This window comes from Streptomyces sp. NPDC031210 (assembly GCF_055570395.1).
The window spans coordinates 100,611-212,900 of record NZ_JBVIHH010000012.1 but is presented as its reverse complement, the minus strand read 5'-3'; the positions used below and the strand labels follow the sequence as shown (position 1 = coordinate 212,900).

The following is a 112,290-nucleotide window of genomic DNA, read 5'->3' as shown; positions in this document are numbered from 1 at the left end:
CACGGGCGCGCTCCCCCGCTCGCGGACGGCGGCCCCGGCACCGTCGCCGCTGCCGCGCGCTGCCCGAGACGGAAACGTGTCATAAATCTCCGATGCGCCGGACAACCGCCGGAGCGGACAAACCCTCTGGATATGCGGCGGGTGCCATGGGGGCCTTGACGGCGTTTGTCGCCACAGGGCCGGGCTCCGTCACGCCAGCTTTTTCGCTTCGGAGGGACCCTCGTGCACGCCGGATCACGTCGCCACCCCGTTCTGTTGATACCCGCCCTGATAGCGGCGGCCGCGTCGCTGACCGCGTGCGGGGCGGGCGCCGGTACGTCGGAGGCGTCGGACCAGCCCGTGGCCAAGGTGAGCGTCACCCCGGCCGGCGGCAGCAAGGCCGCCGAGCTCGGCTCCCCGATAGCCGTACGGGCCGACCGCGGAAAGCTGACCTCCGTCGAGGTCAAGGACGACAAGGGCACCAAGGTCACCGGCCGGCTGGCGGGTGGCGGCAGGTCCTGGACGTCGGACCGCAAGGTCAGCCCGCACACCACCTACACCGTGCGGACCAAGGCCGAGTCGGCGGGCGGCGAGGAGTCCTCGGCCACCTCCGTTTTCACCACGCGGTCGGCCGACCGGGTCAACAAGCTCACCAACACCCCGGGGGGCGGCCAGACCGTCGGCACCGGAATGCCGGTGTCGATCCTCTTCGACCACCCCATAGCCAAGGACCGGCGGGCCGAGATCGAGAAGGCGCTGAAGGTCAGCACCCAGCCGCACGTCCAGGGCGCCTGGGGCTGGGTGACGGACTACTCGGGCAAGGACCGGATCGACTGGCGTCCCAAGGACTACTGGCCGACCGGCACGAAGGTCTCCGTCAAGGGCGGACTGGCCGGGATCAATTCCGGTGACGGCGGCTGGTTCGCCCGTGACTACGACTTCGGATTCACCATCGGCGCCGACCACCGGGCCGTCATCGACGTGCCCGGTCACCGCCTGACGATGTACGAGAACGGCAAGCCCGTGGGCAGCGTCACCGGCTCGGCGGGCTCCCCGCAGGACCCGACGCGCGGTGGCGTCCACACCGTACGCAGCAAGAACGCGGCGGAGACGATGGATTCGGCCACCATCGGCCACGGCAACGAGTGGAAGCTGGACTCGAAATGGGTCACCCACCTGACCGCGTCGGGGACGTTCCTGCACTCCGCCCCGTGGAACAAGTCCGTGGGCGTGGTCAACAACAGCCACGGCTGCTTCGGCATGACCACGGACGACGCCCAGCGCGTCTATGACTTCCTGACGGTCGGCTCCACCGTCGAGGTGAAGGGCACCACCAGCACCAAGCAGACCGACGTCGGCAACGGCCTGGAGGTCTGGCAGGAGAACTGGTCGCAGTGGCAGCGGCGCAGCGCGCTGAAGTAGCCCGGCCGCGGGCCCGTCGGGGCCGTCGGACGGGCCGGTATTCGTCCGTCCCCGCCCCGGTCATCTGCGCCACCGGACCGGCCGGCGGGGCCGGGTGAGCAGCAGGAGGACGGTGGCGAGGACGGCGACGGCTTCGGCGATGGCGGCGAGTTTCTTGTCGGCGGTCCACAGCGGCTCGTACATGTTCGGCACCGGGCCCAGCTCGCCGACGTCGACGTAGCGGTAGAGGAGCAGGAGGGCGAGGGCGCCCGCCGAGACCAGCCAGGCGAAGGTGTCGGCCGGGGGCCGCCGCCACAGGAGCACGACCAGCGCGGCCAGGGCGGCGAGCGCGGCCTCGGTCCGAAAGAGCGTGCCCTGGCTGATGGTCGCGGTGATGGCGTCGTAGCGGTCGGCGAGGTCGGCGTGGACGTAGGCGGTCACGGCCAGCCCGGCCGCCGCCAGCACTCGCGCGATCCCGCGTACGACCCGGCCGGCCCGCGGGGCGCCCGGCGCCGGTGGGCTGAGGTCTCGTGTCATGGCTTCTCCCAGCCTCACGGTGAGCGGGTCGGCGGGTAGCGGGTCGGCGGGTCTGGGGCGGCGGACGCACCGGTCAGCGGCTCGACGGCCGGCGGACGGTGAGCGTGCCCTTCATGGAGGGGTGGATCGAGCAGAGGTAGGCGTACGCCCCGGGTTCGGTGGGGGCGGTGAAGGTGGCGGTCGCGTCCGGGCCGATGCGGCCGGTGTCGAAGGGTTTGCCGCCGCCGGCCGTCAGGGTGTGCGGGGCGGAGTCCTCGTTGACGACGGTGATCTTCGCGCCGGGGCGCACGGTGACGGTCGCGGGGGTGAAGCGGAAGTCCTTGATGGTGATCCGCTGCCTCCCCTCCGGGGTCTCGGTGGGCGACCCGGAGGGGTTGGCGGTGGGCGACCCGGAGGGCGTCTCGGTGGGCGACCCGGAGGGCGTCGCGGTGGCACCGGCCCCGCCGCCGCTGTCGGAGCAGGCGGCGAGGGCGGCCAGGCACACGACGGCGGCCAGCGCGGCGAGCCGGGTACGGGGGCGGGGGTCCGGGCGGTGCGTACGGTCCGGGCGGTGGGTGTCGCGCCGGGGCCGGCTGCGCGGGAGCGGCATGGTCTCTCCGTGGTGTCTGGTGGGGTCCCGCGGGGTGGTCAGTAGCCGCCGCCCCCGGTGGAGCTGTCCTCGGCGGACTTCTCGATCTTGTTGCCGGCCTCGTCGAGGACGAACCACTTGGCGCCGAACTGGTCGAGTCCCTGGCCGTTGGTGTCGCCGGGCTGCTTGTCGCCCTGGAAGTAGTAGAGGGGATGGCCGTTGTAGGTGATTTCCTTCGTGCCGCCCTCGCGGGTCGTCGTGCCCAGCAGCGCGCTCTTGACGCCGCCGCCGGCCTTCGGGGTACCGGTGACGGTCGCCGGTGGCCAGGCTTGGGCGCAGCCGCCCGAGCAGGTGGACTTGCCGGCCTTGTCGGCCTCGAAGAGGTAGAGGGTGCGGCCCTGGCCGTCGACGAGGATCTGGCCGAGCCGCCCGGCGCGGGAGGCGACGGTTCCCTCGCCGGGCGAGGGAGAGCCCGACGGCGAGGCGCCCGGGCTCGTGCGGCCGGCGGACGGGGAGGGCTTGCTCGTACCGCCGTCGTCCGAGCATCCGGCCATCCCCGCGGCGACGAGGGCCGTGACCGCGATGACGGCCCCCTTGGCGCTGTTGCGCATCCTTGACACTCCTTCGGTTCCGTCCGCCCCGCCCCTGCGGCGGCGCGCGCGGCCGACCGACGTGCCGCCCACCCCACTAGACACCGGCTACCGCCACCCGGCCATCCGGGCGCGGACGTTCGGCGTATCCGGCGCCTGCTCACCCACGGCAGGGCTTAGGCTGACCGGGCGACTGGTTCGCCCTGCCCGCCAGGCAGGCGCGTCGTAAGAGGGAACCCGGTGGGAATCCGGGACTGCCCCGCAGCGGTGAGTGGGAACGACCGCCGTCATACGCACTGGGCCCGACCGGGTCCGGGAAGCGACGGCCAGTAGATGTCTGCCCCGGCAGACGTGCCCGCGAGTCCGAAGACCTGCCAGCGTCCGTGCGCGCGATCGCGTACGGAGATCCCGGTGACCTCGAGGGCGGGTCGGTGGACGTCTCAGGTGGCGGGCGCGGGCGCACACTCCCACGCTCCGCCCACTTCGCCGTCCTTCGCGCCCTCGACCCGTCCCGGGGTCTGGAGGAGACACGCTCGCGAAGGAGAGTTACGTGATCACCGACTCGACCACCGGCTCCGCGGCCGCCGCCGCCCGGCCCACCGTGCACGGCTATCCGCGCCAGGGCCCGAACCGGGAACTGAAGAAGGCCGTCGAGGGGTACTGGCAGGGCCGTGTCGACGCCGGCGCCCTGCGGGACACCGCCGCCGCGCTGCGCCGCGGCAACTGGCGGGAGCTGGCCGCGGCCGGCATCCGGGAGGTGCCGACGGGCGACTTCTCGTACTACGACCACGTCCTGGACACCAGCGTCATGCTGGGCGCGATCCCCGCCCGGCACCGCGCGGCGGTGGCCGCCGACCCGCTGGACGGCTACTTCGCCATGGCCCGGGGCACGCAGGACGTGGCGCCGCTGGAGATGACCAAGTGGTTCAACACCAACTACCACTACCTGGTACCGGAGTTGGGCCCGGACACGGTGTTCGCGGCGGACTCCCGCAAGCAGGTGGACGAGCTGCGGGAAGCCGTCGCGCTGGGCCTTGAGGGCCGTCCGGTCCTGGTCGGCCCGGTCACCTATCTGCTGCTGGCCAAGCCGGCGCCCGGCGTCGCGGCGGACTTCGAACCGCTGACCCTGCTCGACCGCCTGCTGCCGGTCTACGCCGAGGTCCTCGCCGATCTGCGGGCCGCCGGCGCAAGCTGGGTCCAGTTGGACGAACCGGCGCTGGTACAGGACCGCTCCCCCGCCGAACTGAACGCCGCGGCCCGCGCCTACCGCGACCTGGGCGCGCTCACCGACCGGCCGAAGCTGCTGGTCGCCGCGTACTTCGACCGCCTCGGTGACGCCCTGCCGGTGCTGGCCAAGGCGCCCGTCGACGGTCTCGCGCTCGACTTCACCGGTCCCGCCGCCGCCAACCTCGGTGAGCTGGCGGCGGTCGGCGGGCTGCCCGGCAAGCGTCTGGTCGCGGGGGTCGTCGACGGCCGCAATGTGTGGATCAACGACTTCGAACGGTCGCTGGCCACGCTCGGGACCCTGCTGGGGCTCGCCGACCGGGTCGACGTGGCGTCCTCGTGCTCCTTGCTGCACGTCCCGCTGGACGTCACCGCGGAGCGCGATATCGATCCGCAGGTCGCCCGCTGGCTCGCCTTCGCCCGGCAGAAGACCGCGGAGATCGTCACGCTGGCACGCGGCCTGCACCAGGGAACCGGCGCCATCACGGCCGAACTGAGCGCCAACCGGGCCGACTTGGCCTCCCGGGCCGGCTCCGCGCTCACCCGCGACCCGGTGGTGCGGGCCCGTGCCGCGGCCGTCACGGACGCCGACTGCCGCCGCGCGCAGCCGTACGCCGAGCGGTCCGCGGCGCAGCGCGCCCACCTGCGCCTGCCCGTCCTGCCGACGACGACCATCGGCTCCTTTCCGCAGACCACCGGCCTGCGTACGGCCCGCGCCGCCCTGCGGGCCGGACGGATCTCCGCCGCCGCCTACGAGGAGCGCGTCGCGGCGGAGATCCGGGAGGTCATCGCCTTCCAGGAGAAGGCCGGCCTCGACGTGCTGGTCCACGGCGAGCCCGAACGCAATGACATGGTCCAGTTCTTCGCCGAGCGGCTGACCGGCTACCTCGCCACCCAGCACGGCTGGGTGCAGTCCTACGGCACCCGCTACGTCCGGCCGCCGATCCTGGCCGGGGACATCTCGCGGCCCGAGCCGATGACGGTGCGCTGGACCCGCTACGCCCAGTCGCTCACCGACCGGCCGGTCAAGGGCATGCTCACCGGCCCGGTCACCATGCTCGCCTGGTCCTTCGTCCGCGACGACCAGCCGCCGGCCGAGACCGCCCGCCAGGTGGCGCTGGCGCTGCGCGACGAGGTCGGTGACCTCCAGGCGGCGGGGACGTCGGTCATCCAGGTCGACGAGCCCGCGCTGCGGGAACTGCTGCCGCTGCGCGCCGCCGGGCACGCCGGGTATCTGGCCTGGGCCACCGAGGCGTTCCGGCTGAGCACCGGCGGCGCCCGCCCGGCCACCCAGATCCATACGCACATGTGCTACGCGGAGTTCGGGGACATCCTCCAGGCCATAGACGACCTGGACGCCGATGTGATCAGCCTGGAAGCCGCCCGTTCCCATATGCGGGTCGCCGCGGAGCTGGCCACCGTCGGCTACCCGCGCGAGGTGGGGCCGGGCGTCCACGACATCCACTCCCCGCGCGTGCCGGGGGTGGCGGAGGTGACCGCCTTGCTGCGTACGGCACTCGGCGCGGTGCCGGCCGAGCGGCTGTGGGTCAATCCCGACTGCGGTCTGAAGACCCGCCGGTGGGAGGAGGTGCGTGCCGCGCTGGAGAACCTGGTCGCGGCCGCCCGGGAGGTGCGTACGTCCGCCGGGTGACCGGCCCGGCGTAGCCGCGGAGTGGTGTGGCACACGGCCCCGGCCCGGGCGCGCCTCTCGCGTCCGGGCCGGGGCCCGTGGTCGGCCTTGGCCGGCGGTCAGCCGGTCAGCCGGTCAGGATCGCCGGGTCGCTGACGCCCGGCCGGCCGTTCTCGACGTGGCCGGCGAAGCGGCGCAGGAAGACGCTGTCCTTGTCGCAGACCACCGTGACGTCGTACCACCGCTTGCCGGCGGTGAGGTCCACCGTGAGCCTGACGGTCGCGCCGGCGCGGACGGTGACGGTCCGGCCGGCACCCCCGTAGGCGTTGGTGACCTTCAGCCGGCGGTCGGCGCCGCCCTTGTTGGTCAGGGTCAGCACGAGGCCCGCGGTGGCCGCGTCATGGCGGGCGGTCACCTCGGGGCCCGCGGTCTTCCCCTGGCCCCGGAAGGTGCGCAGGAAGCCGTTCGGGCCGAACACCGACAGGTCGTACGTGTCCTTGGAGTACGCGGTGTTCCAGGTGTCGGAGATCCGCTTGCCGGCCTCCGCGGTGTACGTCCACGGCCCGTCCGTGCGGTTCGCGGACGTGACGGTGAAGCAGGCGCCGGCCGCGTCGCCGGCGCCGAAGGTGAGGGTGTAGCGCCCGGTGGAGGGGGTCGCGGACCCGTCGACCAGCGGCGCGTACGGCAGCGGCCGGGCGGGCCGGGCGCCGGGCTCCTGCTTGGGCAGGACGGGCTGGGCGGGCGGCTTGGGGACGTAGCTGTCGTGCCGCTCGTTGTCCGGCGGCCGGTAGCCGTCGGTGTCCGGCAGGGCGGCCGGCGTGGTGTTCTCCAGGCCGAAGTCGAAGGCGGAGGTCAGGTCGCCGCAGATGGCGCGGCGCCAGGGCGAGATGTTGGGCTCGTGCACGCCGAAGCGGCGTTCCATGAACCGGATGAGGGAGGTGTGGTCGAAGGTCTCGGAGCAGACGTAGCCGCCGGTGCTCCAGGGGGAGACGACGAGCATGGGGACGCGCTGGCCGAGGCCGTAGGGGCCAGCGGCGTAGCCGGCGTTGCCGGGGAAGTGGTCCAGCGTGGTGTCGACGGTGGAGGCGCCCTGGGCGGCGGAGGCCGGCGGGAAGGGCGGCGGCACGTGGTCGAAGTAGCCGTCGTTCTCGTCGTAGGTGATGAACAGGGCGGTCTTGCTCCACACCTCCGGGTTGGCGGTGAGCGCGTCGAGGACCTGGGAGATGTACCAGGCGCCGTAGTTCGCCGGCCAGTTGGGGTGTTCGGAGAACGCCTCGGGGGCGGCGATCCAGGAGACCTGGGGAAGCTTGCCGGCCTTCACGTCGGCCTTGAGGAGGTCGAAGTAGCCGTCGCCCTTCTTGGCGTCGGTGCCGGTGCGGGCCTTGTCGTAGAGGGGGTCGCCGGGCTTGGCGTTCCGGTAGGCGTTGAAGAAGAGCAGCGAGTTGTCGCCGTAGTTGCCGCGGTAGGCGTCCTCGATCCAGCCCCACTTGCCGGCCGCGTCCAGGCCGTCGCCGATGTCCTGGTAGAGCTTCCAGGAGATGCCCGCCCGCTCCAGCCGCTCGGGGTAGGTCGTCCAGCCGTAGCCGACCTCCTCGTTGCCGAGGACCGGGCCGCCGCCCTTGCCGTCGTTGCCGGTGTGGCCGGAGAACATGTAGTAGCGGTTGGGGTCGGTGGCGCCTATGAGGGAGCAGTGGTAGGCGTCGCAGACGGTGAAGGCGTCGGCGAGCGCGTAGTGGAAGGGGATGTCCTGGCGCGTGAGGTAGGCCATCGTGCCGGCGGACTTGGCGGGGATCCACTGGTCGTAGTTGCCGTTGTTCCATGCCTTGTGGCCGCCGGCCCAGTCGTGGTTCAGGCCCTCGATGAACTGCATGCCGAGGTTCTCGGCGTCGGGGTGGTAGGGCAGCACGTCCTTGCCGCCGTCCGGCTGATGGAAGACCGACTTGCCGCTCTCCAGCGTCATCGGGCGCGGGTCGCCGAAGCCGCGGACGCCCTTCATGGTGCCGAAGTAATGGTCGAAGGAACGGTTCTCCTGCATCAGCACGACGATGTGCTCGACGTCCTTGAGGGAGCCGGAGCGCCGTGCGGCGGGGATGGCCGCGGCGCGGGCGATGCTGCTCGACAGGGCCGAGAAGCCCGCCGTCGCGCCGGCTATCTGGAGGAAGCGCCGCCGATTCAGTTCAGGCATGAGTCTGGGGACCTCTTGGGGTGTGGGGGTTCACGGATGGGGGGTCTGCGCGCGGTCGTGTGGCGCCGTGCCGTGTGCGGTCGTGTGGGGAGGTGCGCGGGCGTCTGACGGGTCGTGAGGAGGTGTGCGGAAAACAGGGTCAGCAGAGTGTTCCAAGAGGAACGAGTCGCGGGGAAGGGGTGGTGACGGCCGTATGACGGCTCCCCCTCCACACGGCGAACAGCTTCGCCCGGCGGCGGCGCCCGGCCGTGGCGCGCCACAACCAGGGAGCGTCCCGCGCATACGGCATATTCGGGACGGACATCGGGGGCGGTGACCAGCCACGACATCGGTGGACAGGCAGACATCGCAGGGCGAGGAGAACGTCATGGTGCGGGACGCGGACGGCAACGGAGCGGCGCCGGACGGCGTCGCGCCGGGCAACGCCGAACAGGCGCGGGCCTGGAACGGCGACGACGGCCGGTACTGGGTGGCGCAGCGGGAGCGCCACGAGGCGATGCTCCGACGCCTGACGCCGCATCTGATGTCCGCCCTGCCGCTCCGGTCCGACAGCCGGGTGCTGGACATCGGGTGCGGCGGCGGGGGGACGACCCTGGCGGCGGCGCGCGTCGCCACCGCCGGATCGGTCCTGGGGATCGACCTGTCGGGGCCCCTGCTGGCGGCCGCCCGGCGGCGGGCCGCGGCGGAGGGGCTGGCGAACGTGGCCTTCGCGCGGGCGGACGCGCAGGTCCATCCGTTCACCCGCGGCGCTTTCGCCATGGCGATGAGCCGCTTCGGGGTGATGTTCTTCGCCGATCCGGTCGCCGCGTTCGCCAATATCGCTCGCGGTCTGCGCACCGGCGGCCGGCTGGCGTTCCTGTGCTGGCGCTCCCTGCCCGAGAACGCGTTCCTGTCGGTGCCGCTGGCCGCCCTCGCGCCGTACATCCCGGCGCCCGACCTCGGTGGCCCCGGCGAGCCGGGCCCGTTCTCGCTCGCCGATCGCGGCCGGATCGAAGAGATGCTGGCGGGCGCCGGATACGACGAGATCGCCGTACGTCCGGTCGATGAGCCGATGTGGCTGGGCGGCGACCCGGACGATGTCGTGGACTATCTGCTCGGGCTGCCGATGGTGCACGCGGCGCTGGCCGAGGCGGGGGAAGCGGCCGGGGAGCGGGCGCGCGGCGCGCTGCGGGAGGTCATGGCCCGGTATCAGGGGCTCGACGGGGTGAGCCTGGGCGGGGCGGCGTGGCTGGTGACGGCGCGGCGCGGGTGAGGGCCCGAAGCCGCCGGGCCGGCGAGGCGTGCGGGAGCGTCAGCGCCTCGCGGGCCCTTCTTCGCGGACGGGATCCGACAGGATTTCGCGGACGGGATCCGACAAAATAAGGCCGGATCAAACGGGTTGACGCCGGATCAGACGGCGTCGACGAGGCTCGCCGAGTGGGCGGCACTCGCCGAGCGGGCGGCACTCGCCGAGTGGGCGGCACTCGCCGGGTGGGCGGCTTCCGGTACGGCGGCGGCCAGGGAGGCCGCGGGAACGGTATCGGGGACGGCCTGGGGAGCCGCCGCGCGGACCGCCTCCGGTACGGCCTCGGGCGTCGCGGCGGGGGCGGGCCGGGACTTCGTATCGGGCACGCTGCGCAGGGGCGCCCGTACCGTCAGCGGATCCTTGCGGGCCGCCACCACCCGCCGGGTGAACCAGACGACCTTGCCGGTATCGGTGGCGCAGGTCCCCCAACTGTCGCTGAGGGCGGCCACCGCCGACAGTCCGCCGCCGCCCGCGCTCACCAGCCGGGGCAGCCGGGGACCGTCGTCGGCGACGGAGGCCGTCAGGTGGCGGCCGGACCAGCGGAGTTCGACCACGCACCGGGCGTCGGGGCCGATGTGGCGGTGCACGTTCTCCAGGAGTTCCGCCACTCCCCTGCAGACCGGCTGAATATGCAGTTCAAGATTCCAATGCCGCAGGTGCGCGGCCACGATGCGCCGGATCTGCGGGACGCGCTCCGCCGAAGCGGGGAGTTCAACCGTGTAGTGCCGGTCGTAGGGCAGTGTCATGTCGTGGCTCCTCACCGCGAGGCTCACGTACTTCACCTCGTTGGACCAACGAACCCCGATCACGAAGAGTGAGCTTTCGTCACGTATGGGTCATTGACATGGTGACCCGGCGAGACAGGCCCCGCAACAGATCGTGGTGCGGTCGGGGGATTCCGCGCCCCGGCCGGTCGGTTCGGCGGCCGGGGCGCGGACCGCTCAGACCGTCAAGCCGGGGAGGTGGGGCAGGAGCTTGTCGGGGGTCAACGGCAGGTCGCGCAGGCGTACCCCGGTGGCGTGGGCCACGGCGTTGCCCAGGGCCGCCGCGGTGCCGACGATGCCGATCTCGCCGATGCCCTTGCTTCCCATGGGGTTGAGGTGCGGATCGTCCTCGTCGAGCCAGTGCGCCTCGATCGGGGGAACGTCGGCGCAGACCGGGACGTGATAGGAGGCCAGGTCGCGCGCGGTGAAGTCGCCGAACTCCCCGTCCACGGCGCTGTCCTCCATCAGGGCCATGCCCAGGCCCATGGTCATCCCGCCGATGAACTGGGAGCGCGCGGTGCGGGAGTTGAGGATGCGGCCGGCGGCGAAGACGCCCAGCAGGCGGCGGGCGCGGACCTCGCCGGTGACGGTGTCGACGGTGACCTCGGCGAACTGGGCGCCGAAGGAGTGACGGGCGTAGGGGCTCTCCTCGGAGGTCTCCTGACGGGTGTCGGCGGCGACCGTCACGCCCTCGGCCGGCAGCGGTCCTTCGTGGCCGCGCAGCCGCTCCACGAGTGCCGTACATGCCTTGTGGACGGCCCAGCCCCAGGAGCCGGTGCCCGCGGAGCCGCCGGCCAGCGCCGCGGCCGGCAGCTCGCTGTTGCCGATCTCGACGCGTACCCGCTCCTCCGGTACGCCGAGCGCGGCGGCGGCGACCTGGGCGAGGACCGTGCGGGCGCCGGTGCCGATGTCGGTGGCGTTGATCCGCACCCGGTAGCCGCCGTCGGCGGCGGCGTGGGCCTCGGCGCGCGAGGGGCTGACGAGCACCGGGTAGGTGGCCGCGGCCACTCCCGTCCCCACCAGCAGGTTTCCCTCCCGCCGGACGGCCGGGCGGGGGTCGCGGGGCAGCCAGCCGAAGTGCTCCGCGCCGGTGCGCAGGCAGTCGGTCAGGTGCCGGCTGCTGAAGGGCCGGCCGCTGTCCGGCTCGGTGTCGGGTTCGTTGCGTACCCGCAGTTCGATCGGGTCGAGGCCCAGGCGGACGGCGAGTTCGTCGACGGCCGACTCCAGGGCGTACATCCCGGGCGTCTCCCCCGGGGCGCGCATCCAGGACGGCGTCGGCACGTCCAGCGCCACCACGCGGTGCGCGGTGCGGCTGTGCGGCGAGCGGTACATGACGCGGCCGGGGACGGCGGCCTGCTCGACGAATTCGCGGACGGTGGAGGTGTGGGTGGTCACCTCGTGCGCGAGGGCGGTGAGCGTGCCGTCGGCGGTCGCGCCGAGGCGGACGCGCTGCACGGTGGGCGCCCGGTGGCCGACGACCGCGCTCATGTGGCGGCGCGGCACGGACAGCTTGACGGGGCGCCGGAGGTGCCGGGCGGCCATGGCGGCCAGGATGACCTGCGGGCGCGGTGTTCCCTTGGACCCGAAGCCGCCGCCGACGTGCTCGGAGACGACGGTGACGTCGCCCTTGGCGAGGCCGAACACGGCGGCGAGGTCGTCGCGCACCTTGGTGGAGCCCTGGCTGGAGTCGTGGACGGTCAGCCGGTCACCCCTCCAGCGGGCGGTGGAGGCGTGCGGTTCCATGGGGTGGTTGTGCAGCGGGGGGACGGAGTAGGTCACGTCGACGGTGACCGGCGCGGCCGCGAACGCCGCGTCGAAGTCGCCGCGTTCGCGTACGGCGGGATAGCCGCCGTTGGCCGTCTCGGGCGTGTAGAGCCCGGGGTGGTCGGTGGTCAGCAGGACGTCGTGGCCGGCCGGCTCGTAACTGACCCGGACGGCCTCGGCGGCGGCTTGGGCGGCGTCGAGGCTGTCGGCGACGGCGAGCGCGACGTACCAGCCGCGGTGCGGGACGCGGTCGTCCTGGAGCACCGCGAGGGTCGGGTCCTCGGGGGCTTCCAGGCGGGGCGCGTTCTTGTGGGTCAGCACCGCGCGGACCCCGGGCAGGGCGAGCGCCTCGGCGGTGTCCACATGGGTGACCCGGCCGCGGGCGATGGTCGCGGGCACGGGCCAGGCGTAGGCGCAGTCCGGCGGGGTGTGTTCGGCCGCGTAACGGGCGGCGCCGGTGACCTTCTCCCGGCCTTCCCGGCGGACGAGCGGGGCGCCCAGCGGGTGCGGGGAGGGACCGGTCGGGAAGGGGGCGTGGGTCATGGCGCGCGTCCTTGGTGTCGTGTGCCTCGTTGTCGTTCTTCTGCTCGGGAACGGGCCGCGCCGGTCGGTCAGCGGCGGTCGGTCAGCGGCGGTCGGCGTGGCCGGGGGGACAGCGCGGCGAGCGTGTCGACCGCGAGATTGCGGGCCAGGGCGACCTTGAAGCCGTTGTCGCGCAGCGGCCGGGCGGCGGCGAGTTCGGCGTCGGCGGCGCGGGCGAAGGTCTCCTCGGTGGCGGGCGCGCCGTGCAGCACCTCTTCGGCGGCGCGGGCCCGCCACGGGCGGTGGGCGAGCCCGCCGAACGCCAGCGCCGCGTGCCGGACGGCGCCGTCCCGCACGTCGAGCAGGGCGGCGACGGAGACCAGGGCGAAGGCGAACGAGGCGCGGTCGCGGGCCTTGCGGTAGCGCGCGCGGGCGCCGGGCCGGGCGGGCGGCAACTGCACGGCGGTGATCAGTTCGGCCGGCCGGATGACCGTGTCCTGGTCCGGCCGGTCGCCGGGCAGCCGGTGGAAGTCGCACACCGGGACGGTGCGCGCGCCGTCCGGACCGTGCAGGTGGACGGTGGCGTCCAGAACGGCGAGGGCGACGGCCATGTCCGAGGGCTGGGTGGCCACGCAGTGCTCGGAGTGGCCCAGGACGGCCAGATCGCGGTGGGCTCCCTCGCGGGCCGGGCAGCCGGTGCCGGGCCGCCGCTTGTTGCACGGCTTGGCGATGTCCTGGAAGTACCCGCAGCGGGTGCGCTGGAGCAGATTGCCGCCGGTGGTCGCGGCGTTCCTCAACTGGCCGGAGGCGCCGGCCAGCACGGCCTGCGACAGGACGGGGTAGCGGTCGCGGACGGCGGTGTCGGCGGCGAGGTCGCTGTTGCGGACCATCGCCCCGATCCGCAGCCCGCCGTCGGGCGTCTCCTCGATCCGGTCGAGCGGCAGCCGGGTCACGTCGATGAGCAGCGGCGGGGTCTCCACCCCGAGTTTCATCAGGTCGACGAGGTTGGTGCCGCCGCCGAGGTACCGGGCGCCGGGGTGGCGGGCACCGGTCCGTACGGCGTCCTCGACGCTTTCCGCCCGCACATATCCGAACGGTTTCACGACGCCACGCCCCCTCCGGTCGGCCCGTCGGCGGCACGGGCGGCGTCCGTGGCACGGGAGGCGTCCGCGGCGCCGGCGGCGTCCGCGACCGCTTCGACGATGCGCGGATAGGCCCCGCACCGGCACAGATTGCCGCTCATCCGTTCGCGGATCTCCTCGGCGGTCAGCTCGCTCGGCGCGCCGGGCGGCGCGGTGTCCGGCGTGACATGGGAGGGGAATCCCGCCGCCGCCTCCGCCAGCACGCCCACGGCCGAACAGATCTGGCCGGGGGTGCAGTAGCCGCACTGCAGGGCGTCCCGGGCGACGAACGCCTCCTGCACCGGGTGCGGCCGGCCGCCGTCGGTCAGGCCCTCGACGGTGGTGATGTGCCGCCCCTCCTGCGCCACCGCCGGCAGCAGGCAACTGTTGGTGCGGCGCCCGTCGACGAGCACCGTGCAGGCGCCGCACTGCCCGTGGTCGCAGCCCTTCTTGGCGCCGGTGAGATCGAGCCGCTCCCGGAGCACGTCCAGGAGCGTGGTGCGGTGGTCCAGGGTCAGCGCGTATGCCGTGCCGTTGACGTGCAGGACCAGTTCGGACCGCTCGGCGTACTCCGCTCGTGGTCCGCCGGTGTCCGCCGGATGTCGCGTGGACTCCACTGGCTCGTCCCTTCCCGCTCCGGTCCGGATGCCTTCGCACCCTGCCTACCAGGACAGCGCGCGGGGCGCGCGTCGGCGGGCCCGCGCCGACCGCGCTAGCGGTTGTCCAGCCGAAGCTGGACCTCCTGCTCCTGGTCACCGGCGGCGGTGCCGACGACCCGCACGTCGAACGCGGACGTCAGGCCCTGGCGCAGCCGCGCCACCGCCCAGTAGCCGCCCTGGAGCGTGACCATCACCGGCGCGCCCAGTCGGCGCGGCTCGGCCTCGGCCTGGATGTCGGTCACGTCGAAGGTCGCCGTCCAGACGGTCGGCCCGGCGCCCCCCGCTTCCTGCGGCACGTCCTCCGCGGCGCGGTCGGAGAAGAAGCAGGTGCGCAACGCGGTGAACACGGCGTGCGCGTCCTGCGTCGCGCAGCCGGTCACCTCCACCACGACCTCCGCCGAGGGATGTTCCACGTGTGCCGCCTGTTCCGCGCTGTTCACTGTGCGGGCCTTCCTCTGGGAGCCGGACGTCTTCAGGCTCGCCCGCCGGCCGGTTGTGTGCGACCGGAGGCACGAACGAGTGGGGTGAACGGACGCACATAACGCTCACGCCACCGCTTTCCAGGAGAACACACCACCCCGCTCGCGGACGGGCTGCCGGCACGCCGTCGTCAGGGTGTCCGCCGCCGCGCCGGGCCCGCTCGCATGGTTGCCACAGGCATCGATCTCGGCGGATCATCGCGTGGGATGTGGGCGATGACCGCACGCGGACGACGCGAGGGAGAGCCACCATGGCAGGCACCACCGTGAAGGGCCGCTGCGCACCCGGCTTCGAGGGCGTACGCGCCGCTTTCGAGCGGAACTTCCGCGTGCACGGCGACATCGGCGCGGCGGTGGCGGTGATCGTGGACGGCGAGGCCGTCGTGGACCTGTGGGGCGGTCACGCCGACGCGGCCCGGACCCGCCACTGGGAGCGCGACACCCTCGTCAACGTCTACTCCACGTCCAAGGGGATGACCGCACTGTGCGCCCATCTCCTCGCCGACCGGGGGGAGTTGGACCTCGACGCGCCGGTGGCCCGCTACTGGCCGGAGTTCGCGGCGGCCGGCAAGGAAGGCATACCCGTGCGCTGGCTGCTCAGCCACCGTGCGGGCCTGATCGCTCCCCGCGTGCCGCTGACGGTCCGCCACGCCCACGACTGGGACGCCGTATGCGCCGAGCTGGCGGCCACCGCGCCCTGGTGGGAGCCGGGCACGGCACAGGGCTATCACGCGGTGACCTTCGGATACCTGGTGGGCGAGGTCGTCCGCCGGATCACCGGGCTGTCACCGGGAACGTTCCTGCGCCGGGAGATCGCCGAGCCGCTCGGTGCGCGGGTGTTCATCGGCACCCCGGTCGAGGAGCACCCGCGCTGCGCGGACATGGTGGGGCGACTGGACGAGGCGCGGATCGCCGAGCGGTTCCCCGGCGCGCCGAAACCGCCGTTCCGGGCCCTGTCCGACCACCCGCTCACCGCCGTCATGCTGGCGCTGACCTACCTCCCCACCGGTGACGTCAACAGTGCCGCCTACCGCTCGGCCGAGATCCCGGCGGGCAACGCGCACGCCTCGGCGCTCGGGCTCGCCACCGTCTACGGCGCGCTGGCCCGCGGCCGTCTCGTCGGCCCCGGCACCCTGGAGGCGATGCGCCGCTGCCAGAGCCTTCCCGGCGAGCCGGACCTGGCCATCGACGCGCTCGCCCCGGCGGGGCTGGAGCACCGCTGGGGCCTGGGCTACATGCTCAACCACCAGGGCCAGGCGGGCCCCAATCCGCGGGCCTTCGGGCACGGCGGCGCGGGCGGCTCCTACGCCTTCGCCGACCCGGAGAACCGGCTGTCCTACGCGTACACCATGAACCGGTACGCCGGCGGCACCACGGGTGACGATCCGCGCAACCGGGGGCTGGTCGCGGCGACGTACGCGGCGCTGGGACGGGCGCGCGAGGACCGGCGGGGGCGCGGGCCGGGGCGGCGGCCGTCGGGAGGCTGATCTCTCGGGTGGGCCGCTGCCGGGCTCGTCCTGCCGTTCGTCATCGCCGGGCGCAATAATAGGGAAAGCGGCATGGATCCGGGCCCGGCGCGCGAAGCGGCGGGCCTCGGGGAAAGGGCGTGGTCAGGATGGAAAGGGACACCGAGGCGGTCCACGAGGCGTACGCGTTCGTCTGCCTGCACTGCGGTCACGGGTGGGAACAGGAATACGAGATCCGGCACTCCACCGATCTCGCCGGGCAGCGGCGCGCCGATTACTACGTCCAAGGCTCCAGGGTCCCTTCTCCGCTGACCCGCGCGGCCTGCCCGTCCTGCAACGGCGGCCCGATCCGGATCCTGCGTCCGGGCCGGGTGAAAGCGGCCGGGCCGGTCATCGGTCCCACCCTCACGCCGATGTGAGCACCGCCCGGAGCCGGTGAGGGCCGGCCGACGCCCCCCGGGCCCGAGGCGGTCGGCGCGCGCTCACCAGCCCGTATACAGCAGGTGATCGACGGTGAGCGCGAGCGCCGCCTGAGCGGTCGGCCAGTGGCGCCGCGCGCCGGTGGGCAGCGACGCGGTGGCGGCCAGCAGCCAGACGGCGAAGGGCAGCCAGACGCGTTCGGTCTCCGCCTTGCTCATCCCGGAGAGGTCGGCGACGAGCAGGGCGGCGAGCACGGCCGACACCAGGACGACCAGCCGGCCGGCCGCGTCCCCCGGCGGCGCGCCGGACGGACGCGAGCGCCGCAGGACGGCGGGAACCGCCACGAGGACGCGGCGCAGACCGGCCACCGAGGCGAGCCCGGTGATGATCTCGGTGCAGGCAAGATTGGCCCCTACCCGGTAGGCGCACGGGCGGACCGCCGCCGCGCCCTGGTAGTAGCGCTCGACCAGCAGGTGGTACCCCTCCCACCAGCGGAAACCCGCCAGGGTGAAGACGGCGGCGACGATCGCCGCGCCCGCCAGGAGGTGGGGCAGGGGGCGCGCGGTGCGGATGAGCAGCAAGATCGCGGCGCCGGGCAGGGCCATCAGGGTCAGGCCGTAGGAGACGTAGTCGGGGGCGTCCGCGAAGTCCTTGCCCAGGCCCACCATCGCCGCCTGGTGGCAGAGGGCGTCCACGCCCGTCAGGGCCGCGTCGACGGCCGCCCGGTCGCGGACGTCGGCGACGTGGCGGCGCACCCCGGCGCGCGGGGGCGGCGGGGTGCGGTGGGCCGAGGGCAGCAGGGCGTCGAGGACGACGGGTTCGTGCCCGCGGGCGGCGGGCGGGTCAGCGACCGGCCCGGCGCCCTCCCGCCGTACGAGCACGGCCCGCTCGCGCCGGGCCGCCGGCGCGCCGAACCGCGCGGAGGAACCGCGCACCCCCTCACGCGGGCTTCGCCCTGCCGCCCTCCCCGCTCTCCCCGCCCTCCCCGCCCTCCCCGCTCTCCCCGCTCTCCCCGCCACCGTCGCCGTCGCGCGCCGCGGCCCGCCGCTCCTTCTCCGCCCGCCCCGCGGCCGTGGCGACCGACGGCCACACCCGGTCCAGCGCGGCGTTCATCGCGGCCCCCACCAGCACGGCGAAGGCCGACACCCCGGTCCACAACAACACCGCGACCGGCGCGGCCAACGAGCCGTAGATGGTGGGTCCTTCGACCGTCTCGGTGAGGTAGATGCGCAGCAGGAAGCTGCCGAGCAGCCACATCCCGAGCGCCACCACCGCCCCCGGGATGTCCTCCCGCCAGGGCGAACGGACCGGCACGGACACGTGGTAGAGCGTGGTGAGGAAGGCGACCGAGAGGATCAGGACCACCGGCCAGTACAGCGCCCGGATGATGTCCTCGCTGGCCGGCAGCCAACTGACGACCGTGTCCGGGCCGGCGACCATCAGCGGCAGCGCGACGGCACCGACGACGAGCGCGGCGAGGTAGAGCACGAACGCCAGCAACCGCGTCTTGACGATGCCGCGCCGGCCGTCGAGCCCGTACATGATCGTGATGGTGTCGACGAAGACGTTCAGCGCCCGGGAGCCGGACCACAGGGCGATGGCGAAGCCCAGCGAGACGACGTCCGGGCGGCCGCCGGTGAACACGTCGTCCAGCAGCGGCCGGGCGATCTGGTTCACGCCCTTGTCGGACAGGACGGTGCCGGAGGCGGTGAGGATGTTCTGCCGGATGGTGTCGATGGTGTCGTGGCCGATCCACGGCTCCACATAGCCGAGGAGCCCGATGAGCCCGAGCAGCAGCGGCGGCAGCGACAGCAGGCAGAAGAACGCGGCTTCGGCGGCCAGGCCGGTGACGCGGTACTCCATGCAGGAGTTGACGATGTCCTTGAGCAGCAGCCACGCCAGCCGGCGTTTGGAGACGTTGCGGTAGAGGACCCTGGCCCTGGTCAAACGGCCCGCGGGCCGGCGGGGAGGTTCGTTCGGCGGCTGCACGTCCTTACCGTATCTGCCATGGCAGCCACCACTCACACGGTCACGAACCAGCCCCCGCCGCTGGTCGGATACGACGTCTTCGCCTCCGACGCGGCCCTCACCGAGGGCATCACCCGGTATGTCGCCGAGGACCGCCTCGATGAGGTACGGGGGGAATTGAGCGGCCTGGGGCAGGCGGCCGGCTCGGCGCAGGCCCAGCGCTGGGGCGAACAGGCCAACGACCACCCCCCGCGGTTGCGTACCCATGACCGCTACGGTCACCGCGTCGACGAGGTGGAGTTCCACCCGGCCTGGCACCGGCTGCTGGGGCACGCCGTCGGCGCCGGGCTGACCGGCGCCTGGACGCGGCCCGACGGCCACGTCCGGCGCACCGCCGGGTTCCTGGTGTGGACGCAGGTCGACGCCGGGCACGGCTGCCCGCTGTCGATGACCCACGCGGCGGTCCCGGCGCTGCGGGCCGATCCCGCGCTCGCGGCCGAGTGGGAGCCGCGGCTGACGTCACCGGTCTACGACCAGGAGTTGCTGCCGGCCGCCGGCAAGCCGGGCGCGCTGGCCGGTATGGCGATGACGGAGAAGCAGGGCGGCAGCGACGTACGGAGCAACACCACGCGGGCCGAGCCGCTGGCCGCGGCCGGGGAGTACCTCCTGACCGGCCACAAGTGGTTCTGTTCGGCGCCGATGTCGGACGTCTTCCTGGTGCTGGCCCAGGCGCCGGGCGGGCTCACCTGCTTCCTGCTGCCGCGGGTGCTGCCGGACGGCACCCGCAACCCCTTCCTCCTCCAGCGCCTGAAGGACAAGCTCGGCAACCGCTCGAACGCCTCGGCGGAGGTCGAGTTCGACGGGCGGACCTGGGCGCGCCGGGTGGGCGAGGAGGGACGCGGGGTGGCGACGATCATCGAGATGGTGGCGGCGACCCGGCTGGACTGCGTCACCGGCGCGGCGGCGGTGATGCGACAGGCGGTGGCGCAGGCGGTGCACCACACCGCCCACCGGTCGGCGTTCGGCGGGCCGTTGATCGACAAGCCGCTGATGCGCAACGTGCTGGCGGATCTGGCGCTGGAGTCGGAGGCGGCGACGACGCTCGCGCTGCGGCTGGCGGCGGCCTACGACAGCGGCGGCGAGCAGGACCGTCACTTTCTGCGGCTGGCGGTCCCGGCCGCCAAGTACTGGGTGACCAAGCGGTGCGCGCCGGTGGCGGCGGAGGCGCTGGAGTGCCTGGGCGGCAACGGTTACGTGGAGGAGTCGGGGATGCCGCGGCTGCTGCGCGAGGCGCCGCTGAACTCGATCTGGGAAGGCTCGGGGAACGTCCAGGCGCTGGACGCGCTGCGGGCCCTGCGCCGTGAACCCGCCGCGCTGAACGCCTTCTTGACCGAGATCGGCGCGGCGCGGGGCGCGGACCACCGGCTGGATCGCGCGATCAAGGGGCTGCTGACCGAACTGGCCGACCTGGAGGGGGTCGAGGCGCGGGCGCGTCGGGTGGTGGAGCGGATGGCGCTGGTGCTCCAGGGTTCGCTCCTGGTGCGGTACGCGCCGCCGGAGGTCGCGGACGCGTTCTGCGCCTCCCGGCTCGGCGGCGACGCGGGCGCCGCGTTCGGGACGCTGCCGCATACCCTGGATCTCGCGGCGATCGTGGCGCGGGCGCGGCCGGCCGTGGAGCGTTGAGTACGGCCCGGCGGGCGGGAAGCACGGCCCGGCGGGCGGGAAGCGACGCGGCGCGGCGGCGGTCTCCCCGTCCCCGCAAGGGGACGGGGGGCACGGGGGTTCCACCGCCGCACCGGTCAGGAAGCGGTGCCGCGCCGACTCGGCACCGCTTCCGGTCTCAGGGCCACCCCGGCGGGTCCGCCGCGGTGCGTCCGCGTACCGCGGCTTCGACGGCCACGATGATGTCGTCGTCGGGCACGTCCGGCCGGAAGCCGACCAGTGACCCGCGGGCTTCGAAGTAGCGGATGACGCGCGAGGTGTCCGGCCGGTCGCCCCGGCCCGCCTCGCGCAGGTACACCACCAGGTCGGCGCAGGCCCGTGCGGGCAGCAGACCGCCGACGCCCGCCACCCGGTCGAGCAACTGGGGCGCGCCGTCGATCACATAGCCCTCGGCGGGCAGCGGCCGGCGCTTGACGAGCACATCGACGGCGGGCAGCCGGGGGACGCCGTAGTGAGCGGCCAGCCGGGCGGCGCGGGCGATGCGCAGGCCCTCGTGCGCTCCGATCACCACGACGCGCGGAGCGCTGGCCACCATGGTGTGCTCCCCCTCCCGCGCCGTGCCGACGAACCACGCGGCCGACGTAATCCCCGGCGGACAACCAGCGGCATCCCCGACGGGTGACCGGCGAAAACCTCTGGCGACGCGAAGCCGTCGGCCACTCGCACCAGGGTCCCCGTGCGCGTCATAGGCCACAACGGTTGCAGTTCGTTGCAGTGATCTGTGCAATGGCCCTTCCACGACGCCCGGGTGACGGCACCATGGGCACGGCCCAGGCCACCAGCGCGCAACGGGGAGCAGCGTGAATCACAGACCGATCGACAGCGCCGTCTGGTCGGCCCAGGACATCCGCGAGACCGCACGCCGCCTCGCCTCGGTCCGCGAGGCCGCGCTCTCGGGTGCCTCGCCGCTCGGCCCACCGCTGGAAGCGCCCCGCCCGGTCATCGGCGAATCCTGGCTGCGGGCGCTGGGATCGGGTGTGGACCCCGAGCGGGACCACCACCAACGCCTGTTGTCGGTGGCCGAGTTGGAGCACCGGCGGCAGAAGTCGCAACTGGCGCCGGTGCTTCCGGTCCTGCACGACGGTCTCCTCGCGGCGGCCGACGCCGCGCAGCAGATCATGGTCGTCACCGACGCCGAGGGCCGGTTGCTGTGGCGGGAGGGCTGCGCGCCGGTCCGGCGGATGGCCGACCGGCTGGGCTTCGACAAGGGCGCCGACTGGCGCGAGGACGTCGTCGGCACCAACGCCATCGGGACGGCGCTGGTGGCGCGGCGGCCGGTGCTGGTGCACTCCGCCGAGCATTTCGTGCGCAGCCACCACACGTGGACGTGTGCCGCGGCGCCGCTGCACGATCCGCGCGACGGGCGGCTGCTGGGCACGGTGGACATCAGCGGCCCGGCGCACACCTTCCACCCCACGACGCTGTCCCTGGTCTCCGCCGTCGCCCGGCTCGCGGAGGGCGAGCTGCGCGGCCGCCACCACGCCTCGTTGGAGCGGTTACGGTCGAGCGCGGCGCCGGTGCTGGCCCGGATCGGCGGGCGGGCGCTGGCCGTCGACGCCAACGGCTGGGTCGCGGGCGTCACCGGCATGACCGCGCCGGACCGGGTGGCACTGCCCAAGGCTCCCGAGGCCGGGCCGCTGTGGCTGCCGCGGTACGGCATGTGCACGCTGGAGCCGCTGCCCGGTGGCTGGCTCGTCCGCGTCGGCCGGCAGGACCCGGCCGCCCGCCCCGGCCGGGTGGTACTGGACGTCAGCGGCACCGGTGGCGCGACGGTCACCGTCAGCGGGCCGGCCGGTAGTTGGTCGCACGAGCTGACCCCGCGCCACGCCGAGCTGCTGTTCGTCCTCGCCGCACACCCCCAGGGCCGCAGCGCCGCCGAACTCGCCCAGGACCTGTTCGGCGACGGCGGTCGTACGGTCACGGTGCGCGCCGAGCTGTCGCGGCTGCGCCACCATCTCGCGGGGGTGCTCGCGCACCGGCCGTACCGCTTCGCGGACGGGTTGGATGTGGAGCTGCGGCTGCCGGCGCAGCCGGCGCGGCTGCTGCCGCACTCGTCGGCGCCCGCGGTGGCGGCGGCGCGGCGGGCGTGGCGCGCCGGGTGAGACGGGGCGGGTGAGACGGGGCCGATCGGCCCCGCGCCCGCCCGGCCCGGCGGTCCCGAGGTGCTCTTCGGCGGCTTCGGCCCCGCCGCGGTGGAACACGTCGCCCGGTGGGGTGACGGCTTCCTCGGCGCCGCCCTGCCGTCCCACCTGATGGACGACCTGTTCCGTGATGTGGAGGCCGCCCGCGCCTGCCGGCCCGGACGAGGTGATGCTCTACTGCTGGGCACCCGATCCCGACCAGGTCGACCGGCTCGCCGACGCGGTGTTCGGCGGGGACGGCGCCTGAAGTCCGCCGGGTGCCGGTCCGCGTGCCCGCCGGCGGGCGGGCCGCCACCCGTTCGGCCGGCTGCTGTCGCCGCCGCCCCCGCCCGCGCCTAGCGTGCCGACCGGGACGTGTACGCCGGGACCCTGTCAGCGCGGACCTGTACGCGGGGGACCCGCATGGCCGGGGCGGGCCCGTACGGGCACAGGAGGAGAGCGATGAGCCTGCCGCTCGCGCCGGAGGAGCCGGACACCGAGGCGGCCATCAGGCGGCGCGACCGGTGGGGCGTGATCGCGCTCGTCGCACTCACCGGGATCGCCCTCGTGCGCGGCGGACTGTCCGACGAGGCCGGCGGGCCGCCGCAGCCCGGCCCCGCCGCCGCGCCCCTCTCCCCCGCGGGCGCCCGCCCCGCCGCCACCGGCCCACCCCCGCTGCCCCGGTCCGCCGCCACCCGGGTGGTGATCCCGTCGCTGGCGGTGTCCGCCCCGGTGATCGCGCTGGGCCTGGACGAGGACGGGCGGGTCGCCGCCCCGCCGGCCGCGGATCCCCGCCTGGCGGGCTGGTACGAGGGCGCGCCGGCCCCGGGTGAGAACGGCACCGCCGTGATCGTCGGGCACGTCGACAATTTCAGCGGCCCGGCGGTCTTCTACCGCCTGGGCGCCCTGCGGGAGGGCAGCACGGTACGGGTGACCCGCGAGGACGGGCGGACGGCGGTGTTCGAGGTCTACGCGGTGCGGGTCCACGACCGGGACCGCTCCCCCGCCGAGCGGGTCTACGACCCGACGGATCACCCCGAGGTCCGCCTCGTGACCCGCGGCGGCGGCTATTCCACGCCGGCCGGCCGCCGGGGCGACGTGGTGGTCTTCGCCCGCATGACCGCGGTCGCCTGACAAGACCCGCGTCTCACCCACCGAGCCGGACGCGGGCCGGAAAACGCGTGTGATGTGCTGACCCCATGAGCCTCACGGTCACCACCTGGTACCTCGAACAGACCTCGGCCGCCGATCTGCCGCCCGTCGGGGGCCCGCCCGCCGAACAGGGTGTCCGTATCGTCAGGTCCGAGGTGCCCTCGCCCGAGTTCAGCCGCTTCCTCTATACGGCGGTCGGCGGGGACGTCCGGTGGACCGACCGGCTGGGCTGGTCGTACGCGCGGTGGGCGCGCTACCTCGGGCGGCCGGGGGTGGAGACGTGGGTGGCGTACGAGCGCGGTACGCCCGCCGGCTTCATCGAGCTGGACGCGCAGCCGGAGGGGGTCGTGGAGATCGCCTACTTCGGGCTGCTGCCGGCCTTCCGAGGACGCCGGATCGGCGGACACCTGCTCGCCCACGGGACGGCGCGCGCCTGGGACCTGGCCGAGCGGTGGCCGGAGCGGGCGCCGACCCGCCGGGTCTGGGTGCACACGTGCAGCGAGGACGGCCCGCACGCGCGGGCGAACTACGAGCGGCGCGGCTTCCGGGTGTACGACACCACGGTGACCGAGGAGCCGGAGGTGGCGACTCCCGGCCCCTGGCCCGGCGCGGGACCCCGTACGCCCGACGGGCCGGTATTCCCGCCCGAAAAGTGACGGACACCACACCATCTCATCTTGTGAGACTTTCTTGTCCAAATTCTGGACGTTGGTGGACTGGCCCAAGAGCGTCGTGACACGCTTCCGTCATGTCTAGAGCTGGAATTGCCTTGGTGAGTCGGCGGCACGTCGACCTCGGCCGCATGTCCAGCGCCATCTGTCGAGCGGGCTGACGCTGCGCTGACCAGGGGCCTTCGGGCCTCCGGCCGCACCGCCGGCACGCCGTACACCCCACGCCGTCCCCATCGCCGCGGACGTGCGACACCCCCGACCCCAAGGGCACCCCGACGCGTCCCCACGCGCCGCGCTTCGGTATGTCCGCGCAGGTCACAGTGGGTGGCACCCCCCGCCCAGTCCGGACCCTTTGAGTCGCCCAGAAGGACGTACACCCATGGCCGCCGACACCCCCGAACTCCCCCAGCGTCAGGCCGGGGGCGCCCCCGCCGCCGCGGACACACCCCGCCGCAAGGCCGGGCGCCACCGCGGTGAGGGCCAATGGGCCGTTGGTCACTTCACGCCCCTCAACGGCAACGAGCAGTTCAAGAAGGACGATGACGGTCTCAATGTGCGGACACGCATTGAGACGATCTACTCCAAGGCCGGTTTCGACTCCATCGACCCCAACGACCTGCGCGGCCGGATGCGTTGGTGGGGCCTCTACACCCAGCGCAAGCCCGGGATCGACGGCGGCAAGACCGCGATCCTGGAGCCGGAGGAGCTGGACGACGAGTTCTTCATGCTGCGGGTCCGCATCGACGGCGGACGGCTGACCACCGAGCAACTGCGGGTCATCGGGGAGATCTCGCAGGAGTTCGCGCGCGGCACCGCCGACATCACCGACCGGCAGAACGTCCAGTACCACTGGATCCGGATCGAGGACGTGCCGGAGATCTGGCGGCGCCTGGAGGCCGTCGGTCTGTCGACCACCGAGGCGTGCGGTGACACCCCCCGCGTCATCCTCGGCTCGCCCGTCGCCGGCATCGCCGAGAACGAGATCATCGACGGCACCCCGGTCATCGAGGAGATCCACCGCCGGATCGTCGGCAACCCCGCGTTCTCCAACCTGCCGCGCAAGTTCAAGTCCGCGGTCTCCGGTTCGCCGCTGCTGGACGTCGCGCACGAGATCAACGACATCTCGTTCGTCGGCGTCGAGCACCCCGAGCACGGTCCGGGCTTCGACGTCTGGGTCGGCGGCGGCCTGTCCACCAACCCCAAGCTCGGGGTCCGGCTGGGTGTCTGGGTCTCCGCCGAGGAGGCCCCCGATGTCCACGAGGGCGTCATCTCCATCTTCCGCGACTACGGCTACCGCCGGCTGCGCACCCGCGCCCGCCTGAAGTTCCTGGTCGCCGACTGGGGCCCGGCCAAGTTCCGCCAGGTGCTGGAGGACGAGTACCTCGGGCGCAAGCTGACCGACGGTCCCGCCCCGGCGCAGCCCGACCAGCAGTGGCGCGACCACGTCGGCGTGCACAAGCAGAAGGACGGCCGCTTCTACGTCGGCTTCGCGCCGCGCGTCGGCCGGGTGGACGGCGCGACCCTCACCAAGATCGCCGAACTGGCCGCCGACCACGGCTCGGGCCGGCTGCGGACCACCGCCGAGCAGAAGATGATCGTGCTCGACGTCGAGGAGTCGCGGGTGGACTCCCTGGTCTCCGGACTGGAGGCGCTGGACCTGCGGGTCACGCCGTCCCCGTTCCGGCGCGGCACGATGGCCTGCACCGGCATCGAGTTCTGCAAGCTGGCGATCGTCGAGACCAAGGGCCGCGGCTCGTCCCTCATCGACGAACTGGAGCGCCGCCTGCCCGAGTTCGAAGAGCCCGTCACCATCAACCTCAACGGCTGCCCGAACGCCTGCGCCCGTATCCAGGTCGCGGACATCGGTCTCAAGGGGCAGCTCGTCCTGGACGCCGACGGCAACCAGGTCGAGGGCTACCAGGTGCACCTGGGCGGCGCGCTCGGCCTGGAGGCGGGCTTCGGCCGCAAGGTCCGCGGCCTGAAGGTGACGGCCGACGAACTCCCCGACTACGTCGAGCGGGTGCTGCGCAACTTCCAGGAGCAGCGCACCGACGGCGAGCGGTTCGCCCAGTGGGCGGCCCGCGCGGAAGAGGGTGCGCTGAAATGAGCGAGCGAGCGGCCCCGTTCTACTGCCCGTACTGCGGTGACGAGGACCTGCGGCCCTCCGAGGAGGGCTCGGTCCGCGGCGAGGGCGCGGCGTGGGAGTGCCGGGCGTGCAGCCGCGCGTTCCGGCTGAAGTTCCTCGGCCTGCTCTCCCCGGGCCTGTCCCCCGCCGTTTCACCGTCCGATGGAGGTGTCTCGTGACCACTGCCACCGATCTTCCGCAGCTCGCCGAGCGCGCCGGCCGCGACCTGGAGGACGCGTCCGCGCTCGACATCCTCAAGTGGGCCGCCGAGACCTTCGGCCCGCGCTTTTGCGTCACCTCCTCCATGGAGGACGCGGTCGTCGCCCATCTGGCCTCGCGGGTCGTGCCCGGCGTGGACGTGGTCTTCCTCGACACCGGCTACCACTTCCCCGAGACCCTCGGGACCCGCGACGCGGTGGCGGAGGTGATGGACGTCAACGTCATCACCCTCACCCCACGTCAGACGGTGGCCGAGCAGGACGCCGAGTACGGTCCCAGGCTGCACGACCGGGACCCGGACCTGTGCTGCGCGCTACGCAAGGTCAAGCCCCTCGAAGACGGCCTGGCCGGCTACGACGCGTGGGCGACCGGGCTGCGCCGGGACGAGTCGCCGACCCGGGCCGACACCCCGGTCGTCGGCTGGGACGCCAAGCGCCGGAAGGTCAAGATCTCGCCGATCGCCCGCTGGACGCAGGCCGACGTGGACGCCTACGTCGCCGAGCACGGCGTGCTGACCAACCCGCTGCTGACCGACGGTTACGCCTCCGTCGGCTGCGCGCCCTGCACCCGCCGGGTGCTGGCGGGCGAGGACGCGCGGGCCGGCCGCTGGGCCGGCAGCAGCAAGACCGAGTGCGGGCTGCACTGATGGCGAAGCTCGCGGGCCCTCGTGGCGAACGGATCGATCAGGATTTCGCGGATGTTCAGGAGAAGCCGATGACGGGCGCCACGGTGTGGCTGACCGGACTGCCCAGCGCGGGCAAGACCACCATCGCGTACGCCCTCGCCGAGCGGCTGCGCGGCGAGGGCCGCCGGGTCGAGGTGCTGGACGGTGACGAGATCCGCGAGTTCCTCTCCGCCGGCCTCGGCTTCGACCGCGCCGACCGGCACACCAACGTCCAGCGGATCGGCTTCGTCGCCGAGCTGCTGGCCAGCCACGGTGTCACCGCGCTGGTGCCGGTGATCGCGCCGTACGCGGATTCCCGTGAGGCGGTGCGCAAGCGGCACCAGGCCGAGGGCAGCGCCTACCTGGAGGTGCATGTCGCCACGCCCGTCGAGGTGTGCTCGGAGCGCGATGTGAAGGGGCTGTACGCCAAGCAGGCGGCCGGCGAGCTCTCCGGCCTGACCGGCGTGGACGACCCCTACGAAGAGCCCGAATCGCCCGACCTGCGCATCGAGTCGCACACCCAGACCGTGCAGGAGTCCGCGGCGGCGCTCTACGCGCTGCTCGCCGAGCGGGGCCTGCTGTGAGCGCCGCGCGCTCGGCGGCCCGTCCGCAGACCACCGTGATAGCCGCACCTCCGCGCCGCGTCGGCGCCGAGGCGAAGGAAAGGGACACAGCATGACGACCGTCGGTGCCGTGACCGAGAACGCCGGAAGCGCGGCGAACCCGTACGCGCTGTCGCACCTGGACGCCCTGGAATCCGAGGCGGTGCACATCTTCCGCGAGGTGGCGGGCGAGTTCGAGCGGCCGGTGATCCTCTTCTCCGGCGGCAAGGACTCCATCGTCATGCTGCACCTGGCGCTGAAGGCGTTCGCGCCGGCCGCGGTGCCCTTCTCGCTGCTGCACGTCGACACCGGGCACAACTTCCCCGAGGTCCTCGACTACCGCGACCGCACGGTGGAGCGGCACGGGCTGCGGCTGCACGTCGCGTCCGTCCAGGACTTCATCGACCGCGGTGAGCTGCGCGAGCGGCCCGACGGCACCCGTAACCCGCTGCAGACCGTCCCGCTGCTGGACGCCATCGACAAGAACCGCTTCGACGCGGTCTTCGGCGGCGGGCGCCGGGACGAGGAGAAGGCGCGCGCCAAGGAGCGGGTCTTCTCGCTGCGTGACGAGTTCGGCGGCTGGGATCCGCGCCGGCAGCGGCCCGAGCTGTGGCAGCTCTACAACGGCAAGCACTCACCGGGCGAGCACGTGCGTGTCTTCCCGCTGTCCAACTGGACCGAGCTGGACGTGTGGCAGTACATCGCCCGCGAGAAGATCGAACTGCCCGCCATCTACTACGCCCACGAGCGCGAGGTCTTCGCCCGCAGCGGGATGTGGCTGGCCCCCGGTGAATGGGGCGGCCCCAAGGACGGCGAGAGCCTGGAGGTCCGGCAGGTGCGCTACCGCACCGTCGGCGACATGTCCTGCACCGGTGCCGTCGACTCCGACGCCGACACCATCGAGGCCGTCATCGCGGAGATCGCCGCCTCCCGGCTCACCGAGCGGGGCGCGACGCGGGCCGACGACAAGATGTCCGAGGCCGCCATGGAGGACCGCAAGCGCGAGGGGTACTTCTAACCATGAGCACGATCAACGCCATTGACGCGGGCGCCACCTCTCTGCTGCGTTTCGCCACCGCCGGATCCGTCGACGACGGCAAGTCGACGCTGGTCGGACGGCTGCTGCACGACTCCAAGTCGGTGCTCGCCGACCAGTTGGAGGCCGTCGAGCACGCCTCCCGCAACCGCGGGCAGGAGACGCCGGACCTGGCGCTGCTGACCGACGGGCTGCGCGCCGAGCGCGAGCAGGGCATCACCATCGACGTGGCCTACCGCTACTTCGCCACTCCGCGGCGCCGCTTCATCCTCGCCGACACCCCCGGGCACGTGCAGTACACCCGCAACATGGTCACCGGCGCCTCCACCGCCGAACTGGCCGTGGTGCTGGTCGACGCCCGCAACGGCGTGGTGGAGCAGACCCGCCGGCACGCCGCGGTCGCCGCCCTGCTGCGCGTCCCGCACGTCGTCCTGGCCGTCAACAAGATGGACCTCGTCGACTACGCCGAGCCCGTCTTCGCGGCCATCGCCGAGGAGTTCACGACCTACGCCGCCTCGCTGGGCGTCCCGGAGATCACCGCCATCCCGATCTCCGCGCTGGCCGGCGACAACGTCGTGACGCCGTCCGCCCACATGGACTGGTACGGCGGCCCGACCGTGCTGGAGCACCTGGAGACCGTGCCCGTCGTCGCCGACCCCTCGGACGACCCCGGCCGTTTCCCCGTCCAGTACGTCATCCGCCCGCAGACCGCCGAACACCCCGACTACCGCGGCTACGCCGGGCAGATCGCCTCCGGTGTGCTGCGCGTCGGCGACGCCGTCACCGTCCTGCCCTCGGGCCGGACGAGCACGATCGAGGCCATCGACGCGCTCGGCCAGGCCGTGGACGTGGCCTGGGCGCCGCAGTCGGTGACCGTCCGGCTGGCCGACGACCTCGACATCTCACGCGGTGACCTGATCGCCCCGACCGCCTCGGTGCCGGCCACCTCGCAGGACCTGGAGGCGACCATCTGCCATGTGGCGGACCGTCCGCTGAAGGTCGGCGACCGGGTGCTGCTCAAGCACACCACCCGCACGGTGAAGGCGATCGTCAAGGACATCCCGTCGCGACTGACGCTGGACGATCTCTCCCAGCACCCGGCACCCGGCGAACTCGTCGCCAACGACATCGGCCGGATCGTGCTGCGCACCGCCGAGCCGCTGGCCCTGGACGCCTACGCCGACTCCCGCCGTACCGGCTCCTTCCTGCTGATCGATCCGGCGGACGGGACGACGCTGACCGCCGGCATGGCCGGTACCGCCTTCGCGGAGGCGGCCGCGGACGCCGCGCCTGCGGCCGGGGCGGACGACGCGGAATGGGACTTCTGATCATGCCCAAAGACGTGTTCTCGACCTTCGCCATAGAGGGCGGCCGCATCGGCAGCGGCACCCTGGGCAGCGGGCAGGGCGGAGTCGGCCGATGTGTGTGCTGACGATGCCTGACTCCGTACCCCCCACGCCCCGTTTGCGAAGACCCACCGATCCGCCGGGCGCGCCTTAGAGAGGCGCGTACTGCCCCGGCCCTCCGAGAGGACCCCTCCCGTGTCTTTCGTTCGCCACCGCCTTCTGGCGGCCGCCGCCACCGTCCCGCTGCTGATAGGGGCGCTCGGCGCCTGCGGCTACGGCTCCGAGACCAAGAAGGACACCGCGGCTTCGGTGGTCCCCAAGGGTCCGAAGACCGACGGGCTCGACACCGTACGGATCGGGTTCTTCGGCAACAGCACCCACGCCACGCCGCTGGTCGGCATCCAAAAGGGCCTGTTCCAGAAGGAACTGGGCGGCACGACGCTCAGCCCCTCCGTCTTCAACGCGGGCCCCGCCGAGATCGAGGCGCTGAACTCCGGTGCCATCGACATCGGCTGGATCGGCCCCTCCCCCGCGATCAACGGCTACGTCAAGTCGCACGGCACCAGCCTGAAGATCATCTCGGGTTCGGCGTCCGGCGGTGTCTCGCTCGTGGTCAACCCCAAGAAGATCAAGAGCCTGGCCGACCTCAAGGGCAAGACGATCGCGACGCCCCAGTTGGGCAACACCCAGGACGTGGCGCTGCTGAACTTCCTGGCCGGGAAGGGCTACAAGGTCGACGCCACCACCGGCCAGGGTGACGTCACTGTCCAGCGCACCGACAACAAGGTGACGCCGACCGTCTTCCAGCAGGGCGGCATCGACGGGGCGTGGGTCCCCGAGCCCACCGCTTCCAAGCTCGTCGCCGAGGGCGGCAAGACGCTCCTGGACGAGAAGTCGCTGTGGAAGGACGGCAAGTTCGTCATCACGAACATGATCGTCTCGCAGAAGTTCCTCAAGGAGCACCCCAAGGCCGTCGAGGCGGTGCTTCGCGGCTCGGTGAAGACCAACGAGTGGATCAGGTCGCACCCGGCCCAGGCCAAGCAGGCGCTCAACGACAAGCTCGCCGATCCCACGATCGCCGGCAAGGCCCTGCCCACCGACGTCATCGACCCGGCGTTCAAGAACGTCGACCTCACCGATGACCCGCTGGCCGCGACCCTCCAGCAGGAGGCGGACCACGCCGTCAAGGCCGGCCTGCTGAAGGACCCCGACCTCAAGGGCATCTACGACCTCACGCTGCTGAACAAGGTGCTCAAGTCCGAGGGCAAGCCGCCGGTCGACGACGCCGGCCTCGGCCGCAACTAGCCCCCGCTCCCGCCGCACCGCAGTCCCCCAGGAGGTGACACCGATGACGACCACCACGCTCGCCAAGCAGCCCGCCACGGCACACACGGACGAGTCCGTCCCGTACGCCGCTCGCATCGACCATGTCTCGAAGTCGTTCGGCCGCCCCGGCGCGCAGCAGCACGTGCTGGACGACATCAGCATCGATGTCGCACCGGGCGAATTCGTCTGCCTCCTGGGGGCCTCGGGCTGCGGCAAGTCCACCCTCCTCAATCTCGTCGCCGGTCTCGACGCGCCCTCCGCCGGCACGATCGAGACGCCCGGCGGCCGGCCCGCCCTGATGTTCCAGGAACACGCGCTGTTCCCGTGGCTGACCGCGGGCCGCAACATCGAACTGGCGCTGCGGCTGCGCGGCGTGCCCCGCGCGGAGCGCCGCGGCGAGGCCGAGCGGCTGCTCGAACTCGTCCGGCTGGGCGGCGCGTACGGAAAGCGGGTGCACGAGCTGTCCGGCGGCATGCGCCAGCGGGTCGCGATGGCCCGCGCCCTGGCCCAGGACAGCCAGTTGCTGCTGATGGACGAGCCGTTCGCCGCGCTCGACGCCATCACCCGCGATGTCCTGCACGACGAGCTGACCCGCATCTGGCGGGCCGCGAACGACGACGGCTCGGGCGCGGGCGGCCTGTCGGTCCTCTTCGTCACCCACAACGTGCGCGAGGCCGTGCGGCTGGCCGAGCGGGTGATCCTGCTGTCCTCCCGCCCGGGCCGGATCGCCCGCGAGTGGCAGGTGGACATCCCGCAGCCGCGCCGCATCGAGGATGCCGCGGTCGCCGACCTTTCCGTCGAGATCACCGAACAGTTGCGTGGGGAGATCCGCCGCCATGGCCAGCACTGAGACCAAGGCCCAGCCCTCCGGCGGGCCCGCCGACGACCCGGCCACCACCGCGGCCGGCGACTCCTCCAACGACCTCGCCGGTCTGGAGGCCGGGCTGGACGCCCTGGAGTCCACGGTCGTCCACCGCCAGCCCTGGCTGCGCACCCTCGCATCGAAAACGTTCCCTCCTGTCATCGCCATCGCGATCGTGCTGGGCCTGTGGCAGCTCGCCTACCACTTCGAGCTCAAGGCCCACCACCTGCTGCCGAGCCCCGGCGAGGTCGCCCGGTCCCTCCAGGACAAGTGGCTCGAGGGGACCCTGCTGAGCTTCGTGTGGACGAGCGTCTCGCGCGGCGCCCTGGGCTTCTTGGCCTCGGTCGTGCTCGGCACGGCTCTCGGGCTGATCGTCGCCCGGGTCAAGGTCGTACGGGCCGCGATCGGGCCGATCCTGAGCGGCCTGCAGTCCCTGCCCTCGGTGGCGTGGGTCCCGGCGGCGATCATCTGGTTCGGTCTGAGCGACGCCACGATCTACGCCGTCGTGCTGCTCGGCGCCGTGCCGTCCATCGCCAACGGACTGGTCGCGGGCGTCGACCAGATCTCTCCTCTCTACTTGCGGGCGGGCCGCACCCTCGGTGCGAAGGGACTCGCGGGCGTGCGGCACGTACTGCTGCCGGCCGCCCTGCCCGGTTACATCGCCGGGCTCAAGCAGGGCTGGGCGTTCTCCTGGCGCTCCCTGATGGCCGCCGAACTCATCGTCAACGCCCCCAACCTGGGCACCGGCCTGGGCCAGTTGCTGGAGCAGGGCCGGGAGATCCAGGACATGTCCTGGGTGCTGGCCGCGATCCTCCTCATCCTCATCGTCGGTATCGGTATCGAGTTGCTGATCTTCGCCCCGATCGAGCGGCGGGTGCTGCGCAGCCGTGGCCTGCTGGTGAAGAGCTGACCCATGGACACCCGTCCCACGCTCCTCGTCATAGCCCACGGCAGCCGTGACCCGCGGCACGCGGCGACCGTCTCCGCGCTCTGCGCGCGGGTGCGGGCGCTGCGTCCCGGGCTGCGCGTCGAGGTCGGCTACCTGGACTTCAACGCGCCGGCCGTGCCCCGCGTGCTGGAGCGCCTGTCGGCCGAGGGCGTACGGGATGTCGTGGCGCTGCCGCTCCTCCTCACTCGTGCCTTTCACGCGAAGTCCGACATCCCGGCGGCGCTGCGGGAGGCCGCGACGCGGCTGCCGCTGCTGACCGTCCACCGGGCCGACGTGCTCGGACCTTCCACCCTGCTGACCGCCGCCCTGGAGCGGCGGCTGGCGGAGGCCGGGCTGCGGCCCGGCGACCGCCGCTCGACCGGGGTCGTCCTGGCCTCGGCGGGCTCCTCAGACCCGGAGGCGATCGCAGTGATCGCTGAAACCGCGCGGGAGTGGCGGCGCACCGCTGGTTGGTGTGCCGTGCGGCCTGCGTTCGCCTCCGCATCCCTTCCCCGCACGGCGGACGCCGTGCGGGCACTGCGGGCCGAGGGCGTCGACCGGGTGGCCGTCGCCCCCTACGTCATCGCGCCCGGCTTCCTCCCGGACCGCATCGCCGCCGGGGCCCGCGAGGCCGGCGCCGACATCCTCGCGTCCGTGCTCGGCCCCGCCCCCGAGCTGGCTCACCTCCTGCTGCGGCGCTACGACGGGTCGGTGCGGGCCCGCGACCACCGGACCGCACCGGCACTGGTCGCCTGACAGGACCGCGCGCCGCACTTCACCCGGCCGCCGCGAGGGCCGGGCGCCCCGGCGCGTCGGCCCGGCCTTTCTCGTAGACCGTGAGCCCCCGCGCCAGGTGGAGCGGCACCAGCAACAACTCCACCACCAGCGCTTTCCACGCGTAGACGAGATTGACGGCCTTGGTGGCATAGACGCACGGGATGTTCAAGAGCACGCCCGCGAGCGGTAGTCGGCGGCGGCGGGCGGCATAGATCAGTGGTGGCGTCGTCAGGAGCAGCTCGGCACCGGCCCACCAGGCGAACCCAGCCTGCAGCGACTGATCCGTCGTGGCCGCCACGACAAAGGGCGTGGCCCACCACAGTGGCGCGGTGAGGATCTCGAAGAGCGCGAGCAGCACCCAGAGCGCCAGCAGGGGTTTGCGCACGAGCAGCGTCCCGAGGTGGAGGCGGACGTTCTGGCAGAAGCCCGCCATCCAGCGCCAGACCTGTTTACGCAGGTAGGTGAGCTCTTCCGGATCGGCGGCCAGGGCCACCGCATCGGGGACGTAGACCGCGCGTCTGCCCGCGATCTGCTGCGACCATGTGTAGTCCATGTCCTCGACGATGGTCCGCTCCGGAAATCCGCCGAAGGCGACGAGGTCGTCCCGCCGGAAGACGGAGCAGCATCCCGAGCACACCATGGGGCTGTTGGCGCGGGCCTGGATGGGCCGGTGCCAGTGGAAGCCGAAGAGATACTCGGTTGACCGACCGCGCTCCCAGAGTGTGCGGGTATGGCGGGTGCGGACCGTGCCCGCCGCGATGGCGACGCGGGGGTCGTCGAAGACCGGGACGACCGTTTCGATGTAGTCCGGCGCGAGGACGGTGTCGGCGTCAACGGCCAGTACGAGGTCGCTGGTGCAATGCGGCAGCGCGTAATTCTGGGCCTTCGCCTTGCTGCCGAGATTACGCGGCGGGCGGAGGACGGTGACGCCGTGTAAGGCCGCCACCTCGCCGGTGCGGTCGGTGGACGCGTCGTCCACGACCAGCACGCGGTCAGGCGGAACCGTTTGCCGCGCGAGCGATTCCAGAGTGGCCGGCAGCCCCTCCTCCTCGTTGTGAGCTGGGACGATGACGGTGACGGTGTGCATGCTGAGCTCCCCCTGTCCTGCGGATGGCGCCGGCCACGACGACGGTCAGGCCGATCACGCCGTAGACGATGGTGCTGATGCCGATGAACGGCAGTCCTCCGTGCATGTCACCGACCGTAGCGGGACGGGCCGTTGCATGGTTACGGAGGCAGCCTCCTGTGGATAACTCCGGCCGGAGGGGCCTCCCAGAACCGGAAAGGCCCGGGCCAGAAGGCCCGGGCCTTTCGATCAAGCCGGTCGAGGAACTCGACCTCACCACCTGCCCGGCACGATGCGCCAATTGCTCGCCCAGTTGGGCACCTTGGACCCCACCACCGGAAACCGATCTCCACACTCACACGCGGCCGAGCGGTTTCCCCAGCCCGGGCAGCCGTTGCTCCCTACATCACGTTCAGTAGCGGGCCGCAGCGCGACGGCCCCGGCGGTAGAGCAGGGTGCCACCCGCCAAGAGCCCGACGCTGGCCGCGATCGCCAGGCCGGTCTCCTTCCCACCGGTCTCCGCCAGTTGGGGCCGAACAGGAGCCGCGGCGTGACGGTGGTTCATCACGGTCTTGTGCGCGACAACCGGAGCGGCCGGCGAACGGTGGTGGGTCGACGGCTTGTAGTGCTGCCGCTGCGGCTTGTGCTCCTTCACTTTCTGGTGGTGGGGCCGCGCCTGGGGCTTCGGCTTGTCCTTGTTGTCGCAGTCGTTGCCGAAGGCGGGGTTGAGCGCTCCGATCCCATCCACCGTGTTGCCGCACACGTTGACCGGGATGTGGACGGGCACCTGGACCACATTGCCGGACAGGACGCCGGGAGAGCCGACGGCGGCCCCCTGGGCATCGGCGTCGGCAACGGACGTGCCCGCGCCCGCGAGCAGCAGGCCGCCGGTGGCAACCGAAGCGGCGATGACCTTTTTGATCACGTGACTCCTCCTTGAAAATGCGGTCACATCCACGGACCGCACAAGCCACAACGAGCCTGGAGGAGGAAAGCTCTGAATCCGGCATTTCGATCACTCTTTCAGCTTGGATATGTATGCTTACTGGGCTGAGGAGTGACGCTAAATCCGTTTTTACGGAGAGATGTTTCCCACGATAATCAGGCCGGACCAAGTCGATGAGGAACGCCGCCTCGACGGTCCCAACTCCCCCGCCCCCAGGCGCGACCGCCGGACGCGTCGTCACGCGTACAACTCCGCACGCAAGCCTCGACGCCTTCGCCAACACCCTCCCGCAGGACACCCTGACCTCGTGGCCTCGCGGCCTCGTGACCTCGTGGCCGATCTCGGGTGCCCTGACCGGGATCAGGTGATCAGCCTCAACCGAGGAGCCCCTTCAACGGCAGCCGGCCGACGTGCAGAGGACCGACGTCGGAGCCGGCCTGCACCGGAGCGCCGAGGAATCCGGCGATGCCGGTGTCGGGCGTATCGGCGTGGGCGGGGACGGAGAGGGCTCCGGTAAGGGCGAGGGCTCCCAGAAGGGTGACAAGTACACGGCGCATAGCGGCTCCTGCTTCCTTGCGTGACGTTGGTGTCCTGCTGGCACGGGCCACCCTGCCACCCGTGCACGGCGGGCTCCGTCGGCCACGCACGGCGATCACCTGATCGCGCGATCCCAGCCCGAAGGCACTACGCGGCCCGCCTTTGCGCACCCGAACCTTCTGGCACTCCCCGCCGGGATTGGTGCGTGGGCCGCATCCCCCGACGTGAATCTCCACGCCACATAACGGGAGTTCGCCGGAATAACGGGAGTTCACCGGACTCGCAGCCCCACCGCGACCGCGCCCGGCGGGCCTTGGCTCCCGCCCGCCCACTCCCCCGTATCTACGGCCTCTGCGGCCGGCGCGAACAAGGCGGCCGCTGATCGAGGCTTCTCGGGGAAGTCCGGTCCCTACGCCCGGTCCCTACATGCCCGATCCCGACATACCTGATCCCGGGCATATCCGCCCCGGCAACTCTGCCCCGAGCCAACACCCCGTTCCTCCCCTGTCCGAAGCGCAATCCGCAGGCAGCGCAGGCGCCGCTCGACAACATGTGGGCCTCACGAGACCCGCTCAAGTGCGGCAGAGCAAATAAATCGGTGCCATGCGGCCGAACAAGTCGGTGCATGCGGCCGAACAGGTGAAGCGCTACGCGGCGGCGGCGCTTGTTTTCGCCTGCCGACGCCCTGAACTGCCCAAAAACGGGGCAAATATCAAATCCTCCATAGTACTACCCGGCGCGTCGGCGGGCGACCGGAGGAGAAATTCTCATATCCTCTCTAACAGTACGAAGTCGGTACATCACAGACTTCATCCGCTCAATCCACCGGAGAAGAAATGCGCAAGCTTCACAAGGCTGTTGCCGTGGCCGCCTTCCTCGGCAGCGTCAGCATCCTCGGCGCCGGCACCGCCTCCGCCGACGGCGGGCCGGGCGGCGCCCGGTTCGACATCAAGCAGAGCAACTCCTGCACCTCGCACGACACCAACCTCGACATCCTCGGCGAGGTCGGGATCGCGAACGGCCTGGGCGGCAACCTGCTCAACGGCGAGGGCTCGCCTGGTCAGCAGACCACGCACCTCGGTTCGAACATGGGCTGCAACAACGACGCCTTCGGCAAGTAACGGAATCGGTTCCGGCGTCCGAGCCTCAGGCCGGGCGCCGGAACCCCCTTCATGAACCCCTGGATTGCGGCCCGGACATCCGTCCGGGCCGCAATCTGCATGTGGTGAGTGCTGGCCAACGGGAGTACGACCAAGGCCGACAGGGGTTCCTCGGACCGCCATCCTCATCAGAGCGGGGAGGCGTGTAATCCGGTGCTGACCGAGGACGTTCCGGGGCGACATCGGCCACACAGATACCCAGCCCCCCTGTCACTCATACCGCGCACTGCTCCTGGGGAACGCCCCGCGTGATGCTCACCCGTCACCCGTCGCCCCTCACCCAGGGAGCGCCGCGCCAAGCCGACGCGTCCCCTTGCGCGAACCTCGGTCCTGCCCGTCCCTCGTACGTGCCACTCAGACGGCAAGGGGCAGTTCCCCGGGGCCGGTTCATGCGCAGGGCATGTCCACCCGAAGGAAGGAACCCAAGGGGGCGATGTTGCCGCCGGACAGGGCCCAGCTCTCGTCCGATGCCGGCCCGGCCCCGTTGCCGTCAGACCCGACGACAACCGCCGCCGATGTCATACCCGTTGAGATTCCCTCCCCGCACCGCGCAGGCATCCGAGGGAGGACGGCAGCCAGACCCGCCTCCCCCAACCCCCGCCCACGAAAAATGGCCCGTTGTGCCTACCGTGCGAGCCCCCGGCGTTCGTTGGTCAACTGGTGCGAGACAGCAGGGCCTTCGGCACGCCGAGCCAGTCGGGCGGAGGTGCAGGTAAGTCACAACGGGCCGTCCCCGCACCATATGGGCGGGCAGGCGTAGTGCCGTTGGTGGTACGCGGCGGGCGGAGGCCGGCCGGTACGGGGCGTGCGCGGTCGCAGGTCAGGCACTCTCACTGGCGTGGCGGCCGGCAAAGAATCCTGGCCGGAGCCGCCGTCCACCAAATCCCCACGGAGCCGTACAGCGCTACACCGCTACGTCGGTCCAGCGGGACGACGGTACAGCCGCACAACCGAAGAGCCGGGCTCAGGATCGACCCGGCCCGGCCATGAATCGTGCGAAGTTCACCCGATGCGAGGCGGCTTGAAGCCCTTGAGCGGAGGCACCCTGTTGGAGCAGTCCATGTCAGGTCCGATCGTCGTGGTCCCCTGGTTCAGCAGGCCGGATTCGGGCCACACCGTGCGCTGCCGGGCGGTCGTCGAGCACCGCTGGCTCTGCTTGACGACCACGTGCTTGCCGTCCTTGCTGGTGTAGACCGTCTCATTCTTGTGAACGCAGGACTTGTTTCCCTGAGCCTTGTGGCTGCAGTCTCCCGTGGCGTCCGCGGCGTACGTCTGGGGAGCGACGGCGCAGGTCACGGCGAGGCCGCCCAGGAGCGCAGTGACGGCTGCGATCTTCTTCTGACTGAACATGTGCTGCATTCCTTTGTGATCGATGCCCGGGCGCCCTGCACAGCGAACCGGCCGGCGCCCGAGCCCTGAAGGATGCCGAAACCGGGTCCGGTGTCCGAGCGCGCGGCTCGGGCACCGGACCCCGTTCCAGTTACTTGCCGAGGGCAGCGTTGTTGCAGCCCATGGTCGAGCCCTGGTGGGTGCGCTGCGCCCCCGGGGAGCCCTCGCCGTTGAGCGCGTTGCCCAGGGCGCCGTTCAACAGCCCGACCTGACCGAGGATGTTGAGGTTCAGGTCGTGCGACCGGCACTCGGTGTGCTGCCCGATGCTGACCTTGCGGTGGTCGCCCTGGGAGGACTGCGGGGCGGGAGCCTGCTGAGCCGGCGCCTGCGGGGCGGCCTGCGGGGCCGGAGCCTTCGGGGCAGGGGCCTGCTGGGGAGGAGCCTGCTGGGCCGGGGCCTGCGGAGCCGGGGCCTGCGCGGCAGGAGCCGGGGCCTGCGCCGGAGCGGGAGCCGGGGCCTGCGCCTGAGCGGGGGCCGGAGCGGGGGCCTGCGGGGCGGGCGCCGGGGCCTGTGCCGGAGCGGGAGCGGGGGCCTGCTGAGCGGGAGCCTGCTGGGCCGGGGCCTGCTGAGCGGCCTGCGGGGCACCGTGCGGGGCACCGCCTTGCGCACTGGCCCCCGCGGCGGACTGGGAGACGGCCCAGGCAGAAGCCTGCGGGCCGGAGGCGTACCCGTCAGCGAGGCTGACGCCGGCGCCGAGGGTGGACAGACAGCCGACCGCTGCGACGACGATGGCGACTCTTTGAAGTTTGCGCATGGAACTCTTGATCCTTCACTCGCGGGTGGACGGAGAGGACATGGCGTAACTACTGAGCGTGAGTATAGGCACACTAAAAGTAGCCATCCCTGGATTTCGTGCCTTTACACGCGCCGTGTCGAGCCCGCAAGTCGGGCCGGTCCGCTCCGGTCGCCTCCCAAGCGGACGACGGTCGGCTCGCTTCCCCTCCGGTTCGCGTCGCGAGCCGCCCCCGTGAGATCCCCACGGCAGGCCGCCCGACCTCGGCAAATCCCGCCAAGGGCTCGCATGGCGGCCCTTCGGGCAACCCCGGAGGGCGCAGCCACAGCGGACCCACTCGCCGCTCCCTCATCCGGGAAACGAGACGTCCCCCCGGTCGGGTCACGGGAGCCGATACCTCGTCACCCGTTTGGCCGCCACCACGTACCGGACCGGCGCCGACGGCTGCACACCGACAGCCGCCTCGACGCCGTCCCGCCGCCGCCGTCACCGAAGTTGACGACGCATGCAGGAGAGCCGGACCGTCAACCCGGAAGCACCGGAACCACTACTCGAGGTGCCGACTTCGGCGGTTCCGGCGAGTCAACTCGGTGAACGCCCGGACGTGTTCGGCGGCACACCCCTCGCGGACGGACCCTTCTCGGCCCAATCGGCGCGCGACGGCGTCACGGTGCTTGCGCACGCGCTCCTTCACCACGCTCCCGCCGCCGCGGTAGCCATGCCCACCGGCTCGGCCGAACAGGTGAAGGGCGACGGCCGGCAGCGCGGACCGCGCCCGTCCGCCGATACCGTCCGGGTGACGCCCGCAGACCCACACCCCTCCCCAAACCCCTGGTAGCGGCGCCGATTCCCGCCGACCGCCCGGGCGCACGGAAGGGAACGCGGCGGCCCTACGCGAGGCTTATACCGCGGTTCGACACAGTGCGCGCATCGGAGTGGAACCCCCAGGATGACTACTGCTAGTGTTCGCGCGATCACACCTGGCAATCAGGTGTTCCATGCAAGGTAACGAAGGGCCCAGGGGTTCCATGCGCAAGTTTCAGCAGGTCGCGATCGTCGCCGCAGCGGCCGGCGGTCTGTCCGCCATCGGTGTCGGCGCCGGCACCGCCAACGCCCACGGTGGTGCCGCGCCGCGGGCGAACGAGATCTTCCGTCCGTACCAGGAGTGCAGCCCGCAGACGGTGGTCGACAACAACCTCCCGATCGGCGTGCTCGCCGTTCCCCAGACCTGGGGCACCACCTGCGGCCAGTTCAACCAGGCCTTCACCCGGTAACTTCGCCGAGACAGCCGCACACGATGCTCGCCGCGGGCCCATCGGGGTGTCCCCCCGAAGGGCCCGTTCGTGCGCGGTATGGCCGAACGGCTCGCCGCACGCAGAGCGGCCGAACGAGTGGTTCACCACGGAGCGCCCGAGCCCGCTGCGCCCCAGGCCAGCCCAGGTACGGCGCCGTTCCCCGGTGGGTACCCGTTCGCTGCGGCCATATCATCCGGCGCGTCAGTCAGCGACTCTGGGCGATTTTCGCATTACTCTCCGCAACTGCACGAAGTCGATCAATTTCAGATCGCATCCGCTCAAACGAAGGAGAGGTAATGCACAAGCTTCACAAGGCCGCTGTCGTGGTCGTCGCCCTCGGTAGCCTCAGCCTCCTCGGCGCCGGCACCGCGTCCGCCAACGGTGGGGGCGGCCGCTACGTCGGTCACCAGGGCGCCAACTGCAAGTCGCACGACCTGAACGTCGACGTCCTCGGTGAGGTCGGAATCCTCAACGGCCTCCTGGGCAACGCGATCAACGGCGAGGGTAGCCCGGGCGCGCAGGCCACCCCGATCGGCTCGCAGATGGGCTGCAACAGCAGCATCGGCGGCTGGTAACCGGATGGGCTCCGGTGTCTGAGCCGCCGGCTCGACACCGGAGCCCATCGGACAACCGAGGCCCCTTTTAGGCAGTCTTCAGAGCCCGGGCGCGGGCCGATTCCTGTGCATGGCGCCCGGGCATCGATCACAAAGGAACGCAGCACATGCTTAGTCGGAAGAACATCGCAGCCGTCACGGCGCTCCTGGGCGGCCTGGCCGTGACATGCGCCGCCGCCCCCCAGACGTACGCCGCGGAAGGCGCGAGCCTCTGCGCCGTCGACGTTACGGGCAATGTCGTGTGCCCCCAAAGCCAGACCGGCTACGGCTACACGAACGAGGACGGCAGATTCACCGTCCATCAGGCGCAGAACTGCACGCCGACGAAGCCCCTGTCGCTGCCCGGAAGCGGCCTGCTGAGCCCCAGTAGCACCCACCTGGGCCCGGCCATTACCTGCACCAACTCGGCACCGGGAACCGAACGGGGCATGGACTGAGCCGCAGGACTCCGGATGGCCGGACCGGGATCATTCCGGTCCGGCCATCCGCCTTTTGGCTGTCCGTATGAGCGGGCGCTGTGCCGGACCCTTCACGGCGGGACGTCCAGGCCCTACGGGCAGGGATGTACAGCACCTGTCATCGCCAACCACACGCTTTCCAGGACTACTTGGCCAAACGAAGGTCGGAGCAAGGTCAAAGCAATGATCCCGGCGCCGGGCCTTGTGGCTCGGCGCCGGGATCACTCTCGGCTTTCTGCGCGCTTGGCCGTTGCTCAGAAGGCGCTGTTGTCGCAGCTCATGTTCGAGCCCAAGTGGGAAGGCTGCGCACCGGGGTTACCCTCGCCGTTGAGCGCGTTGCCCAGCGTGCCGTTGAGCGCACCGACCGACCCGAGCACATCGATGTTCATGTCGTGCGACCTGCACTCGGTGCCCTGCTTGACGTCGATGTCGTGGGCGCCCGCCTCGCCGTGGGCGAAGGCGGTGCCGACACCGAGTCCGCCGACGCTGCCGAGGGCGGCGGCCAGGACAGCAGCCTTGTAGAGCTTGCGCATTTTTTCTCCGGTGATTGAGCAGATGTGAATGTGTAGTTGATCGACTTCTTGCGGGTTACGGGAACCCGTTGCGAAGCCCCGCGGCTGAGCAAAGGTGACGCCCTGGGGAGGGGTGTCGAGTGAGCCGATCGAAGGATCGGACCCGAGCGGCCTTGGCGAACCGCACGCCTGATGCGGACGGACGAGGCTGCCCTGCTCCTGCCGAAGGATCCACAGGAACCTGGCGGTTACGGCGGACCCATGGGGGCGTCCGGCGCCGGCGCCGCCAGGCGTTCGACGGCGGCCTGAGGTGGCCCACCTCGGTTGTCGCTGCACTCCAGGGGCGGGCGCACCAGGCCGTTGTTGACCGGTCAGGACATGCGGGGCAGGTCAAGCTGTCCCACCGGAGCCGCCGCGAGCCGGCCGAGCCCAAGCGGGGAGACCTGCGGAACGCCCGGGGAGACCAACGGGTTGATCAACGGGTTGACCTGCGGGTTCACCTGCGGGTTGACCTGCGGCCCCACCTGCGGGACGGACTGCGGAGGCATGACCTGCGGAACGGCGACCTGCGGCGCGACCTGGGGGACAACCTGCGGGGCCGCCTGAGGAGCCACCTGCGGGATGACCTGAGGAACCTGGGGCTGCGGAGCGGGGGCCTGAGCGGGCTGCGCCGGAGCGGAAGCCTGGGGGGCGGACTGCTGCGAAGGCGACGGCGAGGAGGCGGAAGCCTGCGAAGAGCCGTGCGAAGAGGCCGACGCGGTGGCGTGGTGGGCTTCCTGCTGCGGGGCGGGCTGGGCAGCGGGCTGCGGCGGAGTGTACTGCTGCGGAGCAGGAGCCGGGGCGGGCTGAGGCGCGGGAGCCTGGGCGGGCTGCGGCGGAGCGTACTGCTGCGGGGCGGGGGCCGGAGCGGGCTGCGGCGGAGCGTACTGCTGGGGAGCCGGGGCCGGGGCCGGAGCAGGCTGCGGCGGAGCGTACTGCTGGGGAGCGGGGGCCGGGGCCGGAGCAGGCTGCGGCGGAGCGTACTGCTGCGGGGCAGGAGCCGGAGCGGGCTGGGCAGGAGCCGGAGCGGGCTGCTGCGGAGCGGGCGGGGCGGCGCCGTTGTACCCGACGGGAGCGTCGGCGTGGCTCACACCGGCGCCGATGGCTGACAGACCACCTGCCGCTGCGATGACGAGCGCGACCTGATGAAGCTTGCGCATAAAACCCTCGGCCCTTCATTACCTGTATGGAAATCTGATTACTTATTGCTGACTTGGGTGCACAACCCGAGGCAATCTCCGACGACACACTCTCCGCACCCCGTGCCGAACCACGGCGGAAGCATCCCGTAGGAAACGCGACGGAACCCGCTGCGCAGCCAGACCGCCCCGATGCCAGGAAGGAGCATTCCCGACGATGACCCACAGGCGCATCGCTGCTCTCTCCCAGCGGGCAACGCGAATTGCCCGGAGCCGGTCACGGGAACCGAGGCACCGTCACCCGTTTGCTCACGGCCATGAATCCTTTGGAGTGCATGACGTGTAGGGGGTGTTGGTCGCGTGACGGCACTGATGGGTTGACGAAATCGCCTGACACGTCGCCCAACCGCCGGTCACACAGCGATCGAAGACCGCTTGTGCTCCTTCGCGCGAACGAGGCTCTGTCGTTCGATCGGCTGATGCGGTTGATATGCCTTTGACGGCCGCGAGTTACAGGTGGTGCTTCCGTCCACCGAGAACTGGCGCGCTGAGCCCGCGCGTTCAGCTAGCGAGGTCGTCAACGCGGACCGGTCGCCGACCGCTCGTCCTCGCGTCTGCCGCCCCGCGGATCCCCCCACCGGAATCCGGGCCCTGAAGAACGTACGCTCCCCTGAGAAACGTCAAAAAGGGGTCCCGGCAACGGCCTTTACGCCGTCGCCGGGACCCCTTTTGGGTGACCTACGAGACTGCCCTCGCTCAGAAGGCGCTGTTGTTGCAGCCCATGGTCGAGCCCAGGTGGGTGGACTGGGCGCCCGGGTTGCCCTCGCCGTTGAGCGCGTTGCCCAGCAGACCGTTGAGGATCCCGACCTCGCCGAGGACATCAAGGTTCAGGTCGTGCGACTTGCACGAGCTGCTCTGCTTGATGTCGAAGTCGCCGTTGTAGCCCCCGCCACCGTGCCCACCGCCGTGAGCGGAGGCGGTGCCGGCCCCGATGAAGCCGAGGCTACCGAGGGCGGCGGCCACGATGGCGACCTTCTGAAGCTTGCGCATTTCTCCTCCTGAAGATTGAGACGATGTGTCCGGTGATTTACCGACTTCCTACGATCGGGGAGGCTAATACGAAATGCCCCCGAGTCTTCAACGACGCGCCGGATTGCGAGATCGAAAAAGTCGGAAGCTGCCCCGGAACCTGCACAGTTAGGGGCGCCGACAAGTGGGAACGTGCGCCGACGCCCTGTGAGGAACCACCTGTTCGGCCGCCCGGCACAGAACTCACCGGTCGCCGCACACAGAAAACGGGCCCTTCGAGGAATCCCCTCGAAGGGCCCGCGGCGCGCACTGCCGGTGGGCTCAGCGGCCTTACCTGGCAGTGGCGTACGCGCTGGACTGGGTGTTGGCCTGGGTGCAGGCGAAGCCCCGGCTCTCCGGGGTGGCGAGCAGGCCGACCGGCACGTTGGCGTCGAGCAACGTCTGCGGGCTGCACTCCTGGTACGGGCGGAAGAGGTTGTTCTGCCCCTGACCCGGTGCCATTCCCTGCGGCCCGGACTGGGGAGCGTTCTGCGGCAGCGCCTGCGAGATCTGGGGGGAGAGCTGCGGGTTGAGCTGCGGGTTGACCTGCGGGGAGACCTGCGGGGCCTGCTGCGGGCCAGCGGCCTGGGGGGCGGCGGCCTGCTGCGGCGCGACCTGCGAGCCGGAAGCGTGCGCCGTGGCCTGCGAAGCGGTCCAGGCGCCGGCCTGGGGAGCGTCCTGCTGCGGAGCGGCGGGCGGGGCGGCACCGTTGTACCCGACGGGAGCGTCGGCGAAGCCCACGCCGGCGCCGATGGCGGTCAGACCGCCCGCCGCTGCGACGATGAGCGCGACCTGCTGAAGCTTGCGCATAAAACCCTCGGCCCTTCATTACCTGTATGGAAATCTGATTACTTATCGGTGACTTGACTGTGCGAGCAGAGGAAACCTCCGGCCGCACACCCTTCGCACCCGTGCCAACCCACGGCGGAAGCGTCCCGCAGGAAACACGACGGAACCTGTTGCGCGGCCAGACCGCCCCGATACCGGAAGGAGCATTCCCGACGACGACTCACAGGCTCATTCGCTGTTCTCTCCCAGCGGGCAACGCGAATCCCCCCGGCCCGGTCACGGGAACCCCCGCGCCGTCACCCATTTGCTCACCACCGTGAATCCTTTGGGGTGTTGGCGGGTTCGTCGCTTTACGGAACGCCGTGCAAGGGAAGACGCCGCCCCGGCCATCGGCATACCGGATGTGGCTCAACTGGGAGGGGACGCCCGGCTGTCGGACCGCCGAGAGGCACTCCCGGACGAGCCGCGCGGGCGCGCGGTGTCTGACCACTCGGCCCGCGCCTCTGCCTTACAGCGTTCGCAGTTCCGCGTCGATGGCGCCGCGGAGGAGTTCATGGGTGCGCTCCAGTGAGGTGGTGCCGCTCAGCCAGCGTTCGCTGAGGCCCTCGACCAGGGCGGTGAGACGTTCCGCGGCGGCGTCCGGGTCGGCTTCGGGGGCGGCCAGGCCAACTGCCTGGGCCTGGCGTATCAGGTCGGCGAGGTCTTCGGTCCAGTCGCGGGTGGCGGCGGACAGTTGCTCGCGCAGGTCGGGGTCGAAGACGGCGGTGGCGCGCAGTTCGCCCCAGGCCGCGCTGTTCTCCCTGACCTGGGGGACGTCCTGGAGTTCCAGGAGGAGCATGTCGGTGAGCTGGGTGCGCGGGTCGGCCGTGGTGTCGAGGGCCGCGTCGGTGTAGCGGATGGCGCGCCGGCTGATGAACTCCAGCGTGCGCCGCAGGAGACCGGCACGGTCCTTGAAGTGGTAATAGATCAGCGCGGTCGAGACATCGGCTTCCGCGGAGACTTCCTCCACACGCAGCCCGCGGACGCCGCGCCGGGCGATCAGCCGGGCGGCGGCTTCGAGGATCTGGGTGGGCCGGTCCGGCATCGCGTGCTCCCGCTTCTGGATTTCCTTGAGGTGGCTCGGGACCGATCATCCCTTAATATCGTCCTGACGGAATTTTCAGTCAGGGGGCTGTCATGCCGATATCCAGACGTCGGACACTGCGCGCGGCGCTCACGGCCGGCCTCGGCGGGGCTCTGAGCGGCTGCGGTGCGGGGGACGGCGACCGGTCGGGGCCGGACGGCGGCACGGGCCCGGCGCGGGCCGGGACGTGGCGGATGCCGGACGAGGCGCATCCGCACGAGCTGACGTACATGTCCTGGCCCACTCGCCAGATCTGGGAATCGGATGTCGTCGGGGTGCGCGAGGACATCGCGCGGATCGCCCGGGCCATCGCCGAGTTCGAGCCGGTGGTGCTGCTGGCCGGCGAGCGGGAGGTGAAGGCGGCGCGGCAGGCGTGCGGGTCGGGCGTCGAGGCCCTGCCCGTGCCGGTCGACGACTTGTGGATGCGCGACACCGGGCCGACCTTCGTGCTCGGTCCCGGCGGTGTCGCCGGTGTCGACCTCAACTTCAACGGCTGGGGCGGCAAGCAGGCGCACAGCCGCGACAGCCAGGTGGCCCGGGCGGTCCTCAAGGACGCGGACCTCCGCCGGATCGAGGCGCCGATCACCGCCGAGGGCGGCGCCCTGGAGGTCGACGGCAAGGGCACGTTGCTGGCCACCGAGAGCTGCCTGGTCAACAAGAACCGCAACGCGGGCAAGACGCGTGACGACATCGAGCGGGCGCTGGGCGAGCTGTTCGGCGTCACGACGGTGATCTGGGTGGACGGCGTCAGGGGCCGGGACATCACGGACTACCACATCGACGCGCTGGCCCGGTTCTCCGAGCCTGGCGTGGTGGTCATGTCCGTCCCCGACGCGCGGGCGCCGAGGGATGTGTGGACGGCCGCCTACGACCAGGCCCGCGAGGTGCTGGACTCGGCCGTCGACGCGCGGGGCAAGCGGCTGGAGGTCGTGGAACTGCCCGAGCCGGTGGACATCGGCCGCCGCGGGAATGGGTTCCTGGCCAGTTATGTGAACTACTACGTCGTCAACGGCGGGGTGGTCATGCCCCGCTTCGGCGACAAGAGGGCCGACGACGGGGCCGCGTCCGTCGTGCGGGACCTCTATCCGGGGCGGAAGGTCGTGCAGGTGCCCGTGGACACCCTGGGCGAGGGCGGCGGTGGCATTCACTGCTCCACCCAGCAGTTGCCCAAGGCCGTCTGACGCCGTGCCGCGCGCACAACGGCGCCGGCCGCCGCGCCCCGTGGGGGCGAGCGCGACGGCCGGCGGGTGGTGCTGCGAGGTGGTGGTCGGTTACTCGACGACCTTCAGCAGCTTGTTGGGCGTGCCCTCGCTCGGGTTGGTGATCTTGTCGGCGGTGGCGCCGTCCGTCAGGGCCTTGGAGACCTGCTCGGGCGTGGCGTCCTGGTGGCCGCCCAGGTAGACCGCGGCGGCACCCACGACGTGCGGGGTGGCCATGGACGTACCGGAGATCGTCTTGGTGCCCTCGTCGCTGTCGTTCCAGTCCGAGGTGATGTCGGAGCCGGGCGCGTAAAGGTCCACGACGCTGCCGAAGTTGGAGAAGTCGGACTGCTCGTCCTTGTCGGTGCTGGAGGCGACGGTGATGGCCTCCTTCACCCGCGACGGGGAGCCCTGGCCGGCGTCGGAGGACTCGTTGCCGGCCGCGACGGCGAAGGTGACGCCGGAGGCGATGGCCTTCTGGACGGCCGCGTCGAGCGCCTCGTCGGCGCCGCCGCCGAGCGACATGTTGGCGACCGAGGGACCCTGGTGGTTCTTGGTCACCCAGTCGATGCCGGCGACGACCTGCTCGGTGGTGCCGGAGCCCTGGTCGTCGAGCACCCGCACGGCCACGATCTTGGCCTTCTTGGCGACGCCGTGCGCCGCTCCGGCGATGGTGCCCGCGACGTGCGTGCCGTGGCCGTTGCCGTCGGTGGCGTCGTCGTCGCCGTCAACGGCGTCGAAGCCGGAGGAGGCGCGACCCTCGAAGTCCTTGTGCGTGGTGCGCACGCCCGTGTCGATGACGTACGCGGTGACGCCCTCACCGGCGCTGTCGGGGTAGGCGTACTTCTTGTCGCCCTCGGTGTCCGCCTGGTCGATGCGGTCCAGGCCCCACGACGGCGGGTTGTCCTGGGTGGCGTCGATGTGGAACTTCTTGTTCTGCACGACCTTGTCGACGGCCGGGTCGGCGGCGAGGTGCTTGGCCTCTTCCTCGCTCAGACCGGTCGCCGAGAAGCCGTCGAGGGCCGACGAGTAGCTGCGCTTGACCTTGCCGCCGTACTTGGCGGCGAGGTCGGTGTTCTCCGCGGCGCGGACCGACTTCTTGAGCATGACGATGTAGCTGCCGTTGACGGCGCCCTTGGCCTCGGCGCCGTAGATCTTTCCTTCGGCGGAGGGAGAAGCGCCGGCGGTGACCGCGGTGACGGCGGCGATGCCCGTGGCGGCGACCGCGGCGGTTATCGCCGTGACGAGCCGCTTCTTGCTGGAACGCTTGTGAGCCATTGCGAGGGTTCTCCTCGTTCGTGGTGTGGGGGGAAAGCGTTGCGTGACAGCCCGGTGGGACCGGAAGATCTCCGTCGGACTGGCTCGAAACCCTGTCTGATTGACGAGTTCAATTCAAGGGCCGTCCAGCCGTGTGAGATAAGCAACAATCCTGAGTAAATGAAAAAGCTGGCATAACTGGCCAAAGGGCTCTGTGGGGTTGACCAGAGGGGCTCAACTCCGTTTACGTCCGCGCAACAAAGGCCGACAGCGCGCAAAACGGACGCGGGGCCGGTCGGCCCGATGTGGCAGGCTCGCGCCCCGCAAGAGGTGTGCGCGGGGCGTCCGGGGCCGGTCAGCGCTGATAGCGGGCCAGTACCAAGTTCCCGTCGTGGACCAGCCGTTGGCGGAGCGCGTCCAGGCCGATGGCGCCGCTGTAGTACTCCTGGAGGCCCGGTGCCGCGATCTTGTCCTTCCACTCCGGATAGCCGCGGACGGACTGGGCGGGCGCGGAACGCAGGGAACCGGCCAGCGCCGTGCCGGTCGCCCAGTCGTGCTCCGCGGACCGCAGCGCCGGTGCTTTCAGCGCCTCCCGCCCCGTCGGCAACAGCCAGTCGCCCAGGGCCAGCCGGACCATGTTGGCGGGCCCGAGGAGGAAGTCGATGAAGGCCACCGCCTCTTCCTTGTACGGGCAGGCCGCGGCGACCGAGAGGGTCTGCGGGCTCGCACCCTGCGCCACCGCGCTGCCGGGTGCCGGCAGAACCGTCCAGTCGAAGCCCTCGGGTGCCTGCTGGGCGATCTGCTGACGGTAGGAGAAGCCGAGCGGCACCATGGCGTAACGGCCCGCGAAGAAGCCCGGCAGGGTGTCGGAGCCGCCCAGGCCCAGCGTCGTACGGGAGGCGCTGCGGTCGACGTTCACCTGCGCGTGGATGGTGCGCGGCACCACCTGGTCGACGGCGTCGAAGCGGACCTCCACCTTGCCGTCGGGGTGGCGGTGGAAGACCCGCCCGCCGGTGGAGAGGCCGAGGTTGAGGGTGGCGGAGACCGGTTCCTTCAGCGGCCAGGCCACGCCGTAGTCGCCTCCCCGCGTCATCGCCTTCGCCGCGTCGGCGAACTCGGGCCAGGACCAGGGGTGTTCGGGGGTCGGGAGGCGGACGCCGGACCGGCGCAGTTTCGTACGGTTGGCGATCAGTACCCGCGGCTCCTGGAGGAACGGCACGCCGTAGACCCGGCCGTCGAACATGCCGGTCTCCCAGCTCCGCCGTGGAATGTCCCGCTGGAGACGGGCGGGCAGCAGCGGGGTCAGGTCGGCCAGATCGCCGCCGTAGGCGAAGTCCGCGAGGTCGTCGGAGGCGTCGTGGATGATGTCCGGCGCCTCACCGCCCTCGAAGGAGGTGAGCAACTGGTCGTGGACGGTGGACCAGGAGCCCTGGACGTACCGCACCTCGACGTCCGGGTGGCGGCGGTTCCACTCGGCGACCAGGCGCTTGTTGGCCGTCACGGCGTCCCGCTGCCAGGCCAGGGACGCGAAGCGCAGGATGACCCGGCCGCCCCGGCCGCGCCGCCCGTCACCGGAGCAGCCGGGCAGCAGGGCCGCGGCGGGCAGCGCGGCGGCGGCCGCCAGGAGGCCGCGTCGACCGGGGCGGGCGCGCTCGCCGCCCATCAGCTCTTCACCGCCCCGGCGAGCATCCCGCCCGTGATCCGCCGCTGGATGACGGCGAACAACAGCAGGCTGGGCAGGGTGGCCAGGAGCGCGGCGGCGGCGAGCGGCCCGAGATCGGCGACGCCCTCCGCGCCGAGGAAGTGGGTCAGCACCACCGGGAGCGTCTGTTTGCCGGGCGACTTGAGCAGGACCAGGGCGAAGAAGAACTCGTTCCAGGCGGTGATGAACGCGAACAGGGCCGTCGCGACGATGCCGGGCGCGAGCAGCGGGCCGGTGACCGAGACGAGCGTACGGGCGCGTCCCGCGCCGTCCACGGCCGCGGCTTCCTCCAACTCCCTGGGCACGGCCCGGACATAGCCGGTCAGCATCCACAGGGCGAACGGCAGCGACCACACCAGATACACCAGGACCACCCCGCCGCGGGAGTCCACCAGATGCAGGCTCTTGAGGATCAGGAACAGCGGGATGATCACCAGCACCAGCGGGAACGCCTGGCTGATGACCACCCAGCCGGTGGCCGCCCGGGAGAGCCGGCTGCGGGAACGGGCCAGGACGTACGCCAGCGGGGTCGCCACCGAGATCGCGAGCACCGCGGAGACGCCCGCGGCGAGCAGGCTGTTGCCCGCGGCCGCCCACAGCGGCTGCTCCTCGAACGCCTGCCGGAAGTTGTCCAGGGTGGGCGCCAGGGGAAGCCAGGTGGGGTGCGCGCTGCCCAGTTCGCGCGGGGATTTGAAGGCGGTGGACAGCAGCCAGAGGAAGGGGAAGCCGAGGAAGAGGAGGTAGCACAGGAGGGCGGCGTACTGGCCGGTGCGGGTCGTGGTGCGCTTCCGGCTCATGCGGCGTCGTCCCCCTTCAGCCGGCCGGCCAGGAAGACGGCCAGCAGGACCGAAATCACCGCGACCATGGCCAGGCCCATGGTCGCGGCATAGCCGAACTGGCCGTAGCGGAAGGCTTCCTCGTAGGCGAAGAGCATCGGCAGCCGGGTCCGGCCGCCCGGGCCGCCGTCCGTCAGGACGTAGACCAGGGCGAAGGAATTGAAGTTCCAGATGAAGTTGAGCGCGGTGACGGCGAGCGCGACGGGTCTGAGGGCGGGCCAGGTGACCGTGCGGAAGCGGCGCCAGGCGCCCGCGCCGTCCATGGCGGCGGCCTCGTGCAGCTCGCGCGGGACGTGTTGCAGGCCCGCCAGCAACGTGACGGTGGTCTGCGGCATCCCCGCCCAGACGCCGACGACGATGACCGCGGGCAGGGCGGTGGCCAGGCCGCTCAGCCAGTCCCGGCCGCCGCCCGCGCCGGCCAGGCCGAGGCCGCGCAGCGTCTCGTTGAGCACGCCGGCTTCCGGGTGGTAGACCAGCCGCCACATGATGCCCACGACGACCTCGGGCATCGCCCACGGGATGATCGCCAGCGAGCGGGCCAGCCAGCGCAGCCGCAGGTCGAGGTTGAGCAGCAGGGCCAGGCCGAGGGCGAGGACGAACTGCGGGAGGGTGACACCGACGGCCCACACCAGGCCGATCCGGAACGAGTCCCAGAACAGGGTGTCCTGGAGCAGGTCGGAGAAGTTCAGCAGGCCCACGAAGCGGGTGGCCCGGGTCCGGCCGGACTGCGCGTCGGTGAAGGCCAGGGCGATGCCGTAGAGCAGGGGTCCGACGCTCAGCACGAGGATGGGGATCAGCGCGGGCAGCACCAGGAACCACGCGCCGCGGTCGCGTCCGGATAAGGCAACCCGGCCCGCTGTGGTGGACCGCCGGGGCGTGGTCGTGAGGGTCACGGCACGGCTCCTTAGGGCGCGGCTCGCTCCGGCACTCCGCCGCACCGGCGGTGCGGTCGGCCGCCGTCATCGTCGTGAGGGCGGGCGCCGCAGTCAAGGTTCCGGTCCGAACCGATGGCGGATCTCATCCGCTTCGGAGCCCGCGCGTACCTGCGAGACTGGTCAACGATCACGTACCGCGCGGGAGGCACCACCATGACCCAACCGAGCCCAGGGGCCTTTACGGAGGCGCGCGCCAGGGAGGTCCTGGCCGCGGCCGGGCGGCCCGACGCGGCGGCGGACGCCACGCTGCTCGCGCTCGGCGAGAACGCCGTCTTCGCCCTGGGCGGCGGTGGCCCGGTCGTACGGATCGGCCGCAGCGCCGAGCTGTTGGAGCGCGCCGAGCGGGAACTGGCCGTGGCGCGGTGGCTTCAGGCCGAGGGCGTGCCGGCGGTACGGGCCGCCGAAGACGTCGCCACCTTGGCCGACGGGCATCCGGTGACGTACTGGAAACCGCTGCCGGAAGCCGTCCGCCCCGCGGGCCCCGGCGATCTGGCCACCCTCCTGCGGCGCGTCCACGCCTTGCCGGAACCGCCGTTCGCGCTGCCCCGGCGTGAACTCCTCGGTGGCGTCGAGCGTTGGCTGCGGCTGGCCGGTGACGCCGTCTGCGCGCGGGACGCCGACTACCTGCGCGGGCGGCGGGACGCCTTCGCGGCGGCCGCCACGGCGCTGGAGCCGCACCTGCCCCCCGGCCCCATCCACGGCGACGCGCTGCCGCGCAACGTCCATGTCGGGCCGGACGGGCCGGTCATCGTGGACCTGGAGACCTTCTCCCGCGATCTGCGGGAGCACGACCTCGTGGTGATGGCCCTGAGCCGGGACCGCTACGGCCTGGCCGCGGACGGCTACGACACCTTCGTGTCGGTCTACGGCTGGGACGTGCGGGACTGGGAGGGCTGCGCCGTGCTGCGCGGCTCGCGGGAGACGGCGAGCTGCGCCTGGGTCGCGCAGCACGCACCCGGGAATCCGGCGGCCCTGAAGGAATTCCGGCGCCGGATCGCCTCCTTGCGCGACAAGGACGCGACGGTGCGGTGGTATCCGTTCTGAGCCGGCCCGCCGCCGGCCTCGTCGCCGCCCCGTCCGGACAACGCGCCTGGATGACGCGCGGCTAGGCCCTGTCGGCCTGGGGTGCCGGTGCCTGGTACGGGATCAGTGGCCAGGCCGGCTCGACTATCGCCCGCGGGTCGCCCGAACGCCGCAGGTACGCCTGGAAGGAGGCGGCCTGTTCGGCCGCCGCCCGTTCCTGGAGGGCGTGCAGCGCGCGCGGCGAAGGGAGAGCGACGGCTGGGTACTTCTCCCCGATGCGGCGGGCCACGCCGGCCGCCGCGGCCGCGTCGGCGCCGGCTTCGTGCGCGCCGTCCAGCCGCACGCCGTAATGCCCGCAGAGCGCCTGCAACGCGCGCTTGCCCTTGCGGTAGCGGTCGACGTGCTTGTCCAGGACCAGGGGGTCGATCACCGGTGCGGGCGCGTGGCCGAGCCGGTCGGTCAGGGTCTTGAGGCCGTGGCGCCGGCATTCGCGGTCCAGCAGCGAGAGGTCGTAGCGCGCGTTCATCACCACCAGCGGGATGTCCTGGCGCAGGGCGTCGGTCAGCGCCTCGGTGATCTCGTCTATCGCGGTCGCGGCGTCCCGGCCGTGTTCACGCACATACGCGGTCGAAATGCCGTGAATCGCCGCCGCTTCGTCGGGAATCGGCACGCCCGGATCGAGCAGCCACGCCTGTGTGTCCGCCGTCCGGCCGTCCCCCTCCAGCCGGATCAGCGCGGCGGTGACGATGCGGTCCCGCTCGACGTCGGTGCCTGTGGTCTCCAGGTCGAAGCTGACCAACAGCTCCTGATGCCAGCTCATGGCGGCCTCCTTCGGTGGTGCGTCCCCCGTTGCTCGCACACTCTCGCACGCGGCACTGACAACGCCCCCGGCCGCCCGCCTCCCCGGCGCCCCGACCGCCACGAATCCGCCATCGCCGACTCGCTCCCGCCCGTCCCGCCGGGCCGCGCCTACCCTGGCCACCATGGACCTACGGCTGGCAGGACACGGCGCGCTGGTGACGGGCAGCAGTTCGGGCATGGGTGCCACGATCGCCGAGACACTGGCGGACGAGGGGTGCGACGTCCTCGTCCACGGGCGGGACGCGGCGGCCGCGGCCGCCGTCGCCGAGCGGATCGCGGCCCGCGGGGTCCGGGCCGAGGTGGTCCTCGGCGATCTGACGGAGCCCGGTGTGGCCGAGCAGGTCGCGGTCACCGCGCGGGAGTTCGGGGCGCGTGTCCTGGTCAACAACGCCGGCCCGTTCGCCGAGCACGACTGGGACAGCGCCCGGCCGGCCGACTGGCGGGCCGCGTTCGAGGCGAACGTCCTGCCGACGGTCCGCGTCACCCAGACGCTGCTGCCCTCGCTGCGCGCCCACGGATGGGGCCGCGTCATCACGATCGGCAGCCGGGCCGTACGCACCCCGCTGCCCCATATGGCCACCTACTCCGCGGCCAAGGCGGCGGTGGTCAACATGACCACGAGCCTGGCCCGGCATCTGGCCGGGACGGGGGTCACCGCGAACTGCGTGAGCCCGGGCGTGATCCTCACCCCGTCGGCGCTGCGGTTGTTCCACGAGCGCGGGGCGGGCCGGGAGCGGCCGGGGGACGGCGAGGCGGAGATCGTCGCCCGGTACGCGCCGAACCCGACCGGCCGGCTGGGGCGTCCGCAGGACATCGCGGCCGCCGTCGCCTATCTGGCCAGCCCGCTCGCCGACTACGTCAACGGCATCGAGCTGCGGGTCGACGGCGGCATCACCGGGACGCCGTAGGGAGTGCGGCCGGGGCCGGACGGCAGGCAGGGGCTAGGAGACCGGCCGCGAGTCGGCCCACATGCTTTCGAACTCCTCGCGGTAGGTCTCGAACAGACCGTGCTCGCCGTCGCGCCCCTCGCGTGCGTCCTGCCGGACCACCTCGCGCCCGCCGCCGCGCAGTACGAGGACGGGTGACTCCATGCCACGGCTCTTGCGCAGGTAGGTCTGGATGACGGCGAGACCGTCGGGGCCGTCGCCGTCGACGAGGTAGGCCGTGAAGCGCGGGGTCTCGTCGAAGACCTGGATCTCGAAGGCGCCGGGATCGCGCAGCCGGGCGCGGACCCGCCGCATGTGCAGGATGTTCATCTCGATGGAGCGGCTCATCTCGCCCTTCTTCAGCCCGATTTCCCGCTCCCGGCGGCGGACGGCGCTGCTGGCGGGGTTGAGGAAGAGCAGGCGGATGCGGCAGCCGGACTCGGCGAGCCGGACCAGGCGGCGGCCGGAGTAGTTCTGCACGAGGAGGTTCAGGCCGATGCCCACGGCGTCGAGGCGGCGGGCGCCGCCGAAGAGGTCTTCGGCGGGCAACTGGCGCTGGAGCCGGACGCGGTCGGAGTGGACTCCGATGACGTCGGCGTAGCGGTCGCCGACGAGGTCCTCGACGGCGTCGATGGGCAGCCGGCCGGAGATGCGGGTGCCGACACCAGAGCCCAATATGTCCAGCAGCCGGGCGGAGGCCCGCTCCGCCTGGGCGAGCACCGTCTCCGACAGGGCGCGGTTGCGGGAGACGATGTTGCGCGCGACCTCCAGCTCGTCCAGGGCCAGTTCGACGTCCCGGCGGTCGTCGAAGTACGGCTCGAAGCACGGCCAGTGCTGGACCATCAACTCCCGGAGCTGAGGCAGCGTCAGGAAGCTGAGGATGTTGTCGTCGGCGGGGTCGAGGAGATAGCCCTTGCGGCGGCTGACCTCGCGGACGGCGACGGCCCGCTGGACCCACTCCTGTCCGGCGGGGCCGGCCGCGGCGATCACCCACTCGTCACCGTGCACCGGTTCGTAGATGGGGCACAGGACGGCCGCGACGACGGCCCGCAGCCGCTGCTCGACGAGATTCAGCCAGATGTAGGCGCGTCCGGCCCGGCGGGCACGGGTGCGTACCTCGCTCCAGGCGTCCGCGCCCCAGTCGAGTTCCGCGCCGATCTCCAGGGGTCGTGCCAGGGACACCGCGCCGGGCGGTGCGTCGACGGAGCCGCCCTCGTGTCCCTCGTGACTCTCGTCACCAGGGGGCAACTCCAGCCCGCCGCTCACCTGCCACCGCCTTCCGAACCCCCGTGCCAACGATCAAGGCAGACTACTGCGGTGTGGGAGGCGGTGCAGCAGGATGGATCGAGTCGTCTGCCAACTCCCCTTACCGGTAGTGCCCGTTGTGCCCGGAAAGCGCGGGTGGCGTGAGCGGATTCATAGCCGTGACGTCGCGCGGTGCGAGCTGGAAGCCCTGCCAGTGGACGGGCATCGGCTCCTGATCCTCGTCCCTGGCGATGTGGTGGAACCCGATATTGACCCACGCGATGGGGTGTTTCAGCGGCTGGCCGTTGACCCAGGCGTCTACGCTCCGGCCGCCGCGGGCTCCGCAGTTGGCCAGGTTGTTGCTGGCGAACTGCTCACATTTGTTGTACTCGGTGAAGTAGACGTCGTGTTTGGTGTAGGCGCGCCCCGTGTACTTGCTCGTGTGGCCCGGCACGATCTCGTACGAGCGCGGGTGGCCGTCCTTGTTCTTGCCGGTGGCGCTCACCACCCGCCACCAGCGCATCGGGCCCGCGTCACCGGCCAGTTCCTTGATGATGGGCTTCCTTGTGGTGCGGATGGTGGGGGTGCGGCCGCCGGGGCGGGTGGTGGTCGTGGAGTCGAACTGCTCGACCTTGTTGGCCGCGGAGCCGTCCAGGCCGAAGTTCAGCCGCCAGAAGACGTTGTGGCTGTGGCTGGTGGCGAAGTCCTTGGCGCCCTTGCCGAGCGGACTGCCGCGGCCGTCGCCCGCGTCGTAGTCATCGGGTGAGACGGTGCCGGTCGCGCCGACCTGCATGGTCATGGTGCCGTCACCGGAGAACCGCCATTCGGTGATGTATTCGTACCAGCCGACCTTGTTGACGGTGTAGAGCAGCAGGTCCTTGCCCTGGAGCTGGTAGGTCCGGGCGCTCTCGCCGGGATAGGTGCCCATGCGGTAGGCGTGGCCGCGGGCGCGGGTGGTGGCGCACAGGCCGGCGACCTCCGGGTGCGCGGGGTCCCAGGCGCCGGGCACCTTGACGGACTTGATGGTGCCGCCGGGGCATTCGGCGGGTGCCAGCTTCTGGAGGCCCTGGGCGAAGCTCTGACCGGTGAGGTCGTCGTATTCGTTGCGGCCGTCGTCGTAGGGCACGTGGATCTGGGCGAGCTTGGCGGTGGTGAGCACCTTGATCGGGGCGCGTTCGCCCTTGGGCTGGTAGGAGATGTCGTCCAGGACGAGGCCGGCGTTGCCTTCGTAGTGCCAGCACATCCGCCAGACGGTGCCGCCGTCCAGCGTCTGGGTGACGCGGTAGGCGGCGCTGCAGCTCGGCGCGGGAGCGGCGGAAGGCGCCGCCGCGGGGGCGGCCCGGGCGGCGGACAGCGGGGCGGTCGCGCCGAGCAGCAGCGGGGCGGCGGCCAGGGCCACGGCGCACCGGCGCGCGCGGCGGCGGGCACGGGCGGTGAGTCTCGGGTGCATGGACGATCTCCTGTACGCGGGAGGCGGCCGGACGGGTGGGGCCGGTGGGCGGGCTCAGCCCAACTGGGCGACGGTGCGGGCGCTGAGGTCGATGACGAAGCGGCGGGTGTCGATCCACCGGCCGTCCTCGACCTTGGTGAACAGGCGTACGCAGCGGTGGGTGCCGCAGGCGCTCAGGGCGCCGGGCGCGTCGCCCTCCGCGCCGCCGCGGTAGACGAAGCCGCTGACGGTGAGCCGGTCGGGGCCGGTCAGGTCGCGCCCGGTGGCGGCGCGGTAGTCCTGGCGCAGGCCGGCGCCGAGCGGGTCGGCGATCAGCAGGCGGGCGGCCTCGACGGCCTCGGGGTGGCTGGGCGGCGGCTGGACACCGTGCTGGGTGTCGGCGGACTCGACCTTGGAGGTGGTGAGGTTGACGGTCTTGGTGAGGTAGGTGTCGTTCCGGTAGTCGTAGAAGGTGACGGTCGCCCGGCGGGGCGGGTCGGCGAGCCCCGCCTCCGAGGGCCCTGGTTCGGCCAGATCGGTGGTGAGGAGCTGGGGCCCCGGCCGCCCGGTGACGTTCCGCGCGGCGGCGCGCACGGGACGGGGCAGCGCCAGGTCCCGGGCGCGCCGCAGCTCGTCGTCGGTCAGCGGATCCCGTCCCCGGCCGCGCTCCCCCTGGGCGCGGGCGCCCTCGACGATGCCGGGCGGCGGCTCCGGGGCGGCGCGGCCGGGGGCGGCACGGTCCGCCGCTACGGGCCTGGCGCCCGGGCCGTTCGCCGCGTCGGCGGCACCGGCGCCGGCGGGCAGCGTGATCGCGACCATGGCGGCCGTGCCCGTCAGCGCGATGGCCGCGCCCGCCACTGTCTTGCCCAGATGGCGGCGCATCACTTTGTGCACGCTCTCCCCCTGCTGTCACGTTCCGTCACACGCATGTCGGTTCCCCCGGGTCGCCCAGTAGGACGATCCGACTTCACGGCAGGTTGCCCAACTTTCAGCGAAGATCTCGCGAAAATCCCCATGTGTAGGTCAAGTTGGGGAAGGATTCCCATTCGGTCCGCGGACGCGTGTCGTGGAGTCGCCGAGCCGCCGAAGAGAAAGTGGAAGAGTCTACGCATGCAGGTCTGGCCGGGACAGATGTATCCGCTGGGTGCCACCTATGACGGGGCGGGCACCAACTTCGCGGTGTTCTCCGAAGCCGCGCACCGAATCGAACTGTGTCTGCTGCACGACGACGGCTCGGAGACCGCCGTCGAGCTGCGGGAAACCGACGCTTTTGTGCGGCACGCCTATCTACCGGGGGTGATGCCCGGGCAGCGCTACGGCTTCCGGGTGCACGGCCCGTACGAGCCGGGAAGGGGTCACCGCTGCAATTCCGCCAAGCTGCTGCTCGACCCGTACGCGCGGGCGATGAGCGGCCGGATCGACTGGGACGAGGCGGTCTACGGCTACCACTTCGGGCGGCCGGAGACACGCAACGACCTCGACTCGGCGCCGCACACCATGGCGTCGGTGGTGGTCAACCCCTACTTCGACTGGGGTGACGACCGCCCGCCGCGCACCGCCTACCACGAGACGGTGCTCTACGAGGCGCACGTCAAGGGATTGACGATGCGCCATCCGGACCTGCCGGAGGAGCTGCGCGGCACGTACGCGGCGCTGGCGCATCCGGCGATCATCGACCATCTGACGAAGCTCGGCGTCACGGCCCTGGAGCTGATGCCGGTCCACCAGTTCGTCGAGGACCACCGGCTGGTGGACGAGGGGCTGACGAACTACTGGGGCTACAACACCATCGGCTTCTTCGCCCCGCACAACACCTACGCGTCCTGGGGTGACCGGGGTCAGCAGGTGCTGGAGTTCAAAACGGCGGTGCGGGCGCTGCACAAGGCCGGCATCGAGGTGATCCTCGACGTGGTCTACAACCACACCGCCGAGGGCAACCACCTCGGCCCGACGCTTTCCTTCCGCGGGCTGGACAACACCTCGTACTACCGGCTGATGGAAGACCAGCGGTATTACATGGACACCACCGGCACCGGGAACTCCCTGCTGATGCGCAGTCCGCACGTGCTCCAGCTCGTGATGGACTCGCTGCGCTACTGGGTGCAGGAGATGCGGGTGGACGGCTTCCGCTTCGATCTGGCGGCCACGCTGGCCCGCCAGTTCCACGAGGTGGACCGGCTGTCGTCGTTCTTCGACCTGGTGCACCAGGACCCGGTCGTCAGCCAGGTCAAGCTGATCGCCGAACCGTGGGACGTCGGCGAGGGCGGCTATCAGGTGGGGAACTTCCCGCCGCTGTGGACGGAGTGGAACGGCAAGTACCGCGACACGGTGCGGGACCTGTGGCGGGGCGAGCCGCGCACGCTTGCCGAGTTCGGGTCCCGGCTGACGGGTTCGTCGGACCTCTACCAGGCCGACGGCCGGCGCCCGATCGCGTCGGTGAACTTCGTGACCTGCCATGACGGCTTCACCCTGCACGACCTGGTCGCGTACAACGAGAAGCACAACGAGGCCAACGGCGAGGACAACCGGGACGGCGAGCGTTTCAACCGGTCCTGGAACTGCGGGGTGGAGGGGCCGACCGACGACCCCTCGGTGCGGCGCCTGCGGACCCGGCAGATGCGGAACTTCATCGCCACCCTGATGCTGTCGCAGGGTGTGCCGATGCTCAGCCACGGCGACGAGTTCGGCCGCAGCCAGCGCGGCAACAACAACGCCTACTGCCAGGACAACGAACTGTCCTGGGTGTGCTGGCCGGAGCCGGCGCGCGCGGCGGACGACGCGGACGGGACGGACGGGGCCGACGGGACGGAGGCGGTTGAGGAGGCCGACGAGGAGCGGGAGCTGCTCGCCTTCGTCCAGCAGATGGTGTGGCTGCGGCGCGAGCATCCGGTCTTCCGGCGCCGCCGGTTCTTCCAGGGCCATCCGGTGGAGGGCACGCCGACCGAGCTGTCCGACATCGCCTGGTTCACCGCCGGCGGCAAGGAGATGGGGCCGCGCGACTGGCAGTCGGTGCACGCCAAATCGCTCACGGTCTTCCTCAACGGCAGCTCGATCTCCGAGCCCGGGCCGCGTGGCGAGCCGATCACGGACGACTCGTTCCTGCTGATGTTCAACGCGCACGAGCAGGACAAGGACTTCACGGTTCCGGCGCATCACGGCAAGCAGTGGCAGGTGGTGGTGGACACCGACCGGCCGCGGGCGGCGGCGGAGGGCAAGGGCGCCAAGGTCAAGGCCGGCGACAAGCTGACGCTCACCGGCCGCAGTCTGCTGGTCCTGCAGCGGCCCACCTAGGCTCCTGCGGGAGACGGGAGACGGGAGACGATGCCCGTACGCCGCTCGGCCGCACGCCGCGGGCCGTGGCGTACGGGCGTCCGGCGCGGGCGCACCGGTGGCGGCTCCCCGGGTCGGATGAAACACCCCCGCCCATGACACAACCCGCCGCCAGCGGGGTACGGGTGTTCCCATGACGCAGCCATCGAGTCCGTCACCGACCGCCACCTACCGGCTGCAGCTCCAGCCGGACTTCCCGTTCGCCGCCGCCGAGCGGGCCGTGCCGTACCTCGCCGCGCTCGGCGTCTCCCACCTGCACCTCTCCCCCCTCCTGGAGGCGGTGCCGGGCTCGACGCACGGCTACGACGTCGTCGACCACTCAGCGGTACGCGGGGAGCTGGGCGGCGAGCGGGGGCTGCGGGCGCTGGCGGCCACGGCCCGGGCGCACGGCCTCGGGCTGATCGCCGACATCGTGCCGAACCACATGGCCGTACCGGTGCCGCTGTCGCTGAACGGGCCGCTGTGGTCGGTGCTGCGCGACGGCCCCGCGTCGCCGTACGCCAAGTGGTTCGACATCGACTGGGACGGCGGGCACGGCGGGCGGCTGCTGCTGCCGGTGCTCGGCGGGCGGATCGGCGAGGAGGCGCGGCACCTGCGCGTCGAGGACGGACTGCTGCGCTATCACGAACACGTCTTCCCGCTGCGCCCCGGGACCGAGCATCTGCCGCCCGAGCGCCTCCTGGACGCCCAGTGGTACCGCCTGGCCTGGTGGCGGCTGGCCCGTAGCGAGCTGAACTACCGACGCTTCTTCACCATTTCGGACCTCATCGGCGTGCGCGTCGAGGAGCCGGAGGTCTTCGAGGCGACCCATGCCACGGTGCTGCGGCTGGTCCGCGAGGGCGTCCTGGACGGGCTGCGCGTCGACCACCCCGACGGCCTGGTGGACCCCGGCGGCTATCTGGCCAAGCTGGACGCCGCGACCGGCGGCCGCTGGACGGTCGTGGAGAAGATCCTGACCGGCGACGAGAGACTCCCGGACGGCTGGGCGTGCGCCGGGACGACCGGTTATGACGCGCTGCGCCACATCGACGGACTGTTCGTCTGCCCGCAGGGCGCCGGCCGGCTCTTCTCCCACTACCGCGACTTCGTCACCCCGCTGGCCGATGAGGGCGGCGACTGGGAGGAGACGGTCCGCCGGGCCGCCTACGAGGTGATCGGCCACGATCTGGCGGCGGAGGTCGAACGGCTGGTGCGCACGGCGGCGCGGATCAGCGCCCGCGAGCCCCGGCCGGGCGACCACGCGCCGTGGGCGCTGCGCCGCGCGATCCGCGAACTGATGGTGCGGCTGCCCGTCTACCGCCCCTACGCCGCGGACACCGACTGCGCCGAGCGGGACGCGGCGATGCTGGACAAGGCGGCGGTGGGCGCCCGCGACGCCTTCCGCGTCCCGGAGGAGGCGCGGGCGGTGGACCTGGTCCGCGATCTGGCGCTGGGCCGGTTCGCGGAGGCCCCGGACTGCGCCGACTTCGCCGACTTCGCCGCGCGCTTCGCCCAGACCGCCTCCGCGCTGCACGCCAAGTCCGTGGAGGACACCGCCTTCTACCGCTATCCGGTGCTGCTGTCGGCCTGCGAGGTCGGCGGCGACCCGGGGGAGCCGGCGCTCGACCCGGAGTCCTTCCACGCGTACTGCGCGCGGATGCAGCGGGAGCGGCCCGCGGCCGGCACGGTGCTCTCCACGCACGACACCAAGCGCAGCGCCGACGTGCGGGCGCGGATCGCGGTGCTGTCGCAGTGCCCGGACCGGTGGCGCGATGTGCTGGCCACGGTGGCCGGCGGCACGGCGGGGCGCCTGGGGGTCACGGGGGTGGACGGGGCGGCGTCGGCGGATCCGATGGTGTCGTGGATGGCCTGGCAGACCGTCTTCGGGCTGGGCGGGCAGGCCGCCGGCGGTCCGTCCGGGGCGGCCGGGCCGGACGGACCGGCCACGGAGCGGGTGGCGCCCGCGGTCCTCAAGGCCGTCCGCGAGGCCGGGCTGCGCACGACGTGGACGGAACGGAACGCGGACTACGAGGACGCCGTGACGGAGTTCGTACGCGGCGGCCCGTGCGGTCCTCCGGCCGCCCCGCTCGGCGCGCTGGAGGAGGATCTGGCGCCCCACATCCGGACGAACGTGCTGGGGGCGGCGCTGCTCCAGCTCACGATGCCGGGGGTGCCCGACCTCTACCAGGGCACCGAGCGGGAGTACGCCGCGCTCGTCGACCCGGACAACCGGCGCCCCGCCCGGTTCCGGCCCGACCTGCTGGCCGAGCTGGACGAGGGGGTGGCGCCGCGCGACCTGTCGGGCGAGAAGCTGCGGCTGACCGCGGCCGCGCTGCGGCTGCGGCGCGCGCGTCCCCAGTGGTTCGGCGCCGCCGGGTCGTACGAGCCGCTGCCCGCGGAAGGACCGGCCGCCGACCACTGTGTGGCGTTCTGCCGCGGCGGCCGGGTGGTGAGCGTCGTGACCCGGCTGTCGCTGCGGCTGGTGGAGACCGGCGGCTGGTGGGACACCGTACTGCGGCTGCCGCCGGGCGGGCCGTGGCGGGAACTGCTGACCGGCCGGGAGATGCCGGGCGGCGCGGTGCTGGGGCTGAACGAGCTGCTGGCGGTGTCGCCGGTGGCGCTGTTCGCGGCGGAGGCGGACTGAGAGCGGGTCGGCGGCGCGTGCCTCAGATGCGCAGCAGCTCGGTGAACTCGGCCGCCGCTCCGGTCAGTTCGACGCGGGAGAAGACGGTGATCTCGCGCCGCCAGGGCGGGTCGGTGGGCACCGCGGCGCAGTCCAGGCCGGTGAGTTCGTGGGCCGCGGTCAGCAGCACGCCGACGCCGGCCGCCGCCATCCGCACGGCGGTCGAGGTGTGCTGGGTCCGCACGGCGGTGAGCGGCGTGAAACCGGCCCGTTCGCACTCCACGTCCAGCCAGCGGCGGCCGTCGATCACCGGTTCCAGCCCGCAGCGCACCCACGGCCGCAGCGCCAGGTCCGCCAGCCGCACCGACCGGCGAGCGGCGAGCGGATCACCGCGCGGCACGACGAGGACCATCTCCTCCTCGCCGACGACGGTGACCGGGCCCGGCCAGTCCTTGGGGCGCGGCCCGAGCGCCATGTCGGCGATGCCGCGCTCCATCCGTTCGGTCAACTCCTCGGTGGTGGCGTACTCGTGGAGGACCAGGCGCACCCCGGGGTGCTCGCGGGCCCAGCGGGCGCAGACCTCGGGGAGCACGCCCACGGCCTGCGCGTGCACCGTCGCGATGTGCAGTTCGCCGCTCTCCGCGCCGGACGCCGCCAGCGCGGCGCGGCGGGCCTGCCGGGCGCTGCGGACGGCGAGTTCGGCGTGCGGGAAGTAGGCCCGGCCCATCGCGGTCAGCCGCACGCCGCGGGTGAGCCGCTCCAGCAGCGGCCCGCCGACGGCCCGCTCCAGGGCCTTGATCTGGTGGGACAGCGCGGACTGGGTGACATGCAGCGCCTCGGCGGCGCGGGTGAAGGACTCCTCCTCGACGACCGCCACCAGGTATTCCATCTGCCGCAGACTCATCGCTGCCCCGTTCCCCCGCGCGGGCCGGCCCCCGGCGCGCGTCATGCACAGCGCTCATGGCCTCCATAGAAACATTGCCTTGGACTCATCGGGGCAGGTGGGCGGAGGCTGACGGCATGGAAACCAACCTGAACCCGGCCCCCGACGCACCCGCGGCCGGCGAGGTGGCGGATGTCGTCGTCATCGGCGGAGGTACCGGTGGCTACAGCACCGCGCTGCGCGCCGCCGCCCTCGGACTGCGGGTGGTGCTCGCCGAACGCGACCTGATCGGCGGCACCTGCCTGCACCGCGGCTGCGTCCCCAGCAAGGCGATGCTGCACGCGGCGGAATTGGTGGACGGCATCGCCGAGGCCCGCGAACGGTGGGGCGTGAAGGCCACGCTGGACGCCGTCGACTGGGACGCGCTCACCGGCACCCGGGACGGCATCGTCACGGCCAACCACCGGGGCGTGGAGGGCCGGTTGGCGCAGGCGGGCGTGCGGGTGATCCGCGGCTCGGCGCGGCTGACCGGTCCCCGGTCGGTGTACGTCGACGGGCCGGGCGGCGGCGCGTTCACCGCCCGGCGCGGCATCGTGCTGGCGACCGGCTCCCGGCCGCGGCGGGTGCCCGGGCTGACGCCGGACGGCCGGCGGATCGTCACCAGCGACGACGCGCTGTTCGCACCGGGCCTGCCGGAGTCCGTACTGGTCCTGGGCGGCGGTGCGATCGGTGTGGAGTACGCGTCCTTCCACCGCTCCATGGGCGCGCGGGTGACGCTCGTCGAGGCCGCGGACCGGCTGCTGCCGCTGGAGGACGAGGACGTCAGCCGCCATCTGGCCCGCGGGCTGAAGAAGCGCGGCATCACCGTCCGTACGGGCTCGACGCTGGTGGGCACCGAGCCGGCGGCCGACGGCGTACGCGCCACCGTACGGACGTCCGGCGGCGCGGAACTCCTGGTGGAGGCGGAGCGGTTGCTGGTCGCGGTGGGGCGGTCCCCGGTGACGGACGGGCTGGATCTGGCGGCGGCCGGGCTGTCGACCGACGCGCGGGGCTTCGTGGCGCCGGCCGACCCCTCGCGGCTGGAGACGGCCGTGCCGGGCATCCATGTGGTCGGCGATCTGCTGCCGCCGCCGTCGCTCGGCCTCGCGCACGCCTCGTTCGCCGAAGGGCTGCTGGTGGCCGAGACGCTGGCGGGCATCCCGTCACCGCCGGTGGACTACGCGGCCGTGCCACGGGTGACGTACTCCAGCCCGCAGACCGCTTCGGTCGGGCTCAGCGAGGCCGAAGCCCGCGCGCGGGGCATCGCGGTCAAGGTCAACACGCTGCCGCTGACGGCGACCGCGAAGGGCATGGTGCACGGGCAGGGCGGCATGGTGAAGGTCGTCGCGGCGGCGGACGGGGCGGGCGGTGAGGCCACCGGCGCGGTGCTCGGTGTCCACATGGTCGGGCCGCACGTGTCGGAGATGATCGCCGAAAGCCAGCTCATCGTGGCGTGGGACGCCGAACCGTCCGACGTCGCCCAGCACGTGCACGCGCATCCGACGCTGTCGGAGGCGGTCGGCGAGGTGTTCTTGACGCTGGCGGGGCGGGGGCTGCACCAGCACTGACGGGGGCGGGAGTCCGGCCGTCGCGACGGGCGGGCGGAAATTCGGTTGCCGTGCCCGTGCCCCACCCGCGAGCATGTCCGGCGTCCGCACGACCTGCTGCCGGGAGCACCGCATGCGCCAAAGCCTCGAAACGACTCAGCGCCCTGACCGGACGACAGTTTTCGAGGTTTCGCCCCGCCATGCAGCCCCCGCTCTCCCCTGCCACCGAGCCCGCCACCGCCCACGACGGTGACCCCCGCGCGCCGCGTCCGGCACCGGCCGCCCGGCGCCCGCGCCGCACCCTGAACATCGGCATCCTCGCGCACGTCGACGCGGGGAAGACCAGCCTCACCGAGCGGCTGCTCTTCGACACCGGTGTCCTCGACCGTCTCGGCAGTGTCGACGGCGGTGACACGCGTACGGACACCGGTGAGCTGGAGCGGCAGCGCGGCATCACGATCCGCTCGGCCGTCGCCTCCTTCACCGTCGGCGCCACCCAGGTCAATCTGCTCGACACCCCCGGCCACAGCGATTTCATCGCCGAGGTCGAACGCGCGCTGGGGGTGCTCGACGGCGCCGTCCTGCTGCTCTCCGCGGTGGAGGGCGTCCAGGCCAGGACGCGGGTGCTGATGAGGACGCTGCGGCGGCTGCGGCTGCCGACGCTGCTGTTCGTCAACAAGATCGACCGGGCGGGCGCCCGGGGTGACGCGCTGCTCGCGGACATCCGCCGCACGCTCGCGCCCCTCGCCGTCCCCATGGCGGCCGTGGACGGCCTCGGCACGCCCCGGGCGCGCGCGACGGCGTACGACCTGGCCGACCCGGTGGTCCGCGCACGGATCGCCGAGACGGTCGCCGAGGTGGACGACGCGATCCTGGCGCAGCTCGTCGGCGCCCAGACCGGCGCCGAGACCGGGGCGGGAAGCGGAACGGGGAGCGGAACGGGGCACGGCGACCCGCTGCCGACCGCGGACCGACTCCGGGCCGCGCTGGCCGCCCGGACCGCCGACGCCTCCCTGCACCCGGTGTACTTCGGGTCGGCGCTCGGCGGCCAGGGGGTCGGCGCCCTCATCGAGGGCATGACCACGCTGATCCCGCCCGCGCCGGTGGGCGGGGACAGTCAGCCGCGCGGCACGGTGTTCGCCGTCCGGCAGCCGCCGCACGGCGAGCGGACGGCGCATGTCCGGCTGTTCGCGGGCGAGTTGCGGCCCCGGCAGCGCGTCGAGCTGCACCGGCGGGACGCGGACGGCGCGAACGTGGCGCTGACCGGCCGGATCACCTCGCTGGAGGTCGTCGGCCGCCCTCCGGGGGACGAGGGCCCGCTCACCGCGGGCGAGATCGCGGTGATCCGCGGGCTGCCCGGCATCCGCACCGGCGACCGCCTGGGGCCGGTACGGGCGAGCGGCGGCGCGGAGGTGCGGGCGGAGCCCGGCCTGTTCCCCTCCCCCACCCTGGAGACGCTCGTACGGGCCCGGAACCCGACGCGGGCCGCCGCGTTGCGTGCCGCGCTGCTGACCCTGGCCGACCAGGACCCGCTGCTGCGCGTCCGCCCGGCGCCCGGCGGCGCGACATCGGTGCTGCTGCACGGCGAGGTGCAGAAGGAGGTCATCGCCGCCACCCTCCGCCAGGAATACGGCGTGGAGCCCGAGTTCGCGGAGAGCCGGGTGGTGTGTGTCGAGCGGCCATCGGGGATCGGCGAGGCGTGCCACGAGATCGCCCGGCGCGGCCACACCGGGGCCTGGGCGACGGTCGGACTGCGCGTCGAACCGGGGCCGCGCGGTTCGGGACCGGCCTTCGCCTACGAGACGGAGCTGGGCGCCCTGCCGCACGGCTTCCACCAGGCCGTCGAGGAGACCGTCCTGGCGACGCTGCGGCGCGGGCCGCGGGGATGGGCGGTGACGGACTGCCGGGTGACGCTGACCCGCTCCGGTTTCGTCGGCCCGCTCAGCACGGCCGGCGACTTCCGCGCGATCACTCCCGTGGTGCTGCTGCGGGCCCTGCGCCGGGCCGGCACCCGCCTCCACGAGCCGTATCACGCCTTCGAGGCCGAACTCCCGCCCGACGCCCTCGCACCGGTCACCGCCCGGCTCGCCGCGCTCGGCGCGCAGATCCGCGAGACGGCGGGCGGGGAGGGTTCCTGGCTGGTCAGCGGGGTGCTGCCGACCCGTCAGGTACGGCAGTGCGAGCGGCTGCTGCCCGGGCTGACCCGCGGCGAAGGAGTGTGGACCTCGCATCCGTCCGGTCCGTCGGGCGACCGCCCGGTACGCGAGGGGGGCGGGCCGACGCCGGGAGAGGGCGGCTGAGCCGGCCCGGCCCAACGGGGGACAAAGGGCGGGCCCACGACGGCCGCCGCGCCGCCCGGCTCAGGCTTGGGTCAGTACGTAATCCACCCGGCCGAAGGTGATGTGATCGCCCGGGCCGACCGCCACCTCGCCCACCACCCGGCGCCCGTTGACGCAGGTGCCGTTGGTGGAGCCGAGATCGCGCAGCAGCCAGCCCTGGCCGGCGCTGCGCAGCTCGGCGTGCGCGCGGGAGACCGTTTCGTGGTTGAGCCGCAGGCCCACGCCGGGCGCCCGGCCGATGAGCAGCGGATGGGGGCCGGGCGCCGGCAGCAGGAGCTTGGGCAGTCGCTCCGTACGCCAGGCCCGGCGCACCCTGAGGTGGAAGCCGGACACCCGGCCGACCATCCGCAGGAGCGACCCCTGGACCTTGCCGCGGCTCTCCAAGTCGGCGGTGGCCAGGTCGAGTTCGGCGTTGTGCTGGGCGGTCAGGACGAGCTCCAGGCGCCGCAGGAAGGTGTCCTGGGACAGCCGGCCCTGTGCCGCGCCCTCGCGCAGCAGGTCGAGGGCGCGTTCCCGGTCGGCGTCCGACGGGCGCGCCGGCCGCGCGGGGAACTCGAGCGAAGTCATGCCGTGATTCTCCGGCCACCGCGAGCCGCTGTCCAGGCAGTGTGTGCGCGGGGCCGCGGCTCCCCGGAACAGCCCAGCGCGAGGGGCCGATGTCGGCCACCCCGCCACGTCGGACTGACGGGTGGCGTGGTGGCGTGCTTTCTTCGTGAGGGGGCCGGGAGCGAACGAAGGAGTGCAGCCGTGCTGTTCGAGGTGTGGGCGCCGAGCGCCGGACGGGTCGCCCTGCGGTGGGCGGGCGACCGGGCGGACGAACCGGCGGTGCCGATGGAGCGCGAGAGGGCGCGGGACGGCTGGTGGCGCGCCGAGGCACCGGCCGCCGACGGGGACCGCTACGCCTTCCAGGTCGACGACGGGCCGCCGCTGCCCGATCCGCGCGCCGTCCGCCTGCCCGACGGGCCCGGCGGCCCGGGCGCGGTCGTCGACCACGGCCGGTTCGCCTGGCGGCATCCGTGGCCGGGCCGTCCGCTGCCCGGCGCGGTCCTCTACGAGCTGCACATCGGCACGTTCACCCCCGAGGGCACCTTCGACGCGGCCGCCGCGCGCCTCCCCCACCTCGCCGAGCTCGGCGTCACCCACCTGTCGCTGATGCCGGTCTGCCCGTTCCCCGGCGCCCACGGCTGGGGCTACGACGGGATCGCGCCCTGGGCGGTGCACGAGCCGTACGGCGGGCCCGACGGGCTCAAGCGGCTCGTGGACGCGGCTCACGGCCACGGGCTGGGTGTCGTCCTGGACGTGGTGCACAACCATCTCGGGCCGTCGGGCAACCATCTGCCGCGGTTCGGGCCGTACTTCACCGACACCCACCACACGCCGTGGGGCGCGGCCGTCAACCTGGACGCGCCCGGCTCCGACGAGGTGCGCGCGTATCTGGTGGGCAGCGCGCTGAGCTGGTTGCGCGACTACCGGATCGACGGGCTGCGGCTGGACGCCGTGCACGCGCTGCACGACACCCGCGCCCGGCACTTCCTGGCCGAGCTGTCCGACGCGGTGGACGCGCTCGCCGGCCATCTGCGCCGCCCGCTGTTCCTGATCGCCGAGTCCGACCAGAACGATCCGCGTACCACCACGCCCCGTGCGCACGGCGGCCACGGCCTGCACGCCCAGTGGAACGACGACTTCCACCACGCCCTGCACACCGCCCTCACCGGCGAATCGCAGGGCTACTACGCCGACTTCGCCCGCGCCCCGCTGGCCGCCCTCGCCAAGACGCTGACCGGCGGCTTCTTCCACGACGGCGGCTACTCCAGCTTCCGCGGCCGGGCGCACGGCGCGCCCCTGGACCGGCGGGTGACGCCGCCGCACCGGCTGCTGGCCTACGCCCAGACCCACGACCAGATCGGCAACCGGGCGCTCGGTGACCGGCTCGCGGCGGCCCTCTCCCCCGGCCTGCTCGCGTGCGCGGCGGCGCTGGTGCTGTGCTCGCCGTTCACGCCGATGCTGTTCATGGGTGAGGAGTGGGGGGCGCGGACGCCCTGGCAGTACTTCACCGACCACACCGACCCGGACCTGGCCGAGGCGGTGCGGGCCGGGCGCCGCCGGGAGTTCGCCGCGCACGACTGGGCGGCGCAGGGCGCGTCCGGCGCGCCGGAGGACTGGCCCGATCCGCAGGATCCTGCCACCCGGGACCGCTGCGTCCTGGACTGGGCGGAGCCGGCCACCGAGCCGCACGCCGCGCTGCTGGCGTGGTACCGGACGCTGCTGGCGCTGCGCCGCGACCACCCGGCGCTGACCGATCCCGATCCGGCGGCCACCGGCGTCACCTACGACGAGCGGGCCCGCTGGCTGCTGCTGCGCCGCGGGCCGCTGCGGGTGGCGGTGAACCTCTCGCCGGACACCACGGCGGCGATCCCCACGGCGGCCGGGCCCCCGGCACCCCTGCGCACGCTGGCCGCGTGGGGCGAGGCGCCCCTCCCGGACGGCGACGGCGACGGTAGCGGCGGCGCGGCCGAGGGCGTGCTGCGGCTGCCGCCGGAGTCGGCGGTGGTGCTCGGCCCGTAGGAGACGGGAGTTTGACGGCAGGGCCTAGTGGGAGAACTCCGCGATGAAGGCCGAGCAGAACGCCTCCAGGTCCGCCGGCTTACGGCTGGTGATCAGCGTGTTGGGCCCGCCGGTGCAGATCTTGACCTGCTCGTCGACCCAGGTGCCGCCCGCGTTGCGGATGTCGGTCCGCAGGCTGGGCCAGGAGGTCAGGGTCCGGCCGCGTACCACGTCCGCCTCGACCAGCGTCCATGGCGCGTGGCAGATCGCGGCGACCGGCTTGCCGGCGTCGAAGAACGACTTGGCGAACGCCACGGCCGCCTCGTCCAGGCGCAGCGCGTCGGGGTTGGCGACCCCGCCGGGCAGCACCAGGCCGTCGAAGTCCGCCGCGGACGCCTCGCCGACGGTCAGGTCGACGGGGAAGGTGTCGGCCTTGTCCAGATGGTTGACCGCCTGCACCTTCCCGTCCGTGGTGGAGATCAGCTTCGGGGTGCCGCCCGCGTCGGTCACCGCGCGCCACGGCTCGGTCAGCTCGACCTGTTCGGTGCCCTCGGGGGCCACCAGAAACGCCACCTGCATACCGCGTTCACGTCCCTTCGTCTCGGCCGCTCCCGGCCGGCGGGCCTGGTCCGCCGGCCGGCCGGGCGCGGTCGCCGGGTCGGTCCGGGGGGAGGTCTCCCCCTCTTCAGTCGACCATAACGGGACACGGCCATAACGGGACATACGGCCCGGGTCCGTCCCCAAGGCGCCCACCCGCCCGGTCGCCTGATCGTCCACTCGTGCCCTCCCTGATGGACACTATGTCTATGCCCCTGCGTATCTCCGATCTCCTGGCCCGGCCCGACCTCGGCCTGGCGGTCACCTACGACGTGCCGCCGGAGCTGCTGGCCCGCACCATCGAGGCGGCGACCGTCTCGGATCTGCTGACCCCGGGGAAATGGCTGGAGGGCGGCGAACTGCTCATGACCATCGGCCTGTTGCTGCCCATGGAACCGGCCGCCTGCCGCGCCTACGTACGGGACGTGGCCGAGGGCGGAGCGGCCTGTCTGGCGCTCGGGCTGGGCCGGGGGCTGCCGTACGAGGAGGCCCCCGAGCCGCTGGTGACGGCCGCCCGGCAGGCGGGGCTGCCGCTGCTGACGGTGCCGGACGAGGTGCCGTTCATCGCCGTCACCAAGGCCGTCTTCGACGCGCGGGCCGACGAGCAGCGGGAGGTGCTGCACCGGGCCTTCGCCACCCAGCGGCGGCTGACGGCCGCGGCGGCCGGCAACGGACTGCGGCCGATGCTGGAGGAGTGGACGGCGGCCACGGGCGTGGGCGCGGCGGTCCTCGATCCGCTGGGGCGGGTGCTCGCGGCGGGCGAACGGGCGGGCGGGCAGGCCGCCGGACCGCCGCCGGAGCAGGCGCGCGACCTGATCGAACGGGTCGCCGCGCGCGGCCTGCGCGGCAGCGCTTCCAGCACGGCGGAGGGCCGGCAACTGGAGGTCCAGCCGCTGGGCGCCCGCCGGCTGCGCGGCCTGCTGCTGCTGACCGGCCGCCCCGACGCCGCCGCCCGGTCCGTCGTCCCGGGCCTGGTCTCGCTGCTCTCCCTGGAGCTGGAGCGCCGCCACCTGCGCGATGAGCCCGAGCGCCGCCGCAGGTCGGCGCTGCTCTCGGAACTGCTGGCCGGCGAGGAGCTGCCGCCCGGCCGGGCCCGGGACCTGCTCGCCTCGGCGGGCCTGACCGCCGAGCGGGTGCGGGCGGTCGTGGTGGAGCCGGCCGCGGACGGCCCGGACGCCGCCGACGGCGCGGCCGCCGAGATGGCCGCCGATCTGGCGCTGGCGATGCCGGGTGGACTGGTCAGGGTCGGGGACGGGGTCATCGAGGCGGTGGCCGGCGAGGACCTGGACGTCCGTGAGGTGCTCGGCCGGTTCGCCCCGCACCGCCCGGCCGGCATCGGGCCGGCCACCGCACCGGAGGCGGTCCGGGTGTCCCTGCGCCAGGCGGCCGGCCTGCTCGCCGTCAGCCGGGCCGGCGGAGAGCCGGCCGAGGCCCGGCAGAGCCAGGCCAGCCGGCTGCTGCTCGACCTGGGCGACCGCCGTACGCTGCACGGCTACGCCGACACCGTGCTCGGCCCGCTCGATCTCGCCGACCACGGCGAGGAGTTGATCGCCACCCTGGCGGCCTGGCTGGAGACCGGCGGGGCCTGGGACGCCACCAGCCGTCGGCTCGGCGTCCACCGCCACACCGTGCGCAACCGCCTCGACAAGGCCATGGACCTCACCGGCCGCCGCCTGGAGGACCCCGACGACCGCTTCGACCTCTGGCTCGCCACCCGCATCCGCGGCGGCGGCCCCTCCCCCGGCACCGGCGGGGCCTCCGACCCGCTCCTGTAGGCCCTGTCGTCAAGCTCCCGTCCGCCCCGATCGTCCCCGCACACGGAAACGTTCCGGCAACCGTCGCCGCCGTCCGGTTTACTTCGTACGGTGAGCTACGAGATCCGCACCCTCGATCCCTCGGCGGCGACCGCGCCGGGCCCCTCGCGCGGCGGCGGCCGCGGCAAGCTGGTGGCCGTCAGCGATCTGCACGTCCGGTACGCCGAAAACCGCGACATCGTCGAGCGGCTGCGGCCGGAGTCCGACGACGACTGGCTGCTGGTCGCCGGTGACCTCGGCGAGTACGTCGCCGACATCCGCTGGGCCCTGACCGTGCTCAGGGACCGCTTCGCCAAGGTCGTGTGGGTGCCGGGCAATCACGAGCTGTGGACGCCGTCCAACGATCCGGTGCAACTGCGGGGCGTCGCGCGCTACGAGCATCTGGTCGCCCTCTGCCGGGAGTTGGGGGTCCTGACGCCGGAGGATCCGTATCCGGTGTGGGAGGGCGAGGGCGGTCCGGTCGTCATCGCGCCGCTGTTCGTGCTCTACGACTACACGTTCCGGCCGCCGGGGGTGGACTCCAAGGAGGCGGCGCTCGCCCTCGCCGAGGAGGCCGGGGTGGTGTGCACCGACGAGTTCTTCCTGCATCCGGACCCGTATCCGACGCGGGAGGCGTGGTGCCGGGCCCGGCTGGCCGCTACCGAGGCCAGACTCGCCGCCATACCCCAGGAGTTGCCCACCGTGCTCGTCAACCACTTCCCGCTGGTCCGGGAACCGACGCGGCCGCTGCGGTATCCGGAGTTCGCCCTGTGGTGCGGCACGAAGGCGACCGCCGACTGGCCGCGCCGGTTCCGGGCCGCCGCGGTCGTCTACGGCCATCTGCACATCCCCCGCCTCCTGGTCTGCGACGGGGTGCCGCACCAGGAGGTATCGCTCGGCTACCCGCGCGAGTGGCGGCGCCGCACGGGCCCACCCGGCCGCCCGGTCCAGGTCTTCCCCGCCACGGCGCCGGCCCCTGCGGGCACCGCGGGTGCCACAGAGGCCACTGGCACTACGGGCACCGCCGGCACCACGGAGAGCGACGTCACCCCCAGGAGGCCCGCGTGATCGACAAGCTGCTGCCCGCCCCGATCGTGACCGCCGAGGCGTTCCACGACGACCCGCTCTCGGCGATGTTCCCCGAGGAACGCGAGGCGGTGGCCACGGCGGTCCCGGCGCGGCAACGGGAGTTCGGCACCGTACGCGGCTGCGCCCGCACCGCCCTGTCGGCGCTCGGTTTCGCCCCGGCACCGCTGCTGCCCGGCCCGGACCGGGCGCCGCGCTGGCCGGCGGGCGTCGTCGGAGCGATGACCCACTGCACCGGTTACCGCGCCGCCGCGGTGGCCCGTTCGGCGGACGTCCTGACCCTCGGGCTGGACGCGGAGCCCAACGAGCCGATCGACGACCCCGGTGTGACCGCCCTGGTCTCCCTCCCCGAGGAACGCGCCCAGTTCCCCCGCCTGGCCGCCGCCCAACCCGAAGTCTGCTGGGACCGCCTGCTGTTCAGCGCCAAGGAGAGCGTCTACAAGGCGTGGTATCCCCTCACGGGCCGCTGGCTGGACTTCCACGAGGCCCATCTGACCCTCGACCCCACGGACGCCACCTTCACCGCCCGCTTCCTCGTACCGGGTCCCGTGGTCGCCGGCCGGGAGATCACCGAGTTCACCGGCCGGTGGCTCGTCGCCTCGGGGCTGGTGGTGACGGCGATCGCGATGCCGGCGTGAGCGGGGCGCTCCCCGCGGGGTGTCCGGGCGGGGCGCTCCGGGCGCCCGCCCTCGTCCGGCGCCCGTCGGCGGGTGGCTGAAAATCGCTCGGCGACAGACGGGCGAAACGTCGGCGCTACGGGACGAATGCGCCTGACTCAGCGCGGAGTTGACTGCCCGTTGGGCGACTTCGGGACATTCTCCCAAGGGACGCGACAGCGACCGCTTCGGTCACCTAGCGTGAGCCTCCGTGCGGGAAAAAGGGGGAGCACATGGATCCGCTCACAGCCACTGCCGCGGCCGCGGTCGCCTTGGTCGTCAAGGGCTTGCTGGAGACCGTCGGCCAGGAAGCGGGCCGGTCCGGCTGGGGCGGCGGCGCGCGACTGCTCGCGCGCATGCGCACCCGTTTCCGCGGTGACGGCGACGCGGTGGGCGCGCTCGACCGCGTCGAGCGGAGCCCCGACGACGAGAGCGCGCGGGAGGAGCTGCAGCGGATGCTGCTGGCCCATATGCTGCGCGACCGCGATTTCGAGGCGGACATCCGGCGGCAGGTCGACGAGGCCGTGGCGGCCCAGGGCGGCAAGGCCCAGGTGAACGCCGCGCTCATCAAGAACGCCCAGGTCTTCAACGAGAAGGTGGAGATTCAGGGCGACTGGAACATCTCCTGAAGCGCTCCGCACCGGCACGGAAGACCGAGAGTTCATGAGCGAGGAACCACCGGCCGACGGCGCCGCACACGGCGACGGGCCGGGCGCCGGCCCCGATCGTCCGGGCGGCGGACCCGATCGCCCCGACGGCCGCGCGTCGTCCGAGCCGGAGCGCCACCATGAGGACAGCGACGGCCCGGTCAGCGAGTCACACGCCCTCCAGGCGCTGGTCCGGGGCGGCGGCCAGGACGAGGCGGAGCGCTCCGAGGCGGTGCGCGCGGGCGCGATCGCCGATCTCATCGCCGAGCGCCTGAACGCCGACGCCTCCGGCACCCGGATCGGCACCCTGGCCCTGTTCAACGAGTCCGTCAGCTTCGGCGGCGGCTTCCACACCGGCGGCCGAGCCGGTGCCCGCCCGCCGGCCGGAGCCGCCACCGCCCCGCTCGACGAGGCCGAACTCACCGAATTCACCGAGCTGTACCTCTATCCCGACCACTACGACGAAGCGCTGGAGCTGCTCCGCGAGCGCCATCTGCTGGTGCTGACGGGGCCCCCGGGCACCGGTCGCGAGGCCGCCGCCGTCAACCTCCTCGCCGAGGTGATGGCCCTCGACGGCACCGGCGGCGGTGGCTGCCACCGCGTCTTCGAACCGGCCGGGATCGCCGCGCCCGGCTGGGAGCCTCCCGCCGAGAACAGCGGATACGTCGCCCTCCTCGACGACGGTCCGGCGGGGGCCCGCTCCTTCGGCGCGGCCGAACTGCGCGGACTGGCCGGGACGATGGCCCGCCTCAAGGCCGCGCGGAGCCATCTGGTGCTGGTCGGCGGCCACGCCCTCACCGTCGCCGCGTCCGGCGTCGACGGGCTCGCCCGGCATCACCTGGCCGCCGTGGACCCGGTGGCCATCGTCGAGCGCCGGGTGCTCGGCCACGGCGCCGAGCGGGAGACGACGCGCGAGCTGCGTGCCCTGCTGGAGACGACCGGTGCCGTCGCCGCGCTGCGCGAACGCCCCTCGGCGCGGCACGCCGCCCGGCTGGCGTCCGTCATCACGGCCGACGGTGACCTGGCCGCCGAGGTCGCCACGCTGCGCGACCCCAGCGACCAGGTGCACACCTGGTTCCGCACCCACCGCGAGCCGGAGGCGATCGCCTTCGCCCTGGCCGCGGCCGTGCTGGAGGACAGCGGCTACCTGACGGTCGCCGACGCCGCCATGGCGCTGCGCAACGCCCTCGCACCGACCGATGACGCACCGCCCGACATCCGTTTCCGCGACCGCCTCGGCTATGAACAGCCCTGGATCGAGCTGGTCTTCACCGAGCCGGGAGCCACCGCGGGCCCGCCCCGCGTGCGCTTTCGCAGCTCGCTGCTGCGCCAGGTGGTGCTCGCCTACGCGTGGACCACCCTCGACGGGCGCCGGGAGGCGGTCCTCGGCTGGCTGCGCCGACTGCTCACCCACTCCGACCTGGAGGTACGGGCCCGGGCGGCGGTGGCGGCCGGGGTCCTGGCCTGGGCCGACCACCACTACGCCGTGCACCGGTTCCTGAAGTCCTGGGCGGCCAGCACCTCCTGGCCCGTACGCCAGGCCGCGGCGACGGCGCTGGGCCTGGCCGGCAGCAGGCCGGAAGCGGCCGAGGCGGTCTGGACGGTGCTGCACAACTGGGCGTGCGGCGGCTCCTCGGCGTACGAGCGCCGGCTGGCCGGATCGGCGGCCAACGCCGTGGGCGGACTGCTCGGCAAGAGCGCCCCCGAGCGCGCCCTCGGTGTGCTGCGCGCCGCGCTCGACCGCGAGGACGACTGGGGCACCCTGACCCCCGTCGCCTGGGGCGGCGTCCACCTCATCCACCAGGGCCGGGCCGGTCATGTGCTGCGCGCCTACCTCGACTGGTCCGCCCCGCAGGATCTGTCGCCCATGGTGGTCAAGACGCTGTCCGCGTTCGTCTTCGCGCTGTCCCAGCCGTACGAGGAGACCGCCCGCGGCGCGACCGGCGCCGAGAGCGGCACCGTGCCCGGCGTCCCCGTGCTGCTGAGCGGGCTGGCCGAACACCGCGCGTCGACCGCCGAGTTGTGGGCGCGCGCACTGGCCAGGAAACCCGTACAGGACGCGGCACTCGACGCGCTGCGCAAGTGGATCGACGACTTCGCCGACCGCTGCCCGGGGGCGCCGGACGAGATCCGCCGGCTGCTCGTGGACATCGCGCGCCGGCCCGGCAAGCACCGCGAGCGGCTCCTGTGGTGGCTGGCGAAGTGGGCCGACGACCGCGAGCGCCCCTCCCGGCGCTCCGCCTCCTTGCGCCTGGCCGTGGAACGGGCGACCTAGCGGTCCGGGAAAACAGCAGGCGCGGGAGCGCCCCCGCTCGGGCGGGGGAGCCCCGCGAGGACGGACGTGAGACAGGGAAGCGGAGGAGACGGTGCAGGAGCTGACGTACAACCCGGTGCTGGACAGCCAGACGGTGCCGCGATGGCGGCTGATGAACCCGCTGCGGCCGCCGGCGCCGGGAAAGGCGCTGGTGCTGGTGCCGGACAGCGGTGCCGCTTTGACGATCCGTCCCGGTGAGGACATACCCGACGCCCGCTTCGGCACCTACCAGAGCGTGTTCACCGTCGATCTGACCGAACACCGGCTCGTCCTCGACATCCCCCTGCTGAGCCGGGACCCCACGTTCTCCTTCCGCAGCCGGGTGGGCCTGGTGTGCCGGGTCGCCGACCCGGCACAGGTCGTGGCCCGCGGCATCAGGGACATGAGCGGCGCCCTGTACGGACACCTGCGTGACGTGCTGCGCCGCGTCGCCCGCGACTACGACATCAACGAGTTCCACGAGGCGGAGGAGGCGCTGAACGTCGCCGTCCGTGACCTGAGCGGTGACTCCGCGGTACGGCTGCGCGACACCAGGGTCGAACTCCTCGTGGACGAGGACGAGATCGCCGCCAGCGGTCGCGAGTTCCGGGACGTCGTGCGGGAGACCCGGCTGGACGGGATGCGCCGCAAGCGTCACCTGGACATGATCCGCGACGAGGGGGTCGAGGGCATCATCGCCGAGATCGTGGAGAAGGAGGGGGCGCGGGCCGCGCTCGCCTGGATCGAGAAGGGCGAGGCCGAGAAGCGGGAGGCGCGTCTCCAAGCCATGCGGATGGTCCTGGAGCGGGGTGACGCGCACCGCGAGCCGTTCGAGCAGGCCGAGCTCGAACGCGCGGTGGTGGAGGACGTACTCGGTGAGGGCGGAGGTCCGTTCGGCGGCGCGCGGCGGGCGCGGCTGAGGGGATCGCTGGCCGCGGGCGGGAGCGCCCCCGAGGCGGAGCCCGCGGCCCGGGACGAGTCGGAATCCTCGCCGCGGAGCGCGCTGCGCGGCGAGGTGGTGCCGCCCCGGCGGACCGGCCCGCCGCCGGAGGACGAACCGGTGCCCACGCGCCCCGTCGCACGGGAGCCGGCGGCCCCGCCCCCGCCGGACGACGACAGCCCCGCTCCGGCGCGGCGGGTGAGCCGGGTCCGGGGCACGGCCAAGCGGCCGGGCAGCGGCCGCACCGGCCCGGAGGGTGGCGAGCGGCGATGACAGCTCCGGAAGGGACCGCGCGACCGCGCGGCGCGGAACAGCTCGTGGCCGGCCGGCCGCCCCGGCCCGGCGATCCACCGGTGCCGGTGCCCGGCCCCGACGCGGCGAGCGTGCCCCGGCCACCGCAGATGATCTGGGGACACGGCGCCAGGGGTCTGCAGTCGGTCGTCGTATGGACCGAGCGGGTCCCGGGTCGGGGCGAGGACGCGGAGCCGTTCGTCGCGCATCATTTCGGGACGCATCAGGGCTTGGTCGCGGTCTTCGACGGCTCCGGCGGCGCGGGCTCCTCGCCGGCCTGGCAGGCTCCGGACGGCCGGACGCGGACCGGCGCCTGGGTCGGCTCGCGCGTCGCCCGGCTGGCCACCGACTGCTGGTTCCATGACGTGGTCGAGCGCGGTGAGGCGGACACCTCCGAGCACCTCGCCGAATACCTGCGGTACTTCCTGTCGAACGCCCCGCAGCGGCGCAGCAAGATCGTGGGATCCATGCGCCGCCGGCTTCCCACGACCTTGGCGGCCGTGCGGTACCGCATGCCCGATGACCACTCCGTCCAGTGGCAGGCCCTGTGGGCCGGGGACTCGCGCGCGTACGCCCTGCTGCCGGGCAGCGGTCTGCACGTGCTCACCCGCGACCACACGGAGGCGAGCGACGCCCTGGAACTGCTGCGCTCGGATCCGCCGATGACCAACTGCGTATGCGCGGACCGCGAGTTCGTGGTCGATGCGCAGGGCGACACGCTCCCGCTGCCCTGCGTGCTGGTGGCCGCCACGGACGGCTTCTTCGGGTACGTCCATACGCCGGCGGACTTCGAGTACGTACTGCTCAGCACGTTGATGCAGGCGCACAACGAGCAGGAGTGGGCCGATCTGATCCGCCGGGCGGTGCAGGACTACACCGCGGACGACGCCTCGCTGGCCCTGGTCGCCCTCGGCTACCCGGACATGGGGCGGTTGCGCGACGCCTTCGCGGAGCGGTACGCCCACGTGCGGGACCGCTATGCGCACACCAGGCCCCAGGGCGCCGATCAGGCCGAGAAGACGCGCGGTTGGCAGGACGAGACGTGGCGTTCCTATCGCCCGGATTACGAGCGGTTCCTGCCACCGTCGCCGGAGGAGCGGGTATGAAGAAGGGCGACGTGATCGCGGGCTACCGCGTCATCAGCGAGCCGACCAACGCCAATGGCGGCAAATGTGTGTGGGCCTTCGCCGAGAAGGGCGGGCAGGAATTCTTCCTCAAGCGCTTCCTGGAACCCAAGCGGCCCCGCGAGGGTTCCACGGCGAGTGCGGCGAGCCGCCGTATCCGCATGGAGGTGTGCGCGGAGTTCGAGAACCGCCATCACACCATCATGAGACTGTTGCGCCCGGACGCCCGGGGTGGCGGCAATCTCGTCCTGGCGACGGATTTCTTCCCCGAGGGCAGTACGTATTACAAGGTCACGGAGCGGATCGACACCTCCACGCTGGAAAAGCCCCAGGCGCTGGAGCCGCGGCAGAAGGCGGTGCTGCTCAAGACCCTGGGGACGAGCCTGCAACTCCTCCATGACATCGATGTGGTGCACGGCGATCTCAAGCCGCTCAACGTCCTGGTGCAGAAGCGGGACGGCATGGCCTTCTACACCGCGAAGCTGATCGATTTCGACGACGCCTATGTCTCGGGAATGCCGCCCGGTCCGCACGACATCGCCGGCGACTCGCTGTACGGCGCACCGGAGTGGCGGCGCTACGTCCAGGAGGAGGGGTCGGTCGAGCCCGGGCACCTGACGACGGCGGTGGACGTCTTCGCGCTCGGCCTGATGACCCACTACTACCTGACGGGGTCGATTCCGGGGTACGCCGAGCGCTACGGCTCGCCCGCCGACGCGGTCAACGCGGGCGAGGAACTGGCGCTCGACGGGCGGCTGTCGGATCCGATGCGGGGGCTGATCCGGGCGATGACGGCGCGCGATCCGGGGCGGCGACCGCGGATGGCGACGTATTTGACGGCGCTCAAGGACCCTGAGGTGTGCGCGCTCCAGCACCGGCGGCCGGGCACGGCCAAGCCCTCGCCGGCGGGTGGGGCCGGAACGGGCGTCGGGACGGGTGGCGGGGAGGCGGCGGATTCCGCGCCCCGCACGAGCCGCATCCGGGCCAACCTGACGGGCGGCGGCCCGCGCTCCGCCGCCCGTGCGCCCGCGCCGGCCCCCGAGCCCGCGCCTCCCGCACCCGAGCCTGCCGCGCCCTCGGAGGAACCCAAGGCCGCCCCACCCAGGGTGTCCAGGGTGCGGATCAATCTTGGCGACCACCGCAAACCGTAGAGCCAGTTTTTCGAGGAGGCACCATATGAACGCGAATTCCGAGCAGTACCAGGGGAACCTCCAGTACGCGGTCGACATCGTGCTGTGCATCGACGCGACCGCCAGTATGTTCCCCGTCCTTGGGTCGGTGAAGTCCAGCTCCCTGCAGTTCCACGACCGTCTCCATGACGTCATGGCCAAGAAGGGAAAGGCCATCAGCCAGCTCCGGCTGAAGGTCATCGCCTTCCGTGACTTCGGTGACGATCCTTCCGATGCCATCGAGCAGACGGATTTCCTCCAGCTTCCCGCGCAGTCCACGGACTTCGAGAGCTTCATTCGCGGCATCGATGCCAAGGGCGGCGGCGACATTCCCGAATCCGGACTCGAAGCCCTGGCGCTCGCCATCAACTCCCCCTGGGAGCGGGGTCTGGACCGGCGGCGTCACGTCGTCGTGATGTTCACCGACGCGCCGGCCCATCCCCTCGGCACGGCCGGCGCCTCGGCTCAGTCCTACCCTTCGGGCATCCCGCGCAGCATGGACGAGCTTTTCGAACAGTGGGGTTATGCCCGCAGCCAGAGCGCGGTGATGGAGCAGTCGGCGAAGCGCCTGGTGCTCTTCGCACCGGAGTGCGAGCCGTGGTCGGACCCCATAGCGGAGGAGTGGGACCTCACCCTGCATTTCGCCTCGAAGGCAGGGGAAGGGCTGGAGGAATTCGAGATGGACGAGATCATCGAGACGATCGCGAACAGCCTGTGAGGCTTCATTGGCCCGGGTTCCAGCTCCTGGTGGCCGAGGGAATTCTGAAGTTCGAGTGGAGTGGCTTCGGCTGGCTGGAGGTGTATGCCGACCGCTGTGCCTCGGTGCGCTTCCGGTCGCGCGGCCGCCACGGTGACCAGCAGCTCATCTTCCAGTTCCGGCGGGCCGATCAGGAGGCCGGCGGACCGGTGGTCGCGCTGGTCGACATCGCGCCCGAATTCGCCGAGGGAGCGGCACAGTTCGTGGCGGCCCTGGAGCGGGAGTACGGAATCAAGGACGCGACCGGGGACGACGCCGAGGAGGAGCCGCTGACCCGCGTCCCGGACGACGGCCGCGTCTGGCTGCGCTCCCCGGCCGGCGCCTCGGCGGAGGAGCTGTACGCGGACGTGTTCCGGCGCATCGACGCGGAACCCGCGTCCTAGCGGGCCGGAGGGGAGGGAGTGAGGGTGGCAGGGGCCAACTGGCAGTGCGGGGCGTGCGATACGTACAACGAGCCGGCGCGCGACGCCTGCGAGATCTGCGAGACGGCGAGAAGCGCTGCCCCGCGGCCCGGCACGCCCGCGTCCGGCAAGCCCGCCGCCGCCAAACCGGCGGCGGCGAAGGCCGGCGGTGCCAGGCCGGCGGCGAAGCGGCCTGCCCCCGCGCGGCCGTCGGCGGACTGGAAGTGCCGCCAGTGCGACACCAACAACGCACGGGCCGACGTGTCCTGCATCGTCTGCGGGGCGAGCTGGAAAACGGCGAAGAAGGCCCCGGCGAAGCGGCCCGCGTCCAAGAAATCGACGCCCGCGAAGCCCGCGGGCACGGGCTCCGGTGGCGCTCCCCGCAAGGCCGCGTCGCCGCCCCGGCGGACGGGCGGTGCGAGCGGTACCGGTCGTACGGGTGGCACGGGCGGTACGGGTGGCACGGGCGGCTCCCGCGCCGCGACTCCCCGGACGGGTACCGGCGGCGGCCCACGCCGCGCCGCGTCCCGGGCCCCGGCGGGCGAGGTCTTCTATCCCTCGGCGGCACCCCGCGGCTACACCCCCTCCGCGGCTGCCGCGCCGCCGGTGGCGCCGCCGCCCGTCGCCCCCGCGCCGGCCACGCCGTACTACCCGCCCGTCTACGCTCCCCGGCCGAAGGGCGGGAGGAGGGCCAAGGGGTGCCTGTGGGTGATCGTCTTCTTCGTCGGTATGAGCCTGCTGAACAAGGCCTGTTCGGCTCTCTCCGGTATCGGCTCCCCTGATCCGGAGTCCTCGCACCGCGTCGCGCCCACCTGCCCGGAGCGGGTCTCCGCCGCGCTGCCCGGTGACGACGACGCCGATCTCGTGGCGGCGTTCCGCACGAAGAACAAGCGGATCACCCTCTGCCGGACGACGAGCGGCAAGCTGTACTACTACGGGGAGTTCAGCGACGAGCGGGAGCCGGGCATCGCCATGCCGGCGAAGCGGACCTCGGACGGCTACGAGGCGCGCAACGGACCGTACCGCTACCGCATCCACGACGATGTCGTGACGATCTACCAGTCGGGGCGGAGGATCGGCGAGGAAGCCCTCACCCCCGCCCCTTCGCCGTCCTGACGGCGCGTACTACTCCGCGGTCAGCCGCAGCGAGATGCTGTTGATGCAGTAGCGCTGGTCGGTGGGGGTGGGGTAGCCCTCGCCCTCGAAGACGTGGCCGAGGTGGGAGCCGCAGCGGGCGCAGCGGACTTCGGTGCGGAGCATGCCGTGGCTGCGGTCCTCGATGAGTTCGACGGCCTCGGAGTCCTTGGGGTCGTAGAACGACGGCCAGCCGCAGTGGCTCTCGAATTTGGTGTCGGAGCGGAACAGTTCGGCGCCGCAGGCGCGGCAGGAGTACACGCCCGCGGTCTTGGTGTCGGTGTATTCGCCGACGAAGGCGGGCTCGGTGCCGGCCTGGCGGAGTACCTGGTATTCGGCGGGGGTCAGCTCGGCGCGCCACTGCTCGTCGGGCTTGTCGATCTCGTACGGCATCGCTTCAGTCTCCTCAGCTCTCCAGGCGCGCCAGGATCGCGGGACCGAGGTCGGTCACATCGCCGGCGCCCATCGTGAGAACAAGGTCACCGGGCTTGGTCATTCCGGCGATGACGTCCGGGACGGCGGCCTGGTCGCTCTCGGCGGTGACCTCGGCGCCCGCGGCCCGCGCGGCGTCGATGATCAGCTCGCTGGTGATGCCCGGGATCGGGTCCTCGCGGGCCGGGTAGATGTCCAGGACGACGGAGGCGTCGGCCAGGGCCAGCGCCTGGCCCATTTCCGTGCCCAGCTCCTGGGTGCGCGAGAACAGGTGCGGCTGGAAGACGACGAGGATGCGGCCGGCGCCGTCCACCGCGCCGCGGATGGCCTCCAGGTCGGCGGTCATCTCGGTGGGGTGGTGGGCGTAGGAGTCGATGACCTGCACCCCGCCCGCCTCGCCCTTGAGCTGGAGGCGGCGCTTGACGCCGGTGTACGTGCCGAGCGCGGAGGCGAGGTTGTGCGGCGGCAGGCCCAGCGCGATGCCCGCGGCGAGGGCGGCGACGGCGTTGTGGGCGTAGTGGCGGCCGGGCACCGAGACGGTGAAGGTGAGGATCCGGCCGGTGGCGAGGCTGACGGTGACGTCGCTGGTCAGGCCGCGCGGGTTGACCTTGAGGATGCGGACGTCGGCGTCGGGGGACTCGCCGTAGGTGACGATGTCGATGTCGAACCGGCCGGAGATCTTCTCGGTCAGCTCGCGGGCGCCGGCGTGGTCGGCGGCGATGACGAGGGTGCCGCCGGGCCGGATGCGGCCGGCGAACGTCTCGAAGGACTCGTAGATCTCGTCCATCGAGGCGTAGTTGGCGTGGTGGTCCAGCTCGACGTTGAGGACGATGGCGACCTCGGGGGCGTACTTGTGGAAGCTGCGGTCGCTCTCGTCGGCCTCGGCGACGAAGATCTCTCCGCTGCCGTGTTCGGCGTTGGAGCCCGGGGCGTCCAGGTCGCCGCCGATGGCGTACGACGGCTTCAGGCCGAGCGAGCCGAGGGAGACGGCGAGCATGGAGGTGGTGGTCGTCTTGCCGTGCGTGCCGGCGACCGCGATGGGGCGCAGGCCGTCCATGAGGGAGGCGAGCGCGTCGGAGCGGTGGACGACCGGGATGCCGCGCTCGTGGGCCGCGGCCAGCTCGGGGTTGTCGGCGCGGATCGCGGAGGAGACGACGACGCTGGTGGCGTCCTCGGCGAGGTGCTCGGCTGCGTGGCCGAGGTGGACGGTGACGCCGAGGGCGCGCAGGGCCTGGGCGGTCGGGGAGTCCTTGGCGTCGCTGCCCGCCACGCGGGCGCCGCGCTGCGCGAGGATCTTGGCGATACCCGACATGCCGGCTCCGCCGATGCCGATGAAGTGCGGCCGGTCCATCGAGGCTGGGATGGCGGGTGCCATGGGCGGGTCTCCCTGATCGTCGCGAGCGGTGGTGCTGCCGATGATTCTCGCACCCGGCACCGACAACGGCCGCCGTCGGACCCCGGCGGGCGCCGCGGCCGGGGTTCAGCGGCGGATGAGGCCCCGCGCGGCCGCCGCGGCGACCGCGGAGGTGCGGGAGTCGACGCCCAGCTTGGCGTAGATGTGGACAAGGTGGGACTTGACGGTGGCCTGGCTGAGGAACAGCTCCTTGCTGATCCGCGCGTTGGACAGGCCGTCGGCGACGAGCTGGAGGACTTCGGTCTCGCGGCGGGAGAGCGCGGTGGCGGGGGCGCGCATGCGGTCCATCAGGCGCAGCGCGACGGTCGGCGCGAGGGCGGACTTGCCGGCGGCGGCGGTGCGCACGGCGGCGGCGAGTTCCTCTGGTGGGGCGTCCTTGAGGAGGTAGCCGGTGGCGCCGGCCTCGATGGCGGCCAGGATGTCGGCGTCGGTGTCGTAGGTGGTCAGGACCAGGACGCGGGGCGCGCCGTCGCGTGCGGTGATCGCGGCGGTGGCCTGGGAGCCGAGCATCCGGCCGCCGAACTGGAGGTCCATCAGGACGACGTCGGGGCCGAGGTCCGCCGCGAGGGTGACGGCCTGTTCGGCGGTGGGGACGTCGGCGATGACCCGGAAGTCCGGTTCGGTTTCCAGGACGGCGCGCAGACCGGCGCGGACGACGGGGTGGTCGTCGGCGATCAGCAGCCGGATGGGGGTCGCGGCGGTCATGAGCCGGCTCCCGGCGCGGTCGGGCCGCCCAGGGCCGGGCCGTCCGGGGCCGGCGCGGCGGGGCAGGGCAGCGTGACGGCGACGGCGGTCCCCTCGCCGGGGGCGGACTCGACGGCGAGCGTGCCGTGCAGGGCGCGGGCCCGGGCGCGCATCGCGGCCAGGCCGAAGCCGGTGCCGCCGGCGGCCGCCGAGCCCGGATCGGGGACCTCGGAGGGGACGAATCCGGCGCCGTCGTCGACGACGTCCAGGGCCACCTCGGTGTCCATGTAGCTGAGGGTCAGCTCGACCCGGCGGGCGGCCGCGTGCTGGACGGTGTTGGCGAGCGCGGACTGGGCGATGCGCAGCAGGGCGACCTCCTGCGGGGTGGGGAGTTCGGTGGGCTCGCCGGAGACCTGGCAGTGCACGGCCAGGCCGGAGGAGCGCGCGGTGGTGGCGCACAGCCGTTCCAGGGCGGCGGGCAGCGAGCCGCCGTCCAGGTCGGGCGGGCTCAGCGCGCGGACGAACCGGCGGGCCTCGGCGAGGTTGCCGACCGCGGCGCGGCGGGCCTGCCGGACGTGGCCGAGCGCCGTGCCCGAACGCTCCGGCAGGGCGCGCTCCGCGGCCCGCAGCAGAAGCTGGATGCTGGAGAGGCCCTGCGCGAGGGTGTCGTGGATCTCGCGGGCCAGCCGCTCCCGCTCGGCGAGGACGCCAGCGGCGTGCTCGGCGGCGGCCAGTTCGCTGCGGGCCGCGGTCAGGTCCTCGATGAGGCGGCGGCGCTGTTCGCTCTCGCGGTAGAGGGCCTGGTAGCCCAGGACGACGGCGACCGCGACGGCGGCGCCCAGTGCCGGGCCGATGACCGTGCCGACGCCCAGGGTGTGGGTGTGCCCGGCGAAACCGGCGACGGCCAGGACGGTGGTCGCGGTGACGGCGGGCAGGGCCCAGCGCAGCGGCAGCAGGTGCAGTTGGACGAAGAAGAGGGGGAAGGCCAGCCAGACGCCGTCCTGGGTGAGGGCCAGCAGCGCCGTCCACACCAGCGTCACGGCGCCGAGCCAGAGGGCGGCGGCCGGGAGGGAGGCGCGCACGCGGGGCAGTGCGGGGCCGGCGGCGTAGAGGGCGAGGAGCACGGCGGCGGTGGCGATGACGGCCGGGGCGTCCGCGGTGTGGTCGGCGACCGCTCGTACGGCGGCGAGCGCGAGCAGCGCGGCCACCATCAGGTGGAGGCAGGTGCGCAGCGCCCGCAGGACGGGGGTGAGGGAGTGATCGGTCACGGCCTCCCCAGGCTAAGTGCCGGGGCCGGCGCCGGCATCAATCAAAAGGTGGAGCGTGGCCTGCGCCTTTCGTCGCCGGCGAGGCACTCCCGGGCGCGATGCCCCGGGCGCGGGTGGCGGGCGAGGGTGGTGCCAGCCGCCGGGCAGTGGGTCCGGCGCCGGAGCCGAGGATGGCCGCGCCTGTGTTCGTCGCCTGGAGAGACCTGGGGTTCGCCCGGGGCCGGTTCGCCCTGATGGGGACCGTCATTGTGCTGATCACGGTGCTGGTGGGGCTGCTGTCGGGGCTGACGGCCGGCCTGGGCCGGGAGAACACCTCCGCGATCACCTCGCTGCCCGCCGATCACCTGGTGTTCTCGGCGCCCGCCGAGGGCGGCGAGGTCGCGTTCGCCGACTCCCGGCTGCCGGAGCGGACCGTACGGGAGTGGGCGCGGGTGCCGGGCGTACGGCGGGCCGAGCCGCTGGGCATCGCCACGGCGAAGGCGGAGGCGGGCGGGCGGACCGCCGCGGTCTCGGCGTTCGGGGTGCGGGCCGGGTCGCGGCCGGCGCCGTCGGCGGGGACGGTCGGGGACGGTGCGGCGGTGCTGTCCGAGAAGGCCGCCGACGCCCTCGGGGTGCGGGCCGGTGGCTCCTTCACGCTGGGCGGCCGGACGGTGCGGGTCGCGGCGGTGTCGGGGGCGGCGATGTACAGCCATACGCCGGTGATCTGGACCTCGCTCGGCGACTGGCGGGAGCTGGTCGGCGGACCGGGTCGATCCGGTGGGCCCGGCGACTCCCCGGGGGCGACGGTGCTCGCCCTGGCCACCACGGGGTCGGCGGATCTGGCCGCCGCCGACCGGGCGCTCGGCACCGCCACGGTCCCCGCCGCCGACGCCCTGAAGGCGATCGGTTCGTACACCGCCGAGAACGGCTCGCTGCAACTGATGCGCGGCTTCCTGTTCGCCATCTCCGCGCTGGTCATCGGCGCGTTCTTCACCGTGTGGACGATCCAGCGCAGCGGCGATGTCGCGGTGCTCAAGGCGCTGGGTGCCTCCACCGGCTATCTGCTGCGCGACGCGCTCGGCCAGGCCGTGGTGCTGCTGGTGGCGGGCACGGGCCTGGGCACCGCCGTCGCGGCCGGGGTGGGCGCGGCCGTCGGCGGGACGGTGCCGTTCGTGCTGGACGCCTCCACCGTCCTCGTCCCCGCGCTGATCATGATCGCGCTGGGTGCCTGCGGTGCCGCGCTGTCGATCCGCCGCATCACGTCCGTCGACCCACTGACCGCCCTGGGGAGTGCCCGATGAGCCTGAGCCTGAGTGAAGTGACCCTGACCTATCCCGACGGCGGCGCCCGGCTGACCGCGCTGGACGGCATCTCGCTGGAGGTGCCCGCCGGCCGGCTGACGGCCGTGATCGGCCCGTCCGGCTCCGGCAAGTCCAGCCTGCTGGCGGTGGCCGCGACGCTGATCACGCCGGACCGCGGGCGGGTGGTGATCGACGGCACGGACACCGCGGGGCTCGGCCGCGGCGAGCTGACGACGCTGCGCCGCACCCGCGTCGGCACGGTCTTCCAGCAGCCGAACCTACTGCCGTCGCTGACGGCCGCCGAGCAGCTCCAGGTGATGGCCCATCTGGACGGCCGCCCGCCCCGCAAGGCCCGGGCCCGGGCGCTGGAGCTGCTGGCGGCGGTCGGCCTGGCCGACCGGGCCGACCGCCGCCCGCACCAGCTTTCGGGGGGTCAGCGGCAGCGGATCAACATCGCGCGGGCGCTGATGAACGAGCCGGCCGTCCTGCTGGTGGACGAGCCGACCAGCGCGCTGGACCGGGAGCGCGGCGCGGCGGTGCTGGACCTGCTGCGCGCGCTCACGCGCGAGCGCGCCACCGCGACCGTGCTGGTCACCCACGACCACGCGCATCTGGAGGCGGCGGACGAGGTCGCCGAGGTGCTGGACGGCCGGCTGCGCCCGGTCAGCGGCCGGACTCCCCCTGGTCCCGAACCGGCTCGTCGGCCGCGTGCGAGAACAGCTTGAGGACCGGCACGCCGACCTTGTGGCGGGCGCGGGAGGCCCAGTCGCGGTGGAAGAACTCCTCGACGAAGTGCGGGGTGGTCAGCACGATCACCTCGTCGGCGCGGGTCTCGTCGACGATGGAGCGCAGCAGGTCGAGCGGGTGCTCCTCGACCACCTGCCCGACGGCTTCGGCGCCGGTGGCGCGGAGCGAGGCGAGGGTGTGGGCCAGGGCGCGCTCGGCGGGCTGTTCGGCCCGTTCGCCGCCCGGTTGGGCGCCCTCGCGGACGGCCTCGTCGAACTCGCCGAGGGCGACATCGTCGATCGCCCGCAGGAGGACGTCCTGTTTGCCGCGCGGCTGCATGAGGACGACGAAGGAGATCTGGTCGTCGCCGTGCAGGGTGGTGACGAACTCCACGTCGGCGGGCGTCAGAGGCTTCTCGATCATCAATACGCTCGTGAACACGACGGGCGCCCTTCTTCTCTTCCTATGGGCACCGCGGGACACGGCACCCAACAGAAACCATCCTGCCCCGTCGCCACCGGGGCCTGTTGGCCTTAAGTGTGCCCAACGGAAGCTAAGCGGAACGGATAATTCCGCCGATTGTCAGGACCGACGGTAGCGGGTGAACAGGAACCCGGCCTCCTCCAGGACGGAGACCAGGGAGAACCGCCGCGGGTCGGGGACGGCGGGTCCCTTCGTGATCCGCGACGCGTCCCCCACGGTGACCAGCGGTGCGAGCGACAGGCACAGTTCGTCCAATGCGCCGGCCGCCGTGAACGCCCCCAGCAGCGTCGGCCCGCCCTCGGTCAGCAGCCGGGTGTGGCCCCGTTCGGCCAGCAGGCCGGCCACCCGCGCCGGGTCGACGCCCAGGCCCTCGCCGGCGAAGAGCACCTCCACGCCCGCCTCCCGGGCCACGCTCACCCGGTCGGCGGGCGCCCCGGCCCCGGTCACGACGAGGGTGGGCACCAGCGGCTCGGTGAACAGCGGCAGCGAGAAGTCCAGGCCGAGCCCGGCGGTCACCACCACGATGGCGGGCGCCGGGCCCTGTCCCGCGGCGGCCCGGCGGGCGGCGAACGCCTCCCGGGCGCGCGCCGGCCGGTACCCCTCCTGCCGAACCGTTTCCGCACCGACCACCACGGCATCCGCGAGGCCCCGCAGCACCCCGAAGATCCGCATGTCGGCGGCACCGGACAGCGGCTGCGAACGGCCGTCGTGGTAGGCCGCGCCGTCCATGGAGGAGACCATGTTGGCGCGCAGCCAGCCGGTGCGCCCGGCCATGACCGGGTCGTCCGCGGCCGGATACGCGTACGCCTCGGCCAGCTCGTCCAGGGTCCACTCGCGGTCCGCGGTGTCGGCGGCGACCTCCGACGCGGTGTCCGCCGGGCCGGGCGCCGGTACGGGCCGGCCCGGGGAAGAAGCCGGGGGGCGGGCTGCGGGCTGGGCGGTGAGGGGGAACAAGCGTCGCATGGCGGCAGTGTGACATGCCTCGCTCACCGGTCCGGCGGACACCGCGCAGCGACTAGGCTGGACGGCTGTGTCGCCTTCCCAGCCCTCGCCCCCGCACCCCGCCCCCATAGTCGGACCGCCGGCCGACGGGAGCGGCGCGGTCCCCGTCGCGCTCACCTCCCGCGCGCCGCACGTCCCGGCCGAGCACCTGGTCGCCGAGATGGTGCCGCCGCCGCGCTTCCAGGGCGCCCGCTTCGACACCTACCTCCCGGACCCGAACCAGCCCAGCCAGACCGAGGCCGTCCGCGTCCTGAGCGCCTTCGCCGCGAGCATCGACGGCGGGCCGGGTGCGGCCTCCGCCAAGCGCCGCTGGTTCGCCAAGGGGCCCAAGAAGCCCGCCGCCCCCAAGGGCCCGCGCGGCGTCTACCTGGACGGCGGCTACGGCGTCGGCAAGACCCACCTGCTCGCGTCCCTGTGGCACGCCACGCCCGCGCCGGCCGAGCGCAAGGCGTTCGGCACGTTCGTCGAGCTGACGAACCTCGTCGGCGCGCTGGGCTTCCAGCAGACCGTACGCACGCTCAGCGACCACCGCCTGCTGTGCATCGACGAGTTCGAACTGGACGACCCCGGCGACACGGTGCTGGTCTCCAGCCTCCTCGGCAAGCTGGTGGACGCCGGGGTGGCGCTGGCCGCCACGTCCAACACGCTGCCCGGCAAGCTCGGCGAGGGCCGTTTCGCCGCCGCCGACTTCCTGCGCGAGATCCAGGGTCTGAGCGCCCACTTCCGTCCGCTGCGCATCGACGGCGAGGACTACCGCCACCGCGGCCTGCCCCAGGCGCCGGACCCGTACGACGAGGAGACCGTCACCCGGACCGCGTACCGCACGCCCGGTGCCTCGCTCGACGACTTCCCCTCCCTGCTGGAGCACCTGTCGAGGGTGCACCCCAGCCGCTACGGCGCGATGTGCGACGGCATCCGCGCGGTCTGCCTCACCGATGTCCAGGCGGTGCCGGACCAGTCGACGGCTCTGCGCCTGGTGGTCCTCGCGGACCGGCTCTACGACCGTGAGGTGCCGGTGCTGACCTCGGGGAAAGCCTTCGACGCGCTGTTCAGCGAGGAGATGCTGCGCGGCGGCTACCGCAAGAAGTACTTCCGGGCCATCTCCCGCCTGACCGCGCTGGCGCGCGACGCCGGGCCGCTGGTGGCAGGCTGACGGAAGACGGGGCCCGGCACCTCGTTCCTCCGCCCTCGCGCGGAACACTCCCGTACACGGTTCCTCGCGCATGGTTCCCGGCGGCCTGAGTGCGTGATACACACGTGCTGGTCACGTCACCTGTCCGCCAACAGGGAGCTGCCCATGTCCGCGACACGACGTCAGATCCTGGCCAGAACCGGTGCCTTGGGCGCGTCCCTCGCCTTCACCGGAAGCCTCACGGAAATCTTCGCGGGGACCGCCACCGCCCAGACCATGGGCCGGGGCGGCTACGGGCCGCTGGTCCCCGATCCCGACGGGCTCCTCGACCTCCCCCGGGGCTTTCGCTACAAGGTCCTCTCCCGCGAGGGCGATCCGCTGCTCTCGGGGGAGGGCGAGGTCCCCAGCAACTGCGACGGCATGGCGGCCTTCGCCGGCCGGCACGGCCGCACCCACCTCGTACGCAACCACGAGAACCGCACGGGGTCCCGCTCCCCCGTCCCCACCGTGCCCGACCTGACCTACGACCCCGGTGGCGAGGGCGGCTGCACCGCCCTGGAAGTCGACCGGGACAACGATCTGCGCTCCGAACGGGTCGCCATCGCCGGCACCTCCACCAACTGCGCGGGCGGCCCCACCCCTTGGCGCACCTGGCTCACCTGCGAGGAGACCGAGCGGCGGGCGGGCGAGGAGAACTACACCAAGGACCACGGCTTCATCTTCGAGGTCGACCCCTACGACCCGCGCCGCACCGGCGCCGTCCCGCTGACCGCGATGGGCCGCTTCCAGCACGAGGCCATCGCCGTGGACCCCGGCACCGGCACGGTCTACGAGACCGAGGACGCCTTCGACAAGCCGTTCGGGCTCTTCTACCGCTTCCTGCCCGACAAGCCCCTGGGCGGCCGCGGCTCCCTGCGGGCCGGCGGGTGCCTCCAGGCCCTGCGCGTCCCGGGCGTGCCGGACCTGTCCGGCGTCCAGCAGCCCGGCACCGTCTTCGACCACGTCACCTGGGTGGACGTCCCCGACCCGCTCGCGCGCCGGACGCCGATCCGCTTCCAGGACTTCGGCCCGGGCGGTATCACCCACGCCCAGAAGCTGGAGGGTTGCTACTGGGGCGGCTCGTGCGTCTACTTCGTCTCCAGCTTCGCGCACCGCGCCGCCGGTTCAGCGGCCGACCACTACGGCCAGGTGTGGAAGTACGACCCGAAGCTGTGCCGGCTGACGCTGGTCGTCGTCTTCGGCCCGGACACCGATCTCCAGCTCCCCGGCGAGTCCCCCGACAACATCTGCCTCGCGCCCAGCGGCGGCCTGATGGTCTGCGAGGACGGCGACGGCGCGCAGCACGTCTTCGGTCTCACCCGACGCGGCGAGGTGTACGCGATGGCGCGCGGCCGGCAGAACATCGGCACCCCCGAGAAGCCGGAGTGGGGCGAATTCGCGGGCGTGACGTTCTCCCCCGACTACCGCACGATGTACGTCAATTGCTATACGCCGGGGACGACGTTCGCCGTGACGGGGCCGTGGAACCACTGACGACCGCCGGCCGGTGACCGCGGGAGCCTGCTCAGCCGGAGCAGGCCACGCGCTCGGCTTCCTGCCATTCACACACCGGGCAGAGCACGATGCCGGGCCGGCTCACCGGGTACTCGGTCGGCTGCCCGCACCGCACACAGTCGGCGAGGGGCTCGGTGGTGTCCGGGCGGGTGGCGGGGGCCGTAGCGGCCTCGCCGGAGTCGTTGAGCGGGTGCGGGTTCGGGTGCGGATCGGTGCCGGACATGTTTCCGAGCGTACGCCGGTGGGGCGGGGCCGGTCACGGAGCGGGGCTTGGGGCTATTGCCCGTGACCGGGCCGGGGCCGGGCCGGGGCCGGGCACGCAGCCGGGCGTGGGGCGCTTGCCGTGACCGCGCCGGACCGGGCCGCCTCTGCGCGCGGGGCCGCCCGGCTCGTCCCGCCATTGTGGGCGCCGCCCGCCACCGTGGCGCGGCCCGTCACAGGGGCCCTGCCCGCCACAGTGGCGCGGCCACGGCCCACGGGCGCCTCAGCCGCGCCGGGAGCTGAGGGCGCAGGCGGCCGCGGTGGCTGCGGCCGTGATCAGGACGGTGGTGGCGAGCGGCAGCCACGGGGTGTGGATCGTGCCGTTCGCCGAGCCGGTGACCAGGCCCGAAACGGCGGCGTTGGCGGGCGAGGCGCCCAGGACGAGCAGCAGCAGCGCGGCCAGCAGCCCGGCCGGTACGGCCGAGGCGGGACTGCGCAGGACCGGCCAGTTGCACAGCGCGCCGATCGCCACGCCCAGCAACACGCACGCGAGCGCCGTGAGCAGCCCGGCCCCGGCGGCGGGCAGTACCGGCACGGCGACCCGGTGGTCGGAGGAGTGCGGGTCGGACAGCAGCGCCACCCATGCCGTACCCACGAGCGCGAGCAGCAACGCGCCGCCGCCCGCGGTCAGCAGGCAGGCGAGGTGGGCCCGGCCGGGCCCGGCGGCGGCCGCGGCGCAGGTGCGGGCGGCCGGCGGCTCGTTGGTGACGCAGATCCGGGTCAGCCACACCGTCATCGGCAGCAGTCCGGCGGCGGCGTAACCGTACGCGTCGAGGACCGGTCCGCCGGTCTGGACACCGACGGCCAGGAACGCCGCGTAGAGGATGCCCGGCGGCAGCCAGCGGTGGGAGCCGAGGAGGAGGGCGGCCTGGTAGCGGAGGAGAGCGGTCACGGCAGCGGAGCCTCGTCGGAGTGGGAGCCGGGAAAGGGCGATGCGGGACAGGGGGGTGGGGGAAAGGGAGGTCCGTGGAAGGGGGCGGCGACGCCCTGGTCGTCATGGCCCGGCCGGTCGGTGCCCGGTGCGGCGCCGACCGCGTCAGTACGTTCCGGCGCGGCGCTCCCCGCGGCGGAGGCGACGGCCGCGGAGGTGACCGAGCGGATGTGCCAGGGCGGCCGGGCGGTGAGCAGGGCGCGCAGCAGCGCGTCGGAGTGGACGGCGGCGACGGTCAGCCGGGCCCCGCCGTCCGGCCCCGGGACGACCTCCGGCCGACCCGGCAGCCCATGCAGCCCCGGCAACCCCTGCAGCCCGGTGGGTCCCGCACTCCCCGGCGGCCCCTCGACCTCGATGATCACGCGGGGCCCTGAGGCCGTCGCCCGGGCCTCCCCCGCGGCGTCCTCGACGGGCAGCAGCCGCCCGTCCGCGACGCGGTAACGGGCGTCGGCGGCGCCCGCCAGCCGGCGCGGATCGTGGTCGACGAAGACGACGGTGCCGCCGTCCGCGACCCGCTCCGCGACCGCCCGGTCGAGCACGTCGCGCGCCGCACCGTCCAGGCCGGTCCATGCCTCGTCCAGGACCAGCAGCCCGGGCCCGGCGAGCAGCGCCTGCGCGACGGCCACCTTCTGGCTCGTCCCCTTGGACAGGTCGGCCAGCGGCGTCCGGGCGTGCCCGGCGGCCCCGAACCGGGTCAGCAGTTCGTCGGCGCGGCGGGCCGCCTCGGGACCGCGCAGGCCGTGGACGCGCCCGAGGTGGGTGAGGTAGCCGACGGCGGTGAACGGCAGTGCGGCCGGGAAGCGTTCGGGGACGTACGCGGTGCGCGGGCGGCCGGTGATCCGTCCGGCGCTGGGCGCGTCGATCCCCGCGAGCAGGCGCAGGAGCGTGGACTTCCCGCTGCCGTTGGCCCCCTCGACCCGCAGCAGCGCGCCGGCCGGCACGTCGAGAGACACCTCCCGCAGCACCCAAGGACCCCGCACCCCGTAGCGCCGCCCGACGCCGTCCAGTCTCATCCGCCCCGCGCCTCCCCCGTCACGGCAACCGTAGCCCGGTCAGTTTCCGGCGGCCTTCTCGGGGCGCAGCTCGCTGGGCCGTACGATCACGAAACCCTCGCCCTCCAGGCACAGTTGGACGGCCTCGCCGGAGCCGCCGCGCAGCATCGAGCCGACGCTCTGCGAGCGGTGCAGGGTGGTGTGCAGGGAACTGCTCCAGCCGACCACCGCGTCGGTGTCGACGTAGACCGGGGCCTGCGGCGAGACGGGGATGACGAGCGGGTTTCCCTCGCACATCACGCCCAGCTTGCCCTGGCCGCTGAAGACGGAGTTGAAGAGGCCGCCGCCGACCATGCCGGCGCCCTTGACGACCTTGATCTCGTAGGAGAGGGACGGGTCGAAGCACAGGACGTTGCGGCCGTTGACGGTGATCCCGTCGCCGGGGGCGAGGTCGATGATGAAGCAGTTGGCGGCCTCGTGCGCGAACCACGCCTCGCCCCGGCCCCGGACGGCCATCAGCGCCAGGCCCTCCCCGGTGACGGCGCGCTTGAGGAACTTGCCGACGCCCTGCCCCTGCTTCTCGAAGCGCAGGTCACCGCGGTAGGCGATCATCGAACCCTGGCGTGCGTAACACTCGCCGTCCACCGCGTACTTGAGCGATTTCGCGTTCTGCTGCGTCATACCGGGCGCGGTGGCCGGCGTGGCCATGTTCTCGGCGGCGAAGAGGTCACTGTTCATGGGCAGGATGCTAGGTCGTGGCGGGCGACCGGGCTCCGGGAACGTCGCACTCGGCAACGGCACCGCTGTCGGTGGCCGGTCCCGCTGTCGGTGGCGGCTGGCAAACTGGGCCGGGTGACCAGCACCGCAGCCGCCGGCCCCACCGGCCCCCAGACCGACACCGCCGCCGACACGGACACCGGCACGGACGCCGACCCCGCGGCCGACCCCGCCACCGGCACCGGCCCGGCCGCCACCGCGGTCGACGCGCCCCGGTACGTACTCCCTCTCGTGACGCGCATCGAGAAGGCCGCGCCCCCGGCGCGCACGGACGCGCTGGAGACGGCGGCGCGCGCGGTGCTCACGCTGTTGTCGGACGAGCGGGCGCACGGCGAGGGCGAATGGGCGGCGGCCGTCGACGCCTGGCAGGACACCCAGATCCGCAAGGTGGTCCGCCGCGCACGGGGCGCGGAGTGGCGGCGGGCCGAGACGCTGCCGGGCATCACCGTCCGCGGCGAGAGCGCCGAGGTACGGGTCTTCCCGCCCGTCCCCCTGGACGCCTGGCCCAAGGACCTCGCCCGGTTGCAGGTGTCGGGGACGGAGCTGGACGATCCGGTGGAGCCCGCCGCGCCCACCGCCGACGTACCGGTGCTGTGGTTCAACCCGCGCCTGAAGATGTCGGCCGGCAAGGAAATGGCGCAGGCCGGCCACGCCGCGCAACTCGCGTGGTGGGAGCTCACCGCCGACGAGCGCGCGACCTGGCACACGGCCGGCTTCCCCCTGGCCGTACGCTCCGCGGCCCCGTCCGCCTGGGAGGCACTGACCCGCAGCGGCCTCCCGGTCGTCCACGACGCCGGCTTCACGGAGATCGCCCCGGGTTCCCCCACAGTCGTCGCCGACCACCCCGCGCTGCGCCGGGGCCGGTGACGGCCGGCGCAGCGGTCCTGGCCGGGCGTTCCGATCCTCAAATGAAGCTCTGAACCTGGTGGCTGCGGGATTCGGCCTGCCTGTCCGGGGCCATGAGTCCGTCACGACCGAGCGAGAGGGGGAACCATGGAGCGCCTCGGTACGGGGATCGGTTGGCGTCCGGAGATAGCCGCGGAGATCGCGGGGCTGCCCGGCGTGGACTGGGTGGAGGTGGTGGCGGAGAACGTCTGTCCCGGTCATCTGCCGGACGCCTTGCGTGAGTTGCGGAGCCGCGGCACGACCGTCGTCCCGCACGGTGTCTCGTTGGGGCTCGGGGGTGCCGAGCGTCCCGATCCCGGGCGGCTGGCGGCTCTCGCCGCGTGCGCGGAGGCGCTGGACGCGCCGCTGGTCAGCGAGCACATCGCGTTCGTCCGCGCCGGCGGGCCGCTCACCGCGTCGCCGCGGATGGAGGCCGGGCACCTGCTGCCGGTGCCCCGTACCCGCGACGCGCTGGACGTGCTCTGCGCGAACGTCAGGATCGCGCAGGAGGCGCTGCCGGTGCCCCTGGCGCTGGAGAACATCGCCGCGTTGGTCAACTGGCCGGGCGAGGAGATGACGGAGGGCCGGTTCCTGGCGGAGCTGGTCGAGCGGACAGGGGTGCGGCTGCTCATCGATGTGGCCAACCTCCACACCAACCACGTCAATCGCGGCGAGGACCCGGCCGCCGCCCTCGACGAGCTGCCGCTGGAGGCCCTCGCCTACGTCCACGTGGCGGGCGGGGTGGAACGCGACGGGGTGTGGCACGACAGCCACGCCCACCCCGTTCCGCCGGCCGTGCTGGACGTCCTGGCCGAGCTGTGCGCCCGCACGACTCCGCCCGGCGTGCTGCTGGAACGCGATGAGAACTTCCCCGGCGGCGGAGAGCTGGCCGGCGAACTCGACGCGATCCGCGTCGTCCTGAAGGAGGCCCGCCATGTCCGGGCGGCTTGAGTCGGTGCCCGAGCGGACGCCGGGCGCCCCGTCCCCCGCCGCCGATCCCGCCGGCATCGAACCGGCGCGGCAGCGGCTGGCGCTCGCGCAGGCGGCGCTGCTGTCGGCGCTGGTCGCCGGCACCCCCGCGCCGGAGGGCTTCGACCGCGCGCGGCTGCGGGTGCAGAGCCAGGCGCTGACGGCCAAGCGGGCCGCGGTCGTCGCCAAGGTGGCGCCCGAACTGCCCGAGATCCTGGGCGAGGACTACCGGGCCGCCTTCCTCGGTTACGCCCGCCGTCGTCCCATGAGCGGCGGCTACCGCCAGGACGCCCTGGACTTCGCGGCGTACCTGCTGGCGCAGGGCCGGCCCGAGGAGCCGGCCGCCCGGCAGCGGCTCTCCCAGTGGTGGCGGGACCGGGCCGGTCCCAAGCCGCCGCCCGCGGGGCTCCTCGCGCGCGGGGTGCGGGCCGTGCGACGCGTCCTGGGACGGGGGTGAGTGCCGTGTCCTTCGCGCAGTGGGTGTATTTCGCGGTGTTCGCGTCGTCGCTGGTGCTCGTCCTCGGTACGGTCCGGGCCCGCCGCGCGCCGTCCGCCGCCCCGGTGGGCGCCCCTGCCCGCGAGGTGTGGGAGATCGCGTTCCTCGCCGGCGGCCCCGGCCGGGTGGCGGACGCCGCGATCGCCGCCCTGCACGAGGACGGCCGGCTGGCCGTGGGCGGCCCCGGCGTGGTGACCGTCCGTCAGGCCGTCGCGCGGCACGCGGTGGAGCAGGCGGTGCTGGACGCGCTCGCCCGGACGCCCGGCGGTTCCCTGGCCGCGGTGCGCGCCGCCACGATGCGCAGTCCGGCGGTCCAGGGGATCGGCGACCGGCTGGCGGCCCGCGGTCTGCTGCGTCCGCCGGGGCGCGGCCGGGTCTGGCGGCTGATGGCGGGTGCGCAGATCACGGCCTGTGTGGTGGTCCTCTTCATCGGCCTGGTGCTGACGCTTTCGGGGGCCGTCGGCGACGGTTTCGGCGAGGCGCCGCTGGTGGTCAGGATCGTGCCGGGCGTGGTCGCGGGCATCCTCGTGGGCGCCCTGTGCAAGCGGGCGGTCAGCAGCCGGATCACGAAGGCGGGGTCCTTCGTCCTGCACACCGCGCGGGTGACCCACGCTCCGGGCACCCTCGAAGCGGCTCTCCGGCCCGCCGGACTGGTGGTCGCCCTCGGCGGTACGGCGCTGCTCGCGGACGAGGCCCTGCGCGGGCAGCTCGCGGAGGCCCAGCGGGCCATGGCTACTGCCCCGGCCTCCTCCGGGTCGGCCGCCGGCTCCTCCGGCGACTCCGCCTGGGGCGCGCCGGGCGGCGGGTCGGACGCCTCGTGGTGCGGCTCCTCGGACGGCGGCTCGGGGTCGGGATGCGGCAGTACGTCCGGCGGCTCGTCGTGCGGCAGCGGCTCCGGCTGCGGGGGCGGGGGCGGGGGCGGGTCGTCCTGCGGCGGCGGCTCCAGTTGCGGCGGTGGCGGGGGCGGCTGCGGAAGCTGACGAGCGATCAGGCGAACGGCGGGGCGGCGGGCGGCGGGCAGCAGGAGCCACCGCCGCAGGACGACCCGTCCTCCTGTCGCCCGGACAACCCCGCACCCCGCGCCGCACTCCGCACCGCGCGCCGCACTCCGCTCCGCGCGCTCCACTCTTCCGGGGCATAGCCGCCGACACCCATCTCCGGTGCTTTACATCCGCAATCGACGCCTCAACTATCCCTTTTGTATGCACACCGTGCGGTCCAGTGCACCCGAGCCTCTCGCCGTGTGCCACGCACCACGCACCACACGAAGGGACGGCTCGTGAGAGCACTCGCGTTGTACGGCACCATCGGGTCGCTGGTCCTGTCCGCCCTCGCCATCGCACCGGCGGGCGGCACCACCAAGGCGACGACCGCGCCCCCCGCCCCCGTCGCCCACCCCCTCACCTTCGGCCGGTGCGCGGCCGTGGAGCATCTGCCCGCCTCCGTCCAGTGCGCCCGCCTCACCGTCCCGCTCGACTACACCCGCCCCAACGGCAAGAAGATCAGCCTCACGGTCAGCCGGATCAGGGCCACCGCGCCCAAGGAACGGCAGGGCGCCCTGGTCTTCAACCCCGGCGGCCCCGGCGCGAGCAGCATGGAGTTCCCGCTCTACGGCGCGCTGTCCAAGTGGCGTCGCACGGCCCGCGCCTACGACTTCGTCGGCTACGCGCCGCGCGGCGTCGGACGCTCGGCGCCGCTGTCCTGCCAGAACCCCAAGGTATTCGCCAAGGCCCCCACCGACGCCCAGATGCATCCCACCGAGGCGTTCAAGCGGGCGAAGGTGGCGCAGGCGAAGGCGTACGCGCGCGGCTGCGCCCGCAACGCCGGCGCGGACCTGCCCTTCTACAACTCCGTCAACAACGCCCGCGACCTGGACATGCTGCGGGCCGCGCTCGGCGAGAAGAAGCTGACGTTCATGGGCGCCTCCTACGGCACGTACTTCGGTGCCGTGTACGCGACGCTCTTCCCCGGCCACGTCCGGCGGATGGTCTTCGACAGCGTCGTCAACCCCGACCCCCGGCAGATCTGGTACCGCAACAACCTCGACCAGAACATCGCCTTCGAGCACCGCTGGGGCGACTGGCTGCGCTGGGTCGCCAAGCACCACGCCCGCTACCGCCTGGGCAAGACCCCCAAGGAGGTGCAGTACGCCTACGACACGGTCATCGAGCGGGTCCGCCGCAAGCCGGTCAACGGCAAGATCGGGCCCGCCCAGTTGCAGGGGGCGTTCCTGAAGACCGGCTACAACGACGCCTACTGGCCGATCCGCGCCGAGGCCCTCTCCGCCTTCGTGCACGGCGACGACAAGCTGCTGGTCGCGCAGGCCCTGCCCAAGCCGGGCGGCGAGGCGGAGGAGGAGAACTCCAACGCCGTCTACAACGCCGTGGAGTGCAACGACGCGTCCTGGCCGCACGACTGGGCCACCTGGGACCGCGACAACACCGAGGTGGCGCGGATCGCCCCGTTCGAGACGTGGGACAACGCCTGGATGAACCTGCCGTGCGCCTTCTGGCCGGACCGGTCGCAGTCGGCGCAGGCCGGCCTGGACGACGCGGTGAACAAGATGACCGAGCGGGCCGGCGGGCACGGCGGCGACCCGGGCCCGGCGGGGAAGGCGCTGGCGGACGCCGCCGGGCACGCGGCGGCGACCGGCGTCGACGAGGCGCTGCACGGCGGGCGCGGCCCCGTCGACGTCCGTACGGAACCGGGCGCGCTGCCGCCCGTGCTGCTGCTGGCCGCCGAGCGGGACGCGGCGACGCCGTACCCGGGCGCGCTGGAGCTTCAGCGGCGGCTGGCCGGCTCCTCGCTGGTGACCGAGAAGGGCGCGGGCACGCACGGCATCGCGCTCAGCGACAACGCCTGCGTGAACAAGTACACCGAGGCGTACCTGCTGCACGGGAAGGTTCCCGGGCACCGGGTGTACTGCGCGCCGCGCGCGGAGCCGGTGCCGGGCCAGTCCCCGCAGCGCAAGAAGTAAACGGCAGGACCGGCAAGACCAAGGCGGGCCGTCCCTAAGGGGGCGGCCCGCCCTGCTGCCCGGGGCCGGTCAGGCCAGGCCGGCGACCAGCTCGGCGACGGGCTTGCGGCGACCGGTGTAGAAGGGGACCTCCTCGCGGACGTGCATCCGCGCCTCCGAGCCGCGCAGATGACGCATCAGGTCGACGATGCGGTACAGCTCGTCCGCCTCGAACGCCAGGACCCACTCGTAGTCGCCGAGGGAGAACGACGGCACGGTGTTGGCGCGGACGTCGGGGAAGCCGCGGGCCATCTTGCCGTGGTCGGCGAGCATCCGGCGCCGGTCCTCGTCGGGCAGGAGGTACCACTCGTAGGAGCGCACGAAGGGGTAGACGCTGACGTAGTCGCGGGCGACCTCGTCGGCCAGGAACGCCGGGATGTGCGACTTGTTGAACTCCGCGGGGCGGTGCAGCGCCATGTTCGACCAGACCGGCTCCAGCGCGCGGCCCAGGCGGGTGCGGCGGAAGAGGTTGTACGCCTCCTGGAGGGCGTCCGAGCTCTCCGAGTGCCACCAGATCATCAGGTCGGCGTCGGCGCGCAGGCCGGAGACGTCGTACGTGCCGCGCACCACGACGTCCTTGGCGGCGAGCTGCGCGAACAGCTCCTCGACCTCGTCGGCGTAGCCGGTGCGGTCCTCGGGGAGGACGTCGCGCAGCTTGAACACCGACCACAGGGTGTAGCGGATGATCTCGTTGAGGTCCTTGGCCTTCTTGCCGGCGTTCGGGGCCTTTTCCGGGGCGGCCGCGGCGGCCTGCGGCGTGGAAGCGGTGGTGGAAGCGTCTGTCATGTCGTCCATTCTCACTCGCCCGCCGCGGTGGCCCCCGGCAGGGTGGCGAGGACGTCGTCCGCGGCGCGGCGCGCGGAGGCGACGCACGCCGGAATGCCGACGCCGTCGTAGAGCGCGCCGCACACCCGCAGGACGCCCGGCATCCCGGCGAGGGCCCGGCGGATGCGGTCCACGCGTTCCACATGGCCGACGGTGTACTGCGGCAGGCCGCCGTCCCAACGGGTGACGGTGGTCGCGACGGGCCGGGCGGTCAGGCCGACGGCGGCGGCGAGGTCGGCGAGCGAGAGGTCGACCAGGTCGGCGTCGTCGCGCGCCAGGTCGGCGTCGTCGCCGTAGCGGCCGACGGAGGTGCGCAGCACGAACAGGTCCGGGTCGGCGTCGTGGATCCAGCCCCACTTGTGGCTGGCGAACGTCGACGCCTTGATCCGGTGTCCGTCGACGGGCGGCACGAGGAAGCCGCTGCCGCCGGGCACGCGCGCCAGGTCCGAGCGGCGGAAGGCCATGGTGACCAGCGCCATCGAGGCGTAGTCGACGGTGGCCAGTTCGGCGGCGGCGGACGGGCTCTCCCGGCGCAGGAGGCGCGCCGCCTCGGCCGCCGGCGCGGCCAGGACGACGGCGTCCGCCGTCATCGCCCGCTCACCGGCGCGCACCTGCCAGCTCCCGGACCGCCACTTCACCTCCCGCACGGCGGTGTGGAGGTGGATCTCGCCGCCGGCGGCCCGCACGGCGTCCGCGACGGCGCCGGGCAGCGTCCCGATCCCCCCGTCGATGCCGGTGAACACGGGCCCGTCGGTGGGCGTGGTGGCGGCGGCGCGGGCCTGGATGTCCCGTACGCCCTCGATCAGCGAGCGCCGGGAGCGGGCGGCGTCGAAGAGCTGCGGGACGGCGGCGCGCATCGAGATGCGGTAGGCGTCGCCCGCGTAGACGCCGCCGAGCAGCGGTTCGACGAGCCGGTCGACGACCTCGCGGCCGAGCCGGGCCGCGACGTACGCGCCGACCGCGACGTCCTCGCCGGCCTCGGTGCGCGCCAGCGTCTCGTCCTCGGCGATCCGCGCCATGCCGGCCGGGGAGATCACGCCGGAGGCGGCGAGCAGGGCGAGGTCGCCGGGGACGCCCATGACGTGGCCCTTGGGCATCGGGCGCAGCGCGCCGCGGGTCCACAGGGCCGCGGTGGCGGTGGCGGGCGGCTGCAGGCGGTCGGCGAGGCCCACCTCGCGCGCGAGGTCCACCGCTTCGGGCCGTCTGGCCAGCATCGATTCGGCGCCGAGGTCGACGGGGACGCCCGCGATCTCGCCGGCCAGCAGCTTGCCGCCGAGCCGTCCCGACGCCTCCACAACGGTGACGCGGGCGCCGCCTCGCAGCAGGCGGTGCGCGGCGGCCAGCCCGGAGATGCCCCCACCGATGACGACGACGTGACCGGACCCGGGGCCCGCGGGGGTGTGCGCTGCGCTCATGCCCCAACTGTCTCAGAGCCGCGTCACTGTCTCAGAGCCGCCTCGGTGGCTTCCGGGCGGAGCCCCGGCGTGCGGCGTCGGAGTCCGCCCGCGGACCTCGAAGGTGGCCGGCTCCCCCGTTGACAGGGCGGGGCGGCGGGCAAAGACTCGGGGCGGGCGGTGGCGATCTTCGTTCGTCGTCCGCCGACCGCAGAGCCGGGACAGCGAGCACCTTAAGGACGCCGCCTGATGACCGATCCACGCGTACGGGATGTCTACCTCGTCGATGCCGTACGGACCCCCGTCGGCAAATACGGCGGCGCCCTGGCCGGCGTCCGGCCCGACGACCTGGCCGCCCATGTGCTCAGAGCGCTGGTCGACCGCACGCCGGAACTGGACCCGGCCCGCATCGACGACGTCTGCTTCGGCGACGCGAACGGCGCCGGCGAGGACAACCGGAACGTCGCCAGGATGGCCGTCCTGCTCGCCGGGCTGCCGCCGACCGTCCCCGGTGTGACCGTCAACCGCCTGTGCGGTTCCGGTCTGGAGGCCGTCATCCAGGCCGCCCGCGCCATCGCGCACGGCGACGCGCACATCGCGGTGGCGGGCGGTGTGGAGTCGATGAGCCGCGCGCCCTACGTCCTGCCCAAACCCGACCGGGCCTTCCCCGCCGCCCATCAGGAGATGTACTCCTCGACGCTGGGCTGGCGGATGGTCAATCCGCGGATGCGCCCCGAATGGACGGTCTCCCTCGGCGAAGGCGCCGAGCTGATCGCCGACCAGCACGGCATCACCCGCGAGCAGCAGGACGTGTTCGCGCTGGCCAGCCACCAAAAGGCGGTACGGGCCTGGCGGGAGGGCGGCTACGACGCGGAGGTCGTACCGGTGCCGGGGGTGGAGCTGACGCGGGACGAGTCGATCCGCGAGGCGTCGTCCCTGGAGTCGCTGTCCAAGCTCAAGCCGGTCTTCCGCGCGGCCGGCGGCACGGTCACCGCCGGCAACTCCTCGCCGCTGAGCGACGGCGCCGCGGCCCTCCTCCTCGTCGATGACGAGGGCCTGCGGGCGACCGGCCGCGAACCACTGGCGCGCATCCGCGCGAGCGCGGTGACCGGTGTCGAGCCGCAGATGTTCGGCCTGGGTCCGGTCGAGGCGGTACGCCGCGCGCTGGAGCGGTCCGGGCGGGGCTTCGGTGACGTGGCCGCCTTCGAACTCAACGAGGCGTTCGCCGCCCAGGCGCTGGGCTGCATCGGCCAGTGGCCCGAACTCGACCCCACGGTGGTCAATCCCCGGGGCGGCGCCCTCGCCCTCGGCCATCCCCTCGGTGCCTCCGGGGCCCGCCTGGCCGGCTCGGTCGCCCACCAGCTCGCCGCCCTGGGCTCCGGCACGGGCCTGGCCGCCCTGTGCATCGGGGTCGGGCAGGGTCTCGCGCTCGTCCTGGAACGCTAGCGGGAGACGGCGAGGACGACGAGAGGAAGGAGCGCGGGCGATGGCGGAGCGAGTGGTGGTCGTCGGTGGGGACGCGGCGGGGATGGCGGCCGCGTCGCAGGCGCGCCGGCTGAGGAAACCGGATGAGCTGGCGATCACCGCGTTCGAGCGGAGCCATTTCACGTCGTACTCCGCCTGCGGCATCCCGTACTGGATCGGCGGGGTGGTCGACGGGCCGGACGCCCTGATCGCCCGCAGCGCCGAGGAGCACCGGGCGCGCGCCATCGACCTGCGGATGCGCACCGAGGTCACCGAGCTGGATCTGGACCGGGGCCGGGTGCGGGCGCGGGCTCTTGACGACGGGGGCCGGGAGTCGTGGACCGGCTTCGACACGTTGGTGCTGGCCACCGGCGCCCGGCCGCTGCGCCCGGAACTGCCCGGCATCGACGCGCCGGGGGTGCACGGTGTGCAGACCCTCGACGACGGCCGGGCGCTGCTGGAGAGCCTCGATACGACCGGTGGCCGGCGGGCGGTGGTCGTCGGCGCGGGCTACATCGGCGTCGAGATGGCGGAGGCGCTGATCCGCCGCGGCTACGAGGTCACCGTCGTGGAGCGCGGCGAGCAGCCGATGTCCACGCTCGACCCGGACATGGGCGCGCTGGTGCACGCGGCGATGTGCCGGCTGGGCATCGAGACGGTGCGCGGCACGGCCGTCACGGCCGTACTGACCGACGCGGACGGGCGGGCGGCGGGCGTCGCCACGAAGGACGCCGAATATCCGGCGGACGTGGTGGTGTTGGGCCTGGGCGTGCGGCCCGAGACCACGCTCGCCGGGGCGGCGGGCCTGCCGCTGGGCGAGTCCGGCGGGCTGCTCACCGATCTCGCGATGCGGGTGCGCGGCCACGACAACGTCTGGGCCGGCGGCGACTGCGTGGAGGTACTGGACCTGGTGTCCGGCCGCCACCGCCATATCGCGCTGGGCACCCACGCCAACAAGCACGGGCAGGTCATCGGCACCAACGTCGGCGGCGGCTACGCGACGTTCCCCGGGGTCGTCGGCACCGCCGTCAGCAAGGTCTGCGATCTGGAGATCGCCCGCACCGGGCTGCTCGAAGACCAGGCGCGCGCCGCGGGCCTGCGCTACGTCACGGTGACCGTCGAGGCGTCCGCCCGCGCCGGCTACTTCCCCGGCGCCCAGCCGATGCACGTCAAGATGCTCGCCGAGCGCGGGACGGGACGGCTGCTCGGCGTGCAGATCGTCGGCCGGGAGGGCGCGGGCAAGCGGGTGGACGTCGCGGCGGTGGCGCTGACGGCCGGGATGACGGTGGAGCGGATGACCGCCCTCGACCTCGGCTACGCCCCGCCGTTCTCGCCGGTGTGGGATCCGGTCCTGGTCGCGGCCCGCAAGGCGACGGCGGCGGTACGGGCCGCCGGCGCCTGACCGGGCCCGGTCACGGCCCGACCGGGCGGGCTCCGGTCAGGCCGGCACACCGGTCGCGCTCAGCGCGCGGTTTCGGTGTGGACGTACTCCACGAGCCGGGTCAGCGCCTCGGGGTCGGTGTTCGGCAGGACGCCGTGGCCGAGGTTGAAGACGTGGCCCTCCAGGCCGGCGGCCGCGTCCAGGACCTCGCGGGCCTTGGCCTCGACCGCCTCACGGGGCGCGAAGAGGACCGCCGGGTCGATGTTGCCCTGGAGCGCCTTGCCGGGGCCGACCCGGCGCGCCGCCTCGTCCATCGGCACCCGCCAGTCGACGCCGACGACGTCCGCGCCGGCCTCGCCCATCAGGCCGAGGAGTTCGCCGGTGCCCACGCCGAAGTGGATGCGCGGCACGCCGTAGCCGGCGACCGCGTCGAAGACCTTGGTGGAGGCGGGCATGACGCTGCGGCGGTAGTCGGCGGGCGAGAGGGCGCCGACCCAGGAGTCGAAGAGCTGGACGGCGCTCGCCCCGGCCTCGATCTGCACCTTGAGGAAGGCCGCGGTGATCTCGGCGAGGCGGTCCAGGAGGTCGGCCCACAACTGCGGGTCGCCGTACATGAGCGCCTTGGTGCGCTCGTGGTTGCGGGACGGGCCGCCCTCGACCAGGTAGCTGGCGAGCGTGAAGGGCGCGCCGGCGAAGCCGATCAGCGGCGTGCCGCCCAGCTCGTCGACGAGCATGCCGATGGCCTCGGTGACGTAGGAGACGTCGCCGGGCTCCAGGTCGCGCAGCGCCGCGAGGTCGGCGCGGGTGCGGATCGGGTTCTCGACGACCGGGCCGATGCCGGGCTTGATGTCGAGGTCGATGCCGATGGCCTTCAGGGGCACGACGATGTCGCTGAAGTAGATCGCGGCGTCGACGCCGTGCCTGCGGACCGGCTGGAGCGTGATCTCGGTGACGAGGTCGGGCCGCATGCACGAGTCGAGCATCGCGATGCCCTCGCGGACCTTGCGGTACTCGGGCAGCGAGCGCCCGGCCTGGCGCATGAACCACACCGGCGTGTGCGGCACCGGCTCGCGCCGGCAGGCCCTGAGGAATGCCGAGTCGTACGTACCGGTCCGGCCCGGGACGGGGGTCTCCCCGGCGGGGGCGGACTGGGGAGTCTGGGGCAGGTCGTTGGCGCTCACGCCCCAAATCTTCGCATGCGGGCGCGACACGTCCGAATGGGCGACGCGCGCGCCGGGTGTCCTCCCCGGATGACGGCCTCCTTCCGCCTAATCTTCCGGGCATGGCTGCGGCTCAAGAACACCTCGCGGACAGCGCGGACGAGACCCCGATCCCCTTCCGTCAGGCGGTCGAGGCGCTCCGGTCGGCACGACTGCGGCCGGAGATCGAGATCGACCCGACGCCCGCGCCCAAACGGCTCGCCCCGTACGCGTACGCGCTGGAGGCGGCGGTCGTCGAGCGCGGCACCGGACCGGACGGGGAGGACCAGGATCTGGCGGACGGGCGGCTGGTGCTGCTCCACAACCCGGCGGGCGACGACGCCTGGCAGGGCACGTTCCGGGTGGTGACGCTGGCCCGCGCGGAGCTGGAGCCGGAGATGGGCTCTGATCCGCTGCTGCCCGACGTGTCGTGGTCGTGGCTGACGGGCGCGCTGGAGGCGCGCGGGGTGCGCTACGACGAGCCGAGCGGCACGGTGACGCGGGCCGGGTCGTACTACTTCGGCGGGCTGTCCGCGCGCCGCCCGGCGACGCAGATCGAGATCCGCGCGTCCTGGACGCCGGCCGAGGGTCCCGGCGGGGTGCCGGATCTGGCGGCGCATCTGGCGGCGTGGTGCGATCTGCTGTGCCAGGTCGCCGGCCTGCCGCCGGCCGCACCGGAGGCGTCACCGCGCGGCGGTGTCGTGCCGCTGCCGCAGCGGCGCGGGGCGCGGTCGCGCTGAGCCCGCCCGACCCGGTCGGCGGGGGCCCGTGAGCAGGTGCGGGCCGCCGGTCGGCGGGTGCCGCGGCGCTCCCGATCGCGTACGGCTCTGATCAACTCGGTGCTCACTCTGTGTTCACCTCTGATCGCTCACGCATCCGATTTGCCCGAATTGCCCCTAACTAATTCGTGATCAAACTCTAAAGTCCCGCCGGATTACTGCCGAAGAGGTCAGTGACCCTTCAAACACGGATCATCCCGGCGCTCCCCCGTCGGCTTCCGTTCCCGCCACTCCCCCCAGGAGGCCCGGTGTCTGTTCTCCTCGAGCAACCTTCGAGCCTGGTCGCCTACCGCCCGAACAAGCCGACGGCCATGGTCGTCGTGGCCGACCCTCGCGTCCGCTCCACCGTCACCCGCCACCTGTGGGCTCTCGGAGTGCGTGACGTGATCGAGGCGTCGTCCATCGCGGAGGCCCGTCCCCGCGTCGGCAACCCGCGCGATATCTGCGTGGCCGACGTCCACCTTCCAGACGGCTCCGGCCTCACTCTTCTGTCCGAGACCCGGGCCGCGGGCTGGCCCAACGGTCTCGCCCTCTCCGCGGCGGACGACATCGGAGCCGTACGCAACGCCCTCGCCGGCGGCGTCAAGGGCTACGTCGTCACCGGCACCCGCACCAACCTCGGCCTGCCCGGCCGGCCGGGCGCCGCGCCCGTCGGCGCGAACGCGGCCCGTATGCAGCGCCGGCCCCCCGGCGCCCCCGGGCACCCGGGCGGCTACCGCGAGCTGTCGGGCCGCGAGGTCGAGGTGCTGCGGCTGGTGGCGGAGGGCCAGTCCAACAAGGCCATCGGCGTCTCGATGGGCCTGTCGGCACTCACCGTCAAGAGCCATCTCGCCCGCATCGCGCGCAAGCTGGGAACCGGTGACCGGGCGGGAATGGTGGCGGTCGCCCTGCGCACCGGCATCATCCACTGACCCCTTCACCCCGCCGTCGCGCCCGTCGAGGGAAAGTTCCCTCGACGGGCGACGCGCATACACAGATACCCTTGACTGGTGACCGACGCCCAAAAGACCGCAGCAGACACGACACTGCGAGCCTCCGGAGACGCGCCTCCGGATCTCCCACCGGCGCCGGTACCGCTATTGGAACCCCGCGAAGGCATCCCCCTGGTGACCGCCACCGACGAGGCGCTCGCCCAGGTCGTGGCGGCTTTCGCGGCCGGTACCGGCCCGGTGGCCGTCGACGCCGAACGCGCCTCCGGCTACCGCTACGGCCAGCGCGCCTACCTCGTACAACTGCGCCGCGAAGGCGCGGGCAGCGTACTGATCGACCCGGTCGGCTGCCCCGACCTGTCGGCGCTGGGCGAGGCCATCGCGGACGCCGAGTGGGTGCTGCACGCCGCCACCCAGGACCTGCCCTGCCTGCGGGACATAGGAATGGTCCCCAGCCGGCTGTTCGACACGGAGCTGGCCGGACGACTGGCCGGCTTCGCCCGGGTCGGCCTGGGCGCCATGGTCGAGAACGTCCTGGGCTTCGCGCTGGAGAAGGGCCACTCCGCCGTCGACTGGTCCACCCGCCCGCTGCCCGACCCGTGGCTGCGCTACGCCGCGCTCGACGTCGAGCTGCTGGTGGATCTGCGCGACGCCCTGGAGGAGGAGCTGGACCAGCAGGGCAAGCTGGAGTGGGCCCGGCAGGAGTTCGCGGCCATCGCCGCCGCTCCCCCGCCGCCGCCCCGCAAGGACCCCTGGCGCCGCACGTCCGGCATGCACAAGGTCCGCAGGCGCCGTCAGATGGCGGTCGTCCGCGAGCTGTGGACGGCCCGGGACGAGGTCGCCCAGCGGCGCGACGTCTCGCCCGGCAAGGTGCTCGGGGACGGCGCGATCGTCGAGGCGGCGCTGAACCTGCCGGTGAACAGCCACGCGCTGGCCGCGCTGCCCGGGTTCGGCCACCGCATGGGCCGCCGTCAACTGGAGCAGTGGCAGGCCGCCGTCGACCGGGCGCGGGAGCTGCCCGACCACGAACTGCCGCAGCCCGGCCAGCCGCTCAACGGTCCCCCGCCGCCCCGCTCCTGGGCCGACAAGGACCCGGCCGCCGCGGCCCGGCTCGCCGCCGCCCGGGCGGCGGTGACCTCGCTCGCGGAGAGCCTGAACCTCCCACAGGAGAACCTGATCGCGCCGGACACCGTGCGCCGGCTGTGCTGGGAGCCGCCCGCCGAGCCGACCGTGCACACGGTCGCCGGCATCCTCGCGGGGCACGGCGCCCGGGCCTGGCAGGTCGAGCAGGTCGCGCCGGTCCTCGCGGCGGCCCTGCTGACGGACGGCGGCTGACACCACCGGCGCCCCCTTTTCCGCCCTCTGCGCGGCCCGGCCGAAAAAGGGGGGCAGGGTTTTTTTTTTTTCTCCGGTGGGCGTTTCGTCTTGGTTTCGGCTCGGAGAGGAGCGTTT

General features: G+C 73.0%; 100 protein-coding genes, 3 pseudogenes and 1 riboswitch. Of the genes and pseudogenes, 57 read left to right on the top strand and 46 right to left on the bottom strand.

Features of this window, described 5'->3' with window-relative positions; genetic code table 11:
- Nucleotides 1–222: 222 nt before the first annotated feature.
- Entirely contained in the window at nt 223–1,401 is a 1,179-nt protein-coding gene (locus tag ACZ45Z_RS22765; protein WP_468365256.1) for a L,D-transpeptidase family protein, read from the top strand.
- A 60-nt stretch (nt 1,402–1,461) separates the two neighbouring features.
- On the opposite strand, the gene ACZ45Z_RS22760 is transcribed toward ACZ45Z_RS22765, so the two are convergent.
- From ACZ45Z_RS22760 to ACZ45Z_RS22750, 3 genes are all read right to left on the bottom strand, one after another.
- Nucleotides 1,462–1,917: a hypothetical protein gene (locus ACZ45Z_RS22760; RefSeq protein ID WP_468365253.1), complete on the bottom strand. Its 456-nt coding sequence runs from the start codon at nt 1,915–1,917 to the stop codon at nt 1,462–1,464.
- 73 nt (nt 1,918–1,990) lie between these two features.
- Nucleotides 1,991–2,506 carry a cupredoxin domain-containing protein gene (locus ACZ45Z_RS22755; RefSeq protein ID WP_468365251.1) on the bottom strand — a complete coding sequence of 172 codons (516 nt, stop codon included), beginning with the start codon at nt 2,504–2,506 and terminating at the stop codon, nt 1,991–1,993.
- Nucleotides 2,507–2,544: 38 nt separating this feature from the next.
- Nucleotides 2,545–3,096, bottom strand: coding sequence for a COG4315 family predicted lipoprotein (locus ACZ45Z_RS22750; RefSeq protein ID WP_468365248.1), 552 nt, complete (start codon nt 3,094–3,096; stop codon nt 2,545–2,547).
- Between the two features lie 155 nt (nt 3,097–3,251).
- Nucleotides 3,252–3,468: riboswitch (cobalamin riboswitch) on the top strand.
- A 157-nt stretch (nt 3,469–3,625) separates the two neighbouring features.
- Between ACZ45Z_RS22750 and metE the strand changes: the two genes are divergently transcribed.
- Complete coding sequence (gene metE, locus ACZ45Z_RS22745) at nt 3,626–5,950, top strand: 5-methyltetrahydropteroyltriglutamate--homocysteine S-methyltransferase (protein WP_468365246.1); 2,325 nt, start codon at nt 3,626–3,628, stop codon at nt 5,948–5,950.
- A gap of 106 nt (nt 5,951–6,056) precedes the next feature.
- Here metE and ACZ45Z_RS22740 read toward each other — a convergent pair whose 3' ends face one another.
- The gene (locus ACZ45Z_RS22740) at nt 6,057–8,114 is read right to left on the bottom strand and encodes a phosphocholine-specific phospholipase C (RefSeq protein WP_468365244.1); all 2,058 of its coding nucleotides are present in this window, start codon (nt 8,112–8,114) and stop codon (nt 6,057–6,059) included.
- A gap of 331 nt (nt 8,115–8,445) precedes the next feature.
- Here ACZ45Z_RS22740 and ACZ45Z_RS22735 point away from each other — a divergent pair, with 331 nt between their 5' ends.
- Nucleotides 8,446–9,366 (top strand): class I SAM-dependent methyltransferase, encoded by a 921-nt coding sequence (locus tag ACZ45Z_RS22735; RefSeq protein WP_468365242.1) that lies wholly within the window; start codon nt 8,446–8,448, stop codon nt 9,364–9,366.
- Between the two features lie 137 nt (nt 9,367–9,503).
- On the opposite strand, the gene ACZ45Z_RS22730 is transcribed toward ACZ45Z_RS22735, so the two are convergent.
- The 5 genes from ACZ45Z_RS22730 to ACZ45Z_RS22710 form a co-directional block, all read right to left on the bottom strand.
- A complete protein-coding gene (locus ACZ45Z_RS22730; protein WP_468365239.1) occupies nt 9,504–10,145 on the bottom strand; it encodes an ATP-binding protein in 642 nt (213 codons plus the stop codon).
- 195 nt (nt 10,146–10,340) lie between these two features.
- Nucleotides 10,341–12,470: a xanthine dehydrogenase family protein molybdopterin-binding subunit gene (locus tag ACZ45Z_RS22725; protein WP_468365237.1), complete on the bottom strand. Its 2,130-nt coding sequence runs from the start codon at nt 12,468–12,470 to the stop codon at nt 10,341–10,343.
- A gap of 68 nt (nt 12,471–12,538) precedes the next feature.
- A complete protein-coding gene (locus ACZ45Z_RS22720) occupies nt 12,539–13,552 on the bottom strand; it encodes an FAD binding domain-containing protein (RefSeq protein WP_468365235.1) in 1,014 nt (337 codons plus the stop codon).
- Nucleotides 13,549–14,187, bottom strand: a complete 639-nt coding sequence (locus tag ACZ45Z_RS22715; RefSeq protein WP_468365232.1) for a (2Fe-2S)-binding protein — start codon at nt 14,185–14,187, stop codon at nt 13,549–13,551. The genes ACZ45Z_RS22720 and ACZ45Z_RS22715 overlap by 4 nt, the downstream gene beginning before the upstream one ends.
- Nucleotides 14,188–14,282: 95 nt before the next feature.
- On the bottom strand, nt 14,283–14,669 hold the full coding sequence (locus ACZ45Z_RS22710; RefSeq protein ID WP_468365229.1) for a hypothetical protein: 387 nt from the start codon (nt 14,667–14,669) through the stop codon (nt 14,283–14,285).
- A gap of 290 nt (nt 14,670–14,959) precedes the next feature.
- Here ACZ45Z_RS22710 and ACZ45Z_RS22705 point away from each other — a divergent pair, with 290 nt between their 5' ends.
- Both ACZ45Z_RS22705 and ACZ45Z_RS22700 read left to right on the top strand, forming a co-directional pair.
- Entirely contained in the window at nt 14,960–16,195 is a 1,236-nt protein-coding gene (locus tag ACZ45Z_RS22705; protein WP_468365226.1) for a serine hydrolase domain-containing protein, read from the top strand.
- A 128-nt stretch (nt 16,196–16,323) separates the two neighbouring features.
- Nucleotides 16,324–16,593 carry a hypothetical protein gene (locus ACZ45Z_RS22700; RefSeq protein ID WP_468365224.1) on the top strand — a complete coding sequence of 90 codons (270 nt, stop codon included), beginning with the start codon at nt 16,324–16,326 and terminating at the stop codon, nt 16,591–16,593.
- A 63-nt stretch (nt 16,594–16,656) separates the two neighbouring features.
- Here the strand turns inward: ACZ45Z_RS22700 and ACZ45Z_RS22695 are convergent, their stop codons facing one another.
- Together ACZ45Z_RS22695 and ACZ45Z_RS22690 are read right to left on the bottom strand one after the other, a co-directional pair.
- Nucleotides 16,657–17,475, bottom strand: a complete 819-nt coding sequence (locus ACZ45Z_RS22695) for a hypothetical protein (protein WP_468365421.1) — start codon at nt 17,473–17,475, stop codon at nt 16,657–16,659.
- Between the two features lie 58 nt (nt 17,476–17,533).
- Nucleotides 17,534–18,583, bottom strand: coding sequence for a YihY/virulence factor BrkB family protein (locus ACZ45Z_RS22690; RefSeq protein WP_468365222.1), 1,050 nt, complete (start codon nt 18,581–18,583; stop codon nt 17,534–17,536).
- Nucleotides 18,584–18,601: 18 nt separating this feature from the next.
- Between ACZ45Z_RS22690 and ACZ45Z_RS22685 the strand changes: the two genes are divergently transcribed.
- Nucleotides 18,602–20,245: an acyl-CoA dehydrogenase family protein gene (locus ACZ45Z_RS22685; protein WP_468365220.1), complete on the top strand. Its 1,644-nt coding sequence runs from the start codon at nt 18,602–18,604 to the stop codon at nt 20,243–20,245.
- A 157-nt stretch (nt 20,246–20,402) separates the two neighbouring features.
- On the opposite strand, the gene ACZ45Z_RS22680 is transcribed toward ACZ45Z_RS22685, so the two are convergent.
- On the bottom strand, nt 20,403–20,819 hold the full coding sequence (locus ACZ45Z_RS22680) for a hypothetical protein (RefSeq protein ID WP_468365218.1): 417 nt from the start codon (nt 20,817–20,819) through the stop codon (nt 20,403–20,405).
- Between the two features lie 265 nt (nt 20,820–21,084).
- On the opposite strand from ACZ45Z_RS22680, the gene ACZ45Z_RS22675 reads away from it, so the two are divergent.
- The 15 genes and pseudogenes from ACZ45Z_RS22675 (at nt 21,085) to ACZ45Z_RS22605 (ending at nt 34,091) form a co-directional block, all read left to right on the top strand.
- Nucleotides 21,085–22,386, top strand: coding sequence for a helix-turn-helix domain-containing protein (locus ACZ45Z_RS22675; RefSeq protein WP_468365215.1), 1,302 nt, complete (start codon nt 21,085–21,087; stop codon nt 22,384–22,386).
- 12 nt (nt 22,387–22,398) lie between these two features.
- Nucleotides 22,399–22,672 (top strand): annotated as a pseudogene (locus ACZ45Z_RS22670) (LLM class flavin-dependent oxidoreductase); the annotation flags it as partial.
- A gap of 194 nt (nt 22,673–22,866) precedes the next feature.
- Entirely contained in the window at nt 22,867–23,538 is a 672-nt protein-coding gene (locus ACZ45Z_RS22665; RefSeq protein WP_468365213.1) for a class F sortase, read from the top strand.
- A gap of 65 nt (nt 23,539–23,603) precedes the next feature.
- On the top strand, nt 23,604–24,212 hold the full coding sequence (locus ACZ45Z_RS22660; protein WP_468365210.1) for a GNAT family N-acetyltransferase: 609 nt from the start codon (nt 23,604–23,606) through the stop codon (nt 24,210–24,212).
- A 92-nt stretch (nt 24,213–24,304) separates the two neighbouring features.
- On the top strand, nt 24,305–24,388 hold the full coding sequence (locus ACZ45Z_RS22655) for a putative leader peptide (RefSeq protein WP_350257049.1): 84 nt from the start codon (nt 24,305–24,307) through the stop codon (nt 24,386–24,388).
- 218 nt (nt 24,389–24,606) lie between these two features.
- On the top strand, nt 24,607–26,334 hold the full coding sequence (locus ACZ45Z_RS22650) for a nitrite/sulfite reductase (protein WP_468365208.1): 1,728 nt from the start codon (nt 24,607–24,609) through the stop codon (nt 26,332–26,334).
- Nucleotides 26,331–26,531, top strand: coding sequence for a hypothetical protein (locus ACZ45Z_RS22645; protein WP_468365205.1), 201 nt, complete (start codon nt 26,331–26,333; stop codon nt 26,529–26,531). Before ACZ45Z_RS22650 ends, ACZ45Z_RS22645 begins: the two co-directional genes overlap by 4 nt.
- Nucleotides 26,528–27,217, top strand: coding sequence for a phosphoadenylyl-sulfate reductase (locus ACZ45Z_RS22640; RefSeq protein ID WP_468365203.1), 690 nt, complete (start codon nt 26,528–26,530; stop codon nt 27,215–27,217). The genes ACZ45Z_RS22645 and ACZ45Z_RS22640 overlap by 4 nt, the downstream gene beginning before the upstream one ends.
- 68 nt (nt 27,218–27,285) lie before the next feature.
- On the top strand, nt 27,286–27,819 hold the full coding sequence (gene cysC, locus ACZ45Z_RS22635; RefSeq protein ID WP_468365417.1) for an adenylyl-sulfate kinase: 534 nt from the start codon (nt 27,286–27,288) through the stop codon (nt 27,817–27,819).
- Nucleotides 27,820–27,910: 91 nt separating this feature from the next.
- Nucleotides 27,911–28,855 carry a sulfate adenylyltransferase subunit CysD gene (gene cysD / locus ACZ45Z_RS22630; protein ID WP_468365200.1) on the top strand — a complete coding sequence of 315 codons (945 nt, stop codon included), beginning with the start codon at nt 27,911–27,913 and terminating at the stop codon, nt 28,853–28,855.
- Nucleotides 28,856–28,857: 2 nt separating this feature from the next.
- Nucleotides 28,858–30,201, top strand: a complete 1,344-nt coding sequence (locus ACZ45Z_RS22625; protein WP_468365198.1) for a sulfate adenylyltransferase subunit 1 — start codon at nt 28,858–28,860, stop codon at nt 30,199–30,201.
- Nucleotides 30,202–30,414: 213 nt separating this feature from the next.
- Nucleotides 30,415–31,524: an aliphatic sulfonate ABC transporter substrate-binding protein gene (locus tag ACZ45Z_RS22620; RefSeq protein WP_468365195.1), complete on the top strand. Its 1,110-nt coding sequence runs from the start codon at nt 30,415–30,417 to the stop codon at nt 31,522–31,524.
- Between the two features lie 43 nt (nt 31,525–31,567).
- On the top strand, nt 31,568–32,395 hold the full coding sequence (locus ACZ45Z_RS22615) for an ABC transporter ATP-binding protein (protein WP_468365193.1): 828 nt from the start codon (nt 31,568–31,570) through the stop codon (nt 32,393–32,395).
- Nucleotides 32,382–33,317 carry an ABC transporter permease gene (locus ACZ45Z_RS22610; RefSeq protein WP_468365190.1) on the top strand — a complete coding sequence of 312 codons (936 nt, stop codon included), beginning with the start codon at nt 32,382–32,384 and terminating at the stop codon, nt 33,315–33,317. Before ACZ45Z_RS22615 ends, ACZ45Z_RS22610 begins: the two co-directional genes overlap by 14 nt.
- Nucleotides 33,318–33,320: 3 nt before the next feature.
- Nucleotides 33,321–34,091, top strand: a complete 771-nt coding sequence (locus ACZ45Z_RS22605) for a sirohydrochlorin chelatase (RefSeq protein ID WP_468365187.1) — start codon at nt 33,321–33,323, stop codon at nt 34,089–34,091.
- Nucleotides 34,092–34,110: 19 nt separating this feature from the next.
- Here the strand turns inward: ACZ45Z_RS22605 and ACZ45Z_RS22600 are convergent, their stop codons facing one another.
- From ACZ45Z_RS22600 to ACZ45Z_RS22590, 3 genes and pseudogenes are all read right to left on the bottom strand, one after another.
- Entirely contained in the window at nt 34,111–35,199 is a 1,089-nt protein-coding gene (locus ACZ45Z_RS22600) for a glycosyltransferase family 2 protein (protein ID WP_468365184.1), read from the bottom strand.
- Nucleotides 35,200–35,875: 676 nt separating this feature from the next.
- Nucleotides 35,876–36,103 (bottom strand): annotated as a pseudogene (locus ACZ45Z_RS22595) (chaplin); the annotation flags it as partial.
- A 395-nt stretch (nt 36,104–36,498) separates the two neighbouring features.
- On the bottom strand, nt 36,499–36,681 hold the full coding sequence (locus ACZ45Z_RS22590) for a hypothetical protein (RefSeq protein WP_468365182.1): 183 nt from the start codon (nt 36,679–36,681) through the stop codon (nt 36,499–36,501).
- A gap of 816 nt (nt 36,682–37,497) precedes the next feature.
- Between ACZ45Z_RS22590 and ACZ45Z_RS22585 the strand changes: the two genes are divergently transcribed.
- Entirely contained in the window at nt 37,498–37,782 is a 285-nt protein-coding gene (locus tag ACZ45Z_RS22585; RefSeq protein ID WP_468365179.1) for a hypothetical protein, read from the top strand.
- Nucleotides 37,783–38,823: 1,041 nt separating this feature from the next.
- Here ACZ45Z_RS22585 and ACZ45Z_RS22580 read toward each other — a convergent pair.
- Together ACZ45Z_RS22580 and ACZ45Z_RS22575 are read right to left on the bottom strand one after the other, a co-directional pair.
- Nucleotides 38,824–39,171, bottom strand: coding sequence for a hypothetical protein (locus ACZ45Z_RS22580; RefSeq protein ID WP_468365176.1), 348 nt, complete (start codon nt 39,169–39,171; stop codon nt 38,824–38,826).
- A gap of 130 nt (nt 39,172–39,301) precedes the next feature.
- Nucleotides 39,302–39,964 carry a hypothetical protein gene (locus ACZ45Z_RS22575; RefSeq protein WP_468365446.1) on the bottom strand — a complete coding sequence of 221 codons (663 nt, stop codon included), beginning with the start codon at nt 39,962–39,964 and terminating at the stop codon, nt 39,302–39,304.
- Nucleotides 39,965–40,971: 1,007 nt separating this feature from the next.
- On the opposite strand from ACZ45Z_RS22575, the gene ACZ45Z_RS22570 reads away from it, so the two are divergent.
- The 3 genes from ACZ45Z_RS22570 to ACZ45Z_RS22560 all read left to right on the top strand — a co-directional run bounded on the left by ACZ45Z_RS22570 (nt 40,972) and on the right by ACZ45Z_RS22560 (nt 42,289).
- Nucleotides 40,972–41,217: a hypothetical protein gene (locus tag ACZ45Z_RS22570; RefSeq protein WP_468365174.1), complete on the top strand. Its 246-nt coding sequence runs from the start codon at nt 40,972–40,974 to the stop codon at nt 41,215–41,217.
- Nucleotides 41,218–41,534: 317 nt separating this feature from the next.
- On the top strand, nt 41,535–41,813 hold the full coding sequence (locus ACZ45Z_RS22565) for a hypothetical protein (protein ID WP_468365171.1): 279 nt from the start codon (nt 41,535–41,537) through the stop codon (nt 41,811–41,813).
- A 146-nt stretch (nt 41,814–41,959) separates the two neighbouring features.
- The gene (locus tag ACZ45Z_RS22560) at nt 41,960–42,289 is read left to right on the top strand and encodes a hypothetical protein (protein WP_468365168.1); all 330 of its coding nucleotides are present in this window, start codon (nt 41,960–41,962) and stop codon (nt 42,287–42,289) included.
- Nucleotides 42,290–42,564: 275 nt separating this feature from the next.
- Here the strand turns inward: ACZ45Z_RS22560 and ACZ45Z_RS22555 are convergent, their stop codons facing one another.
- The 5 genes from ACZ45Z_RS22555 to ACZ45Z_RS22535 form a co-directional block, all read right to left on the bottom strand.
- On the bottom strand, nt 42,565–42,843 hold the full coding sequence (locus tag ACZ45Z_RS22555; protein WP_468365166.1) for a hypothetical protein: 279 nt from the start codon (nt 42,841–42,843) through the stop codon (nt 42,565–42,567).
- A 350-nt stretch (nt 42,844–43,193) separates the two neighbouring features.
- Entirely contained in the window at nt 43,194–44,021 is an 828-nt protein-coding gene (locus ACZ45Z_RS22550; protein ID WP_468365163.1) for a hypothetical protein, read from the bottom strand.
- Between the two features lie 735 nt (nt 44,022–44,756).
- Nucleotides 44,757–45,050, bottom strand: a complete 294-nt coding sequence (locus ACZ45Z_RS22545) for a hypothetical protein (protein ID WP_468365160.1) — start codon at nt 45,048–45,050, stop codon at nt 44,757–44,759.
- A gap of 309 nt (nt 45,051–45,359) precedes the next feature.
- Nucleotides 45,360–45,878: a hypothetical protein gene (locus ACZ45Z_RS22540; RefSeq protein ID WP_468365158.1), complete on the bottom strand. Its 519-nt coding sequence runs from the start codon at nt 45,876–45,878 to the stop codon at nt 45,360–45,362.
- 487 nt (nt 45,879–46,365) lie between these two features.
- Complete coding sequence (locus ACZ45Z_RS22535; RefSeq protein WP_468365155.1) at nt 46,366–46,941, bottom strand: TetR/AcrR family transcriptional regulator; 576 nt, start codon at nt 46,939–46,941, stop codon at nt 46,366–46,368.
- A gap of 92 nt (nt 46,942–47,033) precedes the next feature.
- Here ACZ45Z_RS22535 and ACZ45Z_RS22530 point away from each other — a divergent pair, with 92 nt between their 5' ends.
- Complete coding sequence (locus ACZ45Z_RS22530; RefSeq protein ID WP_468365153.1) at nt 47,034–48,161, top strand: agmatine deiminase family protein; 1,128 nt, start codon at nt 47,034–47,036, stop codon at nt 48,159–48,161.
- A 90-nt stretch (nt 48,162–48,251) separates the two neighbouring features.
- Here the strand turns inward: ACZ45Z_RS22530 and ACZ45Z_RS22525 are convergent, their stop codons facing one another.
- The 4 genes from ACZ45Z_RS22525 to ACZ45Z_RS22510 form a co-directional block, all read right to left on the bottom strand.
- Complete coding sequence (locus ACZ45Z_RS22525) at nt 48,252–49,457, bottom strand: S8 family peptidase (protein WP_468365150.1); 1,206 nt, start codon at nt 49,455–49,457, stop codon at nt 48,252–48,254.
- Nucleotides 49,458–49,791: 334 nt separating this feature from the next.
- The gene (locus tag ACZ45Z_RS22520; RefSeq protein ID WP_468365147.1) at nt 49,792–51,099 is read right to left on the bottom strand and encodes an ABC transporter substrate-binding protein; all 1,308 of its coding nucleotides are present in this window, start codon (nt 51,097–51,099) and stop codon (nt 49,792–49,794) included.
- Nucleotides 51,099–51,935 carry a carbohydrate ABC transporter permease gene (locus ACZ45Z_RS22515; protein WP_468365145.1) on the bottom strand — a complete coding sequence of 279 codons (837 nt, stop codon included), beginning with the start codon at nt 51,933–51,935 and terminating at the stop codon, nt 51,099–51,101. The genes ACZ45Z_RS22520 and ACZ45Z_RS22515 overlap by 1 nt, the downstream gene beginning before the upstream one ends.
- On the bottom strand, nt 51,932–52,867 hold the full coding sequence (locus ACZ45Z_RS22510) for a carbohydrate ABC transporter permease (protein ID WP_468365142.1): 936 nt from the start codon (nt 52,865–52,867) through the stop codon (nt 51,932–51,934). Before ACZ45Z_RS22510 ends, ACZ45Z_RS22515 begins: the two co-directional genes overlap by 4 nt.
- A gap of 195 nt (nt 52,868–53,062) precedes the next feature.
- On the opposite strand from ACZ45Z_RS22510, the gene ACZ45Z_RS22505 reads away from it, so the two are divergent.
- Nucleotides 53,063–53,953, top strand: a complete 891-nt coding sequence (locus ACZ45Z_RS22505; protein WP_468365139.1) for an aminoglycoside phosphotransferase family protein — start codon at nt 53,063–53,065, stop codon at nt 53,951–53,953.
- A gap of 61 nt (nt 53,954–54,014) precedes the next feature.
- On the opposite strand, the gene ACZ45Z_RS22500 is transcribed toward ACZ45Z_RS22505, so the two are convergent.
- Nucleotides 54,015–54,752, bottom strand: a complete 738-nt coding sequence (locus ACZ45Z_RS22500; protein WP_468365136.1) for an exonuclease domain-containing protein — start codon at nt 54,750–54,752, stop codon at nt 54,015–54,017.
- A 163-nt stretch (nt 54,753–54,915) separates the two neighbouring features.
- On the opposite strand from ACZ45Z_RS22500, the gene ACZ45Z_RS22495 reads away from it, so the two are divergent.
- The gene (locus ACZ45Z_RS22495; RefSeq protein ID WP_468365134.1) at nt 54,916–55,701 is read left to right on the top strand and encodes an SDR family NAD(P)-dependent oxidoreductase; all 786 of its coding nucleotides are present in this window, start codon (nt 54,916–54,918) and stop codon (nt 55,699–55,701) included.
- Nucleotides 55,702–55,734: 33 nt separating this feature from the next.
- On the opposite strand, the gene ACZ45Z_RS22490 is transcribed toward ACZ45Z_RS22495, so the two are convergent.
- The 3 genes from ACZ45Z_RS22490 to ACZ45Z_RS22480 all read right to left on the bottom strand — a co-directional run bounded on the left by ACZ45Z_RS22490 (nt 55,735) and on the right by ACZ45Z_RS22480 (nt 59,287).
- Nucleotides 55,735–56,985 (bottom strand): SAV2148 family HEPN domain-containing protein, encoded by a 1,251-nt coding sequence (locus ACZ45Z_RS22490; RefSeq protein ID WP_468365131.1) that lies wholly within the window; start codon nt 56,983–56,985, stop codon nt 55,735–55,737.
- A gap of 100 nt (nt 56,986–57,085) precedes the next feature.
- Entirely contained in the window at nt 57,086–58,414 is a 1,329-nt protein-coding gene (locus tag ACZ45Z_RS22485; RefSeq protein ID WP_468365128.1) for a copper amine oxidase, read from the bottom strand.
- Nucleotides 58,415–58,468: 54 nt separating this feature from the next.
- Nucleotides 58,469–59,287 (bottom strand): Tat pathway signal sequence domain protein, encoded by an 819-nt coding sequence (locus tag ACZ45Z_RS22480; RefSeq protein WP_468365125.1) that lies wholly within the window; start codon nt 59,285–59,287, stop codon nt 58,469–58,471.
- Nucleotides 59,288–59,503: 216 nt separating this feature from the next.
- Between ACZ45Z_RS22480 and glgX the strand changes: the two genes are divergently transcribed.
- Both glgX and treY read left to right on the top strand, forming a co-directional pair.
- Nucleotides 59,504–61,684, top strand: coding sequence for a glycogen debranching protein GlgX (gene glgX, locus ACZ45Z_RS22475; RefSeq protein ID WP_468365123.1), 2,181 nt, complete (start codon nt 59,504–59,506; stop codon nt 61,682–61,684).
- Nucleotides 61,685–61,856: 172 nt separating this feature from the next.
- A complete protein-coding gene (gene treY / locus ACZ45Z_RS22470) occupies nt 61,857–64,346 on the top strand; it encodes a malto-oligosyltrehalose synthase (protein WP_468365120.1) in 2,490 nt (829 codons plus the stop codon).
- A 22-nt stretch (nt 64,347–64,368) separates the two neighbouring features.
- Here treY and ACZ45Z_RS22465 read toward each other — a convergent pair whose 3' ends face one another.
- Complete coding sequence (locus ACZ45Z_RS22465) at nt 64,369–65,229, bottom strand: LysR family transcriptional regulator (RefSeq protein WP_468365118.1); 861 nt, start codon at nt 65,227–65,229, stop codon at nt 64,369–64,371.
- Between the two features lie 116 nt (nt 65,230–65,345).
- Between ACZ45Z_RS22465 and lpdA the strand changes: the two genes are divergently transcribed.
- On the top strand, nt 65,346–66,815 hold the full coding sequence (lpdA, locus tag ACZ45Z_RS22460) for a dihydrolipoyl dehydrogenase (protein WP_468365115.1): 1,470 nt from the start codon (nt 65,346–65,348) through the stop codon (nt 66,813–66,815).
- Nucleotides 66,816–66,994: 179 nt separating this feature from the next.
- Nucleotides 66,995–69,094: a tetracycline resistance ribosomal protection protein Otr(A) gene (gene otr(A), locus ACZ45Z_RS22455; RefSeq protein WP_468365112.1), complete on the top strand. Its 2,100-nt coding sequence runs from the start codon at nt 66,995–66,997 to the stop codon at nt 69,092–69,094.
- A 60-nt stretch (nt 69,095–69,154) separates the two neighbouring features.
- Here otr(A) and ACZ45Z_RS22450 read toward each other — a convergent pair whose 3' ends face one another.
- Entirely contained in the window at nt 69,155–69,700 is a 546-nt protein-coding gene (locus tag ACZ45Z_RS22450) for an FHA domain-containing protein (RefSeq protein WP_468365110.1), read from the bottom strand.
- A 180-nt stretch (nt 69,701–69,880) separates the two neighbouring features.
- Here ACZ45Z_RS22450 and treZ point away from each other — a divergent pair, with 180 nt between their 5' ends.
- Nucleotides 69,881–71,698 (top strand): malto-oligosyltrehalose trehalohydrolase, encoded by a 1,818-nt coding sequence (gene treZ / locus ACZ45Z_RS22445; RefSeq protein ID WP_468365108.1) that lies wholly within the window; start codon nt 69,881–69,883, stop codon nt 71,696–71,698.
- Between the two features lie 24 nt (nt 71,699–71,722).
- Here the strand turns inward: treZ and ACZ45Z_RS22440 are convergent, their stop codons facing one another.
- Nucleotides 71,723–72,256 (bottom strand): type 1 glutamine amidotransferase domain-containing protein, encoded by a 534-nt coding sequence (locus tag ACZ45Z_RS22440; RefSeq protein WP_468365105.1) that lies wholly within the window; start codon nt 72,254–72,256, stop codon nt 71,723–71,725.
- 227 nt (nt 72,257–72,483) lie between these two features.
- On the opposite strand from ACZ45Z_RS22440, the gene ACZ45Z_RS22435 reads away from it, so the two are divergent.
- The 11 genes from ACZ45Z_RS22435 (at nt 72,484) to ACZ45Z_RS22385 (ending at nt 84,547) form a co-directional block, all read left to right on the top strand.
- Nucleotides 72,484–74,049 (top strand): PucR family transcriptional regulator, encoded by a 1,566-nt coding sequence (locus ACZ45Z_RS22435; protein WP_468365102.1) that lies wholly within the window; start codon nt 72,484–72,486, stop codon nt 74,047–74,049.
- Between the two features lie 90 nt (nt 74,050–74,139).
- Nucleotides 74,140–75,135, top strand: a complete 996-nt coding sequence (locus ACZ45Z_RS22430; protein WP_468365100.1) for a metallophosphoesterase family protein — start codon at nt 74,140–74,142, stop codon at nt 75,133–75,135.
- Nucleotides 75,132–75,791 (top strand): 4'-phosphopantetheinyl transferase family protein, encoded by a 660-nt coding sequence (locus ACZ45Z_RS22425; RefSeq protein WP_468365098.1) that lies wholly within the window; start codon nt 75,132–75,134, stop codon nt 75,789–75,791. The genes ACZ45Z_RS22430 and ACZ45Z_RS22425 overlap by 4 nt, the downstream gene beginning before the upstream one ends.
- 251 nt (nt 75,792–76,042) lie before the next feature.
- Nucleotides 76,043–76,438: a hypothetical protein gene (locus ACZ45Z_RS22420; RefSeq protein WP_468365096.1), complete on the top strand. Its 396-nt coding sequence runs from the start codon at nt 76,043–76,045 to the stop codon at nt 76,436–76,438.
- 34 nt (nt 76,439–76,472) lie between these two features.
- Entirely contained in the window at nt 76,473–78,731 is a 2,259-nt protein-coding gene (locus ACZ45Z_RS22415) for a hypothetical protein (RefSeq protein ID WP_468365094.1), read from the top strand.
- 91 nt (nt 78,732–78,822) lie between these two features.
- Nucleotides 78,823–79,962, top strand: a complete 1,140-nt coding sequence (locus ACZ45Z_RS22410) for a hypothetical protein (RefSeq protein WP_468365091.1) — start codon at nt 78,823–78,825, stop codon at nt 79,960–79,962.
- On the top strand, nt 79,959–81,086 hold the full coding sequence (locus ACZ45Z_RS22405; RefSeq protein ID WP_468365089.1) for a PP2C family protein-serine/threonine phosphatase: 1,128 nt from the start codon (nt 79,959–79,961) through the stop codon (nt 81,084–81,086). The genes ACZ45Z_RS22410 and ACZ45Z_RS22405 overlap by 4 nt, the downstream gene beginning before the upstream one ends.
- A complete protein-coding gene (locus ACZ45Z_RS22400) occupies nt 81,083–82,255 on the top strand; it encodes a protein kinase domain-containing protein (protein WP_468365086.1) in 1,173 nt (390 codons plus the stop codon). The genes ACZ45Z_RS22405 and ACZ45Z_RS22400 overlap by 4 nt, the downstream gene beginning before the upstream one ends.
- A gap of 25 nt (nt 82,256–82,280) precedes the next feature.
- Nucleotides 82,281–82,991, top strand: coding sequence for a vWA domain-containing protein (locus ACZ45Z_RS22395; protein WP_468365083.1), 711 nt, complete (start codon nt 82,281–82,283; stop codon nt 82,989–82,991).
- 29 nt (nt 82,992–83,020) lie between these two features.
- The gene (locus ACZ45Z_RS22390; RefSeq protein WP_468365080.1) at nt 83,021–83,413 is read left to right on the top strand and encodes a hypothetical protein; all 393 of its coding nucleotides are present in this window, start codon (nt 83,021–83,023) and stop codon (nt 83,411–83,413) included.
- Nucleotides 83,414–83,437: 24 nt separating this feature from the next.
- Nucleotides 83,438–84,547, top strand: a complete 1,110-nt coding sequence (locus ACZ45Z_RS22385; protein WP_468365078.1) for a zinc finger protein — start codon at nt 83,438–83,440, stop codon at nt 84,545–84,547.
- A 9-nt stretch (nt 84,548–84,556) separates the two neighbouring features.
- Here the strand turns inward: ACZ45Z_RS22385 and msrB are convergent, their stop codons facing one another.
- The 4 genes from msrB to ACZ45Z_RS22365 all read right to left on the bottom strand — a co-directional run bounded on the left by msrB (nt 84,557) and on the right by ACZ45Z_RS22365 (nt 88,306).
- The gene (gene msrB / locus ACZ45Z_RS22380) at nt 84,557–84,958 is read right to left on the bottom strand and encodes a peptide-methionine (R)-S-oxide reductase MsrB (protein WP_468365076.1); all 402 of its coding nucleotides are present in this window, start codon (nt 84,956–84,958) and stop codon (nt 84,557–84,559) included.
- Between the two features lie 13 nt (nt 84,959–84,971).
- Nucleotides 84,972–86,372 (bottom strand): UDP-N-acetylmuramate--L-alanine ligase, encoded by a 1,401-nt coding sequence (murC, locus tag ACZ45Z_RS22375; RefSeq protein WP_468365073.1) that lies wholly within the window; start codon nt 86,370–86,372, stop codon nt 84,972–84,974.
- A 105-nt stretch (nt 86,373–86,477) separates the two neighbouring features.
- Nucleotides 86,478–87,116, bottom strand: a complete 639-nt coding sequence (locus tag ACZ45Z_RS22370; protein WP_468365071.1) for a response regulator — start codon at nt 87,114–87,116, stop codon at nt 86,478–86,480.
- The gene (locus ACZ45Z_RS22365) at nt 87,113–88,306 is read right to left on the bottom strand and encodes a sensor histidine kinase (RefSeq protein ID WP_468365414.1); all 1,194 of its coding nucleotides are present in this window, start codon (nt 88,304–88,306) and stop codon (nt 87,113–87,115) included. Before ACZ45Z_RS22365 ends, ACZ45Z_RS22370 begins: the two co-directional genes overlap by 4 nt.
- A gap of 239 nt (nt 88,307–88,545) precedes the next feature.
- Between ACZ45Z_RS22365 and ACZ45Z_RS22360 the strand changes: the two genes are divergently transcribed.
- Both ACZ45Z_RS22360 and ACZ45Z_RS22355 read left to right on the top strand, forming a co-directional pair.
- Nucleotides 88,546–89,643, top strand: a complete 1,098-nt coding sequence (locus ACZ45Z_RS22360; protein WP_468365412.1) for an ABC transporter permease — start codon at nt 88,546–88,548, stop codon at nt 89,641–89,643.
- Complete coding sequence (locus ACZ45Z_RS22355; protein ID WP_468365068.1) at nt 89,640–90,368, top strand: ABC transporter ATP-binding protein; 729 nt, start codon at nt 89,640–89,642, stop codon at nt 90,366–90,368. The genes ACZ45Z_RS22360 and ACZ45Z_RS22355 overlap by 4 nt, the downstream gene beginning before the upstream one ends.
- Here the strand turns inward: ACZ45Z_RS22355 and ACZ45Z_RS22350 are convergent.
- Both ACZ45Z_RS22350 and ACZ45Z_RS22345 read right to left on the bottom strand, forming a co-directional pair.
- Nucleotides 90,307–90,792 carry an indole-3-glycerol phosphate synthase gene (locus ACZ45Z_RS22350; RefSeq protein ID WP_468365066.1) on the bottom strand — a complete coding sequence of 162 codons (486 nt, stop codon included), beginning with the start codon at nt 90,790–90,792 and terminating at the stop codon, nt 90,307–90,309. The genes ACZ45Z_RS22355 and ACZ45Z_RS22350 overlap by 62 nt on opposite strands.
- Before the next feature lie 159 nt (nt 90,793–90,951).
- Nucleotides 90,952–91,815, bottom strand: a complete 864-nt coding sequence (locus ACZ45Z_RS22345; RefSeq protein ID WP_468365064.1) for a pyrimidine reductase family protein — start codon at nt 91,813–91,815, stop codon at nt 90,952–90,954.
- 67 nt (nt 91,816–91,882) lie between these two features.
- On the opposite strand from ACZ45Z_RS22345, the gene zapE reads away from it, so the two are divergent.
- On the top strand, nt 91,883–93,007 hold the full coding sequence (zapE, locus tag ACZ45Z_RS22340; RefSeq protein ID WP_468365062.1) for a cell division protein ZapE: 1,125 nt from the start codon (nt 91,883–91,885) through the stop codon (nt 93,005–93,007).
- Nucleotides 93,008–93,151: 144 nt separating this feature from the next.
- Nucleotides 93,152–94,519 (top strand): alkaline phosphatase PhoX, encoded by a 1,368-nt coding sequence (locus tag ACZ45Z_RS22335; RefSeq protein WP_468365060.1) that lies wholly within the window; start codon nt 93,152–93,154, stop codon nt 94,517–94,519.
- Nucleotides 94,520–94,550: 31 nt separating this feature from the next.
- Here the strand turns inward: ACZ45Z_RS22335 and ACZ45Z_RS22330 are convergent, their stop codons facing one another.
- The 4 genes from ACZ45Z_RS22330 to ACZ45Z_RS22315 all read right to left on the bottom strand — a co-directional run bounded on the left by ACZ45Z_RS22330 (nt 94,551) and on the right by ACZ45Z_RS22315 (nt 97,462).
- Nucleotides 94,551–94,763, bottom strand: coding sequence for a hypothetical protein (locus ACZ45Z_RS22330; protein ID WP_468365058.1), 213 nt, complete (start codon nt 94,761–94,763; stop codon nt 94,551–94,553).
- 261 nt (nt 94,764–95,024) lie between these two features.
- On the bottom strand, nt 95,025–95,693 hold the full coding sequence (locus ACZ45Z_RS22325; protein WP_468365056.1) for an ABC transporter: 669 nt from the start codon (nt 95,691–95,693) through the stop codon (nt 95,025–95,027).
- Nucleotides 95,690–96,745 (bottom strand): ABC transporter ATP-binding protein, encoded by a 1,056-nt coding sequence (locus tag ACZ45Z_RS22320; protein WP_468365053.1) that lies wholly within the window; start codon nt 96,743–96,745, stop codon nt 95,690–95,692. The genes ACZ45Z_RS22325 and ACZ45Z_RS22320 overlap by 4 nt, the downstream gene beginning before the upstream one ends.
- A 39-nt stretch (nt 96,746–96,784) precedes the next feature.
- Nucleotides 96,785–97,462, bottom strand: a complete 678-nt coding sequence (locus ACZ45Z_RS22315) for an AIM24 family protein (protein WP_468365050.1) — start codon at nt 97,460–97,462, stop codon at nt 96,785–96,787.
- 114 nt (nt 97,463–97,576) lie between these two features.
- On the opposite strand from ACZ45Z_RS22315, the gene ACZ45Z_RS22310 reads away from it, so the two are divergent.
- The 4 genes and pseudogenes from ACZ45Z_RS22310 to ACZ45Z_RS22295 all read left to right on the top strand — a co-directional run bounded on the left by ACZ45Z_RS22310 (nt 97,577) and on the right by ACZ45Z_RS22295 (nt 102,828).
- A complete protein-coding gene (locus ACZ45Z_RS22310; protein ID WP_468365048.1) occupies nt 97,577–98,368 on the top strand; it encodes an aminoacyl-tRNA hydrolase in 792 nt (263 codons plus the stop codon).
- A 126-nt stretch (nt 98,369–98,494) separates the two neighbouring features.
- Nucleotides 98,495–99,812 (top strand): annotated as a pseudogene (locus tag ACZ45Z_RS22305) (MbnB/TglH/ChrH family RiPP precursor modification enzyme).
- A gap of 5 nt (nt 99,813–99,817) precedes the next feature.
- Nucleotides 99,818–100,831, top strand: a complete 1,014-nt coding sequence (locus tag ACZ45Z_RS22300; protein WP_468365045.1) for a TIGR04222 domain-containing membrane protein — start codon at nt 99,818–99,820, stop codon at nt 100,829–100,831.
- A gap of 299 nt (nt 100,832–101,130) precedes the next feature.
- Nucleotides 101,131–102,828 (top strand): alpha/beta hydrolase, encoded by a 1,698-nt coding sequence (locus ACZ45Z_RS22295; protein WP_468365042.1) that lies wholly within the window; start codon nt 101,131–101,133, stop codon nt 102,826–102,828.
- A gap of 69 nt (nt 102,829–102,897) precedes the next feature.
- On the opposite strand, the gene hemQ is transcribed toward ACZ45Z_RS22295, so the two are convergent.
- A complete protein-coding gene (gene hemQ / locus ACZ45Z_RS22290) occupies nt 102,898–103,662 on the bottom strand; it encodes a hydrogen peroxide-dependent heme synthase (RefSeq protein WP_468365040.1) in 765 nt (254 codons plus the stop codon).
- A 2-nt stretch (nt 103,663–103,664) separates the two neighbouring features.
- The gene (gene hemG, locus ACZ45Z_RS22285; RefSeq protein WP_468365038.1) at nt 103,665–105,107 is read right to left on the bottom strand and encodes a protoporphyrinogen oxidase; all 1,443 of its coding nucleotides are present in this window, start codon (nt 105,105–105,107) and stop codon (nt 103,665–103,667) included.
- A 228-nt stretch (nt 105,108–105,335) separates the two neighbouring features.
- On the opposite strand from hemG, the gene ACZ45Z_RS22280 reads away from it, so the two are divergent.
- Both ACZ45Z_RS22280 and ACZ45Z_RS22275 read left to right on the top strand, forming a co-directional pair.
- Complete coding sequence (locus ACZ45Z_RS22280; protein ID WP_468365035.1) at nt 105,336–106,532, top strand: thiolase family protein; 1,197 nt, start codon at nt 105,336–105,338, stop codon at nt 106,530–106,532.
- A 40-nt stretch (nt 106,533–106,572) separates the two neighbouring features.
- Complete coding sequence (locus ACZ45Z_RS22275) at nt 106,573–107,952, top strand: FAD-dependent oxidoreductase (RefSeq protein ID WP_468365033.1); 1,380 nt, start codon at nt 106,573–106,575, stop codon at nt 107,950–107,952.
- A 59-nt stretch (nt 107,953–108,011) separates the two neighbouring features.
- Here the strand turns inward: ACZ45Z_RS22275 and hemE are convergent, their stop codons facing one another.
- Nucleotides 108,012–109,097 (bottom strand): uroporphyrinogen decarboxylase, encoded by a 1,086-nt coding sequence (hemE, locus tag ACZ45Z_RS22270; RefSeq protein WP_468365410.1) that lies wholly within the window; start codon nt 109,095–109,097, stop codon nt 108,012–108,014.
- 116 nt (nt 109,098–109,213) lie between these two features.
- Between hemE and ACZ45Z_RS22265 the strand changes: the two genes are divergently transcribed.
- The 3 genes from ACZ45Z_RS22265 (at nt 109,214) to ACZ45Z_RS22255 (ending at nt 112,173) form a co-directional block, all read left to right on the top strand.
- A complete protein-coding gene (locus tag ACZ45Z_RS22265; protein WP_468365031.1) occupies nt 109,214–109,870 on the top strand; it encodes a DUF3000 domain-containing protein in 657 nt (218 codons plus the stop codon).
- Nucleotides 109,871–110,157: 287 nt separating this feature from the next.
- Entirely contained in the window at nt 110,158–110,820 is a 663-nt protein-coding gene (locus ACZ45Z_RS22260; protein ID WP_468365028.1) for a LuxR C-terminal-related transcriptional regulator, read from the top strand.
- Between the two features lie 78 nt (nt 110,821–110,898).
- Nucleotides 110,899–112,173 (top strand): HRDC domain-containing protein, encoded by a 1,275-nt coding sequence (locus ACZ45Z_RS22255; RefSeq protein WP_468365026.1) that lies wholly within the window; start codon nt 110,899–110,901, stop codon nt 112,171–112,173.
- The last annotated feature ends 117 nt before the right edge of the window (nt 112,174–112,290 follow it).

Coding starts and splice junctions, on each gene's coding strand:
- ACZ45Z_RS22610 (WP_468365190.1), top strand. CDS start 32,382: ATGGCCAGCACTGAGACCAAGGCCCAGCCCTCCGGCGGGCCCGCCGAC.
- ACZ45Z_RS22405 (WP_468365089.1), top strand. CDS start 79,959: ATGACAGCTCCGGAAGGGACCGCGCGACCGCGCGGCGCGGAACAGCTC.
- ACZ45Z_RS22665 (WP_468365213.1), top strand. CDS start 22,867: ATGAGCCTGCCGCTCGCGCCGGAGGAGCCGGACACCGAGGCGGCCATC.
- ACZ45Z_RS22655 (WP_350257049.1), top strand. CDS start 24,305: ATGTCTAGAGCTGGAATTGCCTTGGTGAGTCGGCGGCACGTCGACCTC.
- ACZ45Z_RS22750 (WP_468365248.1), bottom strand. CDS start 3,096: ATGCGCAACAGCGCCAAGGGGGCCGTCATCGCGGTCACGGCCCTCGTC.
- ACZ45Z_RS22540 (WP_468365158.1), bottom strand. CDS start 45,878: ATGCGCAAGCTTCAGCAGGTCGCGCTCATCGTCGCAGCGGCGGGCGGT.
- ACZ45Z_RS22625 (WP_468365198.1), top strand. CDS start 28,858: ATGAGCACGATCAACGCCATTGACGCGGGCGCCACCTCTCTGCTGCGT.
- ACZ45Z_RS22370 (WP_468365071.1), bottom strand. CDS start 87,116: ATGACCGCCGCGACCCCCATCCGGCTGCTGATCGCCGACGACCACCCC.
- ACZ45Z_RS22560 (WP_468365168.1), top strand. CDS start 41,960: ATGCTTAGTCGGAAGAACATCGCAGCCGTCACGGCGCTCCTGGGCGGC.
- ACZ45Z_RS22545 (WP_468365160.1), bottom strand. CDS start 45,050: ATGCGCAAGCTTCAGAAGGTCGCCATCGTGGCCGCCGCCCTCGGTAGC.
- ACZ45Z_RS22680 (WP_468365218.1), bottom strand. CDS start 20,819: ATGGTGGCCAGCGCTCCGCGCGTCGTGGTGATCGGAGCGCACGAGGGC.
- ACZ45Z_RS22335 (WP_468365060.1), top strand. CDS start 93,152: ATGTCCGCGACACGACGTCAGATCCTGGCCAGAACCGGTGCCTTGGGC.
- lpdA (WP_468365115.1), top strand. CDS start 65,346: ATGGAAACCAACCTGAACCCGGCCCCCGACGCACCCGCGGCCGGCGAG.
- ACZ45Z_RS22345 (WP_468365064.1), bottom strand. CDS start 91,815: ATGCGACGCTTGTTCCCCCTCACCGCCCAGCCCGCAGCCCGCCCCCCG.
- ACZ45Z_RS22730 (WP_468365239.1), bottom strand. CDS start 10,145: ATGACACTGCCCTACGACCGGCACTACACGGTTGAACTCCCCGCTTCG.
- ACZ45Z_RS22530 (WP_468365153.1), top strand. CDS start 47,034: ATGCCGATATCCAGACGTCGGACACTGCGCGCGGCGCTCACGGCCGGC.
- ACZ45Z_RS22395 (WP_468365083.1), top strand. CDS start 82,281: ATGAACGCGAATTCCGAGCAGTACCAGGGGAACCTCCAGTACGCGGTC.
- ACZ45Z_RS22705 (WP_468365226.1), top strand. CDS start 14,960: ATGGCAGGCACCACCGTGAAGGGCCGCTGCGCACCCGGCTTCGAGGGC.
- ACZ45Z_RS22645 (WP_468365205.1), top strand. CDS start 26,331: ATGAGCGAGCGAGCGGCCCCGTTCTACTGCCCGTACTGCGGTGACGAG.
- ACZ45Z_RS22565 (WP_468365171.1), top strand. CDS start 41,535: ATGCACAAGCTTCACAAGGCCGCTGTCGTGGTCGTCGCCCTCGGTAGC.
- cysD (WP_468365200.1), top strand. CDS start 27,911: ATGACGACCGTCGGTGCCGTGACCGAGAACGCCGGAAGCGCGGCGAAC.
- ACZ45Z_RS22760 (WP_468365253.1), bottom strand. CDS start 1,917: ATGACACGAGACCTCAGCCCACCGGCGCCGGGCGCCCCGCGGGCCGGC.
- ACZ45Z_RS22280 (WP_468365035.1), top strand. CDS start 105,336: ATGACCGATCCACGCGTACGGGATGTCTACCTCGTCGATGCCGTACGG.
- ACZ45Z_RS22660 (WP_468365210.1), top strand. CDS start 23,604: ATGAGCCTCACGGTCACCACCTGGTACCTCGAACAGACCTCGGCCGCC.
- ACZ45Z_RS22505 (WP_468365139.1), top strand. CDS start 53,063: ATGACCCAACCGAGCCCAGGGGCCTTTACGGAGGCGCGCGCCAGGGAG.
- ACZ45Z_RS22515 (WP_468365145.1), bottom strand. CDS start 51,935: ATGAGCCGGAAGCGCACCACGACCCGCACCGGCCAGTACGCCGCCCTC.
- ACZ45Z_RS22740 (WP_468365244.1), bottom strand. CDS start 8,114: ATGCCTGAACTGAATCGGCGGCGCTTCCTCCAGATAGCCGGCGCGACG.
- ACZ45Z_RS22465 (WP_468365118.1), bottom strand. CDS start 65,229: ATGAGTCTGCGGCAGATGGAATACCTGGTGGCGGTCGTCGAGGAGGAG.
- ACZ45Z_RS22685 (WP_468365220.1), top strand. CDS start 18,602: ATGGCAGCCACCACTCACACGGTCACGAACCAGCCCCCGCCGCTGGTC.
- ACZ45Z_RS22525 (WP_468365150.1), bottom strand. CDS start 49,457: ATGGCTCACAAGCGTTCCAGCAAGAAGCGGCTCGTCACGGCGATAACC.
- ACZ45Z_RS22330 (WP_468365058.1), bottom strand. CDS start 94,763: ATGTCCGGCACCGATCCGCACCCGAACCCGCACCCGCTCAACGACTCC.
- ACZ45Z_RS22495 (WP_468365134.1), top strand. CDS start 54,916: ATGGACCTACGGCTGGCAGGACACGGCGCGCTGGTGACGGGCAGCAGT.
- ACZ45Z_RS22550 (WP_468365163.1), bottom strand. CDS start 44,021: ATGCGCAAGCTTCATCAGGTCGCGCTCGTCATCGCAGCGGCAGGTGGT.
- msrB (WP_468365076.1), bottom strand. CDS start 84,958: ATGCCGTACGAGATCGACAAGCCCGACGAGCAGTGGCGCGCCGAGCTG.
- murC (WP_468365073.1), bottom strand. CDS start 86,372: ATGGCACCCGCCATCCCAGCCTCGATGGACCGGCCGCACTTCATCGGC.
- cysC (WP_468365417.1), top strand. CDS start 27,286: ATGACGGGCGCCACGGTGTGGCTGACCGGACTGCCCAGCGCGGGCAAG.
- ACZ45Z_RS22755 (WP_468365251.1), bottom strand. CDS start 2,506: ATGCCGCTCCCGCGCAGCCGGCCCCGGCGCGACACCCACCGCCCGGAC.
- hemQ (WP_468365040.1), bottom strand. CDS start 103,662: ATGGACGACATGACAGACGCTTCCACCACCGCTTCCACGCCGCAGGCC.
- ACZ45Z_RS22500 (WP_468365136.1), bottom strand. CDS start 54,752: ATGAGCTGGCATCAGGAGCTGTTGGTCAGCTTCGACCTGGAGACCACA.
- ACZ45Z_RS22605 (WP_468365187.1), top strand. CDS start 33,321: ATGGACACCCGTCCCACGCTCCTCGTCATAGCCCACGGCAGCCGTGAC.
- ACZ45Z_RS22575 (WP_468365446.1), bottom strand. CDS start 39,964: ATGCGCAAACTTCAAAGAGTCGCCATCGTCGTCGCAGCGGTCGGCTGT.
- ACZ45Z_RS22650 (WP_468365208.1), top strand. CDS start 24,607: ATGGCCGCCGACACCCCCGAACTCCCCCAGCGTCAGGCCGGGGGCGCC.
- ACZ45Z_RS22350 (WP_468365066.1), bottom strand. CDS start 90,792: ATGATCGAGAAGCCTCTGACGCCCGCCGACGTGGAGTTCGTCACCACC.
- ACZ45Z_RS22580 (WP_468365176.1), bottom strand. CDS start 39,171: ATGTTCAGTCAGAAGAAGATCGCAGCCGTCACTGCGCTCCTGGGCGGC.
- ACZ45Z_RS22600 (WP_468365184.1), bottom strand. CDS start 35,199: ATGCACACCGTCACCGTCATCGTCCCAGCTCACAACGAGGAGGAGGGG.
- ACZ45Z_RS22415 (WP_468365094.1), top strand. CDS start 76,473: ATGAGCGAGGAACCACCGGCCGACGGCGCCGCACACGGCGACGGGCCG.
- ACZ45Z_RS22400 (WP_468365086.1), top strand. CDS start 81,083: ATGAAGAAGGGCGACGTGATCGCGGGCTACCGCGTCATCAGCGAGCCG.
- ACZ45Z_RS22725 (WP_468365237.1), bottom strand. CDS start 12,470: ATGACCCACGCCCCCTTCCCGACCGGTCCCTCCCCGCACCCGCTGGGC.
- ACZ45Z_RS22585 (WP_468365179.1), top strand. CDS start 37,498: ATGCGCAAGCTTCACAAGGCTGTTGCCGTGGCCGCCTTCCTCGGCAGC.
- ACZ45Z_RS22365 (WP_468365414.1), bottom strand. CDS start 88,306: ATGGTGGCCGCGCTGCTCGCGCTCGCCGCCGTACGAGCGGTCGCCGAC.
- treY (WP_468365120.1), top strand. CDS start 61,857: ATGACGCAGCCATCGAGTCCGTCACCGACCGCCACCTACCGGCTGCAG.
- ACZ45Z_RS22275 (WP_468365033.1), top strand. CDS start 106,573: ATGGCGGAGCGAGTGGTGGTCGTCGGTGGGGACGCGGCGGGGATGGCG.
- ACZ45Z_RS22520 (WP_468365147.1), bottom strand. CDS start 51,099: ATGGGCGGCGAGCGCGCCCGCCCCGGTCGACGCGGCCTCCTGGCGGCC.
- ACZ45Z_RS22320 (WP_468365053.1), bottom strand. CDS start 96,745: ATGAGACTGGACGGCGTCGGGCGGCGCTACGGGGTGCGGGGTCCTTGG.
- ACZ45Z_RS22265 (WP_468365031.1), top strand. CDS start 109,214: ATGGCTGCGGCTCAAGAACACCTCGCGGACAGCGCGGACGAGACCCCG.
- ACZ45Z_RS22440 (WP_468365105.1), bottom strand. CDS start 72,256: ATGCAGGTGGCGTTTCTGGTGGCCCCCGAGGGCACCGAACAGGTCGAG.
- ACZ45Z_RS22615 (WP_468365193.1), top strand. CDS start 31,568: ATGACGACCACCACGCTCGCCAAGCAGCCCGCCACGGCACACACGGAC.
- ACZ45Z_RS22485 (WP_468365128.1), bottom strand. CDS start 58,414: ATGCACCCGAGACTCACCGCCCGTGCCCGCCGCCGCGCGCGCCGGTGC.
- ACZ45Z_RS22435 (WP_468365102.1), top strand. CDS start 72,484: ATGCCCCTGCGTATCTCCGATCTCCTGGCCCGGCCCGACCTCGGCCTG.
- ACZ45Z_RS22700 (WP_468365224.1), top strand. CDS start 16,324: ATGGAAAGGGACACCGAGGCGGTCCACGAGGCGTACGCGTTCGTCTGC.
- ACZ45Z_RS22355 (WP_468365068.1), top strand. CDS start 89,640: ATGAGCCTGAGCCTGAGTGAAGTGACCCTGACCTATCCCGACGGCGGC.
- glgX (WP_468365123.1), top strand. CDS start 59,504: ATGCAGGTCTGGCCGGGACAGATGTATCCGCTGGGTGCCACCTATGAC.
- ACZ45Z_RS22555 (WP_468365166.1), bottom strand. CDS start 42,843: ATGCGCAAGCTCTACAAGGCTGCTGTCCTGGCCGCCGCCCTCGGCAGC.
- ACZ45Z_RS22315 (WP_468365050.1), bottom strand. CDS start 97,462: ATGAACAGTGACCTCTTCGCCGCCGAGAACATGGCCACGCCGGCCACC.
- ACZ45Z_RS22570 (WP_468365174.1), top strand. CDS start 40,972: ATGCGCAAGTTTCAGCAGGTCGCGATCGTCGCCGCAGCGGCCGGCGGT.
- ACZ45Z_RS22450 (WP_468365110.1), bottom strand. CDS start 69,700: ATGACTTCGCTCGAGTTCCCCGCGCGGCCGGCGCGCCCGTCGGACGCC.
- hemG (WP_468365038.1), bottom strand. CDS start 105,107: ATGAGCGCAGCGCACACCCCCGCGGGCCCCGGGTCCGGTCACGTCGTC.
- ACZ45Z_RS22535 (WP_468365155.1), bottom strand. CDS start 46,941: ATGCCGGACCGGCCCACCCAGATCCTCGAAGCCGCCGCCCGGCTGATC.
- ACZ45Z_RS22420 (WP_468365096.1), top strand. CDS start 76,043: ATGGATCCGCTCACAGCCACTGCCGCGGCCGCGGTCGCCTTGGTCGTC.
- ACZ45Z_RS22590 (WP_468365182.1), bottom strand. CDS start 36,681: ATGCGCCGTGTACTTGTCACCCTTCTGGGAGCCCTCGCCCTTACCGGA.